Raw genomic sequence first — 114,099 nt, forward strand, 5'->3', positions numbered from 1 at the left:
CACGATCTGGTCGTAGGCCGGATAGACATAGTCGGCGAACTGGATTTCCACGCACGGCCTCAGCCCGTAGGCGGCCATGCCGACCGCCGTGCCGACGATGCCGCATTCGCTGATCGGGCTGTCGAAGCAGCGGTCGCGCCCGAACCGTTCCTGCAGGCCCTGGGTGCAGCGGAACACGCCGCCGAAATAGCCGACATCCTCGCCGAACACGACGACGTTGTCGTCCTTTTCCATCGCCACCATATGGGCGTCGCGGATCGCCTCGATCATCGTCATGCGCGGCATCGTCAGTACCCCGCTTCCTGGCGTTGGCGCCTGAGATGCGGCGGCATGGTGTCGTAGACCTCCTCGAAAATGTCGCGCGGCGAGGCTTTCGGGCCGCTGTGCAGCGTGCCGAAGGCCTCCGCTTCCTTCTGCGCGGCCAGCACCTCGGCGTCGATCTCCGCCTCGGCCTGGCTGTGGCGCTCCTGCGTCCAGGCGCCGACGGCGACCAGATGGTTCTTCAGCCGTTCGACCGGGTCGCCGAGCGGCCAGGCGTCCGATTCTTCCTTCGGCCGGTAGGCGGACGGATCGTCCGAGGTCGAGTGCGCGGCGGCGCGATAGGTAACGTATTCGATCAGCACCGGCCCGAGATTGCGCCTGGCTCGCTCGATTGCCCATTTGGCCACCGCGTGGACGGCGAGATAGTCGTTGCCGTCGACCCTGAGCGAGGGAATGCCGAAACCGTGGCCGCGCGCGGCAAACGTGCCCGAGCCGCCGCGGGCGATGCCCTGGAAGGTCGAGATCGCCCATTGATTGTTGACGATGTTGAGCACCACCGGCGCCTTGTAGGTCGAGGCGAAGACCAAGCCGGCGTGGAAGTCGCTTTCCGCCGTCGAGCCGTCGCCGATCCAGGCCGCGGCGATGCGGGTGTCGTTCTTGATCGCCGACGCCATCGCCCAGCCGACCGCCTGCGGAAACTGGGTGGCGAGATTGCCCGAGATCGAGAAGAAGCCGAATTTCTTCGACGAATACATCACCGGCAATTGCCGGCCCTTGTTGGGGTCGCGGGTGTTGGAATAGATCTGGCACATCATGTCGACCATCGGATAGCCGCCGGCCAAAAGCAGGCCCTGCTGGCGATAGGTCGGAAAATTCATGTCGCCGTCTTCCAGCGCCTTGCGGAAGGCGCAGGCGATCGCCTCCTCGCCCAGGCACTGCATGTAGAACGAGGTCTTGCCCTGGCGCTGCGCCGTCAGCATGCGCCGGTCGAAGGCGCGCACGCGCATCATGGCGCGCAGCCCGTCGAGCGTCTCCTGCGCGGTCAGCGTGCCCGCCCACGGACCCACCGCCTCGCCCTTGCGGTTCATCACCCGGATGATCGAATAGGCCATGTCGCGGATGTCTTCCGGCGGCACGTCGATCGGCGGCCGCTCGACGCTGCCGGCCTTGGGGATCTTGACGTTGGAAAAATCCGGCTTGCCGCCCGGGCGCACTTCCGGCTCGGGCACATTGAGGCGAAGCGGCTTGTGTTCGGCCATGGCGTCAGGCTCCCGATCGTCAGGGAAGCCAACGCGCCGGCCGGCGTTTCGTTCAAGGCCGCCAGGCCGCGCCGTCTCCTCCCGAACCCTGATCATCCACCTTCGCCTGGCCGACGCAAGAAAAACTCGCGTCCATCCGGGCGGGCGGACCATGATCGCAACAAGGCTACGGCCGGTGTCGCGCCGGCGAAATTTTGTGAGCCGGAAGGCCGCTCAAACACGCGCAGTCTTGCGCGAAAAAATCGCGGTTTTGGCAGCACTTTTGCGATTTTTGGAAATTTTGGCAGAAAAAATCGCAGTTTCTGTGGCCGAATCGACGGGTTTTTCGGGCCGAAAACGGCTCAGGAGAAGCCGCGCACCGTCGCCGCGTCGAGAATGGCCAGCTCGCGCCGGTCGGACGCGAGCGGCACGAAGGCGACCGACAGAGCGCCGTCGCGCACGCTGCACAAAGCGAACGATCCGCCGGCCACGAACCGCAGCCCGTCGCGATAAAGCACGTCGTTGGCGTTGTGGAGCCCGGTGGTGGTGACGACCGGCACGCCGTTCCACATCGCAACGCGGTCGTAGTGGACGTGGCCGGTTACAATGCCGGCGACGGGGTGGCCGGCGATGGCGTCCGCCAGGCGCTGCGTATCGGCCGCGCCGAGGCTTTCCCAGCCATAGACGGTGCCGGGCGCGACCAGCGGCGCGTGGTGCATGACCAGCAGCTTCGCCGCTTCCGGATGGCGCCGCAGCGCGGCGTCCAAAAAGGCGAACTGGTCCGCGCCAAGCGCGCCGGCCACCTTGCCGGCAACGCTGGTGTCGAGCGTGACGATGTGCAGGCCGCCGATCAGCCGCTCGTGGCAGTAAGGGGCGGTCGCGCCGGCCGGATCGTCGAGCATGCCGGCGTAAAAACCCGGCCGGCTGTCGTGATTGCCGAGCGCGTAGAGGGTTTTCAGGCCGTGCGCCTCGATGACAGCGCGCACTCGCCGGTAGCTGTCCGGATCGCCGCGGTCGGTGATGTCGCCGCTGACCACGACGAAATCGGGGCGCGGCGCGATTGCCGCGATCGTCGCCATCACCGCCGCCAGCCGGTCGAGATTGCCGAGGCAGGCATCGTCCCCGGCCTCGGGCGCGGCGACGGCGTGCAGGTCGGTCAGGTGGACGAAGGTGACGGCATCGCTCATTCAAGGTGTCCGCTTAAAGGGGAAGAAGGGCGCTTCCGGGATCGGGGTGGCCACCATGTCGCAAACCGGCCCGGCGCGGCAAGCACGGGGCCGGAATTTTGGCGGGCCGCGCCGGCAACGCGGCCGGCGCGGTGCCGGAAGAGGCCGGATCAGGCCGCCGCGGCGTGTGCCGTGGTGCGCGCCCGCGCCGCCAGCGCCTTGGTCGCGTCGACGGCCTCCTGAGCGGCGTACCAGTAGCGCTGCTGCAGTTCGATATTGAAGACGACGCCTTCGGGAAAAACGCATTCGGCGAGGATTTCCTCCCACGGCAGGTCGCCCCAGCCGACCGGCAGATGCAGGTCGCCATGGCCATAGGCCAGGCGCTCGCCGATGGTGAACATCCAGATGTCGTCCTGGCGGCCGAAACTGTCGTGGACATGCAGATGGCGGCCATAGGGCGCCAGCGCCTTGATCTCCGCGACGAAGTTCTGGCGCGCCCCGGCGAAGTCGAGATTGATATAGGCGTGGCTGAAATCGATCGTTGCCGCCACGTTGGGATGGGCGATCGCGGCCAGCTCGTCCGCCAGCCGGCGCGGCGAGGAGGCGTGTACGCTGCCGTCATAGCCGCCGAACATCGTTTCCACGCACAGATAAAGCCCGTTCTGGCGGGCGATGTCGCCGGCCCGCGCCAGCCATTCGCGCTGCCGGTGATAGGCCGCCTTCAGCCCGTCGCCCGACTGGTGGCGCGCCAGCCCGGAATGGACGACATAGTGCCTGGCGCCCAGTTCGGCCGCCACCTCGAGCGAGGCCGACAAGACATCGAGATGGCGCGGCAGCCGCCGCGCCTCGTCCATGAAGTTGATGGCGAGCGGCCCGTGCACGGAAAACGCCACCGGCCGGCCGGCGCAGGCGCGCTTGATCTCCTCAAGGCGCGGCCGACGGATCTTGCCGCCGACGATCACGTCGAGATCGAAGATCGGCAGTTCGATCGACTCGACGCCCAGCGCCTCGATCAGGTCGAGCTCCGCGGCGAAATCCGACAGATCGTCCTGTCGCTTGCGCGCCGAAAGTCCCGTTCCCGCGACACCGTTTTCCATGATGATGATTCCTTTCCAGTCTGGTCCGCGCCGCGCGCGGCGGAGTGATTCGTAGCCCGCGAACCTGCCCGCCGCGCATGTCAGCCGTCTGACAGCCGGATGGACGTTTTGCGACGGTGCACGGACGCGTCGCGGCGCGGCGACACATGCGGATCTGCATGGCGGGGCGATTCGTGCCGCGATTTCAGAGTTTTAGCCTGACTAAAATTCTGCTTGACTCACGGCACCGGCAAAGGCATCGTTTTTTACAAATACTAAAACGATCGAGGGAGCGATTGTGGACGAGCAGGTCGCACGCGAAGGCAACGGCGCCGCCAGCCAGGATCCGCTGGGCGAACGGCTCAGGGCACGACGTCGTGAACTCGGCCTGACGCTCAAACATGTTGCCGAAGGCGCGGGTCTGTCGGTCGGTTTCATCTCCCAGATCGAACGCGGCATCACCACTCCGTCTCTGTCCTCGCTGGTGTCGGTCGCGCGCGTGCTCAAGGTGCATGTTTCGGAATTCCTCGCCCAGCCGCAACTGACCGTTCCGACCACCCGGCACGACCAACGTCCGCATTACGCGGTCGGCTCGAATTCGCTCGTTTACGAGAGGCTGTCGGCCTCGTTCCCGGGCAACGTCCTGCGCAGCGTCATCATCCACGAGCCGCCCGGATACCGCTCGGAGCCGATCGCGCACGAGGGCGAGGAAATCTTCTACGTGCTTGCCGGCGGGATCACGGTCGAGGTCGAGGGTGAGGTCCATATCCTCGAGCCGGGCGATTCGATCCATTTTCCGTCGACCAGGGTCCATTCGTCCTGGAACCATACCGGCGCGCCGTCGACCATCCTGCACACCTGCACGATGGACGTGTTCGGCGACGAGCCGGACGATGCGACGCACAGCGTCGTGCCGGCGGTGCGCAAGAAGGGCGGCCGCCACCAAGCAACCGTCAAGAGCCAGAAACCATAGGGGAATTGTGATGAACAGGATTTCGAAATCGCTTGCCGCGGCGCTGCTTGCCGCAACCACGCTCGGGGCCGCGCCCGCGCTCGCCGAAACCGTGCTGCGTCTCGACGAGGTTCCGGTCGGTGAACTCGATCCCGGCAAGGCGACCGACTACGCCGACTCCATCTTGATGTTCAACATCTACGATACGCTGGTCATCCCGGCCCAGGGCGGACCCGGCTACGTGCCGCATCTGGCCGAAAGCTACGAAGCCGATGGCAATGACTTCGTCTTCAAGCTGCGCCAGGACGTGAAATTCCAGAGCGGAAATCCGCTGACGGCCGACGATGTGGTGTTCTCCTTCGAGCGCATGAAGGCGCTCGGTCAGGGCCTGTCCTTCCTGTTCAAGAATGTCGACGGCGTCGAAAAGGTCGACGATGCCACGGTCCGCTTCAAGCTCTCCCAGCCTTATTCGCCGTTCGTGGCCTCGCTGGTGCGCCTGCCGATCGTCGACAAGAAGCTGGTGATGGAAAATCTCGGCGAGGGCGACGGCGAGATGAAGGATTGGGGCCAGGCCTTCCTGTCGGCCAACGGGGCGGGCACCGGCGCCTACAAGGTCGTCTCGCACAATCCGCAGGAAGAAACGGTGATGGCCAAGAACGCCGACTACTTCCTCGGTGTGGCCGAGGTCGCGCCGGACACGGTACGCTTCCGCTACGGGCTCGAGGCGGCGACCGTGCGCACGCTGATCGCGCAGGGCGAGCACGACATCTCCTCGCAATGGCTGCCGCCGGAAGTGCTGAAATCGCTTGCCGCCGACGGTGCCCAGATGCTCAAGGAGACCGGCGGCGGCGCCTTCTACATCAAGATGAACACCGCCAAGGCGCCGCTCGATGACGTCAATTGCCGGCTCGCGCTCGCCAGTGCCTATGACTACGCCTCCGGCCTCAAGATGGTGGCCGTCACCGACGACGTCGCGCAGGGATCGCCGTCCACCGGCGGCGTTCCTGTCGGCATGTACGGCGCCAGGCCAGCCTCCGACGCGATGAACCGCGATCTGGAAAAGGCCAAAGAGTACCTGGCCGCGTGCAAATACAAGCCCGAGGATTTCAATCTCGAAATCTCCTGGATCGGCGAGGTTCCGATCGAAGAGCGGTTTGCGCTTCTCATGCAGGCGAACTTCGCCGAGCTCGGCATCAAGTCGGAGATCAGGAAACTGCCCTGGGCGCTGTTCACCGAACAGGTGACCAAGCCCGAGAATACGCCGCATATCTCGCAGATCTTCGCCAACGCCGTCACCGGCGATCCCGATACGCTGCTTTATCCGATGTATCACTCCTCGGCCGCGGGCACCTGGCAGTCGCCGGAATATCTGAAGGACGAGGCGGTGGACGCCGCCCTGGAGAAGGGGCGCGCGGAGACCAGCGACGAAGGCCGCCAGGCCGCCTATACGGCCCTCAACGACCGGCTGATGGAGATCGCCCCGTCGATCTACGCCTATGATCGCCAGTCGATCTTCGCCGCCTCCAACCGGGTCAAGGTGCCGGCGCTGTCCGATCCCGCCAAGGCGTTCGGGCTGGACGGTTTCGGCTTCACCTTCCGGCTCATGGAAATGACCGGAGAGTAACTCCCAGGACGCCGGCCGGCGGCAAGCGCCGTCGGCCGGCACCGTGCATCACGGGTAAGCATCATGCCGCCAGTCGTCCGCCTCCTTGCGAAGCGGCTGGGGACCTCCCTGATCGTCCTTGTCGGGGTCTCCATGCTGATCTTCACCATCGCCCGGGTCATCCCCGGCGATCCCGCGCGCATCGCGCTCGGCCCCAACGCCACGGCCGAACAGGTCGAGGCGCTGCGCGATCGGCTGCATCTCGATGAGGCGCTTCCGGTCCAGTACGGTTATTTCCTGCGCGACCTGTCGCGCGGCGATCTCGGCATATCGCTCTATACGAACCGGCCGGTGACGGCCGACATCGCCCAGTTCCTGCCCGCGACACTGGAGCTGATCGTGGTCGCGGGCTTGATGATGATCCTGATCGGCCTGCCGCTCGGCGTGATCGCGGCGCGCTATCGCGGCTCGTGGGCCGACCATGCCGTGCGCATCTTCACGCTGCTCGGCGTGTCGGCGCCCAGTTTCGTCTGGGCGGTGATCCTGATGCTGATCTTCGCCTTCTATCTGCCGCTGTTTCCGATCGCCGGGCGCATCGCCGACAGCTACGCCATCGCTTCCGTCACAGGTTTCCTGACCATCGACACGCTCATCGCCGGCAATCTCGCCGCTTTCGGCAACGCCGCCTGGCATATCGTGCTGCCGGCCTTCGCGCTGTCGCTGTCGGGCATCGGCCAGGCGGCGCGGCTGACGCGCTCCAACATGGTCGAGACCTACGACAAGCCGTTCATCGAGATGGCGCGCTCCTACGGTTTCCCCGAGCGGCGCATCGCGCGGCGCTTCGCCTTCCGTCCCTCGCTGATCCCTTCGCTGACGATCATCGGCCTCGATTTCGCGGCCATGCTCGGCAACGCCTTCCTGGTGGAGGCGGTGTTCGCCTGGCCGGGCCTGTCGCGCTACGGCGTCGCGGTGATCCTGCGCAAGGACCTGAACGCCATTGTCGGCACGGTCTTGATCATCTCGGCCATGTTCCTGCTGGTCAACATCATCGTCGACCTCCTGATCGCCTTCATCAATCCACGCATCCGTTATTCGCAGAGGGCGTCATGAAGCGGGCAGCCTATATCCTGGTGCGCAATCCGCTGTCGCTGACCGGCGTGATCCTGATTGCGCTGGTGGTGTTCGGCGCGCTGTTTGCCGACTTCATCGCGCCGTTCCCCGAGCATCGGGGCGCGGTGGTCGATTTCGCCAATTTCAACAAGCCGCCCGAATGGCCCTATCTGTTCGGCACCGATCTGGTCGGGCGCGACCTGTTCTCGCGCATCCTCTACGCCTACCGCATCTCGCTGCTGCTCGGCGTGGTCGTGCTGGCGATCGCGGTTCCCGTCGGCGTGACGATCGGGCTGGTCGCCGGCTATATCGGCGGCTGGACGGAATATGTGCTGATGCGCATCACCGACGTGTTCCTGTCGATCCCGCCGCTGGTGCTGGCCATGTCGATGATGGGCCTGCTGGAGCCGACGCTGACCAACGGCATGCTGGCCGTCACCGCGATGTGGTGGCCCTGGTATACGAGGCTGGTCTACAATCTGACCCGTTCCGAGAAGGAAGAGGGCTACGTGCTGGCCGCCGAGGTGATCGGCGCTTCCAAGCCGCATATCATCTTCCGCGAGATCCTGCCCAATTGCGTGCCGTCGATCGTCACCAAGATGACGCTCGACCTGGGTTTCGTCATCCTGATCGCCTCCTCGCTGTCCTTCCTCGGCCTCGGCGTGCAGCCCCCGACGCCCGATCTCGGCTCGATGGTCGCCGACGGCGCGAAATACCTGCCCGATTCCTGGTGGCTGACGGTGTTTCCGGGGCTGGCGATTCTGGTCGCGGTGTTCGGCTTCAACCTGCTCGGCGACGCGCTGCGCGACATTCTGGGGGTCGACCAATGAGCGCGCCGACGCTGCGGATCGCCGATCTCGGCCTCGGCTTCCGGACCTGGGCCGGGCCGGTCGAGGTGCTGCACGGCATCTCGCTCCATATCAACAAGGGCGAGCGCGTCGCGCTGGTCGGCGAATCCGGCTCCGGCAAGTCGGTCACCGCGCGCATCGTTCTCGGCCTGCTGCAGGAGCTCAAGAACGCCCGCATCTCCGGCACGGTCGAATTCGAGGGCCGCGATCTCGACCGCCTGTCGGCGCGCGAGCGCCACGCGCTGCGCGGCACCAGAATGTCGATGATCTTCCAGGATCCGACCTCCTCGCTCAATCCGGTCTACCGGATCGCGCCTCAGTTTCACGAGGTCCTGAAGCGCGCCGATCCGGCGATCTCCGAGGCCGCCGCCCGCGACAGGGCCGCCGCGCTGCTTTCGGCCGTCGCCATCCCCGAGCCTGAGCGCGCGCTGGACTCCTATTCCTTCCAGCTCTCCGGCGGCATGAACCAGCGCGTGATGATCGCCATGGCGCTCGCCAACGAGCCGTCGCTTTTGATCGCCGACGAGCCGGGCACGGCGCTCGACGTCACCGTCCAGGCGCAGACGCTGGCGCTGATGCGCGACATGGTCGAACAGCACCACACCTCGGTGCTGTTCATTTCGCATAATCTCGGTGTGGTGCGCGAGTTCGCCGACCGGGTCTACGTCATCTACAAGGGCCGCATCGTCGAGCACGCCACCGCCGAGGGCCTGTTCGCCGACCCGCGCCATCCCTATACGCGCGCGCTTTTAGCGGCGGTGCCGCGCATCACCGGCGGCGGCATTCCCGAGATCGAGGACGTGTCGGAGGACTATTTCCAGCCGCTCGTCGTGCACGAGGGCTGCGGCGAACCGGAGGGCGCGGCATGACCGGTCTTTTGTCGTTGCGCAACGTCTCCAAGGTCTTCACGCTCGGCCAGCGCGAGATCCGCGCCGTCGACGACGTCTCGTTCGACGTCGTGGAGGGCGAGTGCCTGGCGATCGTCGGCGAGAGCGGGTCGGGCAAGTCGACCATCGCCAACATGATCCTCGGCATCTACCCGCCCTCGATGGGCACGATCGCCTGGCGCGGCGACGTGCTGCCGGCGCGGCGCGAGCTGCGCCATCGCCGCGCGATCCAGCTCGTCCAGCAGAACCCGCTCTCCTCGCTCAACCCGCGCCGCTCCGTGGGCGCGTCGCTGCGCCTGCCGCTCGACGTGCACGGCATCGGCGACCGCTCGCACCGCGCCGACAGGGTCGGGCGGCTGCTCGAGGAGGTCGGCCTGCCGGCTGAGTTCATGAGCCGCTCGCCCGCGGCCCTGTCGGGCGGCCAGCGCCAGCGCGTGGCGATCGCGCGTGCGCTTGCCAGCGAATCCGACCTGGTCGTGCTCGACGAGCCGACCTCGGCGCTCGACGTGCTTGTCCAGGCGCGGGTTTTGAAGCTGCTCGCCGAGCTGCGCGACAAGCGCGGGCTGACCTATGTGTTCATCACCCACGACCTGTCGGTGGTGCGCAACATCGCCGATCGCGTCGCCGTGTTCGAGAAGGGCTGCCTGCGCGAGCTGGGCACGACCGAAGCGATATTCGCCAATCCGCAGCACGCCTATACCCGCCGCCTGATCGCCGCCGTGCCGGTGGTCACCGACGCGGAGGTGGCGTTGCGCAACCGCTTGATGGAGAACGACAATGCAGCCGCCTGACTACGCGTCATTCTTGAACGAGGCCGCGCGCGCCGACAACCAGCCACAGGCCGCCTTCGACGCATTGTGCGCGCTGACCGAGCAGATCGTCGGCGTGAAACTGTTCACCATCATGACTCACGACGCCAAGAACGGCGTTGCCGGGCGGATCTACTCCAACATGCCCGACGCCTATCCCGTTTCCGGCACCAAGCCGGCCAACGAAACCGACTGGTCGCGTCAGGTGATCGGCGAGAAGAAGACCTTCGTGGCCAACGACATCGACGGCATCCGCGCCGTCTTCGACGACCACGAGCTGATCCGCGCGCTCGGCTGCGAAAGCGTCATCAACGTACCGATCCTGATCGACGGCAAGGTCGCCGGCACCATCAACTGCCTGCACGAAGCCGGTTTCTACACACCCGAGCGGGTCGCCGCCGCCGAAGCGCTCAAGCTTCCCGGCATGGTCTGCCTGCTCCTGAACGAACGCCTTCAGCCCAGGGGAGCCTGACAATGGCCGCAAACACCATCCGCGTCACGACCGATGTCGGCGGAACCTTCACCGACCTGGTGTGCTTCGAGACCGACGGCACGACCGGCGAGGCCCGCATCGTCACGGCGAAGTCCGACACCACGCCGCCCGATTTCGAACAGGGCGTGCTCAACGTCATCGCCAAGGCCGGCGTCGACCCCGCCGCGATCGACTTCCTGGCGCACGGCACGACCGTGGTCATCAACGCCCTGACCGAGCGCAAGGGCGTCAAGGTCGGCCTGATCACCACCGAGGGTTTCCGCGACACGCTGGAGATCGCGCGCGGCAACCGGCCCGACTTCTTCAACCTGCACTACGAGAAACCGAAACCCTTCGTGCCGCGCTATCTGCGCCGCGAGCTGCCCGGCCGCATCAGCTACAAGGGCGAGGAGATGAAGCCGCTCGACCTTTCCGGCCTTGCCGCGATCCTCGACGATTTCAAGGCCGATGGCGTCGAGGCGGTGGCGATCAGCTTCCTGCATTCCTACGCCAATCTGTCGCACGAGCAGGCCGCGCTCGCCGAGGTGCGCAGATTGTGGCCGGAGGTCTCGGTCGTGTCCTCGCACCAGATCACCCGCGAATGGCGCGAATACGAGCGCACCAACACCGCCGTGCTGTCGGCCTATGTGCAGCCGATCGCCGAGCGCTATCTGTCGCGGCTGGCCGGCGGGCTCAAGGACAAGGGTCTCAAGGGCAGCCCCTACATCATGCAGTCCAATTGCGGGGTCGATTCTCTGGAAAGCGTTTCCAAGATCCCGATCACCATGGTGGAATCCGGTCCGGCCTCGGGCTTCTGGGGCGCGGCCGAGCTCGGCAAGCTGATCGGCGCGCCCAACGTGCTGGCGCTCGACATCGGCGGCACGACGGCGAAATGCTCGCTGATCGAGGACGGCCAGGTCAAGATCATGACCGATTACTGGATCGAGCGCGACCGCACCTCGGCCGGCTATCCGATCATGGTGCCGGTGGTCGACCTGGTCGAGATCGGCAATGGCGGCGGCTCGATCGCCTGGGTCGACGATTTCGGCAAGCTGCATGTCGGCCCGCAATCGGCCGGCGCCATGCCCGGCCCGGCCGCCTATGGCCGCGGCGGCGACAACGCCACCACCACCGACGCCAATCTCTGGCTCGGCCGCATCAACCGCGACTATTTCTGCGGCGGCGAGGTCACCGCCGACATGGCGGCCTCGGAAAAGGCGATCCGCGCCGTCGGCGACAAGCTCGGCGTCGACGCCGAGGAGGCCGCGCGCGGCATCATCCGCATCGCCAACAACAACATGGTCAACGCACTCAAGCTGGTTTCGCTCAACCGCGGCCACGACCCGCGCGACTTCACCCTGGTCGCCTTCGGCGGCGGCGGCGCCATGCATGCCGTGGCGCTGGGCCAGGAGCTCGGCGTCAAGAAGGTGGTCGTGCCGGCCGGCGCCGCGGTGTTTTCGGCCTGGGGCATGATGATGTCGGACCTGCGCCGCGACTATTTCGTCACCAGGCTGGCCGACCTCAAGCCCGGCGCGGCCAAGGCGGTCGAGGCGCTGTTCGCCGAAACCGAGGCCCAGGCGCGCAAGCAGTTCACCGACGAGGGCGTGCCGGCCGAAAAGGTCAAGTTCCTGCGCTACGGCAAGTTCCGCTACCAGAACCAGGAGCACACCACCGAAGTGCTGATCGAGGAGGGCGCCATCACCGACGACCGCCTCGCCGGCATCGAGGCCGCCTTCCACGAGGCCTATGAGCGCGAATACACCTACCGCCTCGAGGCGCCGGTGGAACTGGTCGGCATCCATCTGGTCGCCTCGGCCGAGGTCGGCAAGCTGACCATGACCGAGCACCAGCCGACCGGCACGCCGTCGAGCGCGGCCCTGAAGGGGAACCGCGACGTCGACTACGCGCTGGAAGGCGTCCACACGGCCGCGATCTACGACGGCACCAAGCTGGAACCGGGCATGCGTTTCGACGGCCCGGCAATCGTGGAGGACCCCGGCACCACGGTGGTCATCCATCCCGGCAACGCGGTCGAAATCGACGGTTACGGCAATATCCACATCACTCTGTCGCAGTGAGGAGAGGCGAGATGGCGAACGCTTCGAACGACCCGATCACGCTCGAGATCATCCAGAACTCCCTGCAGGCGACGGCCGACGAGATGTTCGCGGTGATGAAAAAGACGGCGATGAGCTCGATCATCTACGAGGTGCTCGACATGGGCACCGGCATCACCGACGCCAAGGGCGCGCTCGCCTCCTCCGGCGCCGGCATTCCCGCCTTCATCGGCGTGCTCGACAAGGCGGTGAAGGTGATCGTGGAGAAATTCTCCAAGCCGGGCGACATCGAGCCCGGCGACGTCTTCGCCACCAACGATCCCTATTACGGCGGCGTCACCCATTTGAACGACATCATCGTCGCCATGCCGGTCTTCGCCGGCGGCCGCATTATCGCCTGGACGGCCAACATCGCCCATAATTCCGATGTCGGCGGCATGGCGCCGGGCTCGCTGAGCGGCGAGGCGAGCGAAATCTTCCAGGAAGGGCTGCGGCTGCCGGCGATCAAGCTGATCGCCAAGGGCGAGACGATCCGCTCGGTGATGGAGATCATCAAGGTCAATTCGCGCATGCCCGACGTGCTGGAAGGCGATGTGTGGGCGGCGATCGCCTCGGTGCGCATCGGCGGCAAGCGCCTGCAGGAGATCGCCGAAAAATACGGCGTCGGCACGTTCGAGAACGCCATGGCCTCGTTCATGGATTTCGGCGAGCAGGTCTCTTTGAAGGAACTCGCCAACCTGCCCAAGGGCACGTTCGAACTGTCGGAGGAGCAGGACGACGGGCGTATCTTCAACGTCAAGATCACCATCGACGACGACACGTTCACCGTCGATCTGCTCGACAATCCCGACCAGTCGGACAATCCGGTCAACACCAGCCGCGACGGCGTCATGGTCGCCGCGCAGATGATCTTCAAGTCGCTGACCGACCCCTATTCGCCGGCCAACGAAGGCTCGTTCCGTCCGATCCGGCTCCTGACCCGCGAGGGTTCGGTGTTCCATGCCAAGGAGCCGGCGCCGATCGGGTTCTATTACGAGATCGAGCTGCGCGTGTACGACATCATGTGGCGCTGTCTCGCCCCGCATATGCCCGAGCGCCTCGCCTCGGGCCATTTCGCCTCGGTGTGCGGCACCTTCATCGGCGGCATCCACCCCGATACCGGCCGGCAATACACCATCATCGAGCCGCAGCTCGGCGGCTGGGGCGCCAGCCGCGGGCGCGACGGCAATTCAGCGATCTTCTGTGGTTTTCACGGCGAGACCTACAATTGCCCGGCCGAGATCAACGAGGCGCGCAACGGGCTTCTGGTCGACCGCATGGAGCTCAACCTGGAGCCGGGCGGCGAAGGCAAATTCACTGGCGGGCGCGGCATCGTGATGGACTACCGGCTGCGCGCCGACAACGGCTTTCTGACAGCCGGCTACACGCGCTCGAAGTTCCCGCCCTGGTCGCTCGACGGCGGCAAGGAGGGTTCCCCCAACTATGTCGAGGTGATCCGCAAGGACGGCGAGCGGGAGAAATTCTCCTTCGTGTCCGGCCTAACCACCCACACCGACGACGTCATCCGCGTGGTGACCGGCAATGGCGGCGGTATCGGCGACCCGAAGGAGCGCGACCGCGCCGCGATCGAGCAGGACATCAAGAACGGCCTGATCACGCCGGAGCGGGCGAAGGAAGTCTACGGTTACGCCGGCTGAGCGCCGGCTCATGGGAAGGAGGATGAAATGACCCAGACACCGCTGAAGATCATGTATCTCAATCCGCTGGCGAGCAGCGCGGCCTATGACGACATTTTTGCCGCCATGGCCCGCGACCACAAGCTGCCGGGCACCGAGGTGCACGTGACCTCGCTGCCGGAGGCCGAGGGCGGCTTCACCCATATCGAGTACCGTTCCTACGAGGCGATGGTCACCCGCGGCATCATCCGCGCGGCGCGCCAGGCCGCCAGGGAAGGGTTCGACGCGCTCGCGATCGGCTGCTTCTACGATACCGCGTTGCACGACGCGCGCGAGATTTCCGGCGACATGATCGTCACCGCGCCGTGCCAGTCGTCGTGCGAAATCGCCTCGACCATTTCCAACCGGTTCGGCGTCATCGTCGGGCGTCGCAAATGGGTCCACCAGATGCAGTCGACCGTGCACGATCTCGGCCACGCGCACCGGCTGTCCGGCTTTTATCATGTCGAGCTCGGCGTCACCGAGTTCCAGGCCGACCACGCCGAGACCGGCCGCCGGCTGATCGAGGCCGGCCGCAAGGCGGTGGAGGAGGATTTCGCCGAAGCGCTGATCCTCGGCTGCACGATGGAGGTCGGCTTTTATCGCGAAGTCGAAAGAAAGCTCGGCGTGCCGGTGATCGACCCGTCGATCGCCGCGCTCAAGCGGGCCGAATACGCCGCCGTCCTCAAGCGCCAGTGCGGCTGGATCCCGTCGCGCAAATGGTCGTGCGAGGCGCCGCCCGAGGACGAGATCGCCCGTTTCGGCGGCTTCGACGACGGCGAGATCTTCGGCAACCGCGTCGTGGTGCCGGCCGAGGAGGCAGGCCCGGCCCGCCGCGCCGCCTGACATTGAACCGGCCGGCCCGCGCTGCAGACGCGGGCCGGCCCATCCTGGCGGCGATCGGCCGCCGAGACAGCATTTTTTCGTTCGAGGACGCCATGACCGAGCCTTCTTCCAACCAGACCGCCGACCGTCTCGCCCGCCTGCGCGAGGCGATGAGAGCCGAAGCGGCCGACCTCGTCGCCATCGCGCCCGGCTCGCACATGGACTGGCTGGTCGGCTTCCACCCGCACCCGGACGAGCGCCCCTGCCTGTTGCTGGTGGGCGCCAAGAAAGAGGCGTTCCTGATGCCGGCGCTCAATGCCGAAGGCACCCGCGAGCACACAGAGATCGCCTTTCACACCTGGTCGGACGACCGGGGCCCGAAAGCCGCGCTTGGCGAAGCTCTTGCCGCGATCAGCGCCGAGGGAGCGAAAACCGTCGTGCTCGACGAAACCATGCGGGCCGATTTCGCGCTGCTCGTGCTCGACGCCCTGCCGGGCGCGACCCACGCCTTTACCGACCGCACGCTCGGCCGGCTGCGCATGGTCAAGGACGAAGGCGAAATCGCCAAGCTGAAGATGAACGCCGAAATCGCCGACCGCGCCATGCAAAAGGCGTTCGCCGCGATCCGGCCGGGCATGGCCGAAAAGGACCTCGCACAGGCGGTCAAGGACCATTTCGCCGCCGAGGGCGCCGTGCCGTCGTTCTGGATCGTCGGCGGCGGACAGAACGGCGCCTTTCCCCATCACCAGTCGGGCGACAGACCGCTTGCCGAGGGCGATGCGATCGTCATCGACATCGGCGCGCGCAAGGCGGGCTTTCCGAGCGACATCACCCGCATGGCCGCAGTCGGCCGTCCGCCCGAAGGCTACGGCCAGATCCACACCATCGTGGAAAAAGCGGTCCAGGCGGCGATGAAGGCCGCGCGTCCGGGCGTGAAGGCGAGCGCGGTCGACGCGGCCGCTCGCACGGTGATCGCCGATGCCGGCTACGGCGAGTATTTCGTGCATCGCACCGGCCACGGCATGGGCATTGACGGGCACGAGCCGCCCTACATCACCGCCACCGCCGACACCGTGCTGGAGGAGGGCATGGTGTTTTCCATCGAGCCCGGCATCTACCTGCCCGGCCGCTTCGGCATCCGCCTGGAGGAAATCGTCGTGCTGCGCGCCGACGGTCCGGAAATCCTCTCCGACCTGCCGCGCGATCTGCATGTCGCGAAGGCTTGAGGAGAACGCGCAAAGCCGCCGGTTTTGCGCTCGATCCCGACAAACGACACAGCGCCGTCACCGAAAAATCAAAGGGCCGCGAGGGTGCGGCAGCGGGAGGAAACGACATGCCGAGAGAATGGGTGATCGACGCCTATGACGGGTACGAGGGCCTGCGCCTGGCGGCGTGCGAAAAGGGCGAGCCCGGACCGACCGAGATCAGGATGCACATCGAGGCCTTTGCCCTCAACTGGGGCGACATGGACCTGATGAAGGACAATTATTCCTTCAGCTTCGAAAGCTTTCCCGCGCGGATCGGCATGGAAGCCGCCGGGATCGTGGAAGCGGTGGGACAGGACGTGACCGGAATTGCCGTCGGCGCGCGCTACTGCACGCTGCCCTATTTCTACTACAATCGCGGCGCCAGCGCCGACACGCTGGTCATCGACCAGAAATATGTGACGCCGGCGCCCGAGGGCATGAGTGCCGTCGAGGCGGCATCGATCTGGATGCAGTACATGACCGCCTACTACCCGGTCGTCGAACTCGCTGGTGCGAAGAAGGGGGTGAACATTCTGGTTCCCGCGGGCACGAGCACCGCCGGGACCGCCGCTCTGCAAATCGGGCGTCTGTGCGGTGCGACCATGATCGCGACCACGCGCTCGGAACGAAATCGGGACTATCTGATGCAGTCCGGCGCCGACCACGTCTATGTCGACGGCAGCGGCGATCTGGCCGATTTTCTGATGGAAGCGACCGGAGGCGCGGGCATAGATGCCTCGTTCGATCCGGTCGGCGGCGATTTCGTCCTGCGCTACGGCCCGGCATTGGCGCGCGGCGCCAAGCTGATGCTCTACGGGCTGCTGACCGCCGAACTTCCCAAAATCCCCTATGTCGACATGTGGCAGAAGAATGCCTGGCTGCACATGTATTCGCTGTTCAACTACGTCGAGGACCAGGACGCGCAGGATCGCGGAACGGCGTTCGTCTATAAGGCTTTGACCGATGGGAAGCTGACGCCCAACGTCGACCGGGTCTTCCCGATGGACGCCTATGTCGACGCATGGCGGTATCTTTCCGGGCCGCGCGCAAACTACGGTAAGGTCGTCGTCGATACCGGCAGATGAACCAAATGCCCGACCGGGCGGATTGCTTCTTGGAGCCGGGGACGATCCCCGGGCCTCCGCCGCCCGGTTCATCCGGGAGGTGTTGCGAGAGCACCATGCCTTTAGGATTTGAGGACAATGACGAAACCTGCTGACCCGTTTACGATATCCGTCATCCAGGCGAGCCTGGTTTCGGCGGCCGACGAGATGTTCGCGGTCCTGAAAAAGACCGCGATGAGCCCGATCATCTACGAGGTGCTCGATGTCGGCACCGGCATCACCGATGCCAGGGGCGAACTGGTTTCGTCCGGCGCCGGCATCCCGACCTTCGTCGGCGTGCTCGACAAGGCGGTCAAGCGCATCGTCGAGCTGCACGGGATCGAGGCGATCCGCGACGGCGACTGCTATGTCACCAACGATCCCTATTATGGCGGCGTCACCCATCTCAACGACGTCGTCATCGCGCTGCCGGTCTTCGCCAACGGCGAACTGGTCGCCTGGACGGCCTCGATCGCGCACTGGAACGATCTCGGCGGCATGACGCCGGGCTCGATGTCGGTCGACGTGTCGGAAATCTTCCAGGAGGGGCTGCGCCTGCCGGCCGTCAAACTGTTCGAGGAGGGCCAGCCGCTGCGGTCGGTGTTCGACATCATCGCCGCCAATTCGCGCCTGCCGGATTTCGTCAACGGCGATCTGTGGGCCCAGGTCGCGGCCAGCCGCAAGGCCGAGACCCGTGTGCGCCAGCTGGTCGAGAGCTACGGGCTCGCCGCCTATCGCGCCGCGCTCGCCGATTTGTTCGTGGAGGGTGAGCGGCGCGGCCTGGCCGGTCTCGCCAGCCTGCCGGAAGGCACGTTCACGGTCGAGGAGGAACAGGACGACGGCGCGCTGTGGCGGGCCGCGATCACGGTGACGAAGGACCGCTTCGTCGTCGACCTGAGCGGCAATCCGCAACAGCGCGCCGCGCCCTACAACACCAGCCGCGACGGCGCCGTGATCTCGGCCCAGATGATCTTCAAGGCGCTGACCGATCCGACCCTGTTCGCCAATGCGGGCTCGTTCCGCGCCCTGGAGGTGATCACCGAGCCGGGCACGATCTTCCACGCCACCGGCACCGCGCCGCACGGTTATTATTTCGAAACCCGCATCCGGCTTTACGACATGCTGTGGCGCTGCATGGCCCGGGCGATGCCGGAGCGTCTGCCGGCGGGGCATTTCGCCTCGATCTGCGGCACGGTGATCGCCGGCGACCATCCCGACAGCGGCCGCCGCTTCACCATGGTCGAACCGCAAATGGGCGGCTGGGGCGCGACCGCGACGCGCGACGGGCTCGACGCGATGTATTCGGCCAGCCACGGCGAGACCTTCAACTGCCCGGTCGAGATCTGCGAGGCGCGCTACGGCCTCGATGTCGGTTACAAGCGGCCGCGTGACAGCGGCGAGGGCAAGGGCCAACATGCCGGCGGCCGGGGCATGGAAACCAGCTACAGGCTGCGCGCGCCGGCGATCATGTCGGCCGGATACAGCCGCGCCCGCCAGCCGGTGTGGGGCGCCAATGGCGGCGCGGACGGCGGCGTCAACGGCCTTGCCGTGCGCCATCCAGACGGCAGCCGCCAGGACTACACCTTCGCCAGCGGCGTGAGGCTGCAGCCCGGCGACGAGGTTCTGGTCGGCACCGCCAATGGCGGCGGCTGGGGCCCGGCGCCGGGCTGAACGGACGGCAGCGCGTCGGGCGGACTTGTCATAATCCTGTCAGGAGGCCGGGCCGCGGGCGCACCGCGGACCTGACAATTGCCCCGAGTTCGGCTATCGCATGCGCATGCAGCCGATGATTTCCGTCTCGAATCTCTCCAAGACCTACGATTCCGGGTTCCAGGCGCTGAAAGGCGTCGACCTGGAGGTCCGCAAGGGCGAGATATTCGCCCTGCTCGGCCCCAACGGCGCCGGCAAGACCACGCTGATTTCCATCATCTGCGGCCTCGTCAACCGCTCCGGCGGCGCCGTGGCGGTGGACGGGCACGACATCCTTACCGACTACCGCGCCGCGCGCGCGCTGATCGGGCTCGTGCCGCAGGAACTGACCACCGACGCGTTCGAGACCGTGTGGGCGACGGTGTCGTTCACGCGCGGCCTGTTCGGCAAGCCCGCCGATCCGGCCCATATCGAAAAGGTGCTGCGCACGCTTTCCCTGTGGGACAAGCGCGACGACAAGATCGTGGCGCTGTCGGGCGGCATGAAGCGGCGGCTTTTGATCGCCAAGGCGCTGTCGCACGAGCCGCGCATTTTGTTCCTCGACGAGCCGACGGCCGGCGTCGACGTCGAGCTGCGGCGCGACATGTGGGAGATGGTGCGCGGGCTGAAGAGCTCCGGCGTCACCATTATCCTGACCACGCATTACATCGAGGAAGCCGAGGAGATGGCCGACCGGGTCGGCGTGATCAGCGAGGGCCGCATCATCCTGGTCGAGGAAAAGGCCGAGCTGATGCGCAAGCTCGGCCGCAAGCAGCTCACCCTGCAGCTCAAGGAGCCGCTCGCCGCGCTGCCCGACAGTCTCGACGGCCACGACCTGACGCTGTCCGAAGACGGTCTGGCGCTGACCTACGACTATGACACGCGCGCCGACCGCACCGGCATCACCCGACTGCTGGGGCAACTCGACAAGGCCGGCATCCGCTTTACCGATCTCGACACGCGTCAAAGCACGCTCGAGGAAATCTTCGTCGACCTGGTGAGGAACGACCGATGAACCATCGCGCGATCTGGGCGATCTACCGGCAGGAAATGGCGCGCGCCTTCCGCACGATCCTGCAAAGCATCGTCTCGCCGGTGATCTCGACCTCGCTCTATTTCGTCGTCTTCGGCGCGGCGATCGGCTCGCGCATCCAGGAGATCGGCGGCGTCAGCTACGGCGCCTTCATCGTGCCGGGCCTGATCATGCTGTCCTTGTTGACGCACAGCATCTCCAACGCCTCCTTCGGCATCTATTTCCCAAAATTCACCGGCACGATCTACGAGATCCTGTCGGCGCCGGTCTCGCACCTGGAGATCGTCGTGGCCTATGTCGGGGCGGCTGCCACCAAATCGATCATCCTGGGCGCGATCATCCTGGCGACCGCGACGCTGTTCGTGCCGCTGCGCATCGAGCATCCGCTGGTGATGGTGCTGTTTCTGGTGCTGACGGCCTGCACCTTTTCGCTGTTCGGCTTCATCATCGGCATCTGGGCCGACGGTTTCGAGAAGCTGCAGCTCGTGCCGCTCTTGATCATCACCCCTCTCACCTTCCTCGGCGGGTCGTTTTATTCGATCGACATGCTGCCGCCGTTCTGGCGTTCGGTCACGCTGTTCAACCCGGTCCTGTATCTGATCAGCGGTTTTCGCTGGAGCTTTTACGGCCACGCCGATGTCGGGGTCTGGGTCAGCCTGGCGATGACGCTGGTCTTTCTGGCTCTGTGCCTGGGGATCGTGTCCTGGATCTTCCGCACCGGCTATCGGCTGAAAAGCTGAGGCGCGCGCCGCTCCCGCGGTAAGCGCTAACTTTCCCGAAAGGTTCTCGCCCGCAAGCTCGTCGGATCGATCGCAAGCGATTCGCGACTCAATCCGAGGCCGGGCACGGGCGGCGCATGGCGGACCGACAGGTTCGACCTGTTCCGGCGCGCCGCTTTCGGTCTCGACCGACCAATGTGCGAGGGGAGACTTTTGGGGTGAAGGCAGATCAATATGTAGATGGAGACGCCGCGTCGAGTGCCCGGGTCGTGGCATTTCCGCTGTGGCGGCGCGCGGGCGAGGTGGCGCGCGCGGCGCGGGCTCTGGCCGCGCTCGGCGATCTCGACGCGCGCGACGAATACCGTCACCAGCTCGCGGCGCATTTTTTCGACGAATTCGAAAGGCTCGGCCTGGCCGAGGCCGAGCAGGACGAGGAGGTCGGCGCGTTCTTCTACGAGGTGGAGATGGCGCTCGAGGACCTGTTCGGCGAAGCGCTGCGAGATGTCACCACCGGCATGGCCTGAGCGGCCATCGGCCGAATCACTTTTCGATATTTTGGCGGGGTCGGCGGCGCTTGGAAAAGTCCGCCGGCCCTGCCTGCGTTAACGCCCGGCTCGCTCGTGCGTTAACCGCAAATGTTGCCGGCGCGCCGAATGGTTGCGGGAAAGGCCGCAAAACCGGCGAAAACCACCGGAATGTGTAGAAAAATCGCTTGATCTACGCTTCGTCTTGGTCATCGGGGCCGGCCGGCGGCGCGTTCGTTAACCAGTTTACGGTTTGTTAAGCATGATCGTTCACAAAGGTTAAGGCGCGGCGAACGGCAGTCCGGGGGAACCGGTAGCGGACCGCGACGGGATAAATCGACAGCCTGCGATAGCGCGGGCGAAACAAAAGGGGCCTAGCGTGTCCAGCATTCTGACCAACGCCTCCGCGATGACCGCGCTGAAGAGCCTGCAGGCGACCAACAAGGCGCTGTCGACCACGCAGGCGCGCATCTCCACCGGTTACCGCGTCGCCGAAGCCAGCGACAACGCGGCCTATTGGTCGATCGCCACCACGATGCGCTCCGACAGCAAGGCGCTGTTGACCGTTCAGGACGCGCTCGGCCTTGGCGCCGCCAAGATCGACATTGCCTATACCGGCGTCAGCAGCACCATCGCCGTCGTCGACGAAATCAAGGCCAAGCTGGTGGCCGCCCGCGAGCCGGGCGTGGACCGCACGAAGATCCAGGCCGAGATCACCGCGCTTCAAGGCCAGCTCGTCAGCAACGCCGCCGCCTCGTCCTTTTCCGGCGAGAACTGGCTGTCGGTGGATTCGGATGCGCCCGGCTACAATTCGGCCAAGTCGGTCGTGGCCTCGTTTACCCGCGCATCCGACGGTACGGTGTCGGTTTCGACCATCACCATCGACGCCGATGGCGTGAAACTGTTCGACGCCGGGACCAACACCGTAACGGGCGGCGTCGGCATTCTCGACGGCGTCTACGACCAGACGACCGGGGCCCTGCATGCCGACCAGACCACGGCGGCGGGAATCTTTACCGTCGCCACCCTCGACATAGCCGGCCTGACCAACAACGCGGCCGATCTGACCACGCTCGACAATTTCATCAAGGGCGTCGACGATGCGATCAGCCGCATGACCAAGGCTGCATCCGATCTGGGCGCGTCGAAGAAGCGTGTCGACCTGCAGATCTCGTTCGTCAACGGTCTGATGGACGCGATCGAACGCGGTGTCGGCGCGCTGGTCGACGCGGACATGAACAAGGAATCGACCCGCCTGCAGGCGCTCCAGGTCCAGCAGCAGCTCGGTATCCAGGGCCTGTCGATCGCCAATTCCTCGGTCCAGGGCATCCTGTCGCTTTTCCAGGGCTAGCGCCGTTCCCCTTTGAATAGAAACGGTCTGGCGGACCGGATGTTGCGCTCCGGCAAGAAGAAGTCCGCTGCGCGATATGTCTGTTGGGGAAGGGCTTCGACACGGGCGGGGCGAAAAAGCCGTACAATCTGGAAACCGCGTCCGGTCTTTGGATCGTCCGCAAGACCGCGATCTTCGACCCTGGTCGTTCGCGCGTCTTACAGCGTCGCGCGGTTCGCGCCGCTGCACCGCATCGCCCACGCTCCCGGCCGGATCGCGACATCCCGCCGGCGGCGACACAGGCAAGGCCGCCGCAACGCAACCGCCTCGTCTGGAACCGCCTGTCTGGCGCCGGGGACGGCGTATGACCGCGTTTTCCGCTGGCCACAACGCGCGCACCTGTCGCAAAACCGCCCGCAAGGCGTCATTGCAGCGCGATATTGCCGGCCGATGTTTACAGGCGTTAAACCCGAAAATGCGAAGACAGGGCGTAAGGCTTGCAGAACGCAGATGCCGTTAGACCGGGCAACGCCATGCCTGCGAACGCGGCGAAAGCGGGTGTGCCGGCACATCTGAGGGCAGGGACACTGAATTGAACCGAGCGGCCGTGCCCCCAACGGGCGGAATCGTGCCTGGCGAGTATGTGCTCACCGAGGCGGATTTCCGCCATATCGCATCGATCCTCCACGATCATGCCGGCATTCAACTGCCGGAGGCGAAGGCGGCCCTGGTCTATGCGCGGCTGGCCAAACGGCTGCGGGCGCTCGGGCTCGAGAATTTTCGCGACTATTGTACGCTGGTGGCCGGCGCCGACGGTCTCGGCGAGCGTCAGAAGATGGTCGCGGCGCTGACGAGCGACGACACCAAATTCTACCGCGGGGCCGAACATTTCGAACATCTGAGAACCCGCGTGCTTCCCGCTCTTGCGGCACGGGCGCGACAAGGCCAGCCCGTCCGGATATGGTCGGCCGGATGCGCGGGCGGTGAAGAACCCTACACGATCGCGTTGGTCTTGCTGTCGGTGATGCCCGACGCGGCCCGCCACAATGTGCGGCTTCTGGCGACCGACATCGATCCCCAGATGATCCAGCAGGGACGGGCCGCCGTCTATTCCGAGGCGGCGCTTGCCGACGTTCCGGCCGATTTGCGGACGAAATGGTTTTCCGAGCGTGCCGGCGCCGGCGAACCGCGCTGGCAGGCGGCCGAGGCGCTGCGCGACCTGGTCGCGTTCCGCGAACTCAACCTGTTTGCCCGGTGGCCGATGAAAAAGCGTTTCGACGTGATCTTCTGCCGCAACGTCGCCATCTATGTCGACGCCGCCAGGCAGGCCGAGCTGTGGACGCGCTTTTCCGCGGCGCTCAAGCCGTCGGGCGCGCTTTATGTCGGGCAGGGTGAGTGCGTGTCGGGCCCGGCGGCAAAAGACCTCGCCGCCGACGGGAAAACCATCTGGCGGCATCTGCGCGGGTGAGGGGCGCTAAATCCGGCCGGGATTGGACCCGTCGATGATCGCGCCCGCTTCGTGCGCCATTCCCAAGGCCCGGCCGCCGGCGAAAGGCGTGTCGGCCGGGTTGCCTCCTCACAAGGGTTCGAGGGTGGCACCCCGGCCGCGCCGTCTCAATCGGCGATCTCGGCCAGTTCCCGCTCGTGCAGCCATTCGGCGTGGCGCGGCGCCCGCTTGGTGCGCGACCATTCCTCCAGCATGTCCCATTTGACCGCGTCGAGGCGTTTCATCAGCGCCTCTTCCTCCGGATCCGGACAGGCGAGTTCGACCCGGTGGCCGTTCGGGTCGAAGAAATAGATCGAGTGGAAGATCGAGTGATCGGTGACGCCGAGCACGTCGATGCCGTTGGCCTCGAGCCGCTCCTTGAAGGCCAGCAGCGTGTCGCGGTCGGCGACCTTGAAGGCGATGTGCTGGACCCAGGGCGGCGTGTTCTCGTCACGCCCCATCTCCGGCTTGGTGGGCAGTTCGAAAAAGGCGAGCACATTGCCGTTGCCGGCATCCAGGAACACATGCATGTAGGGATCGGGCTCATGGGTCGAGGGCACGTGATCCTCGGCGATCGCCAGCACGAAATCCATATTGAGATTGTTCACATACCAGTCGACCGTCTGCTTGGCGTCCTTGCAGCGATAGGCGACGTGGTGGATTTTTTCGATCTTCATCGGCAGGTCCTCCATCTAATTAGTCACGTTCGTAACTGTTGCGTTTGTAACTAACAAGATGGAAGCCGGCGCGGCGAACGATCCAGCGGTTCCCCCCGTTCACCGCCTGCAAGACGGGCGAGGCCTGTAAATCCTATGCCGACGACCTTGCCTTCGGACGGTGACGGGCGGGTCTATCTGATGTCGAGCCTGCGGGCGGGCAAGTCGACGATCAATCCCGATGTCCCGGATAGGTGGGCGCGCAACATGGCGCTGGTCAGGCAGTAGGGCGGCCTCAGGCTGTTTCGTGCGCCGGCCGCCTGACCTTGCCGGCCGCCTCGGCGACCAGCGGGCTCAGCCCCTCGCCGCCGGCGTCGACGATCTCGAAGAACTGGCGCCGCATGCGCGGCTCCCAGAAATCGTTGATGTGTTTGGCCACGCCCTCGGCCGCCTCGGCGGGCGGCATGGTTTCGAAGAAGCGTGCGATCTGGTTGGCCATGTAGACGAGCTTGTCCTTGCCGGTGCGCGTTTCGTGCTCAGGCGACATTCTGGCTGGCTCCGTTCCTGATCCGCTCGGGATGGGTGAAGATGTCGAACTCGTCGCCGCGCACCAGCGCCACCAAGGTCATGCCGGCCTCGTCCGCCATGCGGATGGCGAGCGCGGTCGGCGCCGAGACCGCGATGATCGCGCTCGCGCCGATAGCGGCTGTCTTTTGCACCATTTCGACCGACACGCGCGAAGTGACGACGACCGCGCCGGCGCCGCCGTCGATGCCCGCTTTGGCCAGCGCGCCGGCGAGCTTGTCGAGCGCGTTGTGACGGCCGACATCCTCGCGCGCGGCGGCGATGCCGCGGCCGGGACGGTAGAAGCCGGCCGCGTGCACCGCGCCCGTCTCGGCGTGCAGCGGCTGCGCGTCGGCCAGCAGCCGGGCGGCGCCGGAGATGTCGTCGGCCGAAAGCGTAAGCGCCGACTGACCGACATCGGCAACCGCGCGCATCGCTTCCTCGATCGATTCGATGCCGCACAGGCCGCAGCCGACGGGGCCGGCCAGCCTGCGCCGGCGCGCCTCGAAACGCCGGTTGGCGGTGTCCTTGAGACGGATCTGGATGTCGACCCCGGGGCCGGCGTCCTCGACGGTGATCGTGTCGATCTCCTCCGGCGCGGCGACGATGCCCTCCGTCAGCGCGAAGCCGAGCGCGAAATCCTCGAAATCGGCCGGTGTCGCCATCATCACCGCGTGGGTTGTGCCGGCGAAGCTGAGCGCCACCGGCGTTTCTTCGGGAACCATGCGCGCCGCCGCCCGGCTTGTGCCGGCGCGGCGGGCGATCCGCGAGGTCGAACTCAGCGGCGGCCGGATCACGGCGCGGCCCCGGGCCCGGAAAACGGGCGGGATAGGGGCGCGGCCGTCGTCATTCCGCGGCTTCCAGCGGCCGGGCGATGCGGCGGGCCAGCCGGGCCTGCTCCTCGTATTCGACCTGCCAGTCGGACGGCCCGTTCGACGGCGAAACCTGAACGGCGGTCACCTTGTATTCGGGGCAGTTGGTCGCCCAGTCGGAAAATTCGGTGGTGACCACGTTGGCCTGGGTGTCGGGGTGATGGAAGGTGGTGTAGACCACGCCCGGCGCCACCCGATCGGTGATCTGCGCCCGGAGCGTCGTTTCGCCGGCCCGGCTCCTGATCCTGACCCAGTCGCCGTCACACAGGCCGCGCTGCTCGGCGTCGTGGGGATGAATCTCCAGCCTGTCCTCGCTGTGCCACACAACGTTGTCGGTACGCCGGGTCTGCGCGCCGACATTATATTGCGACAAGATGCGCCCCGTCGTCAGCAGCAGCGGGAAGCGCGGCCCCGACTTTTCGTCGGTGGCGACATATTCGGTGCGGATGAACTTGCCCTTGCCGCGCACGAAGCCGTCAATATGCATGACCGGCGTGCCAGTCGGCGCCTTGTCGTTGCAGGGCCACTGCACCGAACCCTCGCGATCCAACAGGTCGTAGTTTACCCCGGCGAAGCTCGGCGTCGTCAGCGCGATCTCGTCCATAACCTGGGCGGGATGGGTATAGGCCCAGTCGAGCCCCATCGCCTGGGCGAGGCGCTGGGTGACTTCCCAGTCGGCCAGCCCGTTTTTCGGCGCCATCACCTTGCGCACGCGGTTGATGCGCCGCTCGGCATTGGTGAAGGTGCCGTCCTTTTCCAGGAAGGTCGAACCGGGCAGGAAGACGTGGGCGTAGTTGGCCGTCTCGTTGAGGAACAGGTCATGCACGACCACGCACTCCATCGCGGCCAGGCCGGCGGCGACGTGTTTGGTGTCGGGGTCGGACTGCAAAATGTCCTCGCCCTGGATGTAGAGGCCCCGGAACGTACCCTCGACGGCGGCGTCGAGCATGTTGGGGATCCGCAGGCCGGGCTCGGGGTCGAGCGTGACGTTCCACACCGCCTCGAACACCTCGCGCGTGGCGTCGTCCGACATGTGGCGATAGCCCGGCAATTCGTGCGGGAAGGAGCCCATGTCGCAGGCGCCCTGGACGTTGTTCTGGCCGCGCAACGGGTTAACCCCGACGCCCGGCCGGCCGATATTGCCGGTCAGCATGGCGAGATTGGCGATCGCCATCACCGTGGTCGAGCCCTGGCTGTGTTCGGTCACGCCGAGCCCGTAATAGATCGCCGCATTGCCGCCGGTGGCGTAGAGCCTGGCCGCGGCGCGGATCGTGTCGGTCGCAACGCCCGAAACTTTCTCCACCTCTTCCGGGCTGTGCTGCGGTTCGGCGGCGAAGGCGGCGTAGTCCTCGAATTCCGACCAGTCGCAGCGCGCGCGGATGAAGGCCTCGTCGAACAGGTCCTCGGTGACGATCACGTGGGCGAACGCGGTCAAAACAGCGACATTGGTGCCGGGCCTGAGCGGCAGATGGTGCGCGGCCTCGACATGCGGCTGGCGCACCAGGTCGATGCGGCGCGGGTCGATGACGATCAGCCTGGCGCCCGCGCGCAGCCGCTTCTTCAGTCGCGAGGCGAACACCGGATGGCCGTCGGTCGGATTGGCGCCGATGACCAGCGCGACGTCGGTATGCTCGACCGAATCGAAATCCTGCGTGCCGGCCGAGGTGCCGAAGGTGGTCTTCAGCCCGTAGCCGGTCGGCGAGTGGCACACCCGCGCGCAGGTGTCGACATTGTTGTTGCCGAAACCCTGGCGGATCAGCTTCTGGACAAGGAAGGTCTCCTCGTTGGTGCAGCGCGAGGAGGTGATGCCGCCGATCGCGCCCTTGCCGTATTGGTACTGGATGCGCCGGAACTCGCCGGCGATATGCGAAAACGCCTCTTCCCAGCTGACCTCGCGCCAGGGATCGGTGATCTTGTCGCGCACCATCGGGTTCAGGATTCGGTCCTTGTGGGTGGCGTAGCCCCAGGCGAAGCGGCCCTTGACGCAGGAATGGCCGCGATTGGCCTTGCCGTCCTTATAGGGCATCATGCGCACCAGCTCGTCGCCGCGCATCTCGGCCTTGAACGAGCAGCCGACGCCGCAATAGGCGCACGTCGTGACCACCGAATGTTCCGGCTGGCCGATCTCGATTACCGACTTCTCGCGCAGCGTCGCGGTCGGGCAGGCCTGCACGCAGGCGCCGCACGACACGCATTCGGACTCGATGAAAGGCTGATGCATGCCCGCCGAAACCCGGCTTTCGAAGCCACGGCCCTCGATCGTCAGCGCGAAGGTGCCCTGCACCTCCTCGCAGGCGCGCACGCAGCGCGAGCACACGATGCATTTGGACGGGTCGTAGGTGAAATAGGGGTTGGATTCGTCCTTCTTCATCCAGCGGAAATTCTCCGCCCCGTCGCCGGCGCGCCGGGCGTGGACGTGGTTTTCGCCATCATAGCCGTAACGCACGTCGCGCAGGCCGACCACGCCGGCCATGTCCTGCAATTCGCAATCGCCATTGGCCGCGCAGGTCAGGCAGTCGAGCGGGTGGTCGGAGATGTAGAGCTCCATCACGCCGCGGCGGATGTCCTTGAGCTTGCCGGTCTGGGTCTTGACCACCATGCCGGCCGCCACCGGCGTGGTGCACGACGACGGCGTGCCGTTGCGGCCCTCGATCTCGACCAGGCACAGCCGGCACGACCCGAAGGCGTCGACCATGTCGGTGGCGCACAGTTTCGGGATCTTGATGCCGGTTTCCATCGCCGCGCGCATGATCGAGGTGCCTTCCGGCACGGTGACCGCAAAACCGTCGATCGTCAGCGTGACGTCGTTTTCCGCATCCGAGTGCGGGGTTCCGTAGTCGATTTCGGTGATCAGACCCATAAGATCGCTCCTGAACCGAATGTCTATCCTACCACGTCATCGCGGCGGGAATGGGGAAGGGCGGTGGCGCGGCCGGTCACTCCGCCGCCTCGTTCATCGCCCGGGGACGAAAATCCTCGGGAAAATGCGTCAGCGCGCTCATCACCGGATAGGGCGTGAAGCCGCCGAGCGCGCACAGGGAGCCGAACTTCATCGTGCTGCAGAGATCGGTGACGAGCGCGATCTGCTTATCAGGCGCGTCGCCGGCGGCGATCTTGTCGATCACCTCGACGCCGCGGACCGAGCCGATCCGGCACGGCGTGCACTTGCCGCAGCTTTCGATGGCGCAGAACTCCATCGCGAAACGGGCCTGTTTGAGCATGTCGGCCGTGTCGTCGAACACCACGATGCCGGCATGGCCGATCAGCCCGTCCTTGGCTGCGAACGCCTCGTAGTCGAACGGCGTGTCGAACAGGGCGCGCGGGAAATAGGCGCCGAGCGGGCCGCCGACCTGCACCGCCTTGACCGGGCGGCCGGTCGCCGTGCCGCCGCCGATCTCGTCGACGATCTCGCCCAGCGTGAGGCCGAAGCCGGCCTCGAACAGGCCGCCATGGCGCACATTGCCGGCAATCTGGATCGGGATCGTGCCGCGCGAGCGGCCCATGCCGAAATCGCGGTAGAACGCTGCGCCCTTGTCCATGATCACCGGCACGGAGGCGAGCGAGATGACGTTGTTGACCACGGTCGGGCGGCCGAACAGGCCCTTGTGCGCCGGCAGCGGCGGCTTGGCCCGCACCTGGCCGCGTCTGCCCTCGAGGCTTTCCAGGAGCGAGGTTTCCTCGCCACAGACATAGGCGCCGGCGCCGACGCGCATTTCGATGTCGAAGGCATTGGGCGAGCCGAGCACGCTGGCGCCCAGAATGCCGGCCGTGCGCGCGATCGCGATCGCGGCGTCCATGGCGCGGATGGCGTGCGGATATTCCGAACGCAGATAGACGTACCCCTTGGTGGCGCCGGTGGCGATGCCCGCGATCGCCATGCCCTCGATCAGCACGAAGGGATCGCCCTCCATGATCATCCGGTCGGCAAAGGTGCCTGAATCGCCCTCGTCGGCGTTGCAGACGATATATTTGCGCGCGTCGGTCGTCTCCTGCACCGTCTTCCATTTGATGCCGGTCGGAAAGCCGGCGCCGCCGCGCCCGCGCAGGCCCGAGTCCGTTACCTGCTCCACGATCGCCGCCGGCGTCATGGCGACCGCCTTTTCCAGCCCGGCAAGCCCGCCATGGGCGCGGTAATCGTCGAGCGACAGCGGGTCGGTGATGCCGCAGCGCGCGAAGGTCAGCCGGCTTTGCCGCTTGAGGAAGGGAATCTCCTCCGGATCGCCGAGCCGCAGCGCGTGGTCGCCGCCGTCAAGCAGGCCGGCGGCAAGCAAGGAGGAAACGTCGGTGGCCGCGACCGGACCGTAGGCGATGCGGCCCCGCGCTGTCTCGACCTCGACCATCGGCTCCAGCCAGTAGAGCCCGCGCGAACCGTTGCGCACGATTTCGGCGTCGAGCCCCCGTTCGGCGAGCCCGTCGGCCAGAGCGCGCGCGACCCTGTCGGCGCCGAGCGCCAGCGCGCCGGAATCGCCGGGAACGAAGATCCGCGCCGTCATGACCGCACCTCGCGGGCGATCGCCTCGACCGCGTCCCGATCGAGACGGCCGATCACCTGGCCGTCGACCATCGCCGCCGGCGCGCAGGCGCACAGGCCCAGGCAATAGACCGGCTCCAGCGTCACCGATCCGTCGGCCGCCGTCTCATGGAAACCGATGCCGAGCAGGTCCGTCAGCCGGGCGGCGAGCGCGTCGCCGTCCATCGACTGGCACGCCTCGGCCCGGCACAGCTTCACAACATGCCGTCCGGCCGGTTCGCGCCGGTAATCGTGGTAAAACGACACCACGCCATGCACCTCGGCCCGCGACAGGTTGAGCGCGTCGGCGATCACCGGCAGCGCTTCCTGCGGCACGAAGCCGAACTCGGCCTGCACGTCGTTGAGAATTGGCAAGAGCGGGCCTTCCAGCCCTTTCAACGCCGCGATGACGGCGTTGGTCCGTCCGGCGACATCCGCCGGCGCCTGGGTACCCTGCTGCTGCATGGCGTGCAGCGCCCTCCCTGTTCGGCGCGCCGAAGAGCGGCGCTAAGTGGTTAGGAAACCAGACGAAACCGCGACAATCAATAAAGCTGTTCCGTGGCTTGATAGAAAATTTCTATCAAACATCACTGCCAGCGAACCAATAGGTCAGCGGTCCAGGGCAAGCTTGTCTGTCAGCGCCGCAGTCCCGTTCAAAAGCGGCGCGGCTAATGGCGCACCTGCATGATGGTCCTTGGCTGCCTGTGAGATGGTTTTGAGGGACACGCCGCAATTGCGCGTGTCTTGCGGAATTGCGACATTGAACAAAAAGGTCGAATATCTTATATGTCTTATGTCAACCAGTGGCAGCGTGCTGTCACTCCAAAAGCCGCAATGGAGCAATCCTGCGCGGCTTTTGCGTCTTTGGGTTCGGGTGCCCAATGAGAGCGATCTTTTATATCGACGGTTTCAATTTCTACTATCTCAGAACAAAGAAGCAGCCGCAGTTTAAGTGGCTGAACATGAAAGCGCTTGCCGACTTAATCGTGCAATCCGGCAACACGGTTGACAAGGTTAACTACTATACGGCGCCGGTCTCAGGTAAAATAGATGATGATGCACCAAGGCGGCAGCAAAAGCTCTTCGCAGCATTGCGGACAGAGCCAAAAATTTCCATCCATAACGGTCGTTTTTTATATGCCGAGAAATGGGCTGGTCTGGTGCAGCCGCCAAGGGCGAAGCCCGACGGGTATGTTTGGAATATGCCAGCTCCTGCCGTCGTGTACGTGACCAAAACAGAAGAAAAGGGTAGCGATGTGAATTTAGGCGTTCATTTGGTTCGGGATGCCTTTGTGAATGCGTTTGACGTGGCCTACGTCATCACGAACGATACCGATCTCGTTGAGCCAATCCGTATCGTCACTCAAGAGGTCGGCAAACAGGTTTGCATTGTCGCACCATGCCGCTCGCGAAGCTCGCGCCCTATTCCGTCCCCATCCTTGGAAGCCGTAGCGTCATTCAAGCATTATATCGATGATGCCGAACTGGCTGCGTGTCAGTTTCCTCCTGTCGTCAAGAGGGCGGGTAGAAAGGATATTGAGCGCCCCGCTACGTGGGTCTAGCGTCCGGCTTTTTGCCATTGGCATAGGTGGCCAGTTTTGCGGCCTCGTCCAGAAGCGCCGCGACCAGCGGCACGTGCGGCTCGCGCCGTGTGGCGACCATGCCGACGATGTGGCTGGCGTCGGGCTCGACGATCGGGATCGCCCGGATCGGCTCGGAAAAGCCGAAGGTCTCGGCCAGGTTGAGCGGCATGATCGAGGCCCATTTGCCGGTGCGTATGTGGGAAAACAGCACGATCATCGAGTTCGATTCCAGCGTCGGCCGCGACACGGTGCCGGCCTCGGCCAGATGATGGTCGATGATGCGCCGGTTCTGCATGTCGGGGGTGAGCAGGCACAGCGGCAGTTCCGCGACCTCGGCCCAACTCACCTGGCTGCGCTCCGACAACGCGTTGCCGTCGGCGGTGATCAACTGATAGCGCTCCGAATAAAGCGGCACCGAGGTGACATTGCCGAGCGGCTCGTTGTCGAGATAGGTGATGCCGACATCGATGTCGAAATTGCCGAGCAGCGACAGGACCTCGATCGAGGTGCGCGACAGCACCGAGAAGCTGACGCCGGGATGGCGCTCGCGAAACGGCGTGGTGATGCGCGCCACCATGGCGAGCGCGGTCGGAATGGCGGCGATGCGGATGCGGCCCGACAGACCGTTGCGCGCCGCGCGCATCTCCTCGCGCATGGCGCGCGCGTCGCCGACGATGCGGCGCGCCCAGCCCAGAACCTGCTCGCCCTCGGCCGTCAGGCCCTGGAAGCGCGAGCCGCGCTTGACCAGCATCACGCCGAGCTGGTCCTCGAGCTGCTTGACGGCGGCCGACAGCGTCGGCTGGCTGATGCCGAGCGTTTCCGCCGCGCGGCCGAAATGCTGTTCGCGGGCGAGGGCGATGAAGAATTCGAGCTTGTCGATCATGACCCGACATTATCCTTCCCTACGCCGGCGCGCCACTCGCCGCGCCGGCCGGATGGCGTTCAATCGCCGGGTTTCTTCTTGCCCGACAGCAGCGCGTAGATCGCCATCGAGTGGCCGTGACCGAGCCCGAACTCGGCTTTCAGCCATGAGACAATCTGGCCCGCCTTCACCGCCGGCTTGAGCTGCGTCCCGTCCATCAGGCCCTTTTCTTCTGCCATCCGGTAAAAATCGTCGGGGCTCTTGCCGGTCTTTTTCTCGATCGTGTCGAGATAGGCCTGGAAGGACATCGATATGGCTCCGTTTATCGGCTCAGCCCTTCGCCGCGGCTTCCAGCGCCGCCACGTCGAGCTTGACCATCCCCATCATGGCGGCGGTGACGCGCCGGGCGGCGTCCCGGTCGGGACCCTGCATGAGACGCGGCAGCGCCTCCGGCACGATCTGCCGGGCAAAGCCGTATTTGTCCTTGACCCAGCCGCACTGGACGGCACGCCCGCCATCGGCGCACAGCCTGTCCCAATACGCGTCCACTTCCGCCTGATCGGCGCACAGTATCCGCAAGGAGACGCTGTCATTGGGTGTGGCGCCGGGGTGGGCGCCGCCGTTGAGGCACACGATGCGATGGCCGTCGATGACGACTTCCGCCGTCAGGACCTGGCCTTCCTTCGTATGAGGCTCGCCGCCGCCGGGCGCCCTGGCGATCGCGCCGAGTTCCGCCTTGCGGAACACCGACGCGTAGAACCGGGCGGCCTCCTCGGCCTGGCTCTCGAACCACAGCCAGGTGCTGATCCTGCTTTTCATCGCGCTCTCCCGTGGTCGGTGGTTCATGTCTGTACGCAATTGACCATCCACGCCGTGCCGAAGCGGTCCTTCACCATGCCGAATTTCTTTGCCCAGAAGGTGGGCGCGAACGGCATGGTCACCGTGCCGCCTTCGGCGAGCGCGTCGAAGATCTTTTCGGCGCGCGCCTCGTCCTCGACCTGGATCGAGATCGACACGCCCTGCTGTTCGCCCGCCCCGAATTCCGGCGGCGTATCCGCGCCCATCAGCTCGCCCGCTTCGGTGACGAGGTGGGCGTTGAGGATCTTGTCCTGCCATGCGGCCGAGACCTCGCCGCCGGCCGGAGTCTCGGCATGGCTGAGCATGGCCTCGATCCGCCCGTCGAGCACCTTGGCGTAGAACTCGAAGGCCTCGCGGCAGCGGCCGTCGAAGGAAAGGTAGGGGATGAATTTCATTGCTGTGTCCTTTTCGATCGTGATGCGGGCTTTCACGATGACGACGAACGGCGCGCAGGCTTTTCGACAGGCCCGTTTGATTTTTTTGTCCGGCGGATACCGGCCGGCCCCGGAGCAAGCCGGTCGGCGGATTTGTCGCTCTTGGCCGGGCCGGCGATCTGCCTTATCTCAAGGCGCACGACCTCGGGCCGACGGTCTCAGGCCAAAGCGAACGCGAGAGATGTCATGAGCGTCACAAAACAAGCCGTTCTGGAGACACTGCGCTCCATCAAGGGGCCCGATTTCGAGGGCGACATCGTTTCGCTGGGGCTGGTTTCGGAGATTTTCGTCGCCGACGGCAAGGTGTTTTTCTCCATTACGGTTCCCGCCGAGCGGGCCCAGCAGCTCGAACCGTTGCGCGCCGCCGCCGAGCGTGCGGTCAAGGCGATGCAGGGGGTGAACGGGGCGGTGGTCGCGCTGACGGCCGAGCGCAAGGGCGGCGGCATGGAACGCGCCCCGGCGCCGCGCCCGGCCCCGCCGCCGCAGGCCCAACGCCCGGCCGCCGCGCCGCAGGGCGCACCCGCGGGACGCCAGCCCGGCAAGCGCGAGGTTCCAGGCATCGGCGCCATCATCGCCGTCGCCTCGGGCAAGGGCGGTGTCGGCAAGTCGACCACGGCCGTCAACCTGGCGCTCGCCCTTGAGGCGGCGGGCAAGCGCGTCGGCCTGCTCGACGCCGACATTTACGGGCCGTCCATGCCCCGTCTGCTCGGCATTTCCGGCAAGCCGGAGACCGTGGACGGCAAGATCCTGAAGCCGATGGAGAAATACGGCCTCAAGGCGATGTCGATCGGCTTCCTGGTCGAGGAGGAGACGCCGATGATCTGGCGCGGCCCGATGGTGGTGTCGGCGCTGACCCAGATGCTGCGCGAGGTCGCCTGGGGCGAACTCGACATCCTGGTGGTCGACATGCCGCCCGGCACCGGCGACGCGCAGCTGACCATGGCCCAGCAGGTGCCGCTCGCCGGCGCCGTCATCGTGTCGACGCCGCAGGACCTGGCCCTGATCGACGCCCGCAAGGGGCTGAACATGTTCCGCCGGGTCGACGTTCCCGTGCTCGGCATCGTGGAGAACATGAGCTATTTCATCGCCCCCGACACCGGCAAGCGTTACGACATTTTCGGTCATGGCGGCGCGGAGGCCGAGGCCGGCCGGCTCGGCGTGCCGTTTCTCGGCGCCGTGCCGCTGGAAATGGCGATCCGCGAAACCTCGGATGCCGGCACGCCGGTGGTCGCTTCCGATCCGCAGGGCGTGCATGCCGAAAAATACCGCGCGATCGCCGAGGCCGTCCTGGCCGGCCTGAGCGCCGAAACCCGGTCGGTTCCCGATATCGTCTACGAATAGGCGACCGGTTCGCCGCGCGGCGAAAACGGCCCGGCCGCGGCGGCCCGGATATCGGCGGTGGAAACGCGCAATAGGATTTGCTAATCAAACCCTGCGTTGTCCTCTTGGACGCGTAGTGGGGCGCATATGATTGTTCGATTCTCTGGCAGGCCGCGTACGGCGTCACCTGCCGAACGTGACGTGTATGCGGCGGGCGTGTCCGTCGTTTCCGCCCACGCGGCCGCGATTGGGGGGGCGTGAGTGCCCGGCCGGCAGTTCACGCGCCAGGTGGCGACGATCGTGTCGATCGACGCGGCCGGTTTCTCGCGTCTGATGGGCATGGATGACGAGGCCGCCGTGGCCGCCTTCGAGGGCCATCGCGACATCATCCGCGACTGCTGCGCGGGCCATGGCGGCCGCATGTTCGGCCCCGCCGGCGACAGCATGATGGCCGAGTTCGGCGCCCCGGTCGACGCGTTGCTGGCCGCGACAGAGTTCCAGCGGCGCATCGCCAGTGCCAATCAGGACGTGCCCGCGGCCGCGCGCATGGCTTTCCGCGCCGGCATCAATACCGGCCAGGTGATCGTCCGCGACGAAAGCCGTTATGGCGACGACGTCAACATCGCCGCGCGGCTTCAGGAGATCGCGCCGGAAGGCGGCGTGGTGGTGTCGGAGACGAGCTGGCATCATCTGCGCGGCGTGACGGCCGTCCGCTTCACCGATCTGGGCGTGCAGGAGTTTCATAATATCCTGCTTCCGGTGCGCGCCTTCCGCGTCGACCGGCCCGGAGCGGGTCCGGTGAACGAGGCCGAGCGGACGCCGGAGGCGCTGCCGGCCTCGGCGTTTTCGTATTTTCGCGCCGACGGCAAGGGCGGTCCGCCGGCGATCGCGGTGCTGCCGTTCCGTATCGAGGGCGGCGCCCCCGAGATCGGCTACATGGCCGAGGGCATGGCCGAGGACATCGTCGTCGGCCTGTCGAACACGCGCTGGTTGCCGGTCATTTCGATGAATTCCAGCCTGCAGTTCAGGGACGAGGCGGTTTCGCCGGAGGCGGCCGGCCGCGCGCTCGGCGCCCGCTATGTCGTCACCGGGACGATCGCGCGCGCCGGCGACATGCTGCGGGTGCGCGTCGCGCTCGACGACGCCTCGACCAACCGCACCATCTGGTCGCGCCGCTTCGACCGCGAACTCGCCGACTTGTTCGCGATGCAGGCCGAGATCGGCAACGAGATCGTCGCCATGCTGGAAAAGGAGGTCGACCGCGTCGAACAGGCCCGCACGTTCCGCATCCCCTGGGAGGGGCTGGAGAGCTGGCAACTCGTGCGCCGCGGACGCTGGCACATGCAGCGCGGCACCCGCGAGGATACCGCGCTGGCGCTCGACTTCTTCGAAAAGGCGCATGAGCGCGACCGCAACGCCAGCACCGTGCTGAACGAGCTCGCCTGGTGGTATTTCTGGCGCGCCTGGCTGAATTTCGGCGATGGCGGCGAGTATCGCGAGGATCTGGCCCGCGTCGAGGATTATGCGCGCAAGGCGCTTTACATGGACAGTCAGGACGCGCGGCCGCACGCCAATCTGGGCATCGTCGACATCATGCTGGCGCGGCCGGCCTCCGCGCTCGAACATTTGTCGGAGGCGCTGCGCATCAATCCGAGCTTCGCCTTCGCGCGTTCGGCGATGGGCAGCGCGTACCTGCTCCTGGGCGAGCAGAAGCGCGCGATCCCGCTCTTTCTCGACGCCGACCGGCTAAGCCCGTTCGATCTCTATCGGTTCCACAATCTCGGCGAGCTTGCCGCCGCCTATTGCTTCGACGAGGACTGGCGCGCGGCCGCGACCATGGCCGAACGCTCCTTGTCGCTGGCGCCGTCCTACTGGTACGCGCGTTTCCTGAAAATCGTGGCGCTGGGCGCGCTGGGCGAACACGCCGCCGCGGCGGCGGAGAACGCGATCCTGTTTGCCCGCCATCCGCAGTTTTCGACCACGCGGGTGGAATGGATTCCCTATAGCCGGCCCGAGCTCAACCGGTTCCTGATCGCGGCCTACGACGGCGCGGTCGCGCAGTGCGAGCAAGAAGAGCGCTAGACGGTCGCCTTATGTGAAGCGTGTCACTTACAAAGGGCGCGGCGTCATCCCACTGCTAGGATCGCGGCAATATGCGGGAAACGGGATGTTCCGGACGAAGTATCACGACGGCGTGAGGGCGGCGCAGGCGGCGCAGCGCCCGGTTGCGGAAATGCCCGCCTTCGATCCGGAGCGCTTGCGCAGCTCCGGCCTGATCGCGCGCGCGGTGTCGGCGTTTCTGGAGAACCCGCGACCGGCCGCCCGCTTCTTCCGGCGCTACTGGCCGATCCTGTCCTTGGGCAAGACCGTCATCGTGTTCAAGAACGCCGATGTGCGCGAGGTCCTGGAGCGCCAGGAGGATTTCGAAACACCGTTCGGTCCCGAAATGGAGGAAATGGCGGGCGGCGCCAATTTCGTCCTCGGCATGCAGGACGGCGCCGAATACCGGCGCGTCAAGTCGGCGCTGTTGTCGGCCTTTCCGCCGGCGGAGATCGAGGCGGTCGTGCGCCCGATCGCGGCCCGCCATTCCGCCGAGATCATGCGCGCCGCGGTGCCGGGCTTCGACGTCGTCGACCGGATGCTGAAAATCGTGCCGGTGCGGATCTGCCGCGACTATTTCGGCATGGCGATCGAAGACGATGTCGCCTTCGCCGACTGGGCGATCGCGCTGTCGTCGCTGTTTTTCGCCGACCCGACCGGCAGCGCCGGAACGCGCGAGCTCGCCGTGGTGGCATCCGCGCGTATGCTGGAGACAATCGACCGCTCGCTGGCGCGCGTGCGGGCCGGACACGGCCCGAGCGACACGCCGCTTGCCCGGCTCGTCGCCATGCGCGACGCCGATCCCGCCGTGCTCGGCGAAGACGAGATCCGCTCGATAATGATGGGCATGATCGCCGGGTTCACGCCGACCAACCTGCTTGCTGCCGGCAACGCGCTCGATGTCGTCTTGACGATGCCGGAGGCGCGCGCGGCGGTCGAGGCGGCGCTGGCGAGCGGCGATGACGCCGCGCTGACCCGCGCCATAGACGAGGCGATGCGCTTCAAGCCGATCAATCCCGGTCCGTTTCGCACCGTGCCGCGCGACACGGTTCTGGCAAGGGGTACCCGGCGGCAGAAAACGCTCAAGGCGGGCACCACGGTGTGGCCCTGGAGCTTGTCGGCGATGTTCGACGAGGATGACGTCGCCGCGCCGGAGCGCTTCGACCCCGAGCGTCCGCAGCGCAATTCGCTGGTGTTCGGCCATGGCATTCACTGGTGCGTCGGCGCCGCGCTCGCCAGGGTCCAGATCGGCGAGGCCTTCCGCGCGCTGTTTTCCACGCCGGGCCTGCGCCGGGCCGCCGGCGCGCCGGGCCGGCTTGCGCGCCGTGGCGCCTTTCCTGAAAGACTGTGCGTCGAGTTCGACGTGCCCGCCGAAGCGCGCCAGGTCGCGCATGCCTTCGTCACCATCGCTGTGCCGGTTGCCGGCACCGTCGCCCCAGCGCGGCTGCGCGCCATGCTCGACGCGCTCGGCAATCCCGCCGGCGGCGACATCCGCGCCGCGCTCGACGCCACCGGCCTGGTGCATTTCGCCAGCCTGTCGGTGATCGGCAACGCCGATCAGGCCAGTGAGCGCCCGGACGTACTCAAGCATCTGGTGTTCGAATTCTCCGCCGACGGAGACGAGAAAACCGCGATCGCGACCGTTGCCGACAAGGCCGGTCCATGGCTGCGGCCGGTTTTCGAAGCCGCCGGCGCGCTCGACGAAGAAGGGGATTTCGCTGCCCTGCTGCACCGGCACGCTCTGGCCGTCTCGCCGGCACCTGGCGATGTGGCGGGCCTTTGTTTTGCCGGCACGCCCGGCCATTCGGTGCGTCGGATCCTGGCTGAAGAGGAACTCGCCGCAGAGGCGAACGAGATCGTGTGCGCCCAGCCAGCGGACGCCGGCGACAGCGCGCTCGACCGTCTCGACGCCGTGCGCCGGGAATTGGCCGACAAGGGGGGCTACGACTGGGCTTTCCAGGCCGCCCCAAGCGGCCTCGACGCGCCGGCCGGCGATATCTGGAACATAGTGCGTAAGACCGTGCTGGCGCCCAGCCTGCTTGCCGCTGTCGCCGCCGGCTTCGCCGTCGTTTCCGCCGGCATCCTGTTCTTCGCCTTCCAGGCTCCGTTCGACGGTTTTTTCCGGGGACTGTTCTCCATCCTTGCCGCGCTGGCTGTCGGCCTGCTTGCCTTGTGCGCGCTGGTCGGCCTGCCGGCTGCGTTCGCCTATTGGCGTTTCCGCCGCCTGGAGCGGGAAACGCCGCTCGAGGCAGGGCCGTTGCCGGCCGACCGTTTCGCGCCGATCGTGGCGCGCGAGGATCATGGCGTGCAGAACCATCTGGCCGCGATCTCGGTCATGAAGCCCGGCCGCCTGCGCCGGCTTGCCCTGCGGCTCGCCTTCTTCACCATCCTGCAATTCGTGCGGCATGTGTTCGCGCCCGGCCGGCTCGCCGATATCGGCTCGATCCACTATGCGCGCTGGGTGCTGCTGCCGGGCACCGACAAGCTGCTGTTCTTCAGCAATTACGGCGGCAGCTGGGGCAGCTATCTCGAGGATTTCATCACCAAGGCGGCGAAGGGATTGACGGGCGTGTGGAGCAACACGGCCGGTTTTCCGAAGACGAACAATCTGTTCTTCGACGGCGCGACCGACGGCGATCGATTCAAGCTGTGGGCGCGCGCCCAGCAAATCCCGACGCTGTTCTGGTATTCGGCCTATCCCACGCTCAACACCGGCGCGATCCGCCGCAACGGTGCGATAAGGCGCGGCCTGGCGACGGCGCGCAGCGACAGCGAGGCCGCGGCCTGGCTCGCCCTTTTCGGCTCCAAGCCGCGGACCGCCGGCGGGCTGGAGACCGAGGACATCCAGTCGATCCTGTTCGGCGGCATGGGGCGGCTCGCCGAAGCCCGCATGGTGGCGCTGCGCATGCCCGCGCGCATTCCCGATGCGGCCAGGCGCGACTGGCTCGACCACCTGGTGCGCACCACCGCCTTCGGCGCCGCCGAACCGACCGAGGCGGCGATGGTCAGCGCGTTTGCGCCGGGTGGCCTGATCAAGCTCGGCCTGACCGGACGCGCCGGCGGGCTGCCGACCTCCTTCCCGACTTCCTATCGCCACGGCATGGCCGACCCGTATCAAAGCCGTGTGCTGGGCGATATCGGCGACAATGCGCCGGAGCGCTGGGAATGGGGCGGTCCCAACGAGCCGGTCGACGTCGTGCTGGTGCTTTATGCCGACACGCCGGAACGGCTGCAGAAAAATCTCGATGCGCTGCTGACGCTGTCGGAAGAGGCCGGCATGGAGACAGCCGCCAGCGTGGCGCTGACGATCGAGCGCGACGACAAGGGCAAGCCGATCGAGCATTTCGGCTTTCGCGACGGCATCTCGCAGCCGGTGATCGCCGGCACGCCGCGCGCCCGGCGCGCCGCCGAAGCGCAACACCGCGTCGCGGCGGGCGAGTTCATTTTAGGGTATCCGGACGAGCTCGGCCGATGCCCGCCGTCGCCGGTGCTCGGCGCCGGGCTGGACGGCGCCGGCCGCCTGTCGGGCGCGGGCCGGACCGGTGGCGACGGCGAGGAGCCGCAATGGCGCGATTTCGGCCGCAACGGGTCGTATCTGGTCATTCGCCAACTGGCCCAGAATGTCGATGCCTTCGAGACATTCTGCCGCGATGCCGCGCGCGATTTCGGCCGCGACGAGATCGGCGGCCGGCCGGCGCCGGAATGGGTCGGCGCCAAACTGCTCGGCCGCTGGAAGGACGGCACCTCGCTGATCGGCCACCCGACATGGCGCGCGGGGCGGGAGCCGGACAACGACTTCCTGTTTGCCGGCGACGACCCGCAGGGGCGCCAATGCCCGTTCGGCGCCCATATCCGCCGCTCCAACCCGCGCGATTCGCTGGGCGCGAAGCCGGAGACGCAGATCCGGATTTCCAAGCGCCACCGCATCCTGCGGGTCGGGCGGACCTACGCCAGAAAGGCCAAAGACGGTAAAAAGGCCGAAAAGGGCATGGTGTTCATGTGCTTGAACGCCGACATCGAACGCCAGTTCGCCTTCATCCAGCAGACCTGGGTGAACAATCGCGGCTTCGAGAGCCTGCGTGAAGAGGCCGATCCCTTGGTCGGCAACGCCACCGGCGCGGGCTGTTTCACCATCGCCGGGCCGGACGGGCCGCTGCGCTTGAACGGGCTGAGCGCGTTCGTGACCGTGCGCGGCGGAGGGTATTTTTTCGTGCCGGGCAGGCGGGCGCTGCGTTATCTGCGTTGGCAGACATAGAGCCGATCGCCTCACCTGGCGATAGACCGCCGCCGTGCGCCCGCGGATTGTCTTCCGCAAGCCGGCGTCACGCGTCGGGCGCGGAGCCCAGCTTTTCCAGCGCCGCCTGGTTCAGGACCTTGAGCCCGCCGCGCCGGATTTCGATCACGCCGAGGCGGCGCCAGTCGGTCAGCGTCTTGTTGACCGATTCGCGCGTCGCGCCGAGGAATTCGGCCAGTTCCGACTGCGAAATGCCGATCCAGCCGGTGTCGTCCTGGATCAGCTTGCACAGCAATAAGAGCCGCTTGGCCAGCCGCGCCTCGATCTTGAGCAGGGCCTGGTCGCCGAGTTCGGCGCTGACCCAGCGCAGCCTGGCGCACAACACGCCGATCATGGCGCTGGCGAGCCGGGGATGGGCTTCGATGCGGTCGAACAATTGCCGCCGCGACACCGACACCAAGGTGGCGTCCGTCAGGCAGGTTGCCGTGGCCGTCCGCAAGCCGCCGTCGAGCGCGCCGATTTCGCCGATCAGGCTCTTTTCGGTCTCGATATTGGCGACAAGCTTGCGTCCGCCTTCCGAATAGATCGCGATTTCGATCGTGCCGTCGAGCACGCCGTAGACGCGGTCGGCCTCGTCGTCCTGCATGAACAGGTGATGGCCGGCCGCGACACGCTCCTGCGGGCAGCCGTCGAACAGCACCTTGAACAGCGGCTCCTCCAGGCGGACCTGTTGCTGCTCGCCCGCCGTCCTGTCCATCACTTCACTTGCCATGCCCGCACCCAACCGGTATCCGCCGGCAAAGCCGGATCGTTCGTGTCCCGGGACCCTCTTGCGATGCCGCCGCCAGAGCGAAATTGATCGCGGCCGCGCGACATGTAAACTGGCGCGAGCCTTGACGGCCGGCGGACCCAGGAGAAGCACCCCGATGAGCGACGCACCAGTATTGCATGAACAAAAAGACGGTTACAGCGTCATCACGCTCAACCGGCCGGATCGTTTGAACGCGTTTAACGAATTGCAACACCAGCAATTGCGCGCGGCGCTCGACGCCTGCGAGGCCGACCCGGGCTGCGGCGCGATCGTCCTGACCGGCACCGGGCGCGGTTTTTGCGCCGGCCAGGACCTGGCGGACCGCGACCCGACGCTGATTGGCGAGAACCCCGATCTGGGCAAGACACTGGAGACTTTCTACAATCCGCTGGTGCGCAAGCTCAGGGCGATGCCCAAGCCGGTCATCTGCGCCGTCAACGGCGTTGCCGCCGGCGCCGGCGCCAATATCGCGCTCGCCTGCGATATCGTGATCGCGGCCAGATCGGCCAAATTCATCCAGGCCTTCTCCAAGATCGGCCTGATCCCCGACGGCGGCGGCACCTACTGGCTGACTAGGCTGGTGGGCGAGGCACGCGCCAAGGCGCTGGCGCTGACGGCGCATCCGCTTACCGCCGCGGACGCCGCCGCGTGGGGGCTGATCTGGCGGGCGGTCGACGACGATCAGTTGATGGCGGAGGCAACGACGCTGGCCGAGGGCTTCGCCGCCGGACCGACCCACGCCTATGCGCTGACAAAGCAGGCGATCCATGCCGCCTCGACCAATTCGCTCGACGCGCAGCTCGACCTGGAGCGGCAATTGCAGCGCGAGGCGGGCCGCTCCGACGACTATAAGGAAGGTGTGAGCGCCTTCCTCGAAAAGCGCCCGCCAAACTACCGGCGCAAGGCGGGATAGGGCGCGCCGGCGACCAACGGCGCCGGATTGTGCCGGAGCGCGGCCTCCGCGTGGGAGGCTGGCGCCGCAAACCGAAACGGCCCGCGCAGAGGCCGCGGGCCGTCCGGTCGTTACGGGGTCAGGACTTGCTGACCTGCTCGTTCAGATTGGAAAAAAACTGTCCGGCGAGCTTTTTCGACGTCGACATGATGAGACGACTGCCGAGCTGGGCGATCTTGCCGCCGACATCGGCGTTGACCTTGTAGGTCAACAGCGTCTCGTTCGGTCCCTTTTCGACCAGTTCGACATCGGCGCCGCCCTTGGCGAAGCCGGCGATGCCGCCCTTGCCCTCGCCCTGGATCGTATAGGAATGCGGCGGCTTGAGGTTCTTCAACTCGACCTCGCCGGAGAACTTCGCCTTGATCGGCCCGATCTTCAGCGACACGGTCGCCGCCATCTCGGTGTCGGACTTCTTTTCCAGGCTTTCGCATCCCGGGATGCTGGCTTTCAGCACGTCGGGATCGTTGAGCGCCTTCCACACCTCGCCAATCGGAGCCTCGATGGTCTCCTCGCCTTCCATGTTCACGGCCATGAATGTCTCCCTTGCTCTCGGCGTTCGACCTAACCCAGCCGCCCGCGCGTGTCCATCGGCATGTGGTCGCGGACACGGCGCGCATTTCCTTGCCGCCGCCGCGCCCTTGCAATAACCATTAGCCGATCACGATGGGAGTGCGCGATGACGAACACGGCGAACGGTCACCGGCGGCAGACCACCAGGCTGCGGTCCCAGCAATGGTTCGACAATCCCGACGATCCCGGCATGACGGCGCTCTATCTCGAGCGTTATCTCAATTACGGCCTCACCCGCGAGGAACTGCAATCGGGCAAGCCGCTGATCGGCATCGCCCAGACCGGTTCGGACCTGTCGCCCTGCAACCGCCACCATATCGAGCTGGCCAAAAGGCTGCGCGCCGGCATCGAGGCGGCCGGCGGCATCCCGCTGGAATTTCCGGTCCACCCGATCCAGGAGACGGGCAAGCGCCCGACCGCCTCGCTCGACCGCAATCTCGCCTATCTGGCCCTGGTCGAGGTGCTCTACGGCTATCCGCTCGACGCGGTGGTGCTGACGATCGGTTGCGACAAGACCACCCCGGCGCTCTTGATGGCCGCGGCGACGGTCAATATTCCCGCGATCGCGCTGTCGGTCGGCCCGATGCTCAATGGCTGGCACAAGGGCCGGCGCACCGGTTCGGGCACCATCGTGTGGGAATCGCGCGAGCGCCTGGCGGCCGGCGAGATCGACTATGACGAGTTCATGGAGATCGTGGCCTCGTCCGCGCCCTCGGTCGGCTATTGCAACACGATGGGCACGGCCACGACGATGAACTCGCTCGCCGAGGCGCTCGGCATGCAGCTTCCCGGCTCCGCCGCCATCCCCGCGCCCTATCGCGAACGCGGCCAGATCGCCTATCAGACCGGCCGGCGCATCGTCGCCATGGTCGAGGAAGACCTGAAGCCGTCCGACATCATGACCCGGGCGGCGTTCGAGAACGCGATCGTCGTCAATTCGGCGATCGGCGGATCGACCAACGCACCGATCCACCTCAACGCGATAGCCCGTCATCTCGGCGTGCCGCTTAACAATGACGACTGGCAGGCGCTGGGCCACGAGGTTCCGCTTCTGGTAAACCTGCAGCCGGCCGGCGACTATCTCGGCGAGGACTATCACCACGCCGGCGGCGTGCCCGCCGTGGTGGCCGAGCTCCTGAAGGCCGGCCTGTTGCCGCATCCCGACGCCGTGACCGCCAACGGCCACTCGATCGGCGACAATTGCCGGGCGGTCGAAACGCTCGACACCGACGTCATCCGGCCGGTCGCCCGGCCGCTGAAGGCGGCGGCGGGGTTCATCAATCTGAAGGGCAATCTGTTTGAGTCCGCGATCATGAAGACCAGCGTGATCTCCGAGGAGTTCCGCGCGCGCTATCTGTCCGACCCGGACGATCCCGAGGCCTTTGAGGGCAAGGCGGTCGTCTTCGACGGTCCCGAGGATTATCACGCCCGCATCGAGGACCCGGCGCTCGGCATCGACGAGCGCTCGATCCTGTTCATGCGCGGCACCGGCCCGGTCGGTTATCCGGGCGCGGCCGAAGTGGTCAACATGCAGCCGCCGGCGGCCCTGTTGAAACGCGGCATCCATGCCTTGCCCTGCATCGGCGACGGCCGCCAGTCGGGAACGTCGGGCAGCCCCTCGATCCTCAACGCCTCGCCGGAGGCGGCGACGGGCGGCGGGCTGGCGCTGTTGCGCGACGGCGACCGCGTGCGCATCGATCTCGGCAAGGCGACGGCCGATATGCTGGTTTCAGACGACGAGTTGCAGCGCCGGCGTGCCGAACTGGCCGAGCAGGGCGGCTATGCTTTTCCCGACCATCAGACGCCGTGGCAGGAAATCCAGCGCGGCATGGTCGACCAGCTTTCCGAAGGCATGGTGCTGAAGCCGGCGCTGCGTTATCGCCGGATCGCCCAGCAAATGGGTATTCCGCGCGACAATCACTGAGCGATACGCCGGGGGCGGCCCGCAAGTCCGGGCGAGGCGTGGCGTTCCGGCGCTCAGGCGGCGGCGCGCCGTCCCGCCGCCGCGGCGAGTTCCCGGATGCCGGGCTCGATGTTCTGCAGCGCGATCGAGGAAATCCCCAGCCGCATGAATCGCGTCGGCGCATCGGCGGCGTCGAAAAAGCGTGCCCCGGGCTCGATCAGCACGCTGCGCGCCGCGGCGATCTCGGCGAGCTTGCCGGAATCGATGTCCGTCGGTCCCCGCAGCCAAATCGAGGTGCCGCCGGCCGAATCCGTCACCCGCCAGTCCGGCAGGTGGCAGGCGATCGCCTGCGTCAGCCGTTCGCGGCGTTCGGCAAAGGCGTTGGACAGGCGCCGCACCAGCGCGTCGTGATGGCCGAGCGACAAGAACAGCGCCACCGCGCGCTGGTTGTTGGCCGGCGGATGGCGCAGCATGAAGCGCCGCAACGCGCGCAATTCGGCGATCAGTTCGGCCGAGGCGACGATGTAGCCGAGCCGCAATCCAGGCGCGAGCGTCTTCGACATCGAGCCGACATGGATGACGCGGCCGGTCCGGTCGAGGCTCTTGAGCGCCTGCTGCGGCGCGTCGTCGATCAACTGGCTGTCATAACCGTCCTCGATGATGATCTGGTCGTGCTCGACGGCGCGCGCCAGCAGGTTCTCGCGCCGTTCAGCGCTGAGCGGCACCATGGTCGGGCAATGATGGCTCGGCGTGACGAACACGTAGCCGCAATCGGCGGGAATGCGGTCGGTGACGATGCCCTCGCCGTCGACCGGCACGGGCACGGTCTCGGCACCGGAAAGCCGGAAGATCGAGCGCGCGTCCGGATAGCCCGGCTCTTCCATCGCCACGCGCATGCCCTTGCCCATCAGAAGCTGGGCCAGCATGTAAAGCGCGTTCTGCGCGCCGAGCGTCACGATGATCTCGTCGGGATTGGCGAAGATGCCGCGGCGCGGCAGAAGGCGCGCCTGGATCTGCTCGATCAGCAGCGGGTCGTCCTGATCGACCACGTCGGCGGCCCAGTCGCGGATTTCCAGCACCGCCAGCGCCATGCGGTTGCATTCGCGCCATTCGGCGGTCGGAAACAGCGCCGGATCGAACTGGCCGTAGACGAACGGGTAGGTCGACTTGATCCAGTTGTCCATCTTCATCGGCGCCGGCATCTCGCTGGCCGGGATCTTGCGACGCCGCTTCCAGTCGATGCCGCTTGCCGACGGCAGGCCCTTGGGCACCTGCCGCGAGGGCGTGGTCAGCACCTCCGGATTGACGAAATGTCCGCGCCGCTCGCGCGCGATCAAGAACCCCTGGTCGACGAGTTGCTGAAAGGCGAGCACCACCGTGCCGCGTGCGACGCCGAGCTTTTCGGCCAGGATACGGCAGGACGGCAGCGGCATGGAGGGCGAGATCTGGCGGTCGAGGATCGCCGCCACGATCGCCTGCCGGATCTGCGCCTGCAGCGTCTGTCCGGAATCGGGCGAGATGGTGAACAGTCCGGACCAGATCGCGGAATCGTTTCTCGTAGCCATGGCGCAACACCCTCCACCTAGACCATTAAACAGGTGTTTAGTGTGCTTCAAGACTGGTCCAACCAGCACTGCCAGGCTTTTTTGTCACCGATGCAATTCCGCAACGAAAGGTTTGGCAGCAAACGGACTTGCAACAGGCGCGGGTGAATTCGCGCGCAGCGCTTCTTTTCGCCGATGAAATACTCTAAGGCGGACGGGAAAGGACGACACCGTGGACCGCAATGCTTTCGACCGCGCGCTTGCCGCGCTGCGCGCCTCGCGCGAGGCGTCCGTTCCCTTCGACATCGCCGCCGCGTTTCGCGCCGATCCGGGCCGCTTCGAGGCGTTTTCGCTGCGCTTCGACGATCTCCTCATCGACTGGTCCAAGACCGCAGTCGACCACACCGTCATGGGCCAGCTCGCCGAGCTTGCCCGCGCGGCCGGGGTCGAACAGCGGCGCGCGGCGATGTTTGCCGGCGAGAAAATCAACGCCACCGAGGATCGGGCCGTTCTGCATGTCGCCCTGCGCGCGCCGCGCACGGCATCCTTCCGCGCCGAGGGCGAGGACGTGATGGCCGGGGTGCACGATGTCCTCGACCGCATGGCCGCCTTCTGCGACGCGGTCAGGCAAGGCCTGCTCGTCGGCGCGACCGGCCGGCCGTTCACCGACATCGTCAATATCGGCATTGGCGGCTCCGATCTCGGTCCGGCCATGGCCACGCAGGCCCTGGCGCCGTTTCACGACGGTCCGCGCTGCCATTTCGTCTCCAATGTCGACGGCGCCCATATCGCCGATACGCTGGACGGGCTGGAGCCCGCGACGACGCTGGTCATCGTCGCCTCGAAGACCTTCACCACCGTCGAAACGATGACCAACGCCGCGACGGCGCGGGCCTGGATCGAGCGTGCGCTCGGCCGCGAGGCTGTCGGCGCGCATTTCGCCGCCGTCTCGACCGCGCTCGACAAGGTGGCGGCGTTCGGCATCGGCGGTGAGCGGGTGTTCGGATTCTGGGACTGGGTCGGCGGCCGCTACTCGTTGTGGTCGGCCATCGGCCTGCCGATCATGCTGGCGATCGGTCCGGCACGCTTCCGCGAGTTTCTCGCCGGCGCGCATGCCATGGACGAGCATTTTCGGACCGCGCCGCTTCTGGAGAACCTGCCGGTCGTCCTCGGCCTGATCGGATTCTGGCACCGGGTGGTGTGCCGCTATCCGGCGCGCGCGATCATCCCCTACGATCAGCGCCTGGCGCGTCTGCCCGCCTATCTGCAACAGCTCGACATGGAATCGAACGGCAAGTCCGTGCTGGTCGACGGCGCGCCGGCCGCGACCCCCACCGGGCCGCTGGTGTGGGGGGAGCCCGGCACCAACGGCCAGCATGCCTTCTTTCAGCTTCTGCACCAGGGCACCGACGTGATCCCGGTCGAGTTCATCGCCGCCGCCCGCGGCCATGAGCCGGAGCTAAAAGCCCATCACGCCTTGCTGCTGGCAAACTGCCTGGCCCAGTCCGAGGCGCTGATGACGGGGCGCACGCTTGAAGAGGCGCGCGCCCAGCTGCGGGCCCGCGACCTGGCTGACGCCGCCGTCGAGGCGCTGGCGCCGCACCGCGTCTTCGCCGGCAACCGCCCCTCGATCACCATCCTCCACCAAACGCTCGATCCCTATGCGCTCGGCCGGCTGATCGCGCTCTACGAGCACCGGGTTTTTGTCGAAGCCCAGCTTTTCGGCATCAACGCCTTCGACCAGTGGGGCGTCGAGCTCGGCAAGGAACTGGCGACCGCGCTGCTGCCCGTCGTCGAGGGAAAATGCGGCGCCGACGACAAGGACGGCTCCACGGCCGGGCTGGTGGCCTATGTGCGCGCCAGTGCGCGGAGCTGAGCCGATGGCGATCCGGGGCATTCTGTTCGACAAGGACGGCACGCTGGTCGATTTCCACGCGACCTGGTCGGCGGTCGCCGAGGCGCTGGCCCACGAGGCCGCCGGCGGGGACCGCGCGCGCGCCGCGGCGCTGCTGGCCGCCGTCGGTTACGATGCGGCGGCCGGGGTTTTTCAGGCCGATTCGGTCCTGGCGGCCGGCACCAATGCCGACGTGGTGGCGCTGTGGTATCCGGCGCTCGATGCGCAGGCGCGCCAGGAGATGATCGCCCATTTCGACCGGCTGACGGCGAGCCGGGGCGCGGCCGCCGCCGTCGCGGTGCCGGGTTGCGCCCAGGCGATCGAGGCCCTGCAGGCGGCCGGATACCGGCTCGGCGTGGCGACCAACGATTCCACCGGCGGGGCGGAACAGACCCTGGTGAGCCTCGGCATTGCCCAAATGTTCGACGCTGCTTACGGTTATGACGCCGTCGCCGCGCCGAAGCCGGCGCCCGACACCGTCCATGCGTTTTGCGACCTGACCGGGCTGAAACCTTCAGAGATCGCCATGGTCGGCGACAACCGCCACGATCTCGACATGGCGCGCGCGGCCGGCGCGGGCCTCGCCATCGGGGTTTTGTCAGGGACCGGCACGCGCCAGTCCCTGGCCGGCGCCGACGTCCTCCTGGACTCCATCGCCGCGCTGCCCGACTGGCTGGCGCGGCGCTGAAAGCCCTGCATGCCGATCACGGCGCGGGCCGGTCCGGCGCGTTCGTCCGTGCGGCGTTTCAGCCGCGCAATTCCCGCCTGAGGATCTTGCCGACATTGGTTTTCGGCAGCTCGTCGCGGAACTCGATCTGCTTGGGCCGCTTGTAGCCGGTAAGCTTGTCCTTACAGTAATCGTAAATGTCCTGCTCGCTCAGCGCCGGGTCCTTCTTGACGATGAAGAGTTTAGGCACCTCGCCGGATTTCTCGTCCGGTACGCCGACCGCGGCCACTTCCAGCACGCCGGGATGGCCCGCCACCACCTCCTCGATCTCGTTGGGATAGACGTTGAAGCCGGAGACGAGGATCATGTCCTTCTTGCGGTCGACGATCTTGACGAAACCGTTCTCGTCCATGAAGCCCATGTCGCCGGACTTGAAGAAGCCGTCGGCGGTGAAGACATTGGCGGTCTCTTCGGGCCGGTTCCAGTAGCCGGACATCACCTGGGGACCGCGAATGCAGATCTCGCCGACCTCGTCGAGCCCAAGATCCTTGCCGTCCTCGTCGCGGATGGCGATTTCGGTCGACGGGATCGGCAGGCCGATCGTGCCGGTGAACGTATCGCTGTCGAAGCGGTTCGCCGTCGCCACCGGCGACGTTTCCGACAGGCCGTAACCTTCGGCGATCACGATGCCGGTCAGGTCCCGCCAGCGCTCGGCGACGCCGCGCTGCACGGCCATGCCGCCGCCGAACGTCAACAGCAGCGGCTTGAAGTCGATCTTCTGGAAGTCATCGTTGTTCAACAGCGCGTTGAACAGCGTGTTGAGGCCGGGAAAGACGTTGATGGCGTATGCGTTGAATTCCTTGACCAGCGCGGGAATGTCGCGCGGATTGGGGATCAGGATGTTCTCGGCACCCTGCTGCATGCCCATCACCGCGTTCACCGTCAGCGCGTAGATGTGATAGAGCGGCAGCGCGCACAGATAGACCGCCCGTTCCGGCCGCGGCTTTTTCGCATAGGCGCTTTCGATCCAGATCGCGTTCTGCGCGACGTTGGCCAGGATGTTGCTGTGCAAGAGCGTCGCGCCCTTGGAGACGCCGGTCGTGCCGCCGGTATATTGCAGGAAGGCGACGTCGTCGTGCCCCTGTTCGACCGGCTTCAGCCCGGCTGCCGCGCCGGCGGCGAGCGCGTCGTTGAAGGCAAGGTGGCCGGGCAGGGACCAGGCCGGAACCATCTTCTTCACGTGCCGCACGACCAGATTGACGATCAGCCCCTTGAAGCCGAGCAGGTCGCCCATCGTGGCGACCACGACATGCTTGACCTTGGTGCGCGCGATCACCGCCTGAAGCGTGGCGGCGAAATTCTCCAGGATCACGATCGCTTCGGCGCCGGAATCGTTGAGCTGGTGTTCCAGTTCGCGCGGCGTGTAGAGCGGGTTGACGTTGACCACCGTGAAACCGGCGCGCAGCGTGCCCATCATGGCGATCGGATATTGCAGCACGTTCGGCATCATGATGGCGACGCGCGCGCCTTTTTCGAGGCCCTTCGACTGCAGGAAGGCGCCGAATTCGGTCGACTTCCTCTCGACCTCCGCATAGGTCAGCGATTTGCCCATGCAGGTGAAGGCCGGCCGGTCGGCATATGTCTTGCAAGCGTCTGAAAGCAGGGCGCCGATCGAGGGGGCGGGCAAGGGGCCGATTTCGGCCGGCATGCCTTCCGGATAGCTTTTCAGCCACGGGCGCGCGGCGGTCGTTGCCTTGTTCGCATTGGTCTTGGTCACTGTCACCTCCCTCGCGCCGATGAGCGCATTTCGCCGCCGGCGTATCCGCCTCGCCACTGTCGATCAGCTTTGCCGACGATGCAATCGCCAAGGCATATCTAGGCCCAACTCGCCGGTTCGCGCAATATTTACGTATACGTAAAGGTAATCAAGAGGAGGGGCCGGTCCGCCGTCTCCCGCGGGCGCCTACTGCCCGTATCCGCCATGGCCTTTCAGGAAGTCGGCCTCGTCCTGCGTGCTGGTGCGGCCGAGCGCCTGATTGCGGTGCGGAAAGCGCCCGAACCGCGCAACGATGTCGCGATGCTCGATCGCGTATTTGAGGCTGTGTTCGTTGCCGAGGTCCCGGAACATCTTCACCGAAAGCTCCTGATCGGCGAGCACCTCGGAATGCATCAGCGGCATGTAGAGAAACTGCTTTTCGGCCTGCGTCATGCCATCGTCGTAGCCGCGCTCGATCGCCCCGTGGGCGATCGCAAGGGCGACGGTGTCGCCCGCAAAGGCGTTCGCGGTACGGCGGTGGATGTTGCGCGTGAACTGGTCGAGCACGATGATCGCGGCCAGTGCGGTGCGCGCGTCGCCGAGGAACCGGTCCGGCGGCGATGCCAGCGCCGCCTCGCAGGTTTGCGCGAACCGCGCCTTGATGCGTTCGTCGAGCTTGGGATCGCCGGAATACCAGTCTTGCGGGTCGAGTTCCTGGAACCAGAACTCGAGCACGGCGTCGGTATCGAGACTATGCGTTGTCGTGTTCATGGCACCTCCGATCTTCCAGTTAGGCGACACGCGATAAAATTGCAAAGCGTGGACGTTACGAACGCAGGCCGCGAAGCAAAAATTTTCTCACGTCTTGCGTGATTGGGGACGAAAGTTCCCCAAGGGCATCGTGAGCGGGTGTTTCCATGCTGAAAAATCGGTGCTTATATGCCCGCTTCACGACCGGGCAAAACGGTCCCGGACAAGGAATGGGAGTACATTCACATGAAACGGTACAGCTTCGCGGCCGCGCTTCTGGCTGCGACGATGCTTGGTGGCGTGGCCAACGCCAAGACGCTGGTCTATTGCTCCGAAGGATCGCCCGAAGGGTTCGATCCGGCGCCGTATACCGCAGGCACGACGTTCGATGCCTCCGCCAAGCCGATCTACAGCCAGCTTGTCGAGTTCGAGCGTGGCACGACCAATGTCATTCCCGGGCTTGCCGAAAGCTGGGACGTGTCCGATGACGGCCTGGAATACACCTTCAAGCTGCGTCCCGGCGTGAAGTTCCACACCACGGACTTCTTCACTCCCACGCGTGACTTCACCGCCGACGATGTTCTGTTCACCTTCGAGCGCCAGTTGAAGAAGGATCACCCCTGGAACGAATACACCGCCGGTATTTCCTGGGAGTATTTCAACGCCATGTCGATGCCCGATCTCATCAAGGAGATCGTCAAGGTCGACGACATGACCGTGAAATTCGTGCTGACGCGTCCCGAGGCGCCGATGGTGGCAAACCTCGCCATGGATTTCGCCTCGGTGATGTCGAAGGAATATGCCGACAAGCTTGAGGCCGACGGCAAGATGGACATGCTGAACCAGCAGCCGGTCGGCACCGGCCCGTTCCAGTTCGTCGCCTACCAGAAGGACGCGGTGATCCGCTACAAGGCCCATCCCGATTACTGGGACGGCAAGCAGCCGATCGACGATCTGGTGTTCGCCATCACCACCGACGCCTCGGTGCGCCAGCAAAAGCTGATGGCCGGCGAATGCCATGTCGCGCCCTATCCGAACCCGGCCGACCTGGACGCGCTGAAGGCGGCGCCCGATCTGCAGGTGATGGAGCAGGAAGGCCTGAATGTCGGCTATCTGGCCTATAACACCCAGATGGCGCCGTTCGACAATCCGAAGGTGCGCAAGGCGCTCAACATGGCCATCAACAAGCAGGCCATTCTCGACGCCGTCTTCCAGGGGGCCGGCCAGGCCGCCAAGAACCCGATCCCGCCGACGATGTGGTCGTATAACAACGCGGTCGAGGACGATCCCTACGATCCCGAAGCCGCCAAGAAGATGCTTGAGGAAGCCGGCGTCGCCGACCTGTCGATGAAGGTGTGGGCAATGCCGGTGCAGCGCCCCTACAACCCCAACGCCCGGCGCATGGCCGAACTGATCCAGGAGGATTTCTCCAAGGTCGGCGTCAAGGTGGAAATCGTCTCCTACGAGTGGGGCGAGTATCTGGAGCGTTCCAAGGCCACCGATCGCGACGGCGCGGTGCTGCTCGGCTGGACGGGCGACAATGGCGACCCGGACAACTTCCTCGCCGTGCTGCTCGGCTGTGACGGCGTCGGCGGCGCGAACCGCGCGCAGTGGTGCCACAAGCCGTTCGACGACATGATCCAGAAGGCCAAGGTCGTCAGCGACCAGGCCGAGCGCACCAAGCTCTACGAAGATGCGCAGGTGGTGTTCAAGGAGCAGGCCCCGTGGGCGACGATTGCCCATTCGGTCGTGTTCATGCCGATGTCGACCAAGGTCACCGGCTACAAGATGGACCCGCTCGGCTCGCACCGCTTCGACGGCGTCGATCTGGCCGAATAAGCGCTTCTGGCGCCCGTGAGGCGCCGCAATCGTCTCCCTCCCGCGTCGCACAGGCGCGGGAGGGAGTTTGCAAAGTCTGAGAGAAATGCTGCGTTTTCTCCTGTACCGGATCGGTTTGCTTGTTCCGACCTTTATCGGCGTGACGATCGCTGCCTTCGGTTTCATCCGCATCCTACCCGGCGATCCGGTCTTGTTGATGGCCGGCGAGCGGGGCGTCAGCCCGGAACGCTATGAAGAGCTGATGCGCCAGTTCGGTTACGACCGGCCTTTGTGGGAACAATATTTCGATTTCCTCGGCGGTATCGCCACCGGCGATCTCGGCAACTCCCTGGTGACCAAGAACCCGGTCTTCGACGAGTTCTTCACGCTTTTTCCCGCAACCCTGGAACTGTCGATCTGCGCCATCATCTTCGCCATGCTGCTCGGCATTCCGGCCGGCGTGCTGGCGGCCACGCGGCGCGGGTCGTGGCTCGACCAGACGGTGATGGGCACCGCGCTGGTCGGCTATTCGATGCCGATCTTCTGGTGGGGCCTTCTGCTGATCATCCTGTTTTCCGGCATCCTGCAGTGGACACCGGTGTCCGGCCGCGTCTCGCTGCTTTATTTCTTCCCGCCCGTCACCGGCTTCATGCTGATCGATAGCCTGCTTTCGGGCCAGAAAGGCGCGTTCACCTCCGCCGTGTCGCACCTGATCCTGCCCACCATCGTCCTCGGCACGATTCCGCTCGCCGTCATCGCCCGCCAGACCCGTTCGGCCATGCTCGAGGTTCTGGGCGAGGATTATGTGCGCACCGCGCGCGCCAAGGGGCTGGCGCCGGCGCGCGTCATCGGCCTGCACGCGCTGCGCAACGCGCTGATCCCGGTCATCACCACGATCGGCCTTCAGGTCGGCGTGCTGCTGGGCGGCGCGATCCTCACCGAGACCATCTTTTCGTGGCCGGGCATCGGCAAATGGATGGTGGATTCGATTTTCAGGCGTGACTATCCGGCCGTCCAGGGCGGGCTGTTGATGATCGCCGTGGTCGTCATGCTGGTGAACCTCATCGTCGATCTGCTCTACGGGCTGATCAACCCCAAGATCAGGTATTAGCATCATGGCCGACACCTCCTCGACCGCCGCCGCCAAGCCGATCGATCCGCGCCTGGCCGTCCTGCGCGAGTTCTGGTTCTATTTCAGCGAAAACCGCGGCGCGGTGATCGGGATGTGGGTCTTCCTGTTCGTCGTCGCGATCGCCGTCTTCGCAGACGTGATCGCGCCCTACGGCGCGATCGACCAGTATCGCGACGCACTCTTGAAGCCGCCCTTCTGGCAGGAGGGAGCCGATCCGCGCTTTCTGCTCGGCACCGACGCGGTCGGCCGCGATATGCTGTCGCGGCTGATCTATGGCAGTCGCTTTTCGCTGTTCGTCGGCTGCATCGTGGTGTCCGGCGCGCTCATCGTCGGTGTGATCGTCGGGCTGGTGGCCGGCTATGCCGGCGGGCGTGTCGACGCGCTGATCATGCGGGTGATGGACATCATCCTGGCCTTTCCCAGCCTGCTGCTGGCGCTCGCCCTGGTGGCCGTGCTCGGCCCGAGCCTGGTCAACGCGATGATCGCGATCGCCATCGTTCAGCAGCCGCATTATGTGCGCCTGACCCGCGCCGCGGTGCTGACGGAAAAGACCAAGGACTATGTCGTGGCCGCCCGGGTCGCCGGCGCGCGGCCGCTCAGGTTGATGTTCGTCACCATCCTGCCCAACTGCCTGTCGCCGCTGATCGTCCAGGCCGCATTGTCGTTTTCCACCGCGATCCTGGATGCCGCCGCGCTGGGCTTTCTCGGCATGGGCGCCCAGCCGCCGACGCCCGAATGGGGCACGATGCTGGCCGAGGCGCGCGAGTTCATCCTGCGCGCCTGGTGGGTCGTGACCTTTCCGGGACTGGCGATCCTGGTCACCGTGCTGGCGATCAACCTGATGGGCGACGGCCTGCGCGACGCGCTCGACCCGAAGCTGAAGAGGTCGTGAGCATGCATCTTCTGGAGATCGAGAACCTGGTCGTCGAGTTCGAGACCGCCGCCGGTCCCTTCCGGGCCGTCGACGGGGTGTCGCTGCATGTCGACGAAGGCGAGGTGCTGGCGATCGTCGGCGAATCCGGATCGGGCAAGTCCGTTTCGATGCTGGCGGTGATGGGTCTTCTGCCGTGGACGGCGAAGGTCACCGCCGATCAGATGCGTTTCGCCGGGCGCGATCTCCTGTCCCTGACCGCCAGCCAGCGGCGCAAGATCATCGGCAAGGATATCGCCATGATCTTCCAGGAGCCGGTTGCCAGCCTCAACCCGTGCTTTACGGTCGGTTTCCAGATCGAGGAAGTGCTGCGCGTCCATATGGGCCTAGACGGCAAGGCACGCCGCGCCCGCGCGATCGAGCTGCTGAACGATGTCGGCATTCCCGATCCCGAACAGCGTCTCGGCGTGTTTCCCCATCAAATGTCCGGCGGCCAGTGCCAACGCGTGATGATCGCGATCGCGATTGCCTGCAATCCCAAGCTGTTGATCGCCGACGAGCCGACCACGGCGCTCGACGTGACCATCCAGAAACAGATCCTCGATCTCTTGATGAACCTGCAGATCGAAACCGGCATGGGCATGATCATGATCACCCACAACATGGGCGTGGTCGCCGAAACCGCCGACCGCGTCGTGGTGCAGTACAAGGGGCGCAAGATGGAGGAGGCCGACGTGCTGTCGCTGTTCGAGGCGCCCAAGCACAATTACACCAAGGCGCTGCTGGCCGCGCTGCCGGACAGGGCGACCGGCGACAGGCTGCCGACGATTTCCAGCATCTTCAACGAAGACGTGGACGGCGGAGCGCCGGCATGAGCGAGGTCGTCCTGGAAGGCCGCAACCTGGTGCGCGACTACCATGTCGGCGGCGGGCTTTTCTCGTCCGGCCGTGTCGTTCACGCGGTCAAGAACGTGTCGTTCAAGGTCGAGAAGGGCAAGACGCTGGCCATCGTCGGCGAGTCGGGCTGTGGCAAGTCCACGCTGGCGCGCATCATCACCATGATCGACGCGCCCACCGCCGGCGATTTGCTGATCGACGGCGAAAAGGTCGACCTCGTCAAGGACGGACTGACGCCGGAAATGCGCCGCAAGGTGCAGATCGTGTTTCAGAACCCCTATGGCTCGCTCAATCCGCGCCAGAAGATCGGCGACGTGCTCGGCGAGCCGCTGCTCGTCAACACCGCCATGCCGACGGCCGAGCGCCGCGACCGCGCCATGCAGATGCTGCTCAAGGTCGGCCTCGGCCCGGAGCACTTCAACCGCTATCCGCACATGTTTTCCGGCGGCCAGCGCCAGCGTATCGCGATTGCGCGCGCCTTGATGCTCAACCCGCGCCTGCTGGTGCTCGACGAGCCGGTGTCGGCCCTCGACCTGTCGGTGCAGGCCCAGGTGCTGAACCTGCTCGCCGACCTGCAGGACGAGTTCGACCTGACCTATGTCTTCATCAGTCACGACCTGTCGGTCGTGCGCTACATCGCCGACGACGTGATGGTGATGTATTTCGGCGAGGCGGTCGAATATGGCAGCCGCGACCGGGTGTTTTCCGACCCCCAGCACGACTATACCAAGACGCTTTTCGCCGCCACGCCGCGCGCCGACGTGGCAAGCATCAAGGCGCGGCTCGCGCGCCGCGCGGCGTAGTCAGTCGTCAACCGGCCTCGGCGGGCGTCCGCCGACCGCATCGGTGATGCGCGCGGCGGCATCGCGCACCAGCGCGCCGTACCAGGCGTCCTTGTCGGGCGCCACCCGCACCGACGGTCCCGAGATGGAAATACCGGCCACCGCCTCGCCATAGGCGTTGAAGACCGGCGCCGCGATGCAGCGCATGCCGGCCGTGCGCTCCTCGTCGTCAACGGCCCAGCCGCGCGCGCGAATCGCGGCGATCTCGTGTCCGAGCCGCGCCGGATCGGCGATCGTCTTGTCGGTGAAGGCGGTCAGGCCGTTGTCGCGGATGATGCGCTCGACCCTGTTGGGCGGCAGGAAAGCAAGCAGCGCCTTGCCGATACCGGAGGCGTGGACCGGCCCGCGGGTGCCCGGCCGGAAGAAGGCGCGGATCGGTTCGTGGGTCTCGACCTGGCTGACGAAGATCACTTCCCCGCCGTCGATGATGGCGAGATTGGCGGTTTCGCCTGTCGCGGCCATCAGTTCCTGCATCACCGGCCGGCTCTGCTCGACCATGCTGGTACGGCCCAGAAAGGTGCTGCCGATGCGAAACGCCTCCAGCCCCACGAACCACAGCTGCGTGTCCTGTTCGAACTCCACGATACCGTGTTTTTGCAGCGTGATCAGCACCCGGTAGACCGTCGACGGGGCCTGTCCCATCGCCGAGGCGATTTCCGACAGCGACAACCCGTTGGCGTCGGCCACGCGCTTGAGGATCGCAACCGCCCGGTCCAGCGACTGTACCGAGCCGCCCTGCTGCGTGCGATTGAAGGCGCGCGGCCGGCCGCGCGAGCGTTTGACGCGATCGTCGTTTTCCATCGCTGTCACCCCAGTCCACTGACAGTGCAAAAAAGTTTTCTGCTTATTGGAAAAAATGAAAGCATAGAGAAAACAGCAGGTAAAGCGGAATTTTCGTGAAAACGAAAAAGTTTTTCAGAAAAATTGCGTCCTGCCTCCCCGCAGCCTATCGTGAGGGGAGTTTGAAACAGTCATCGCCGGCGTGCCGACGCCGCGCGACAAGGCCGCGCGATGGAGGATGATCCATGTCGACCCAGAACCCGGTTTTCATACCCGGCCCCACCAACATTCCCGACCGGTTGCGGCGCGCCATCGACGTGCCGACGATCGACCATCGCTCGAGCCTGTTTGCCGAGGCGTTCAGGCCGGCCGTGGAGGGCGTCAAGCGCATCTTGAAGACGCGCACCAGCGAGGTGATCATCTTTCCGGCGACCGGAACCGGCGGCTGGGAAGCTGCAATCACCAACACGCTGTCGCCCGGCGACAAGGTTCTGGCCGCGCGCCACGGCATGTTTTCCCATCGCTGGATAGATTTGTGCACGCGCCACGGGCTCGACGTGGAGGTGATCGAGGCCGATTGGGGCGAGGGGCTGCCGGCGGACCGTTTCGAGGCGGCGCTGACCGCCGACACCGGCCATCGCATCAAGGCGGTTCTGGCCACCCACAACGAGACCGCGACCGGCGTGCGCTCCGACATCGCAGCCGTGCGCAAGGCGCTCGACGCGGCGCGCCATCCCGCCATGCTTTATGTCGACGGTGTCAGCTCGATCGCGTCGATGGACTTCCGCATGGATGAATGGGGCGTCGACCTGGCCGTCACCGGTTCGCAGAAGGGTTTCATGCTGCCGGCCGGCCTCGCCATTGTCGGGGTCAGCCCCAAGGCGCAGGTCGCGATGGAAACGGCACGCTGCGCGCGCTGTTTCTTCGATTTCCGCGACATGCTGTCGTCCTATCAGCGCGGCGGCTATCCCTACACCCCGCCGCTCAACCTGATCTTCGGCCTGGTCGAATCGGTCAAGATGCTGGAGGAAGAGGGGCTGCCCAAGGTCTTCGCGCGTCATTTCCGCATCGCCGAGGGCGTCCGCAAGGCGGTCGAGGCCTGGGGACTGACCCTGTGCGCGCGCGATCCGCGGCTTTATTCCAACACCGTCAGCGCCATCGTGGTCCCGTCGGGCCTGGACGGCACCAAGGTGGTGACCCACGCGGCCGACAAATACGGCGTCGCCTTCGGTGTCGGCCTCGGCGAGGTCGCGGGCAAGGTGTTCCGCATCGGCCATCTCGGCTCGATGACCGACGTCATGGCTCTGTCGGGCATCGCGACCGCGGAAATGGCGATGGCCGATCTCGACTTTCCCGTCCAGCTCGGCTCGGGCGTGCGCGCCGCCCAGGACTATTTCCGCGCCACCAACGGCGTCGCGCACCGCGTCACCAGCAAGGCGGCCTGACGATGGATACGGCAACGAGCATGTATATTCCCAGCTATGAAGACGTGTGCGTCGCGCATGAGCGCATCGCGCCGCACATCCACCGCACCCCGGTGATGACCAGTTCCTTTCTCAACGGGCAGTCGGGCGCCGAACTGTTCTTCAAATGCGAGAATTTCCAGAAAGCCGGCGCCTTCAAGGTACGCGGCGCCTGCAACGCGGTCTTCGGCCTGTCGGACGCCGAGGCACGGCATGGTGTTGCCACCCACTCCTCCGGCAATCACGCCCTGTCGCTCACCTATGCGGCCGGCCGGCGCGGCATCAGCGCGACCGTGGTGATGCCAGAGACCGCGCCGAAGGCGAAGATGGACGCCGTGCGCGGTTATGGCGGCGAGGTGATCACCTGCGCGCCGAGCACCGAAGCGCGCGAGCGTACGCTGGAAGCGCTGGTCGAGCGTACCGGCGCGGAATTCGTCCACCCCTATAACGACCATCGCGTCATTGCCGGGCAGGGCACCTGCGCGCGCGAACTGCTCGACGAGACGGGCGAACTCGATGCCGTGGTCGCGCCGATCGGCGGTGGCGGCATGATCTCCGGCACCTGTCTGACGCTCGCCAGCCTCGCGCCGACGACCAAGATCTTCGCCGCCGAACCCAAAAACGCCGACGACGCGTTCCGCTCCTTCAAGGCCGGCCGCATCATCGAGGACGACGCTCCGCAGACCGTCGCCGACGGGCTCAAGGTCTCGCTGCGCGAGCGCACCTTCCACTTCGTGTCGACCTATGTCTCCGACATTCTGCTGGTCAGCGAGGAGGAGATCGTCGCCGCCATGCGCCTGGTCTGGCAGCGCATGAAGATCGTTATCGAGCCGTCGAGCGCCGTTGCGGTCGCGGCCGTGCTGAAGAACCCCGGCCTGTTCGCCGGCCGGCGCGTCGGCGTGATCCTGACCGGCGGCAATGTCGATCTCGACAAGCTGCCCTGGATCGCGCGCGCCTGACCCCCGTCTTTTGTTTTCGAGGAGACTTTGATGACCATCAATATTCCCGCATCGGTCGGCATGCCGGTCGAGGAGGTCGACACGCCCTGCCTGCTCGTTGATCTCGACGCCTTCGACCGCAATATCGACACCATGGCCGGCTTCATGAAGAAGCACGGCCTGCGCCATCGCGCCCACGCCAAGACGCATAAATCCTCCGACATCGCCACCATCCAGGTCGAGCGCGGCGGGGCCGTCGGCGTGTGCTGCCAGAAGGTGAGCGAGGCCGAGGCGCTGGTTTCGGCCGGCGTGCGCGACGTGCTGGTTTCCAATCAGGTCGTCACAGAGAAGAAGATCGAGCGGCTGGCCGCCCTGGCGACCAGGGCGCGGGTGCTGGTCTGCGTCGACGATCTCAACAATGTCGACGATCTTTCGGCGGCGGCGCAGAAATACGGCGTCACCATCGAATGCCTGGTCGAGATGGATGTCGGCGCCGGCCGCTGCGGCGTGCGCCCGGGCGCCGATGCCGTGGCGCTCGCCAAGAAGATCGACGCCGCGCCGGGGCTCCAGTTCGCCGGCCTGCAGGCCTATCAGGGCAAAGCCCAGCACGTGCACGATTTCGAGGAGCGCAAGGGGCTAATCGACAAGGCGGTCGGCATGGTGCGCGACACGGTCGACCTGCTCAAGGCCGAGGGGCTTGCCTGCGATATCATCGCGGGCGCGGGCACCGGCAGCTATTATTTCGAGGGCGACAGCGGCGTCTATAACGAGCTGCAATGCGGCTCCTACATCTTCATGGACGCCGACTATCAGCGCGTGAAGGACGACAAGGGCGGCTTCATCGGCGAGTTCGACAACGCGCTGTTCATCTACACGACCGTGATGTCGAAGACCAAGACCGACCGCGCGATCTGCGACGCCGGCCTGAAGGCGCAAAGCGTCGACAGCGGCCTGCCGGTGATCTTCGGTCGCGACGACGTGACCTATATCGGCGCCTCGGACGAGCACGGCGTGATCTCCGATCCAGACAACAAGCTTCGCCTCGGCGACAAGCTGAAGCTGGTTCCCGGACATTGCGACCCCACCGTCAATGTCCACGACTGGTATGTCGGCATTCGCAATGGACGGGTGGAAGCGCTGTGGCCGGTCACGGCGCGCGGCATGTGCCTGTAGCCCTGCGATGAGCATCGCCAATGCCTTTGCCCGGCGCGCGCCCGAGGACGCGCGCCGGGCTGATTTTCCCTTGGACAGGAGAGTGAGCCCGCCCATGATCGTCATTCCCGAGCATCTGGTCGAAAAGCTGTTCACGGCCGAGGCCGCGTTCGCGGCGGTGGAAGCCGTCTTCGCCGCCATGAGCCGGCGCGAGGCGGTCAATTTTCCCGTCGTGCGCGACATGATCGGCCATGCCGATGCCGTCTACGGCATCAAGTCGGGCTTCGACCGCGCCGGTCTGGCGCTCGGCCTCAAGGCCGGCGGCTACTGGCCCAACAATGGCGACAGGGGTCTGACCAACCATCAGTCGGCGGTGCTGTTGTTCGACGCCGACACCGGCCGGCCGGCCGCGATCGTGTCGGGCAATCACCTGACGGCGATGCGCACGGCCGCCGCCAGCGCGGTCTCGATCCGCCATCTGGCGCGCGCCGACGCGCGCGTGCTCGGCATGGTCGGCGCCGGCCACCAGGCCGGTTTCCAGATGCGCGCCGCGCTCGCCCAGCGCGACTTCGACAGGGTCGTGGCCTGGAACCTGCATCCAGAAATGCTCGACCGGCTCGCCGGGGTGGCCGCGGAAGAAGGCGTGCCGTTCGAGGCCGTCGAACTCGACCGTCTGGGCGCGGAGGCCGACGTCATCATCACCGTCACCTCGAGTTTCGCGCCGATCCTCAAGCGCTGTCACGTGCGGCCGGGAACGCATATCGCGGCGATGGGCACCGACACCAAGGGCAAGCAGGAGCTCGATCCGGCGCTGGTCGCCGCCGCGCGCGTATTCACCGACGAGGTCGCGCAATCGGCCTCGATCGGCGAATGCCAGCACGCGGTCGCCGCCGGTCTGATCTCGCGCGAGGATATCGGCGAGATCGGCGCGGTCGTCGCCGGAGCGGTTGCCGGCCGCCGGTCGGCCGACGACATCACGCTGTTCGACGGCACCGGCGTCGCGCTGCAGGACCTAGCCGGCGCGGCCAGGGTGGTCGAGCTCGCCCGCGACACCGGCCCGCTGGTGACGGTCGATCTCTAGCGCGTCACGAGATATCGATGAGGTAGTAGCCGGGGCCGGCGCGGTGAGCGCCGGCCCCGGTCGTCTTGCGCCGGGCGCCGCTCAGTTCCACACATCCTTCATGACGCGCAGCCAGTTGCCGGAGCGCACCTTGTCGATGTCGGTCTCGGAATAGCCACGCTTTTTCATGCCGTCCCAGATCCGGGGCGTGTGCGCCAGGGACTGGAAATCGACGTTGAGCCGGTTTTCGTAGGTGTACCAGTCGCCGAGCACGCCGGTAATGTTGGGGCTGTAGCCGTACGGCCCGTAGGATTTGTCCCATTTTTCCGGGCTCGGCACCTGGCCCTCGGTCACGTCGCTGGCAAAGGCGACGTGCTCGATGCCGCCGACCTTCACGTGATGATCGATGTGGTTGAGATAGTCGTCGAGCGTCGGCCGCTGGTCGTGCCGCACGGCCGGGGACCACATCACCGCGCCGATCAGCCCGCCGGTCTCGGCAATGGCGCGGATATGCTCGTCCTTCTTGTTGCGCAGGCTGGGGCAGACGGCAAACGCGTTGGCGTGGCTGACCACCATCGGACCCTTGGCGGCGGCGAGATAGGCGCTGGTCGTGCGGTGGCCGCAATGGGACAGGTCGATGATCAGCCCAAGGCGCGTCATCTCCTCGATCCACTCGACGCCCTTCGCCTTCATGCCCTTGTCGGCGTCCTTTTCGAACGGCGCGCCGTAGCCGAGCGCGTTCTCCTCGTTGTAGGTCGGCTGCAGGATCCGCACGCCGAGACGCTTCATGGTGGCCAGAAGCTGGAGATCGTCTTCCACCATCATGGAGTTCTGCGTGCCCAAGATGTAACCGAGCTTGCCGTCACGATGCGCCTTCTCGATGTCGGCAACGCTCGTCACGACCGTGGCGATATCGCTCATCGCGTCGATCCTTGCGCAATTCGCCTCGAGTTCGACCAGCGAATCCGCCAGCCCGACAAAGGGTGACATCGCCGTGAGGTTGATGGCCGAAACGCCGCCCTCCAGCGTGCGCAGGGCCTGTTCGCGGGATACGGCGGCGCAGTTCAGCCCGTCGATCGTGATTGGGCGCGGCGCGCCGGCGGTTGCATTCATCTCGTTGCCTCGTCTTGCTGGTTTGAGGGTAGAATGAGCGGTTATTTTTCGCGGTAATTGACCCACAGCGCCTTGGCCGGTCGATCGCCCGCGTTGCGGAACTGATGGGGCCGGTTGCTGTTGAAACGGAAACTGTCGCCTTCGCCGAGTATGTGTTTCTTGCCATCGACGATCAGTTCGATGCCGCCTTCCATCACGAAGCCGGCCTCCTCGCCGCTATGCGCGTAGGCCTCCTCGCCGGAACCGCCGCCCGGCTGCAGCGTGATGATGAACACGTCCAGTCTCGGAATGCGGCTGAACGGCGTCAGCAGTTCCTTGCACGCGCCGGAGTCGGCAAGGTCGATCCGCTTGCGTTCAGAGGGGCTGGCGGTGATGCGCTGCCCGTCGTCGCTGGGCGGTTCGGCCGGAAAGACATCGCCGATACTGACTTCCAGGGCCTCCGCGATGCGGGCGAGCGCCCGCACCGAGGCGGAGGAAAGCCCGCGCTCGATCTGGCTGAGGAAGCCGATCGACAGGCCGGCCCGCTGCGCGAGTTCTTTGAGCGAGCGTCCGCGAACCCTGCGCAACTGCCTGACGCGATTGCCGACGGCAATGTCCGTCCGTCGCTGGGCGTCGTCGAGGGAAGCTTTTTCCGCGCGTGAAGCCTTCGGCACGAAACTACCTCATCGTGAATTACATTCTGATAGTGATCATATTCGTGAAATTTTTGTTTGTAAATTCACTCAGTCGCGAATAGCATCGAAAATGTTCAGTCGTCGAGGGGCGTCGCCGCGAGGTGGGCAGCCGACATCGCAGACGCGACTGTGAACCGAAACAATGGGAGCCGCCAATGAAAAAGATCATCCGTAAATTGCTGCTTACGAGCATGCTGAGCGTCGCGACGCTCGCCGGCGCCTCGGCCGCGACGCTCACGGTGGCGCAGAACTTCGACCCGCAGACCCTGTGGCCGAACGGTACGACGGCGTCCGACAACCTCAACGCGGGATCGGCCATCGTCGAGGCGTTGTTTTGGGTGGATCCCCACGGCGAGGAGTTCAAGCCGCTGCTGGCGACGTCCTACGAACTTGAGGATCCCAAGACGATCCTGGTGAAATTGCGCGATGGCGTGCAGTTCTCGAACGGCGAGGCGATGAACGCCGACGCCGTGATCCACAGCTTCAACATCTTCGTCGACAAGGAAAAGAGCCCCGCTTACGCGCGCGTTTCCGATCCGTTCGACAGCATTGAGAAGGTCGACGATCTGACGGTGCGCATGACGCTGAAATATCCTTTCCCCCCGATCGAGCTCGCCCTGAGCCAGCTTTACATCACGCCGCCCGGCTATTGGAACGAGGTCGGCCTGGAGGCCTACGGACAAAAGCCGATCGGCACCGGTCCGTTCGTGTTCGACAGCTGGGCGCGCGACGACCGGCTCGTGATGAAGGCCAACGACAAGTACTGGGGCAAGCTGCCCGAAGGTATCGACGAGGTCGTCTGGAAACCGGTTCCCGACGATATCGCCCGTGCCGCCGGCCTGACGACGGGCGAGTACGACATTGCGTCCAACCTCGCCGTCACCTCCGCGATGGAGGTCAAGGACAATCCTGAGGTCGATCTGGTGCCGGTGCCGAGCTACCGGATCTATCAGATCATCCTGTCCTCGCTCGAGGAGCACGAGAGCCCGCTCATCGACAAGAAGGTCAGGCAGGCGCTCAACTATGCCGTCGACAAGCAGGCCATCATCGACAGCCTGTTCTTCGGCAATGCGGTGGCGCTGAACGGACAGGTTCTTCGCAAGCCGCAGATCGGCTTCAATCCGGACCTGAGCGACTATCCCTACGATCCGGACAAGGCCAGGGCGCTGCTGGCGGAAGCCGGGTACCCGGACGGTTTTGAAATAACCTTCAAATTCCCGTCGGGCCGCTATGCGCAGGACCGCGAGGTTTCCGAAGCGGTGGCGGGCATGCTGAGCGAGGTCGGCGTGAAGGCCGACATGGTCGCGCTCGAGCCCGGCGAATTCCTGCGTCAGTTGCGGGCAAAGGAATTGCAGCCGATGGCCTTCGTGGGCCTCGCGCCGCAGGACGACCCCGATCTGCAGGTCGCGCAGTATCATTCCACCTGGCGCTATTCCTACATCAAGAATGCCGAGCTCGATGCGCTGATCGACGCCGGAAAGCAGGAGATGGATCGCGAGAAGCGCGTCCAGATCTACAAGGACGCCATGGCGCTGATGCATGAGGAGGCGCCGATCATCTTCCTGTATGGCGGCGTGGATTTCTACGGTACCTCCGCCAAGCTCAGCAACTTCATGGCGCGTGGCGACGGTCGTTTCTTCCTGTACGACACCGCTTTGAGCGAATAGCCGCATTGGCGCCGCCCGGAGGCAGATGCTTCCGGGCGGAGGCCGGCGCCTTGCCCGAAAAGACAGCCCCGCCACCTGATCGGATACGTCGATGCTGCAATACGTGGTCCGAAGACTGATCCTCACCCTTCCGGTCCTGCTCGGAATCCTGCTGATTTCGTTCATGCTGACGCATATTAGCGGCGACCCGACGGATCTGATCCTGGCGCCGGACACGCCCGACGAGGCGCGCGAGCTGTTTCGTCAGAAACACGGGCTCGACCAGCCGGTCTGGGTCCAGTTCTATCAGTTCTGCGTTCACGCCCTGCAGGGCGATTTCGGCGACTCGCTCCGTTTCAACCAACCCGCCGTCACGCTGGTGCTGGAGCGGCTGGGCGCGACGACGGAACTCGCCGCGACCGCGATGCTGCTGGCCATTCTGATCGGCATCCCCGCCGGTGTGGTCGCCGCGTACCGCCGCAACACGCCGACCGACGCCACCGTGCGGGCGGTCACCCTGATGGGGCAGGCCGTGCCGTCCTTCTATCTCGGCATCCTCACCATCATCATCTTCGCCGTATGGCTGCGCTGGCTTCCCAGCGGCGGGCGCGGGACGTGGGCTCATCTCATCCTGCCGGCCTCGACGCTGGCGCTCAACCTTGTCGCGCTTATCGCGCGGACCACCCGTTCGTGCATGCTCGACGTTCTGAACCAGGACTATATCCGCACAGCGCGCGCCAAGGGCCTGGGCGAGAACTGGATCGTCTGGGGTCACGCGCTGCGCAACGCCTTCATCCCCGTGCTGACGGTGATCGGCCTTCAGGTCGGTCTGCTCATGGGCGGCGTGGTCGTGACTGAAACCGTCTTCTCGTGGCCGGGGGTCGGCCGGCTCGCCATCCAGGCGATCTATGCGCGGGACTACCCTGTCGTCCAGGCGGTGGTGCTGTTCTTCGCCGTCATCTTCGTCGGGGTCAATCTGATCGTCGACCTTCTTTATGCCGTGCTCGACCCCCGCATTGGATACCGGTAGGCGCTCATGACCTCGACCACCACTCTCTCGCAGGAAAGCCACGACGACCTGCCGCCGCGCCGCAGCCAGAGCCGTATCGTCTTCGCGCGCCTGCTGTCGAAACCGGCCGCCGTGTTCGGCATGGTCATCGTCGTCATGCTCGTGGCCTGCGCGCTCGTGCCCGACCTGATCGCGCCGCATGATCCCTATGCGCAGTCGCTGATACGGCGGCTGAAGCCGCCATCGTTCCTGGATCGCGGCGTCGAAGGGTACTGGCTCGGCACCGACCATCTCGGCCGCGACACGCTCTCGCGCATCATCCACGGGGCCAGGACGACCCTGCTGGTCAGCCTGTTCGCCGTTATTGTTTCCGCGGTCGCCGGTATCTGGGCGGGACTGGCGGCCGGCTTCTTCGGCGGCCGGACGGACGCGGTGATCCTGCGTCTGATCGACATGCAGCTCGCCTTCCCGGTCGTCCTGCTCGTCATCGCCATCGTTGCGGTGGTGGGGCCCTCGCTCACCAACCTGATCATTCTGATGGGGCTGTCGGCATGGCCGCGCTTCGCGCGCATCGTGCGCGGCTCGGTGCTTTCGGTCCGCGGGCTGGAATATATCGAGGCGGCGCGGTCGATCGGCGCCGGCAAGCTGCGCATCATGCTCCGGCACATTTTGCCGAACATCCTGTCGGCGATCATCGTCTATGCGAGTTTCGAGCTCGCCCGCATGATCCTTCTCGAAGCGACCCTCTCATTCCTGGGGCTCGGCGTTCAGCCGCCGACGCCGACCTGGGGCGGGATGATCAATGACGGGAAGAACTATCTCTCGATTTCGTGGGCGGTGTCGCTGTTCCCCGGCATCGCCATCGCGCTGATCATCCTGGCCTTCAACCTGCTGGGTGACGAACTGCGCGACGCCCTCGATCCCCAACTCAGCCACGATTGAACCGCAGCCATGCCGGAGGACCTTGCCATGGACCAGATCGCCGCCCGCAACCATCGCGAACGCACGCCGGTCGTCGACGGCCTCAATTGCGCGATCCTGACGCGCGACCAGTTCCAGCGCACTCTCGACGGCCGGGTCGCGGCGATCAATCTCACCTCGCTGCGGCCGGCCAACGATCTGGCGGCGTCGATGAGCGATCTGGCCAAGGCGCTCGCCGTGGCGGCCGCCAACGCCGATCTCGTTTCCATCGTCACCTCCGTGGCGGAAATCCGCCAGGCTGCCGAGCAGGGCAAACTGGGCATCATTCTGGGCACCCAGAACTCGACGTTTCTCGAACACGACCTGTCGCTGATCCGCGTCATGCAGCGCGCGGGCGTGCGCATCATGCAGCCGACCTACATGGAGCAGAACGCGCTCGGGTCAGGCGTGCTGGCGCCCGAGCCCGCCGGCCTGACCGCCAGGGGACACGAGTGGGTGGCGTTGATGAACGAGGCCCGCATTCTCATCGACCTTTCGCATGTCGGCTATCAGACCGCGATGGACGCGGCAAAAGCGTCGAAGCGCCCGGTCATCTGCAGCCACTCGAACGCCCGGAAACTGTGCGACAGCCTGCGCAACATCCCCGACGACCAGATCCGGGCCGTGGCCGACACCGGCGGAACGGTCGGTGTGACGCTGTGGCCGCCGATGCTGCGGCACGCCACGCGTCCGACGCTGGAGGATTTCTTCGCCCAGGTGGACTACATGGTCAATCTGGTCGGCATAGAGCACGTCGCCTTCGGCAGCGATTGCTCGGAGCAGACCAAGACCGAGGAAGAGTGGCAGTCGAGTTTCGGCCCGCGCGGCATTTATCCGCAGGTCACCGGCGTCCTCGGCGACTGGTTCGTTTTCACGCAACGTTTCACCGAAGGGTATGAAAGCCTGGCTCATACCGGCCGGCTGATCGACGGTCTGGCCGCGCGCGGCTACAGCGAGGCCGATGTCGACAAGATCATGGGCGGCAACCTGCTCAGGGTCTACGAGGACGTTTGGGGACGATGACCACACCCGCGACGAAACCCGACCGCTCCGCCGACGCCGAGATCAAACCGGTGCTGAACGTCGCCGGGCTGAAGGCGCGCCTCTTCCTCAAGAGCGGCGTCCTGCCGGCGGTGGACGACGTCTCCTTCTCGGTGATGCCGGGCGAGACGTTGTGCATCGTGGGCGAATCCGGCTGCGGCAAGAGCATGACGGCGCTGTCGATCATGCGGCTCCTGCCGCGTCCGGTGGGGCGCATCACCGGCGGTTCGATCACCATTGACGGGGTTGGCGATCTGACGGGATTGTCGGAACACGCCATGCGGCGCGTTCGCGGCAACGATGTGTCGATGATTTTCCAGGAGCCTATGACCTCGCTCAACCCGGTGTTCAGGGTCGGCTACCAGATCAGCGAAGCGATCCGCGTCCATCACGACGTCTCCGCCGCGGAAGCGCGCGAGCGCGCCATCGACATGCTCGAGCAGGTGCGCATTCCCCTGCCGGCCGAGCGCTACCGCAACTTCCCCCATCAGCTCTCCGGCGGCATGCGCCAGCGGGTGATGATCGCCATGGCGCTGGCGTGCCGGCCCAAGGTGATGCTCGCCGACGAACCCACGACCGCGCTCGACGTCACCATCCAGGCGCAGATCCTGAAGCTGATGAACGAGCTGAAGCGCGAGATCGGCATGTCGCTGGTGCTGATCACCCACGATCTCGGCGTGGTCGCCAAAATGGCGCAGCGCGTTCTGGTCATGTATGCCGGGGTCGTGGTGGAGGAGGCGGACGCGCAAACCCTGTTCGACCGGCCCCTGCACCCCTATACGCAAGGGCTGATGCGCTCGATTCCGCGTCCCTCCGCCCGCAAGGACCGCCAGCAGGAGATCGACACGATCAAGGGCACCGTGCCGGCGCTGAGCGCGCTGCCGCCGGGATGCCGCTTTTCCGATCGCTGCGCGATGGTGCACGAGCCCTGCCGCAAATGGGAACCGCCTCTGGCGGTGCCGGACGATATGGCGTCGCCGCCCGGCAAAGTACGCTGCTGGTTGCATACGAGGCCGCCGCAATGACGACATCCCTGCTCACCGTGAAAGGCCTGAAGCGGCATTTCCCGACCGCGGGACCGCTGTTTGGACCCAAACCCACGGTCAAGGCGGTCGACGGCGTCGACCTCGTGGTCGGCGAACGCGAAACGCTCGGCCTGGTCGGCGAGAGCGGTTGCGGAAAATCGACGCTGGGACGCCTCATCGCGCGGCTCGACGACCCGACCGCGGGCGAAATCCTGTTTGAGGGAAAGGACATTGCCGGTCTCGACGACCGCTCCCTCCTGCCGGTGCGCCAGTCGATCCAGATGATCTTCCAGAACCCGTTCGCATCGCTCAACCCGCGCATGACCGTGGGTGCGATCCTCGAGGAGCCGCTGATCATCCACCAAAAGGGTGACCGGGCCAAACGGCGCCGACGGGTGGCGGAACTGCTCGATCAGGTCGGCCTGCGGCGCGAACATGTCGATCGCTATCCGCACGAGTTTTCCGGCGGACAGCGGCAGCGGATCGGGATCGCGCGCGCGCTGGCGCTGGAACCGAAGCTGATCGTCTGCGACGAGCCGGTCTCCGCGCTCGACGTGTCGATCCAGGCGCAGATCATCAACCTGTTGCAGCGCTTGCAGCGCGAACTGGGAATCTCCTATCTTTTCATCTCGCACGATCTGAGCGTGGTGGAGCACATCTCCGACCGGGTGGCGGTGATGTATCTGGGCCGTATCGTGGAGGAAGCGGAGGCCACCGAGATCTATCGCAGGCCGTTGCATCCCTACACAGAGGCCCTGCTGTCCGCCCACCCCGAACCCGATCCCAGCGCCGTTTCGCACGAGATCATCCTGGAAGGCGGCGTTCCCAGCCCGGTCAACCCGCCCGCCGGCTGCCATTTCACCACGCGCTGTCCCTACGTTCGGGAAATGTGCAGCCAAGCCACGCCGCAGCTTGTCGAGCACGAGCCGGACCACAGGGCCCGCTGCCTGCGCCTCGACGAACTCGACGGAAACCGGATCACGGAGCGATTCCGCCCGATATCTCAGTGAGACGCGGCGTGACCCGAGCCTGACCGCCATGGCGCCACGCCGGCCCGCGCCGGCGTTGGCTCTTGTCGGCGATCAGCGCCGCGCGCGGCCCGCGGTGCCTGCACCGCACCGCCACGCGCTCCCGCCAGACCGCGGATCCCGGCGGTCGACCACTCCCTTCAAAGAGGAACGACCCTAGAACCGTTCTGCTTTTCACGGAATCGCAGTCCGGCTCTAACCTATTGTTCTAACGCGTTTCCGAACGGCGAGCCGGCTTCCACTTCGCCTGGAAACGCTTTAGGCGACGTCGTGATCGGCCTGATTCACGAAGATCAGAACGCCGAGTATGGCCATATAGAATTTGAACGCGGCGTCCTGCCCATTCCACGTACTGGACTGCCACATCAAGAACCATTCCCCGCCGACGACCATGAAGCCGAAGAACCAGACGCCAAAACCGATCGTGGCCGCGGCGATCACCCATTTCTTCGATGCGTTGAACGCCGCCGCCGATCCGCTGCGCGCGCCGATCATGGCCAGAGCCCCGACCAGAAACAGCACGAAAGTTGCGCCTTCGCCGAAAATGATCAGCCAATAGGCCGCGTTCCACATCCACGGTGTGGTGATCGCACGGTACATTGCCGCATTGCCTTCAAAAGTCGTATCCATGCTCAGCACATGCTGCACGAAGGCGAAATTGGGGCCGTAATCGGTGATATTGTTGAAGGTGACCATGAACGCAAATGCCGCCAGTGCCAGCGTCATCAGGATTTTTGCATAGCGTGTGGTCATGAAATAGTGCTCCGGTTGATCGTTGTTCCGGTCCGTGCCGGCGTCTGGTTGTGATGGCGTCCGCGGCCCGATGCGAGCGTGCGGCGCGTCTTGGGGCGACCGTAACCGGAGTTTCGGTTAAGTCCAGCGACAGGAGCGCTCATATGAGGTTGTCAACCAGATTAACCGCGACCGCCGAGCGGGAGGCGGTTCGCAGGGGCCTGACCACCCGGCTCGACGGACTGGTCCTGGACGCCTGGGTGGCGCAAGGCGATCAGGTCGAACTCGAGACGGCGGATGGCTCTGCGGTCTTCGTCGTTCACGCGCGGCGCATTCGGGTTGCAGCCGACGCCTCGATCGAACTGGTCGTGACGCTCGATTATCCGCTCGGGCCGGGAGGTCGATAGGCAGGATCCCGTTTCGCTGCCGCCCCGGCCCGAGCTTTACGTGCTCCGCCGGACGTTGACCGGGAACGCTCGATCCCGCTGCGGCGTGGCCTGCCATTTGACCTCGTTCGCACATGAAGCCGCCGACCCGGCCGAAGAAGGCAAGTCCAAGCCGTGATCGATGTTGTCTCGTGTGACCAGGGCGGTTGCAGAATAGGCTTGTATCAAAGCGCTCAGGTATCGCTTCTTGGAAAGACCAAAAAAAAACGGAGCACCCATGGAAGAAATTGGGCAGCCAGTAGCAAATCGTTCCGTCGGAACTGGAAACTGGTGCCGAGTGTTGTCTGCGGCTAACGCGTCTCTGACCTGAATTCCCTGATAACAGGGAAAGAACAGGGAAATTCCTGTTTCTTGCGGCATATCTCGTCATTCTTGTCCGGATTTCCCGCGCCAAATCAGTAGCTTGCCGGGCAATTCCCTGTTCCTGGAAACAGGGAATTCTTCGCCCGAGATCAGGGAAAATTTTCCGGTTAACAGGGAACTTCGCGACCATGAACAGGCAATTCGTTGTCGTTAGGTGGGATTGCGATGTCGCTAAGCGGGATCGGATTGTCGTCGGGCGGGAATGCGGCGACGTTGTGCGGGTGTGTCTTCCGCCTTGGCGGGAAGCCGTTGCCGCATGCTGAACTGACATCGCGCCTGCGTGGGAACGCAATGCAGTCTGGTGAGATGCGATTGTCCGTTTAACGACTGCTCCGAGGTCCGGCCCGTATGGTGCCAGGAGCCCCTTCGCGTTTCCGGTCACCTGTATGTGAGGAAGTTCGCCGGTCGTGTTTCGCGTGTGCGTGCGGGTGTGAGAGGGAGAGCAAGCGGATCGGGTCTGCCAAGGTTCTGTCGTGTGTTTCGACGGCCTTCGCCCGATGGTGCCGATCTAGTTCCGCCCTTGCCGGTGGAAGCGATCACGAAAACCGGTGATCTGTGGCATCTCGGACCCCATCGGCTTTTGTGTGGGGATGCCCGAGCGTCTGCGGACGTCGAGCGTCTGGTGGGGCAGGGGGGGCGATCTGGTCTATCCGTCACGCTTCCGCCTTGACGACACCTCCATCATTCTTCGGCAGTCGCGCTAGGAAGCGGTCAATCTGCGACAGCTGCTCAAGGACACCTATCGCGCCCGGAAGGCAGCCGGCGCCTCAGGCAAGCGTGGAGTGCGATTTGCCGACCTGCAGTCAGCGCACGAACTGCCAACGAACGTAATCGACTTCGTGAAGGGCGCCTCGACGTCGATGCGATTGCTCGTGGTGAGCTTGACGAGACGGCCCGTCATCGCTTGCCGCTTGGTGCTCGTCCGCGCAGGCGCGCCATCTTGGTCGATAGGCCGATCTCGTCGATGTAGACGAGCCTGGCGGGGTCGAGGTCGAGCTGGCCGTCGAACCAGGCTTGCCGCCGCTTCAGGACGTCGGGACGTCACTGCTTCAGTGCGTGTGCGGACTTTTTTTGAACGACCAGCCGCGCCCTCGCAGCCAGTCGCTCAACGTGCTGCGGCCGATGCGCGTGGACCGATCGGCCAGGAGCCGCTCGACCATCTCGTCCAGCGTGATGTCTCGGCACTCCTCGATCGTCCCGACGATGAAGTCGGAATGCACGTCGAGGCGCGACCCGCGCCGCCGCCCCTGCGGTCTTGGTGCGGTCTCGCCAGCCGGGCTCTGCCGATCCAGCGGATCGCGCTGGATACACCCACCCCGAACCGAGCCACCGCCTGGCGCGCCGAAACCCCCGCTGCCGCGGCCTTCAAGACACGCGACCGAAAATCCTCACCCAATGCCCTCGCCATCTGCCACCTCCATCGAAATGAACGTTGAATCAGCAGCAAGGACCCGCGTCACAACACAATCGATTTATCGATCCCCGGATGTGCTCTAGAAGGGCGGAAACGGGGCCGTTGGCGGACTGACTGATTCCATCAGACTTTCACGATAAGCCACGGTTCGGCTCCTGACCGTTGCGATAGTTCAGGATCGACCGCCGCAAGCTAAGGCCAGTCGAGAGTACGTAGAAACGCTGAAGCCAAAGGTTCTTCTCTTGGACCAGTAGCCACAGCGCACGAACGATAGCCGGTCCCGGATATGGAACTCGCCCTGATCGTCCCAAGGTCGTAGAGCGCCTGCAGAACCGTGACCTTGGGAATACAGCCGTGCGTGGTCCTCAGCGGTTACGAGCACGGTGGCAAACGAGGTACAACGAGATTGGCAGCCGCACCTAGGTCCTCTGCTATTGCTGATTCCACTGCGTCAGGATCGCGGTTCTTGAGGGCGGTGATGATTTCGTTGTGTCGGTCCATCGTATCTGCGCTGTTGATCTTGTAGGGATGATGATGAAGGGCAGGGCCCATCCGGACCCAGAGGTTCTCGATGAGAGCCAAGAGCGTCGGCCTGTCCGCCTTGCGATAGATAGTGAAGTGGAAGCGGTAGTTCTCTGCGAGCGCTTCCTTGGCGGAATCGAGGCGTAGCATTCGTGCGTTGATCCGCTCGAGCTTGCCGATTGTATCGATGTTCATACTGCTCAGCGCGACGCGCCCGGCCAGTCCTTCTAGGCGCTGGCGGATCTCGATAATCTCACGATATTCCTGTTGCGAGACGTGACGAAGTAAGAAGCCGCTCTGCGGACGTCCCTCTAGCACGCCATCCGCTTCAAGACGTTTCAACGCGTCGCGCACCGGTTGAGCACTGACTTTGAGCACGTGGGCGAGTGAACGGCTGGTTAGCGATGTGCCGGGGGCAACGCGGCCGCTCATCATGGCCTGGCGGATGCTGCGATAGACCTGTCTCTCGACTGTTTCGGCAAGCTCGACGTCGATCGCATCGAGTTCAGGCGCCTGCGACTGCTGCCGACCAGGACCGGGCCGCCTGTTGACTTCCGACATCGCACCTCCACTGACCCTGCTTGGCGCGGCTATGCAGCGATACTATGCGTTGTCGATGCCAAGCAATCGCGCGCGGAGCCCGTCTTCCGGAAGCATGATGCCTATAACCCGCGACAGATCGACAATGACCTTTCTGCGATAGCAATTTGACACCAAGCTGCTTTTCTGTTTTTGCTATATCAGATTGATATGGGATGGGAAAGCGTCGAACAAGTGGCTGAATCGCTGCTCCAGGATCAGATTGCGGTGGTAACGGCTGCCGGCGGAGGTGCGGGTTCGGTCATCGCCGACACGCTCGCCCGAGCAGGCGCGCGGGTTTTCGCATGCGATGTGGATGCGAAAGGTCTGACCGCTCTGACCTCGCGCAATCCCACAATCCACGTCATCCACGCCGACGCAGGAGATGAGAGCGCTATAGAGCATATTGTTCGCGGCGCAGGCGGTCGCGTGGATCTCCTCGTCAACAATGTCGGCATTGCCGGGCCGACCGCAAATGCCGAGGACATCACGCTCCAGGACTGGAACGAATCGATCCGAGTCAACCTGACGAGCCACTTCCTTTTCACCCGCGCCGTAATACCCGGCATGAAGCTGCGACGTAGCGGCCTCATCCTCAACATTTCCTCCGGAAGTGCCCGGGTCGGTCTTCCCATGAGGCTGCCATACGTGGTGACCAAGGGCGCGGTATTGAGCATGACGAAGAACCTCGCGCGTGAACTGGGACCGCACGGTATCAGGGTCAATGCCATCCTTCCTGGAGCCATTCGTGGTGACCGCATCAATCGCGTGATCGACGCCAAGGCGTCCGCACTCGGGATCGACCGTATCGACTACGAAAAGCAGCTTCTTCGCTACGTCTCGCTGCGCACAATGGTGGAACCGGACGATATCGCCGCGATGATCGTCTTCCTTGCTTCGGCCGCCGGCGTCCGCATCTCGGGACAGATGATCGGCGTCGACGGGAACGTCGAATGGGAAGAATGAAGATGGGTCACGCCCGGTGGATGGTTGCGAGTAGGGGGTTGGCGCAATGACGATGCAGGGTCACAACGGTTTGCCAGCCGTGCTCGCCGGCGCAGCCAATGCCTATAGCGCGGCCAATCCCGAGAGCCAAGCTCTTCACGAACGCGCTCGGCGAGTGATGCCCGGCGGCAACACGCGCACGGTACTTTATTACGATCCGTTCCCGCTGGTGATGGTCTCAGGCTCCGGCTGTCGCCTGGAGGATGCAGACGGCCATACCTATGTCGATTTCCTCGGCGAGTTCACCGCGGGTCTCTACGGCCATTCCGATCCATTGATCGCGGAGGCCATCGGCAAGGCGGTCGCCAACGGCATAAACCTCGGAAGCCATGGGCGGCAGGAAGCAGCGTTCGCGGAGGCAATCAAGGAGCGGTACCCGTCGATGGAACTGCTGCGCTTCACGAATTCGGGCACCGAGGCGAACATGCTTGCACTCGCGCTCGCCAAACACGCAACCGGGCGCGGCAAGGTGATGGTGTTCGAAGGCGCCTATCATGGTGGCACGTTGACGTTTCCCGCCTCCGAGGTTCCCGTCAACTTGCCGCACGACTACGTGTTCTCCCGTTTCAACGAGATCGAAGCGACCCGGGAGGCTATCCGCGATACGGGTACCGACCTCGCTTGCGTGATCGTCGAACCGATGATGGGCGCCGGCGGCTGCATTCCAGGCGATCCCGCCTTTCTGCGGATGTTACGCGAGGAGACCAAGGCCGCAGGTGCACTCCTCCTCTTTGACGAAGTGATGACGTCCAGGTTGAGCCCAGGCGGATTGCAGTGGGAATTGGAGATAAGGCCGGATCTCACCACTCTCGGCAAGTACATAGGCGGGGGCATGTCTTTCGGTGCCTTTGGTGGCCGAGCCGACGTAATGTCCCATTTCGACCCTTCGAAGGCCGGCTCCCTGCCGCATGCCGGCACGTTCAACAACAACGCCCTCACCATGGCCGCAGGCCTCGCCGGACTTACGGGGCGCTTTACGCCCGCCGCCGCCCGCGAGCTCAATGAGCGCGGCGATTTGCTGCGGCGGCGGATCAACGCCGTGATGTCCGAGGCTGGGGCCGGCATAGTCGTCTCGGGGATAGGCTCGCTCATGAACATCCACCCGGTGGAAACCGAGCCGAGGCAGCCGGCCGACCTTGCTGCGGCCGACCAGCGAATGCGCGATCTCTTCTTCTTCGATCTGCTTGAAGACGGGTTCTACATCGCCCGCCGAGGGCTGATGGCGTTAAGCCTGCCGATAGGGGACGCGGAATGCGACGCGCTGGTCGAGGCAGTGTCCCGGCGCGCTCCGCGTTGGGCGGCGCTTGGCGGGTAAGACTGACGAGACATCGGGCAACGGGGGCGACATGCGGTTTGCGGTTGATACGGGAGGCACGTTCACGGACCTCGTCGTCGAGGACGATAGCGGCATCTGCCGACTCTACAAGGCAGCTACGACGCCACACGATCCAGTCGCCGGGATGCTCGATGCGCTTACCGTGGCAGCGGACGCCGCTGGCCGGTCACTCCCAGACTTCCTTGCCGGCGGTAGCACACTGCTGCACGGCACGACACATGCCATTAATGCCATTATCACGGGCAGGACGGCCCGCACCGCCCTGCTCACGACGTTGGGACATGGCGACATTCTGGTTCTGCGGGAAGGCGGTCGCGCAGAAACGTTCAATTTCACGCATGAGTTCCCCGAACCTTATATTCCCCGCAGTCTGACTTTTGAGATTCCCGAGCGGGTGATGGCCGATGGTTCTGTCCGTCATGGACTGGACGAACAGGCAGTGCTGTCGCAGATCGAACAACTGAAAGAAAAGTCGGTGGAGGCGGTCGCCGTATGCCTCCTATGGTCGATCGTCAATCCCGCGCACGAACTTAGGATCGGCGAGCTTCTCGAAAAACACCTTCCCGGCATCCCCTTTACGCTCTCGCACAGGCTCAACCCGGCCATCCGCGAGTTTCGGCGGGCATCGTCCGCTGCGGTTGATGCAGCGCTCAAGCCGATGATCGCACGCTATATGAGTGATCTGGAGCGGCGGCTGCGCGACGCCGGCTTCGGCGGCCGAGTGCTCATCGTCACTTCTCAGGCAGGCGTCATCGATGCCGCGGACGCTGCGCAGGCGCCGATCCATATCGTGAACTCTGGCCCGTCGATGGCACCTATCGCCGGTCGCTACTATGCAGCGATCGACAGTTCGGCCGCGGACACGATCATAGCGGATACCGGCGGCACAACTTACGATGTGTCGATCGTGCGCAAGGGTAACATCCCGACCACACGCGAGACATGGATCGGACCGCGATATCGCGGGATCATGCTCGGATTCCCTTGGGTGGACGTCAAGAGCGTAGGAGCTGGCGGCGGATCGATCGCCTCGATTGACGGCGGCGGCCTGCTGCGGGTTGGCCCCGCGAGCGCCGGTGCGGTCCCAGGTCCCGCATCCTACGGCCGCGGCGGCACACATGCCACGGTGACCGATGCCGCCGTTGCTCTCGGTCACATTGATCCAGCATATTTCCTTGGCGGCGCGATGACACTCGACGCGGAGGCGGCGCGCCGGGCCGTCGAGCGGGACGTTGCAATGCCCGGGCAACTCCCGGTCGCCGAGGCCGCTGATGCGGTCCTGACCATCGCAACCGAAAACATGGTGCAGGCCATTCTGGACATCACCGTCAAACAGGGCATCGACCCGCGCGAGGCGGTACTCATCGGCGGCGGCGGCGCGGCCGGCCTCAACTCCGTCCGGATCGCACGGCGCCTCGGCTGCCGGACGCTGATAATCCCCGAAACCGGTCCAGCCCTTTCTGCCGCCGGTGCGCTGATGTCGGAACTGAAGGCGGAGTACCATGCCGCGCTGGTTGCTCATTCCGACAGTTTCGACCACGAGGCGGTGAACGCCACGCTGGCCGCGCTGGCGCGAAGGGCGAAGGCATTTGCTGCCGGACCGGGGGCCGGCGCAATGGAGACCACGATTTCGTTCAAGGCCGACGCGCGCTACGCGACCGAAGTCTGGGAGATCGAGGTACCACTGCGCGGCGGCGTGATCGCCGACGCCGACGCGCTGTTGGAGTTCGTCGAGGATTTCCACCGTACGCACGAAATGCTTTTCTCGTTCCGCGACGAAGGGTCCCTCATCGAGGTGGTCGGCTGGACGGCGTCGGTGACGTGCCGGCTATCCGAAAGGAAGGAGCTGCGTCTCGCTTCGCCCGCCGGCATCAAGGAAAAGTGGGTCCGCAACGCCTGGTTTGCGGGCGTCGGGTGGGCGGAGACCACCGTTTATCGCTTCGAGACATTGAAGGCGGGGGAACGGATCAACGGTCCGGCCATCGTGGAGAACGACTACACCACGGTCATCGTAGACCCGGGCGCGAGCGCCGAGAGGCGACCGTCCGGCAGTCTAGTCATTGACGTCGGCCAGCAGTGAGGAAACGGCCATGGATCTCGTGACACTCGCACTGTTGAACAATCGCTTTGAAGGCGTCGCCCGCAAGATGGCGAACACGCTGCTCAGGACCGGACGTTCGGGTGTGCTCAATATCGCGCGCGACTTTTCCTGTTGCATCGTGACTGCCGACGCGCAGCTTCTGGTCGCCAACGAGGGCCTGCCCATCCACGTGCTCTCCGGACCAGACATCATGGCTAAGTTCATGAAGGAATACTGCCCCGATCTCAAAGCGGGCGACGCTTTCATCAACAATTCGCCTTACCACGGCTGCAGCCACGCGGCCGATCACACGATTCTGGTGCCGATCGTCGACGACGCGGGACGACACCGGTTCACGGTGCTGGCGAAGGCTCATCAGGCCGACATCGGCAATTCAATTCCCACTACCTATCACGGTGCGGCACGCGACGTTTACGAGGAAGGCGCGCTTATCTTCCCGTCGGTGCGGGTGCAGGAGAACTATCGGACCAACCAGGATTTTGTTCGCATGTGCCGCATGCGCATCCGCGTCCCGGATCAGTGGTGGGGAGATTTCCTTGCGGCGCTTGGGGCTGCGAGGATCGGAGAACAGGAAATTAGGGCAATGGCGGCTGAAGTCGGATGGGATGCGCTCGAGGCTTTCAGCCGGGAATGGCTCGACTATTCCGAAAAGCGCATGATCGACGCGCTGTGCGCCCTGCCCAGTGGTCGCGCGAGCCGTGTAAGCAGGCACGATCCGTTCCCCGGCACGCCGGACGACGGCATCCCGGTCACGGTACATGTCGGGGTCGACGCCGAAGCCGCGCGAATCTCCGTCGATCTCACCGAGAACATGGATTGCCTTCCTTGCGGCCTCAACCTTTCGGAGGCCTGCACGCGCACAGCCGCCATGGTTGGCATCTTCAATTCAATCGATCATTCCGTGCCGAAGAACGCCGGCAGTTTCCGACGCATTGACCTGAAGCTCAGGGAGAATTGCGTCGTTGGGGTGCCCCGCCATCCGACCTCCTGCTCGGTGGCTACCACTAACGTGGCAGACCGTGTCGCAAACCCGGTCCAGTGCGCCATCGCGGAGATCGCGGAGAGCAAGGGAATGGCCGAATGCGGCGCCGTCATTCCGCCTTCGGTCGCGGTGATTTCGGGCATCCACCCACGCGACGGCAAACCTTTCATCAACCAGGTGTTCTTGGGAATGACCGGCGGCGCCGGCAGCCCCGACGCAGACGCTTGGTTGACCATTGGCCACGTGGGTAACGCGGGCATGTGTAACTTGGATTCGATCGAACTCGACGAGTTGCGCCAGCCGCTCTATGTCGCGTCACGCCGGCTGCTACCGGACACGGAGGGCGCCGGCGAGCATGTCGGGGCGCCGTCGATAGCGGTCGAATTCGGCCCCGTCGGTTGCGACATCTCTGTCGGCTACGTCAGCGACGGGGTCGTCAACGCCGCGCTGGGCACGCGTGGCGGCGGGAAAGGCGGCCCGGCCAACCAATATCTGATTAAGGAGGACGGGAGTCGCGAACCCTTGCCGTCCTGCGCGCAAGTTGACGTGGCGGACGGTCAACTCGTCCTGTCCATATCAGCTGGCGGCGGCGGCTACGGAAACCCGAAGTCCCGGCCGGCGGATAAGGTCGCCCGCGATGTGCGGTTGGGGCGGATCACGGCCGAACGTGCGCGCGCCGTCTATGGCGTGGCGCTGGGCATGGACGGTTCGATTGAACCTGAAGAAACCGCGCGGCTTCGCGCGGCGGCATGAGCACGACTGGAACTGGTGAAGGAGGAACCATCACATGAAAACGGGAACGCGCTTCTTTCTGACTGCACTTGTCGCGACGACGCCACTTACGGCCGCCGCCCAGGAAGACGTGACGGTCGGCTTCGCGATTGCACTGTCCGGCTTTGTCGCGCCTTATGACGACGGGCCTTACAAGGCCGCCAAGCTCGCAATTGAAGATATCAATGCCAAGGGCGGGCTCCTCGGGCGCAAGATTGTAGAGGTATCAGCCGATACCGCGTCCGATCCTGCACAGGGCGCAACGGCGGCCACGGACGTCTTATCCAAGAATGCCGAACTCGTCATGGTCACCTGCGACTTCGATTTCGGTGCACCCGCCGCCCTCGTCGCCCAGTCGCAGAACAAAATCGCCTTCTCGTCCTGCGCCGCCGACGCCAAGTTCGGCGTGCAGGGCATAGGCCCGAATGCCTATACCATGGCCACGGCCACGAACCACCAGGGCGCCATCTTGGCAGAGCTCGCCTGGAACACGCTCGGCAAGCGGAACGTCTACATCCTTAACGACCTCCAGGTCGAATACAACAAGTCGCTGTGTTCCAACTTTGAGAAGCGCTGGCGCGAACTTGCCGGCGGCGACGGTGTTACCGGGTATGACGAATACAATGCCGGCAACGACACCGTCATCCCCGCGCAGGTCAGTCGTATGAAGGACGCTGAGGCGAAGTCGGACCTGATTATGTTCTGCGGAGCGATCAACGGCGCTTCCTACGTGCGCCAGATCCGCGCTGCTGGCATCGACCTGCCCATGATTACAGGCGAGTCGATGGACGGAACATACTGGTTGGAGGCGGTTCCGGACTTGAGCGAATTCTACAACCTCAGCTACGGGAGTATTCACGGCGACGACCCCAGTTCCCGTGTCAACGATTTTGTGGCGAAATTCACGAAGGCGTACGGAGAGCCGCCGGTAACGGGACACGCGCTCACCGGCTATGGAGTGATCGAAGCCTGGGCGCGGGCGGTTGAAAGCGCAGGCTCTTTCGAAGCGGATGCCGTTCGCGCAAAACTCGACGCTTTCTCCGGCGAGGATTTGCTGGTCGGGAAGACATTCTTCACTAGCGACCTGCACATCAATAACAGCCGGCCCATGACGATTATCAAAATCGATGGTGGGAAAGCGACCTCGCTAGGCGTTTTCGACGCCGAAAAGACCCCCGAGATCACATTCTGAGGCGAAAGGGGTACGAGAACCGGACGGCGAAGGTGATCACGCTTCGTGCCCAAAATATCGGTGTACGATTTGGCGGCGTGCTGGCACTCCACGACGTCTCCCTTGAGATCAGGCCCGGCGAAATCGTCGGCCTGATCGGGGCCAACGGTGCCGGGAAGAGCACGCTCATAAACGTAATGTCGGGCTTCCAGCGGCCGACGGCCGGCGACGTTTTGCTGGGCGACCGGGCTTTGCTGAGACTTCCCCCTTACTCGGTCGCGCGGGCGGGCGTGGCTCGAACATTCCAGGGCGTGCGGCTGTTCGGGGAACTCACCATCGCCGAGAACGTGGCCGCGGTGGCCGCGGTCGTGGGGAGTCCGGCATTTGCCATAGAGGAGCTCGTCGTTGCAGTCGGGCTAACAGGTGACTTCGACAGGAAGGCCGCGACCCTGAGCTATTCTGATCAGAGGAAACTGGCGATCGCCCGCGCGCTAGCCCTGGAACCGGCTTTTCTGCTCCTCGACGAGCCTGCCGCGGGAATGTCGCCGCAGGAGGCCGAACAGCTGGGCGTCGCACTCGAGGAGCTTGTCGAGGACAGGGGAATCGGGCTGCTGCTGGTCGAGCACAACATGGATCTCGTCATGTCTGTCTGTCAGCGGCTGGTCGTCCTGGACGTGGGCCGCGTCATCGCGAGCGGGGCGCCGGCTGCGGTGCGCGCCGATCCGAGCGTCCGGGCGGCCTATCTCGGCGGGGTGCCACATGGCGCTGCTTGAGCTCGACCGCATCTGGGTAAGCTACGGTCCGGTCCCGGCGCTGCGGGACGTGTCACTTTCGCTCGAAGAAGGGGAGACGCTCGCGGTCGTGGGGCCGAACGGCGCTGGCAAGACCACGCTTACGCTCGCCATCGCCGGTGCGCTGCCCGCAGCCGCAGGGACCGTGCGGCTTGACCAGCGGCCAATCGGCGGCCTCCGGACAGAGGATGTCGCCCTGATGGGTATTGCGCTGGTGCCTGAGGGGCGCCGCATCTTCGACGGATTGACCGTCCACGAGAACCTGCTTTTGGGGATGTCGCGGAGGCTCGGAGACCGTGCGGCGCGAAGCAAGGCGTTGGCAGAGATCCACGCCATGTTTCCGATCCTCGCCGAGCGCCGCAACGGCTTGGCAACCCGGCTCTCCGGCGGCGAGCAGCAGCAGCTTGCCATCGCTCGCGCGTTGCTCTCGCGCCCCCGCCTCCTGATCCTCGACGAGCCGTCACTCGGACTTGCACCGCTTCTGGTCGACCGCGTCTATGACGTCCTTCGGGAATTGCGCGCTACTGGTCTTAGCATCCTGCTGGTCGAGCAGAATCCAGTTCGGATAGGTTTCGTGGCCGATCGCGTGATCGTGCTCTCCGGGGGTGCGGTGCGTCTGGAGGGAAGGGCCGCCGATCTGCTCGGAGACGCGCGGTTGGAAAACGCTTACCTTTCCGGCGAAGGGCACGCCTGATGAGCTGGGTCATCCAGGCCCTGATTGACGCCATGAGCATTGGCTCAATCTACGCTCTGACGGCGCTCGGCATAGGCCTGATATTCGGCATCATGCGGCTGATCAACTTCGCCCATGCCGAGTTTATCACCGTGACAGTCTACATTCTCGTGCTGGCGATCGGGCTGGGTTTTCCCATAGCTCTCTTTCTCGCGGCGGGCGGCGCGCTTCTGTTGGCGCTGTTGTCGGAGCGGCTGGCGTTCCGCCCCGTCCGGGGGGCCAATCCCTCTACGCTTTTGATCACCAGTTTCGCGCTCAGCTACCTGCTACAGAACACTCTGGTCCTAGTCTTCGGAGCTCGCCCGATGGGATTGAACATCCTGCCTTCGCTTTCCAGGCCGCTGCTGATCGGCGACGTGCGCGTGCCCATGATCCAGGTCGTCACGATCGGCGTGACTATCCTGCTGCTCCTTGCCACGGGCGCCTTCCTGCGCAAAACGCGAATCGGCATCGAGATGCGAGCGGCTGCCGCGGACTTCCAGATGGCGCGGCTGCTGGGCATACGCGCCAACCGGGTCATAGCGGTGGCCTTCGGGCTGAGCGGCATCTTGGCCTCATCAGCGGCGGTGCTTTACGTGGCCCAAACGGGCGTCGTCGAACCTCGCCTCGGGCTTCACCTCGCCCTTATCGGCTTTGTGGCGACCGTGGTCGGCGGCATGGGCAGCCTCCCCGGCGCGGTTCTCGGTGGCCTGGCTGTTGGCATGGTCACGGTATTCTTGCAAGTGCTGCTGCCGGCTGACCTGCGTCCCTTCCGCGAGGCGTTCGTGTACCTGGCGGTCATCTTCGTCCTCGTCCTGAGGCCGCAGGGCCTCTTCCGACCCGCGTCCGCCCGCGAGCGCGTCTGATGCGATCGCGGGTGCAGACATACCTCCTGCTCGCAGGGCTGATCCTGCTGGCGACGCTACCCGGATATCTCGGGTCTGCAGCGAGCGCGCGCTTCGCGATCGACATGATGATCAAGTTGGCGTTCGTGATCGGTCTCTCAATCTTCGTCTCGAACACCGGCATCCTTTCGTTCGGACATGCGGCCTTCGCGGGGATCGCGGCCTACGCCGCGGCCTGGTTTACGATCCCCGTGATGACCAAGAAGGTGTTTTTGCCCGACCTCCCTGCCTTCGTGCTTTCGACCGACTTGGGGTTCTGGGGTGGGATGGCGACGGGGATGCTGCTCGCTGCCTTCGTGGCTGCCATCTTTGGCGTCGCCGTGGTTCGGCTGGCGGGCATCGGCGCGAGCATCGCGACTCTGGCGTTCCTCGCTATCGTAAACACCACCATGTCGCACGCGACCGGCCTGACCAAGGGAACGGCCTCGCTGATCGGGTTGCCTCTTTTGGTCAACCTGCCAGTCGCCACGGCCGTGGTTCTTGCCTCGCTCCTGGTGGCTAGCGTCTTTGCCGGTTCGCGGGCGGGCTTGATGCTTCGGGCCTCGCGCGAAGACGAGGTGGCCGCGCTCGCCTCGGGCATCGCAGTTCGTCGGCTGCGGCTCGCCGCTTTCATCCTTTCGGCGGCCGTCGTGGGGGCAAGCGGCGTCCTGCAAGGACATGCAATCGGCATACTCTCCGTCAGCCAGTTCTATTTGGAATTAACCTTTCTCACACTGGCAATGCTCGTCATCGGCGGCCAGAACAGCCTTTCGGGCGCGGTGGTCGGTGCGATTGTCATTGCCTTCCTCGGCGAAATGCTCCGCACCGTTGCCGGCGGGTTCACCCTCGCCGGGTTGACTGTTCCGGCAGTGCCGGGCCTGCGCGAGGTCGCGCTGGCGATCATTATGCTCGCCGTCCTCATGTTGCGACCGAGCGGCATCATGGGAAACCGCGAACTCAGCCTGGCAAACCTTCGCCGACGCGGAGTTCGGCCACAGGAAGACCGCGTCAATACTGCGATATCAGATTGACGGCCGGCGGATTTCGAGCTTAACTGCGATAACAGAAAGGACGCGGGATCATGCGTGCGGGCGTCATCGGTACGGGTCTGATTGGTCGCGGCTGGGCAACAGCATTTGCCCGGGCGGGCTGGGACGTCAGCATATGGGACCACGTGCCTGCCGTCGCCGCCTCGGCTCTCTCCTCGATCAAGACGGCACTTGACGATATGGCGGCAGTCGGACTTGTCGCCGATCCGGTCGCTGCGGCCGCACGAGTAGTCGTCGCAGATACACTTTCGGAAGCCGTGGACGGCGCTGACTACGTCCAGGAAAGCGTCCCGGAGAACGTAGATGCGAAGCGTGACGTGTTCGAGCTTCTCGATAAACAGGCGCCGCTAGGAGTGCCGGTCGCAAGCTCCTCCAGCACGATCATCGGGAGTCGGTTCCTATCCGGGATCCGCGGGCGCGACCGATGCATAGTGGCCCATCCGGCAAATCCGCCACACCTCATGCCGGTGGTGGAGGTCGCACCCTCGCCGTGGCACGCCGATGCTTTTGTAGGCGAGACCTGCCGCCTGCTTGCATCAATCGGCCAGGTGCCGGTCGTGGTGCGCCAGGAGATTGAAGGGTTTGTCATGAACCGACTGCAGACGGCGGTGGTGAACGAAGCCGTCGCGCTTGTCGCAAGAGGCGTGATGGATCCCGCGGACGTGGACGCGGTGATGAAACACAGCCTTGGGCTCCGCTGGAGCCTGATGGGACCATTCGAGACCATGGACCTGAACGCCCCCGACGGATTCCTCGACTACGCCACCCGTTACGGTCACCTCTACCAAGCAATGGGACGCGACCTGCACGTCGCGGACGCTTGGCAGAACGATACTTTGCAGACGATCGAAGACAGGAGGCGGAGGGAAACCCCCCGCGCGGCGGTCGGCGAGCGGATGCGCTGGCGCGACCGGGCGCTCATGCGCCTCATGTCACTGAAGAATGAGCTTTAATTCCAGCGGCAAGGAGTCGATTTCATGACGGGAAAAGTTATCATCACCGCTGCGATAACCGGCGGCATCCACACGCCAACCATGTCGTCGCATCTACCGATCACGCCGCAGGAGATCGCCGCGTCGGCAATCGAGGCAGCAGAGGCGGGCGCCGCAATTATCCACCTGCACGCGCGCGATCCCGAGACCGGGAGACCGAGGCAGGATCCGGAACTGTTTATGCAGTTCCTGCCCCGCATCAAGCAATCGACCGATGCCGTGCTGAACCTGACGACGGGCGGCGGGCTCGGCATGACGCTGGACGAACGCCTGGCGCCAGCCCACCGCGCGAGGCCTGAAGTCACTAGCCTTAATATGGGCTCCATGAACTTCTCTGTCGCCCAACTCGCGCACAAGTACACGGATTGGAAGTTCGACTGGGAAAAGCCCTACGTGGAGAACTCATGGAGCACGATCTATCCCAACAGCTTCGACATGATCGAGCGCATTATGGTGGAGGTCGGCCAAGCCTATGGCACCCGCTTCGAGTTCGAATGCTACGATCTGGGCCATCTCTACAACCTGAGGCAGTTTGTCGACCGCGGCCTGGTCGAGCCACCATTCTTCATTCAGGGGGTATTCGGCATCGCCGGGGGGATGGGCGCCGAACTCGACAACCTAATGTTCTTCAAGCAGACGGCAGACCGGCTCTTCGGGTCGGACTACCGACTGTCTTCTTTCGGCATCGGGAAGGCCCAGATGGGATTCTTGACGATGACGGCATTGCTGGGGGGAAATGTACGGGTGGGACTTGAGGACTCTCTCTACATCGGACGCGGCCAACTCGCCCGGTCAAACGCCGAACAAGTGACCAAGATAAGGCGGATCATTGAGGAACTTGGGTTGGAAATCGCCACGCCCGCAGAGGCGCGCAAAATCCTGGGGCTGAAAGGCGGCGACAAGGTCGGATTCTGACTACAATAGCGGAGAATGGGAAATGAACATGAAACGTCGTGAATTGTTTACTGCCGCGGCCGCCGCAGCGGGCACCGTTGCATTGGCCGCGCCGGCCGTCGCGCAAGACACGTTCCGCTGGCGGATGGCAAACCTCTATCCGCGCGGCGTATCCTTTGGGATCGCATACGAAGCCTTCACCAAAAAGGTCGAGGCAATGACTGGGGGCCGTCTTGTGATTGAGAACGTCTATGACGGCGAAGGGGTCGGTGCCACCGAAGTCTTTTCGGCGGTCAAGAGCGGACTGGTCGAAATGGGCTCGCCCTACATGGCGCTGCATGCCGGCGAACTGCCGGCCGGCGTGGTGGAACTCGGCCTGCCCGGCGGTCCCGAACGCTTCGATCAGATCTATACGATGATCTCCAAGGGAGGTTGGGGTGAAATCCTGAAAGAGACCTACGGCAGCCAGGGACTCGTCCATATTGGTGACATCATGCAACCGGGTGTGTACCTACTGACCAAGAAGCCGATCAATTCCCCCGACGATCTCGCCGGCATGAAGCTGCGCGCGCCCGGTGCCTATGGCAGTCACATGCGCCACCTGGGCGTGGCGCCGGTCACCATGGCCTTCGCCGAGGTGTACACCAGTCTCGCCACGGGCGTGATCGACGGCTGTGCAAGTTCCAACCTCGTCGACTACCGTGACGGCAAATGGTTCGAGCAGGCCAAGTACCTCTACCCGCTGCCCCTCTCGGGCGCCCAGACCAGCCCCGTCATCGTCAATAAAGCGGCTTGGGAATCGTTGCCGGCCGACCTTCAGGTTGCGCTGCTGGCGGCACAGGTCGACCATTGCTGGGAACATGTCGGCCTTTCCATAATGGCGGTGGGTGAGGCGGTTGAGCAGATGAAGGCGGGAGGCGCCGAATTCACGGCAGCGCCGCCGGAGGAGGACCGCCAGAAATGGCGGCAGGCCGCCGAGGAGGTTTGGCAGGAATATGCCGCCGCCGATCCCGCATCGAAGCGGCTCATCGAGGCGCAGGAAAGTTTCCTGGCCAAGATCGGTGCCTGACGCTGAATGAAGCGCCTGCGCAACATCGCGGCGGTCATTGATCAGCTGAGCGAGCGGACCGGCCGCGCGCTGAGCTGGCTAATGCCTGCGATGGTGCTCGTGATCGCGTTCGAGGTCGTGGCGCGCTATCTGTTCGCCGCACCCACGATCTGGGCGTACGACAGCGGCCTTTTGCTATACGCTTGGCTCGGTCTTCTCGGCGGTGGATTCGCCATGAAGCGCGGGACCCACATCCGGGTTGACCTGTTCAGGGATCGGCTATCCCCGCGCGGCCAGGCGATCCTCGAACTGATCGGTGCGCCGCTCGTAACGTTCTTCCTCTGCCTCGTGGTCTGGCAGGTGGGCTACGCTGCACTCGACACATGGCAAACCGGGAGCCGCCGTCCCACCGAATGGGCGCCCCCGCTTGTGCTGTTTCTAGGTGCTGCGCCTCTCGGGGCGGCCTTACTGCTCCTGCAACTGGTGTCCCAGGTCATCAAGGCGCTAGACGTGCTGATGCACGGAGGCGGTTTCCGATGAGCGTCGAACTCCTCACCCTTGTGCTCTTCGGTGCGGTTCTCCTCGTCTTCGCAATGGGTATTCCCGTAGGTTTCGGCCTCGGAGCGGTCTCGATGGCGATCGCCACTTTCGCTTGGGGACCCCAAGCCTACAAGCTGATCCCGACCACCGCACTCAACTCCGTGACGAGTTTCATCCTGTTGTCGATTCCGCTGTTCCTGTTCATGGGGCAGATGCTGGTTCGTTCGGGCCTGGGCGAGGCAATGTTCCAGGCCGCCTACGTTCTGGCAGGCCGTTTGCGTGGCGGGCTCGCGCTGGGTGTCATCGGTGTCTGCAGTCTGATCGGAGCTATGGTCGGCATAATCGGTGCCGGTATTATGACCGCCGGCTCCGTCGCCATGCCGCCGATGCTGGCGCGCGGCTACGACCGACGGCTGGCACTCGGCGTGGTCATGGCCGCGGGAAGCCTCGGCATCCTGATACCCCCGAGTGTTCCGATGATCATCTTCGGCGCGGCGACGAGCACCTCGATCGGCAAGCTGTTTGCGGCGGCTCTGCTCCCGGCTCTGCTGCTCGTGCTGTTCTTTGCCCTTTACGTTGTCGTGCTGTGCTGGCTGAAGCCGAATGCCGGCCCGGCGATCGAGTTCCGGCCGACGCGACGCGACAAAACCCTTGCGGCGCGAGACGGCGGCGTGGCCTTCCTGCTGATCCTTGCGGTGCTCGGCACCATCCTTGGCGGCCTCGCAACACCGACCGAGGCCGGCGCATTGGGAGCGGTCGGCGCGACGCTCGTGGCGGTCCTCTATGGACGATTCAATATCGGCGTCCTGCGCAGTGCGAGCATCGAAGCGGGCCAGCTTGCATCGGTCGTGGCATGGATCGTGCTCGGTGCCGCCGTCTTCTCCAATTTCCACCTCCTGATGGGCGCGGGGCGCCTGCTCAACCGTTTTTCTGCCGATTCCGGCCTGCCGCCTATCGCCATTATCCTGATGATGCAGCTCTCGATGATTCTGCTCGGCATGATCATTGACGAGATGATCATCGTCATAGTGTGTGCGCCGCTCTACACGCCTATAGCGGTTGCGCTCGGCTACGATCCGATCTGGTTCGGTATCCTCATGATCATCAACATGAGCATCGCGGTGCAGACGCCGCCCTACGGTTTTGCGCTGTTCTACCTGAAGGCGGTGGCACCGCCAGATATAACTATGGCCGACATCTATCGATCAGTCGCTCCCTTCGTAATGTTGAAGGGGTTACTTCTATTCGTTGTCATGCTGTACCCGCCGATCGCAACTTGGTTGCCGAGCATGCTATTCGACTAGCCGACATCTGGTGTGTGATGCGCGAAGAGGTACGTGAACTGGCCCCCGATTTCGACCGCGGGAGGCTTGAGGCTATCCTCAAGCACGGCTGACGATTATCGACGGATCGAACTGATCACCGGCGAGGCACGGCGCCGACACTAGACGACCGAACAAAAGCTGCAGATCATCGAGGTGGCCTGCTGCCGGTTTCGTGGACACCAAGATAGGGTATTTGACGGAACTGGACAGTCAGTGAACTGTTCGAATTCGCTTGGTTCGAGCGATCGTGAGAGCGACGGTGGATTTCGAGTATTTCCGTAGCTGGCTGGTTGAGGGGCTCGGCTATGGCCACGGTTCCAAAGGCGGTCGGCCGCCGTTCGACCCGTGACCTGCTCCCCTGAGATGTTCCCGATTTTGGGTTAGCCTGTTCCTCAATGAAGGAGACAGGCAATGAAGCGATCCAGGTTTTCGGAAGAACAGATCATCGGCATTCTGAAGGAGCATCAGGCTGGCATGACGGCCGGTGAGCTGTGCCGCAAACACGGGATATCCGACGCGACCTTTTACACCTGGCGCAAGAAGTATGGCGGCATGGAGGTGTCTGAGGCCAAGCGGCTGAAGGCGCTGGAGGAGGAGAATGCGCGCCTGAAGAAGCTTCTGGCGGAGTCGATGATGGATGTGTCGACGCTGCGTGAGATGCTGGCAAAAAACTTCTGACGCCCGGTTCGAGGAGGAATGCCGTGAACTGGGCCATTGAAGAGAGAGGATATTCCCAACGCCGCGGCTGCGATCTGGTGGGCATCGCGCCGCGCGTCTACCGCTATCGCTCATCGCGGCCGGACGATGTCGGCCTGCGCCAGCGGCTGCGCGAGCTGGCGGCGGAGCGCCGGCGCTTCGGCTACCGCCGCCTGCACCTGCTCTTGAGGCGGGAGGGCATGACGGTGAACTGGAAGAAGCTCTATCGCCTCTACAAGGAGGAGCGGCTGACGGTTCGAAAGCGCGGCGGCCGCAAGCGAGCCTTGGGCACACGGGGACCGATGGCGATCCCGCAGGACGCCAACCAGCGCTGGAGCCTCGACTTCGTCTCCGACACCCTGATTGATGGCAGGCGCTTTCGCATCCTGTGCGTCATCGACGACTTCAGCCGGGAATGCCTGGCAACCGTCGTTGATAACTCGATCTCGGGCGAGCGGGTTGCCCGCGAACTCGACCGGATCGCCGAACGGCGCGGCTTTCCCTGCATGATCGTCTCCGACAACGGTACGGAACTGACCTCGAATGCCATGCTCAAATGGCAGCAGGACAGGAGTGTCGAATGGCACTACATCGCGCCTGGCAAGCCGATGCAGACGGATGTTGTAGAATAGCCCTATCGGCTCACGATGCCGCCTTTTCCACAACCTTCGTCTTGCCCGGCCGAGTCCGCCATCGGGAAGTCGCTGCTGCATAGGCAGCTTCCGCCTTCTCGACTCGGGATCGTTCTTCTGCGCGCTTGGCCGGGATATTGTAGTCGAAGGCGGTGCCGCGCTTGGCATGGCTCGTAGGGAGGCCGGCACGCAGCTCGACCGATCTGAACTTGCGGGCGAGCAAGGCCGGCCGGGCCCAGATGTAGTCGGCATCCTTGATCAGCATGTGCCAGATGATCATCACAAGCTTGCGCGCGGTGGCGACGGCCGCGATATGCTTACCCCGTCGCGAGGCGATCCGCTTGTAGAAGGCACGCAGAGGACCCGGCGAGCGCGCAGCCGCCCATGCCGCCTCAACCAACATCCCCCGCGCGTGACCTCGGCCCTGTTTCGTTATGCGTCCATGATAGGCCGGCCCTTCACCGGACTGCCGCACGCTCGGATTGAGGCCAAGATAGGCGACAAGCCTCTGTGGATCGCTGAAGCGACGAATGTCGCCGATCGCCGCGGCGACGCTCGCAGCCACTGTGACGTCGAGGCCGGGCAACGTCATTAGGCGGCGGATTGTCGGATCCTGGAGGCCATGCACGGCGATATCCGCCTCGACCACCTTCAACGCCTCGTTGACCTGGTTAATCAAGCCGAGGTGGCGTTCGATGGCGGCGCGCTCATCCGCAGGCAATATTTGCCTCGTCAGCCATTTACGCCCGCTGATCCCGACGAGGTTCCCATGCGGACATGGCGGGATCAGATGTGCGTGGAGTATCGACTGGATCAGGTTCTTCAGCCGCGAACGCTGGCGAACCAGTTGCGTCCGCCTGGTGACCTGTCTTCGAAGCGCAAGCGTCTCCGGGTCTGGGACCCAGACCTCCGGCAGAAAGCCCGAGGCGTAGAGCTTCGCAAGGACAGTGGCATCGATCGTGTCGGTCTTCACCTTCGCATGCGCGATCATGTGCACCTGCTTGGGATTGGCGATCACGATCCGATCCACGTAGGGCGACAGTACTTCAGCAACGGCCGCTGCATGTTAGTGTCCGAGCACGTGGTGTAATTTCAGCGCCGTCATCGGTGTAATCCCGGGTGGCCATCGAGGTGTATGGTCGAGGTGGAGTTTGGCGACTTCAACCACGGACCACACGGAGACCCCGATGACCAAGACGAACATGGACCTTTCCGAGCTTCTCGCAAAGCACGACCAGGGCGACTTTCTGCGCGCCGTCGCCGAGGCGGTGCTCCAGCTGATCATGGAGACCGATGTCGAAGGCCTGATCGGCGCCGGACGGCATGAGCGCAATGGCGACCGCACGACCTGGCGAAACGGGTATCGAGAGCGCGCGCTCGATACCCGTCTGGGCACGCTGAACCTGCGGGTGCCGAAGCTGCGGCAGGGTAGCTATTTCCCCGGCTTTCTCGAAGCCAGGAAGACGTCGGAACAGGCGTTGGTAGCCGTCATTCAGGAAGCGTGGATCGGCGGGGTTTCGACCCGGCGGGTGGATGAGTTGGTGCAGGCCATGGGGCTGTCAGGCATCTCCAAGAGCACAGTGTCGAAGCTGTGCAAGGACATAGACGAGCGCGTCGGCGAGTTCCTGAACCGGCCGCTCAACGGCGAATGGCCGTATCTCTGGCTCGATGCCACATATCTGAAGGTGCGGCAGGGCGGCCGGATCGTTCCGGTTGCAGCCATAATCGCCGTGGCGGCCAACACCGAAGGGCGCCGAGAGATCATCGGTCTGGGCATCGGCCCTTCGGAGGCCGAGACCTTCTGGACCGAGTTCCTGCGCTCGTTGAAGGCCCGTGGCCTGGGGGGCGTCAGGCTGGTCATCAGCGACGCTCACTCGGGCCTCAAGGCTGCCATCGCCCGTGTCTTTGAGGCAACCTGGCAAAGGTGCCGGGTTCACTGGATACGAAACGCGCTCGCCCATGTCTCACGCGGCCAGCACACCGTCGTGGCCGCGGCGATCCGGCAGGCCTTCGATCAGCCCGATCGCGCCCATGCCGGCGAGACCTGGCGCAAGGTCGCCGAGCAACTGCGCCCGCGCTGGCCCAAGCTCTCCGACCTGATGGACGCCAGCGAGCACGACGTGCTGGCCTACATGTCCTTCCCTCGACAGCACCGGACGAAGCTTCACAGCACGAACCCGATCGAGCGGCTGAACAAGGAGGTGAAGCGCCGCGCCGACGTCGTCGGCATCTTCCCAAACGAGCCGTCCATTCTGCGCCTGATCGGCGCCGTCCTGTTCGAGCAGAACGACGAATGGCAGACCGCCAGCCGCTACATGATGGTTGAGGCCTTCGCACAAATCGACACCGAGGAGATCGACCCCATTCTCAGCATCACAACCGAAGCCGCCTGATCATGCCCTCAGGCCATCCGAGAAATTACACCAGCTTGACGGACGTGACCCGCTGCATTGCCGGTCGCCTCGATCACCACATGATCATCATGGGTGAGTTCCTTCCTGGCGAACTCTTCAAGCTTGTCGCGCAGCATTTGAACGCGGCCGAGTTTGACGATCTCGCCGTCAAGCAACGACACGACCTCGGCGGCCACACGGTGTATGTCCATGCCTATAATGCGCATGGTTCCCTCCATTGTTGGTCACAGACAGGGAGCCAGCGGGCAACACGACAAATACGGATCCGCGCTCGCAGCGCATCCGGGCGAGTCGTAGGGGCGGCCAGATAACGTGCTCGAACTCTCAGTTCATCTGCATACGACGGCCTGCCCGCACTTGCGTGCTCCCGGTGCCCCGTGGCCCGGATGCGCCAAGCCTACCCGACCTGGCGACCGAACAAACGCTGGCACCAAGAACAACATGCCGGATAACGGCTTCGTGGAAAGCTTCAACGGTCGGCTCAGGGACGAATGCCTCAACGAGCATCTGTTCCGCAGCTACCGCCATGCCCGTGAGGTCATCGAGAGATGGAGGATCGACTACAATCTGAACCGACCCCACACGAGCCTCGACGGGCTCACCCCGAACGAGTTTGCAACCCGGTCGAGAATGGACCACAACGTGAACAGGGCTAGCCTATGAATGGGTACATCAAGGGGAGCAGGTCACTGGCGCCGGCGGCCGGTAGCCCAAGGCACTGTCCACGAAACCGGCAGCAGGCCAGACAGCGGCATAGACTGAAACCCCAACGAGCCAGACCCTCCGTTCGAGATCAGGCGCTCGTGTTCCAAATCACCTGACGACGGACACCTGATGGGCCAGACCCTCCACTAAATCAGATCGCCCGTTGTCCCAAAACCTCTGACCACGGACAGCCAGAATTTTATTATATCAATTTGACATAATAAAAAAAGAACGCTATTTCCAAGAGTGGAGGAGCGCAAATGGGGATAGTGGAATCTCGCACGCTACTTGGCGTTAAGCCAACGCTTTCGCTGCGCAATATCAGCAAGACCTACGGCGCAGTCCAAGCGTTGACGAGCGTCAGCGTCGATTTCTTCCGCGGCTGCGTTCACGGCATTGTCGGTGAGAACGGCGCCGGCAAGTCGACTCTGATGAAGGTTTTAACCGGGGCCGTTTCGCCGGATAACGGGGAATACATACTGGATGGGCAGCGGATCCTCATAAACCATCCGCGCGAGGCGCAGGCGCACGGGATCAGCATCGTCCATCAGGAACTAAACCTGTTCCCGCATCGGACCATCGCGGAAAACATCTTCGCTGGGCGGGAGCTTGTCAAAGGTGGGCGCCTTCAGATTGACGCGATGTGGCGTCGTACAGCCGAGGTCCTGAAGCAGCTGGAGATCGACCTCGATCCAGACGCTCCTGTGGGCAGGCTGAGCATCGCAAGCCAGCAGATGATCGAAATCGCTCGGTCGGTTGCCTTTGACGCCAGCGTGCTGATCTTCGACGAGCCGACGGCCACACTTGCCGAAGACGACTGCCGTATCCTTTTCTCGCTGATTCGAAAGCTACGTGCGAGTGGCCTCGTCATCATCTACATCTCGCACCGAATGGCGGAAATCTTCGACCTTTGTAACGAGGTCACCGTCATCAAAGATGGGCGCAAGGCGCTGTCCGTCCCAACGGCCGATGTCGACCCGGAGCAGCTCGTGTCCGCAATGATCGGACGGCGGCTTGATGAATATTACCCGGCAAGGAGGGGGCCGCAGTCACCCGCCAGGTCGGTGCTGAAGATCGTAGGTGGCTCGGGCCAGAACCTCTCGGACATAAATCTCGAGCTGCGGGGTGGCGAGGTCACGGGAGTCTTTGGTCTGAAGGGTTCAGGTCGATCCGAACTCGCTTACGCTCTTTGGGGCAGCCCTGGCTTCCGGGAAGGTGTGGTCACACTCGATGGCTGTCCGCTCGCTCTGACCAGCGCTGGCCACGCGATGCGCGCTGGCATCGGTTTCGTTCCGGAAGACCGAAAAAGTGAGGGGTTGGCGCTGGAGCAGCCGCTCTGCGAAAATTTGTTACTTGCCAAGCGCGTTCTCTCTGGCTGGCTTGGTGGACCCGACCCGGCTGGAGCCGTCGCGACCCAAGCGGTATTTGATCGTGTCGCCTTCGCTCCGGCCTATCCGAAAGCGCCTGTTTCGAGCCTTTCCGGCGGCAACCAACAAAAGGTGGTGCTGTCGAAATGGCTGCTTGTTGATGCCCAAGTTCTGATCCTTGCAGAGCCGACGCGTGGAGTTGATGTCGGCGCCAAGGCTGCGATCTACGGACTGCTGCGCAAGCTTGCCGACGAGGGGCGTGCAATTCTCGTTCTGTCTTCGGAACTGCCTGAGGTGCTCGGGATTAGCGACCGCGTGCTTGTCATGCGAGACGGCACGCTCATCGCGGAGTTTCCCCCCGACACGGCGGAGTCGGAGATTCTCCTCGAGGCGGGAGGCAAACCCTATGCATAGTTCGACTGCCCATCCGGCCCCGAGGATCCGCTGGCGCCGCATGGTGCGGGCCGTGCCGCCGGTGTTCTGGGTGTTTACGATGATGCTGGTTGCGTCCGTTCCATTGCTCAGTGTCTATAGCCGTGCGGGCGGGATGTCATGGGCGTTTCTCTCCAACATGCTGGAACGCTCGGTGACCCTAGGTATCGTTGCGGTCGGCCAGACTTTTGTCATTCTCGTCGCCTCGATCGACCTGTCCGTTGCCTTCGTCATTTCCCTGGCAGCGGTACTTGCGTCGTTTATCATGCAAGGGAATCCGGCGATGATCGCAGTCGCGGTCCCGGTGATCTTGCTTTTCGGCATGGCCATCGGGCTGGTAAATGGATTGTTGGTGACGCGGCTGAAGGTCAATCCGCTTATTGCCACTCTGGGCGTAGGGCTGATCATTCAGGGTGTTCTCAGCACGACCTTCCAGAACTTTGCGGGTTCGGTACCGGCCGAATACCAACAGCTGGCCTATGGTAAGCCGTTCGGCATCCCCGCGCCGATTATCCTGCTGCTCTCGCTGGTGGGTGTCGCTAGCTACATGCTGCATCGCTCGCGCTTCGGAGCCCACGTCTACGCTGTGGGCGGCAACCAGGAGGCTGCACGCCTCGCCGGCATCCGCACGGCGCACGTCATCACCAGCGCGCACGTCATCGCCGGGTTGCTGGCGGCGGCGGCGGGCCTCTTTCTGGCTAGCCGTCTCGGCTCAGGCGCGCCTTGGGTCGGCCCGGATGGAATCTACGACCTGGAATCGATCGCGGCCGTTGTCGTTGGCGGAACGCTCCTGACCGGCGGCAGGGGCGGTGTGTTCGGCACCCTAGCTGGCGTCTTGATCCTCGGCTTCATCGATAGCCTGTTCAACCAACTCGGCATTGACCCCTATCTCAAGCAGGTGCTGCGCGGCGCGATCATCATCGTTGCGGTAGCCGTCTACTCGGTCAGGTCCCGCGAGGAGGTCGCGTGATGAGCATCATCTCAACCAGAAACACGCTCCCCAGCCGCCTGCGCGAACTGCGCTCGATCGAGCCGATCTACTTCATCCTGCTGGCGATCGTCGTCGCTATGGTGCTGTCGAACCCGATCTATCTCGACTATGGCCCAATGATGCAGTTGTTGCGCCGTTCGTCCCCGCTGATCGTGCTGGCGATCGGGCAGCTGTTCGTCATCATCTCCGGCGGGTTCGACCTTTCAGTCGGGTCGTTAATGACGTTCCTGATCCTGGTTTGTGCCCTGCTCCTGAACAGCAACCCGGAACTCGCCTATCCGGCCATCGCGTTGTGCCTTGTGGTCGGTCTTGCTTCCGGTGCCGTCAATGGGCTCGTCGTGTCGTTTTGGAAGGTGCCATCCATCATTGCGACGCTGGGGATGCTGCTCATGCTGCGTGGAGCCGGCTTCTACCTGTCTGGAGGTTCGGCACGGGGCAATCTGCCGGACACATTCCGCGCATTTGGACGCGACAGCATGTTTGGTTTTCCGCTCGCGCTGCTCGTCGTCATCGTCTTTGGCACGGCGGCATGGCTCATCCTGCATCGCACCAGCTTCGGGCGTCAGCTCTACATGGTTGGTGCCAACCCCCTCGCAGCCAGGCTTTCGGGTGTGAACGTTGCCGGCATTCGCATCGCGGCCTTCATGCTATCGGGCCTGAGCGCCGCGATCGCCGCAATCCTGCTCAGCGGTTTTTCGGGCGTCTCGACCTCAGCGGGTAATGGCTACGAACTGCAGGCCATCTCCGCTGCGGTGCTTGGGGGCGCGGTGCTCCTTGGCGGGCGAGGATCAGTAGTTCCAGTCATAGCTGGCGCGCTGGCGCTGCACGCTCTGTTCACGCTGCTAAACATCTGGGGCTTTCCCAAGCCGATACGGGACGTCGTCCAAGGATTAATCATCATCTGCGCGGTGGCTTACTCCGCCCGTAGAAAGTGAGCGCAGCCAGAGCGCGTTCTGGCAATCGACCGGCGGATTATCCCGCCAAATAAAAGGAGGAGAAGGGTATGTCACTGAAAAGCACGTTCAAGGGCGTCCTCGCCGCCGCTTTCGCGGCGCCGATGGCTATGTCGGCGCTCGCGCAGGACAATAAGTTCTTCGATCAAGCCGAACATGACCGCCAGATCGCCATGCTGGATGCGACGCCGATCGGGGATGCAGACAAGCCCTGGCTGCAATCTATGGCCGACAATTTCCGCGACACTTCGAAATATAAGAAGGACGGGCCGTGGACAGTGTGCTTCTCGAACGCGGGCATCTTCAACCCCTGGCAGGTCGTCGGTTACAAGACCATGCAGGAAGAGATCAAGCTGCATTCGAACATCAAGGATTTCATCGTTACAGACGGCGAAGGTAAGGACGACAAGCAGATCGCCGATATCGACGACCTCCTGGCCAGCAAGAGGTGTGACATTCTGCTTGTGACGCCAAACACCACGGCGGCATTGACACCCGCGGTGGAGCGTGCCTGTGCTCAGCTGCCGGTGATCGTGTTCTCGCGCGGCGTGGCGACTGAATGTCCCGTTACCTTCATCACGCCTATCGGTGGCTATGCCTATGGTGCTCAGGCAGCGCGTTTCGTCGTCGATGAACTGCCCGAAGGCGGCAACGTGCTTGCACTTCGCATCTCGCCCGGCGTGGACGTCCTCGAAACGCGTTGGTCGGCGGCCGAGCGGATTTTCGCGGCCAACCCCAAGATCAAGGTCATCGGCTCCGAGTTCACCAGCGACGACCGTGCTATCGCCAAGTCTATCGTCGAGGACTATCTACAGCGCTTCGGCGAGATTGACGCTGTTTGGATGGATGCTGGCGCAACCTCGGTGGCGGCGATCGAGGCGTTCGAAGACATTGGTATCGAGATTCCGATCTTCACGGGAGAGGACCAACAGGACTTCCTCGCCAAGTGGAAGGAGAAAGGCCTAACGGCGATCGCTCCCACCTACCCTACCTTCCAGTGGCGTACGGCGATCATCGCGGCCACCCAGATCCTCAGCGGAGAAAAAGTTCCAGGCCCAATCTGGTATCTGCCCCAGCCGACAATCACCGCCGAAACGCTCGACAAGTACACCCAAGCCAACATGCCTCCACAGCATTATGCTCTATGCGGCTGCGAAGATATGGCCGGCTACCCCGAGGTTTGGGGCGGCACGAAGTAAGCTCCTCCCGAGCAGAGCCGGGCGGCGACATCGGGGCCGCCCGGCTCAAACGAGAAATCGAAGCAGACGAGGCAGACATCGTGCCCAATACACTCTACGAATTGAACACACTGCGCATCGGCCTAGTCGGCGCCGGCTTCATCGCCAATTTCCATCTGGAATCGCTCATCTCGGTGCGCAACGTCGAAGTACGCGGAATCTATGGCCCGACCAAGGCGCGGCGCGAGGCGTTGGCCGCGAAAGCGAACCAGCTGAAGCTTGGCCCATGCGTCGCCTATCCTGATTTGAACGCGCTTCTGTCGTCCGGCGAAATCGACGCAGTCTGGATACTGGTCCCGAACCATGCTCGCCTGGAGACGATGCGCGCGATCCGCGATTTTGCTCTCGGCAATCCCGGCGTGCTGCGCGCGGTCGCGTGCGAAAAACCCCTCGCACGGACCGTACGGGAAGCGGAGGAAATGCTCGCGCTGGTCAAGGAAGCCGGGCTTCTGCACGGCTATCTGGAGAACCAGCTCTTCGCGACCGCGGTCGCCCGCGGTAAGGCCATTCTTTGGGAGCGTGCCGCCTCCGTTTCGGGCGCGCCCTTTATCGCAAGAGCGACCGAGGAACATTCCGGCCCGCACGAGCCCTGGTTCTGGCAAGGAGAGCGGCAGGGCGGCGGCGTGCTGCTAGACATGATGTGCCACAGCGTGGAGGTCGCCCGTTTCCTTCTGACGGCGCCGGGTGCCGCCCGCGACACCCTCACACCCAAATCCGCCAACGGCACCATCGCCACGCTCAAGTGGAACCGCCCGGACTACGCCCGTTCGCTGACGAAGAGCATGGGGGCGGAGGTCGATTATCTCAAGCGCGCGGCGGAAGATTTCGCTCGGGGAACCGTAATCATGACCCGCGAGGACGGAACCGACGTCGTCATCGAGTGCGCGACTTCCTGGGCCTATGTCGGCGCGGGCCTGCGCATCCAGCTTGAGGTTCTGGGAGCCGAGTACTCGATGGAATACAATTCGCTGGGCTCGGGCCTCAAGCTCTTCCTCTCGCGCAATCTACAGGGTGATGCCGGCGAGGACCTTGTCGAGAAGCAGAACTCCGAACAGGGACTAATGCCTGTCCTGGAGGATGAACACGGAACCTACGGCTACACGAGCGAGAACCGCGCTATGGTGGAAGCGTTCCGAATGGGCGAGATGCCATTCGAAACCTTCCGCGACGGCGTCGAGGTGGTGCGGATATTAATGGGGCTTTACAAGTCCGCCGAAGAAGGCCGCACGGTGGAATTCGACAAGGAAGACCTGATCGATTTTGTACCGGCCGTAGCGCGGGGAGGCTCTTCTTGACGAGTCTCGTCGCCGACATCGGTGGAACCAAGGCCCGCATCGCCATTGTGGAGGGCCAGTTCCAATCGGAGCCGCAGGTGCTCCATTGCAGCGAATTCGGTTCACTTGAGGACGCGCTGCGCTTCGCAATCGGCAATGCCGGCGTCAAGGTCGATCGTGCCTGCATCGGTGTCGCGGCGCCGGTCATGGGGGATGAAGTCAATATCACCAACAATAACTGGACGTTTTCCGTCAGCGCGACGAAGAACCGTCTGGGGTTGGACGAACTTCTGGCGGTCAACGATTTCGCCGCGCTGGCGTCTGCACTTCCGCTGCTGGACGAAGCCAGCCTCGCCAGCATCGGCGGAGCTCAGTGCCGCGCATCTATGCCCCAACTGATCATCGGCCCCGGCACGGGACTTGGCGTCGCGACGGTGCTGTTCGGCGATACCGACGCGCCGGTAGTGCTTGCAGGGGAAGGCGGTTATGTAACCCTGCCGGTGCATACCGACAGGGAGTTGGCGGTGTGGCAGGTCCTACGCAGCCTGTTCGGTCGCGTGTCCGCAGAGCGGGTTCTGTGCGGCAGCGGACTGGTCGAACTATACAACGCTTTGGGCGTGGTCGATGGTGTCGATGGCGCGCAGGAGAGCTCATCCTACGAAATCGTCAAACACGGAATGGCGGATGCGTCGTCTCGCGAGAGGGAGGCACTTGATATGTTCCTCAGCCTCCTCGGCGATGTGGCGGGAAACGCAGCGCTGACCTTGGGCGCTCGCGGTGGTGTCTTTCTGAACGGCGATATGCTGAACGAACTGGCCCCGCTTCTTCCGGGAAGCGCCTTGCGCAGCCGCTTCGAAGGCAAGGGCCGCGGCAGGCCCTTCCTTGCAGATGTTGGCATCTTCCTCATCACGGACCGCTTTGCCGCTCTGAAGGGCTGCGTGCGGATGCTCGCGGGGCCAGGCGGAGGAACGCGTGAAAGGAGAGATAGCGATGCCGCCTGAGCCAGCATTCCCCCGCGACACTCAGATGAAGCAGGAGATCGCCGAGATCCCGAGCTGCATCGCACACCAGATCAAGCAGCATGGTCCGCTCTACAAAAATGTCGGCCGCCGGCTGCGCGCACATTCCCCAACGGTGATGATCACGGTTGCACGCGGAAGCTCCGACTGCGCGGCCGCCTTCCTGAAACATTTGGTCGAAGTGCGGCTGGGCGTTCCCGTCGCCTCGGTCGGTCCGTCGCTGTCGTCGGTCTACGGGCAGTCGCTGTGGATCGAGCGCGCGGTATCCTGGGCGATCTCGCAATCGGGTGCCAGCGAGGACATCAACGCGCTGCACTGTAGCAATCGCGCTGCCGGTGCGCTTTCGCTCTCGCTTGTCAACAGCCCGAATTCACGCCTGGCGCAGAATTCCGACATCGCGTTGCCGATAGGCGCCTGGCCGGAGCTCGCTCTGCCCGCGACTAAGAGCTTCGTTTGCAGCTTGGTCGCGATCGCCGCCATTGTATCCGAATGGTCGGGCGACAGGGATCTTTTCGATTCCTTGCACGCGCTGCCTGAACTGGTGGAGCGCTCGTATCGTTTGGATTGGGGCGTGGCCGAAGAAGCACTCGCCGGGTGCGAGAGCGCACTTATTCTCGGACGCGGTGCCGGCTATCCCATCGCCTGTGAGGCTGCGCTGAAGCTCAAGGAAACGAGCTATATTTTCGCAGAGGCCTTTAGCGCGGCCGAGGTTTGGCACGGACCTGCCGCGCTGATCACGCCTGAGCGGCCGGTCATCCTGATTGCTCCGGCCGACGAGGCATCCGTCGGTGCCCTTGCCACCGCCGAAAAGGTCCGGGCTTTGGGTGCGCGTGTCTTCGTCGTTTCTAGCGACCAAGGGCGCGCCTGCCTGCCTGTACCGAACGCATCGAACAGCGTAGCCGAGGCGATCGCGATGATCGCGCGCTTCTACGCCCTCGCCGAACGTCTTTCGGGCAAGTGCGGTGTTAATGTGGATTCGCCGAGGGCATTGCAGAAGGTGACGGTGACAATCTAGTGGCGGACTGATCACTGGAGGAAGGAACACAGAAATTGAGGCCGATAGGTCCGACCAACCCGGGGGTGTTTTCAGGCGCAAACCTCGAAAATGCTCGTGATCACAACAGGCGTGTGGCGATCGAGACGGTGCGAGTGCATGGGCCGCTGTCGCGTGCTGACCTAGCGCGGATCACTGGGCTCTCGGTACAGACGATTTCCAACATCGCGGAGGAGTTGATCGCAGCCTCCCTGCTGCTTGAGACCCCCGTCAGCACCGGTATGCGAGGCAAGCCGCCGAAACTGCTCACGATAAATCCCGACGGTGCCTATTCGATCGGTCTGCAACTCGATCATAACTGGCTGATAGGCGTGCTCCTGGATATCACTGGCGTGAGACGGGGCGAGATTGTGGTTCAGGTGGACAGTCCCGCTCCGCAGGCCGGACTCGTAGCGCTGGAGAAAGCGGCGCGTAACCTCGCCGTCGGCGCCAATATCCAGCTTGAGCAAATCTGCGGGGTTAGCGTTGTCATGCCCGGGCCTTTCGAAGTCGATCCGATCGCCAACAACGGACCGACCGTGCTGCCTGGTTGGGCCGACGTAGCGGTTGCCGACCGTCTTGCCGAGCGGCTCAATCTGCCGGTTTCGGTGGAGAACGACGCTACCGCCGCCGCGATGGGCGAGCATTACTTCGGAGTAGCACGTCAGCATCGGAATATCGTTGTCATCTTCGTCGGAACGGGTCTTGGCGGCGGCGTCCTCGTAAACGGCCAGCCCTATCGAGGCGCGTTCGGGAATGCCGGCGAGATTGGCCATATGTCCGTCTATCCAGAAGGAAGGCCCTGCTACTGCGGCAACCAAGGATGCGCGGAGACTTATCTTTCTGTCCACGCGGCCTACGAGCATATCGGCTATGCGAGGACACCGCCGGCATATGACGAACTTGTGGACCGCTTCCGTACGGGCGAGAGACAGTTTGACACATGGATGAACAAGGCCGCCATCGTCTTACGCCTGCTCGTGGTCAATCTCGAAAACCTGTTCGATCCGGAGGCGGTGATCGTCAATGGTTTCATGCCACACCCAATTCTTGCGGAACTGCAGCGCCGCGCCCTACCACTGCCCTCCTCTGTGGCTTCGCGCCGGCGCCGCGAGGTTCCTCGCCTTATCCTCGGGGCGGCCGGGCAGAAAGTGGCGGCACTTGGCGCAGCGGTACTACCGCTGTTTTACAGCTTCGGCCACCTGACACATGTGAGTGCGGCGATACCGGTGAAGAGATGACCACGAATAACCAAACAGAACGGAGGGTTCTTCATGCCGACACTCAGTCTGAACAATGGCTTCGCGATGAAACGCTGGCCCGAGCCTGAGGTCTGGGCAGAGCTGATCGCAAATCGAATGGGGGTCACCGATGTGCAGCTGTCGCTGGATCTCATCGATTTGACCGGTGGGGGCGAGCGCCAGGACGAGCAAGCCTCTCGCATCCGCAACGCGTGCGAAAGCAACGGTATCGAGATATCAAGTGTGTTCTCGGGCCTTGGCGAATACTGTGCCAACATGCTCCTGCATCCAGATGCAGAGATGCGGCTGGCTGCAGTAGAACGATACAAGCGCGGCATCGAATTCAGCGCTCTCGTCGGCGCTGACACGTTCGGTGGGCACATGGGCGCCTATAGCGTTGCTGATTACCACAACCCCGCACGCCGTCAAGCGCTGGCGGAGGAGCAGTTGGATCATGTCTCCGCGCTTTCAAACTACGCTGGACAGGCGGGACTGCGTTACCTTTTGTGGGAGCCGATGCCCGTGGCGCGGGAGTTTCCGAGCACCATCGCCGAATGCCTGAACCTTGCCGAGCAGTTCGCTGAGATGAATGGAGCGACCGTCGCTTACTGCTACGATGTCGGTCATGCATGCCGGCCCGACCTCCCGGAAGCGGAGCAGGATCCATATCTTTGGCTCACCCGACTAAGCCATCTCAGCCCGATCGTGCACCTACAGCAAACCGATGGAAAGCGTGATTATCATTGGTGCTTTACCGACGAGGCCAACGCGGTTGGCATCATTCATCCCGAGCAAGTTCGCACTACTATCGCAAAAGCGCCGGCTTCGGTTGTGACGCATCTGACGATAGAGGTGTTTCCGACGTTTGAGACGCCAGACGAACAGGTTCTAGCAGACGTCGCTAGCAGCTGTGAATACTGGCGCGATGGCGATGTCACATAACCGAACCGCCGCCGTTCCGACGACAGCTCACGCAATCGCTGTCGAAGGCCGGCATCGTCCGGCCGGCTCGACTGGTAACGGAAGACGCGCAGCGCAATGCCAACCAGGGCACAGGCCCGCCGCTGAGAATAGTCCTTCATCTCGATTGCCCAACTCACGGCTTTCCTCCTGGAGTCGGGCGTCAGAAGTTTTTTGTCAGCATCTCGCGGAGCGTCGATACATCCATCATCTGCTCCGCCAGAAGCTTCTTCAGCTTCGCATTCTCTTCCTCGAGCGCCTTCAACCGCTTGGCGTCCGATACGTCCATGCCGCCGTACTTCTTGCGCCAGGTGTAGAACGTCGCATCAGAGATGCCGTGCTTGCGGCACAGTTCAGCCGGCGTCATGCCCGCCTGATGTTCCTTCAAAATGCCAATGATCTGTTCTTCCGAGAACCGTGACCGTTTCATTGCCTGTCTCCTTCGTTGAGGTACAGGCTAACCCAAAATCGGGAACATCTCAGGGGAGCCGGCATGGGCACATTTGGCGCAGACCGCAGCTCGGATTAACGAAGTGCCGTCCTCGTCTTTGGGATGTTAAGCGGCGAGCTTGCGATGCTGCAAGCGCCGGCGTTCGATGGTCTGTTTTTTAATCCTTTCTCACTGTTTGATGATTGTGTCGGCTCGCCCGAAGTAGGCGTCGGCGGGCGCCACTTACCTTTCCGCTCGACTTCTTCTGCAAAGGAAGCATTGGTTTGTGCGTTGCGTGCCGCATGGCTGCGGTGCCTTCTCGCCTGGTGGTAGCGCCGGGCTTGTCGTGGTAGCGGCGCCGGACGGTCCGGCGCCGATGGCGAAGGAGCCAACCATGACAAAGAATAAGACGACAGCCGAGGCACACGTTGAGGTCGCACAAGGCGCAACACTGAATGCAAACAAGACGAAGAAGCCTGGAACGGCCGTCGGCAGCGCACTGAGCTATCCGCCGGACTTGCGGCTTTTGGCCCGCGCCGACGACGAACTGGAGGACGGCACGAGGGCAGCGCGGCGCGGTGTTCGGAAACGGAAGCCTTCGGCACCTCGCCGGGCAGAGACCAGTAGTGATCCTATCGCCTCAGGAACCAAAAAGACGTTGCCCAAGATCACCAAAACCGAGGCGGCGCTGAAGGCGCTTCGCCGCAAACGAGGCGCCAGCCTTGTCGAACTGCAGGAGGTGACCGGCTGGCAGGCACATTCGGTGCGCGGCTTCTTGTCGGGCACGGTCAAGAAGAAGCTCGGGCTGGCCGTGACCCGCGAGATCGGCAAGGACGGGGTCCGGCGTTATCGCATTGATGACGCAATGCCGGCCGAGCAGGCCGGTTGATGGTCATGCAGCCGGATAAGAAGCTGGAGAGGGAGGTCGCCACGATCGGCGACCTCTCGCGCGAGGAACTGATCGCGCGATGGCACAAGGCCTATGGCTGTCTGCCGCCCAAGGGTATCAATCGCAGCTTGCTCGAACGATCTGCTGCCTGGCACTTGCAAGCCGGGCGGTCGGGCGGATTGTCGGCAGCGGCCCGGGCGGTGCTTCGTGCGGGGCAGAAGACGAAGAAGAAGGAGGAGCCACGGGCAGGAATTGTGCAGGATGGCTCCGGTCGATTGTCCGCGGCTCGCACCGGAGTCGCGCCGCCTCTAGCAGCCGGCACACGGCTGATGCGAGAATGGAATGGCCGGATGCACGTGGTGGATGTGACCGCGGAGGGGATCGTCTTCGACGGCAAGGTCTATCGTTCGCTTACCGCGGTCGCCAAGCGCATCACCGGCGCGCACTGGTCCGGACCGAGGTTCTTCGGGCTATGAGCGTGGGAATGACAACTCGCATGCGTTGCGCGGTCTACACCCGCAAGTCGACCGAGGATGGCCTGGAGCAGGAGTTCAACTCCCTCGACGCCCAGCGTGAAGCCTGTGAAGCCTATATCCGGTCGCAATCCTCGCTGGGCTGGAAGCTGGTGTCGGATCGTTATGACGATGGCGGCATCTCCGGCGGCACCATGGACCGACCCGCCCTGCAGCGGCTGCTTCAGCATATCCGCGACGGACAAGTCGACGTGGTGGTGGTCTACAAGATCGACCGTCTGACCCGCTCGCTCTCCGACTTCGCCAGGATCGTGGACGTGTTCGATCAGGCGGAGGCGTCCTTCGTCTCGGTCACCCAGCAGTTCAACACGACGACATCGATGGGCAGGTTGACGCTCAACGTGCTTCTGTCCTTCGCCCAGTTCGAGCGCGAAGTCACGGCAGAGCGCATCCGCGACAAGATCGCGGCCTCGAAGCAGAAGGGCATGTGGATGGGAGGCGGTGTGCCGCTCGGCTACCGGGCCGTAAACCGCAAGCTGCAGATCGACGAGCAGGAAGCGGCGATCGTGCGCTATCTCTTTCGCCGCTATCTGGACCTGCGTTCGGTGAAGGCACTGATGGCCGACGCAACGGCTCAAGGATTCCCGGAGCGAGCAGTTCGCACTCGCAAGGGCGCCAATCGCGGACAGGGCAATCCCGGCGTTGCATTGGTGTCGCTTGATGCCGAGGCGGCAGCGACACGCCGCTTTGGCAGAGGCCAGCTCTATCATGTGCTGTCGAACCCGATCTACATCGGCAAGGTGCGGCATCACGAGAAGATCTACGATGGCGAGCATGATGCCATCGTTGACGAAGGGACCTTCGCCGCCGCCCAGGCGCTGCTGGCGGAGCAGGCGCCGGTGAGACGGACAAATTCGAACCAAGCAGATATTCACCTGCTCGCAGGTCTGCTGTTCGACGAGGATGGCAATCGCCTGACGCCGGTTCACACGCGAAGGGGAACCATCCGCTACCGCTACTATGCATCGAAGCCGCATGGGAACGGGAAGGGCACCGAACGTCTCAACGGATGGCGATTGCCAGCGCGCGCCGTCGAGGAGGTGGTCGAGATCGAGCTGGAACGGCTTCTCGATGATGGTCGGGGACTGAGCAATCTGCTGCAGCCGTTCATCCCTGCAAGAGATCTGCCGAACACACTGGCGGCTGCCGATGCATTGAAGACCGCATATCAATCTTCTTCGCCACAACACCGGCGAGACCTCCTGCGCAGGCTGATCACACGCATCGATCTGGCGGCGACGATGCTCACTCTCCGGGTGGATATGGTTCGGCTTGTCGGGGAGCTGATCGGCCGGGCGCCGGCAGCAACCGAAGCTGGCGATGCGGATCGGATCGCCATCATCGAATGCCGGTTCTCGTTGCGACGCCGTGGCATCGAGACGAAAATCATCCTGGCCGATCCATCGACCGAGGGCCAAGCTCCCGACGATGGTCTGGTCAGGCTCATCGTCAAGGCTCACGCCTGCCTGGCGCAACTAACCGATGGTTCGGGCCGCGGCATCGGCGAGATCGCCTCGGCCAATGGTGTCGACCGTTCCGACTTCAGCCGCATTCTGCGCCTGGCCTTTCTGGCGCCTGACATTGTCGATCGTCTGCTCAACGGCACTCACCCGACGGAGTGCACCGCCCGGAAGCTCTCACGCCTGACCGAACTGCCGCATTCCTGGGCAGAACAACGCGCGTTGATCGGCAAGTGACGGCTCAGTAATTGCCATTCGCGCCGGGATAGGCACCATCAACTCAGCATCGCCATTCCAAACATGGGGACACCGCACCGGACCGACAGAGACGGCTGGCCGAAGTGGCGGCTTTGGTGGCCGGAAGCGCCCGGAGATCACCCCGTCTTTGGATAACTGGAGCCGCAACCCACGGAAAAGACGCAGCTATTCCGAGACGGCGGGGAGACGGAAGTGGTGCAGGAAAAGAGTGGTGCCGCTTGCGTGACTCGAACACGCGACCCCATCATTACGAATGATGTGCTCTACCAACTGAGCTAAAGCGGCCCTATGCCGGCGTGTGGATGAGCCGACGATACGGTGTGCGGGTGATATCGGCAATGACGGCCGATTTCAAGCGTTCTGTGGCGACAAATCCGATCTGGGCCATGGCGCGCGCGCCATGGGGTGTTGCCGGTGGCGGGCCGGCGTCGCGCGCCGTTGCCGCCGCTGGGTCCATGCGACCAAATTCCGATCGCGCGCACCGGAAAAACAAGGCTGTGCCAATGGACTCTCCGTGCCGCTGCGTTAATCTCCGCATCAGCCTTTCTGCACTACAGATCGCGCGGTTTTCAAAACGAAGCGCTTTGGAGGAGGATCGATGTCTGAAGTTTCGATGAGTGTGAACGGTCGCGAGGTGTCCGCGACGGTCGAGGGCCGAACGCTGCTGGTCCATTTCCTGCGCGAGCATCTCGGCCTGACGGGCACGCATGTTGGCTGCGACACCTCGCAGTGCGGCGCCTGCGTGGTCCATGTCGACGGCAAGGCGGTCAAGAGCTGCTCGATGCTGGCCGCCCAGGCAGCCGGCAGCCGGATCACCACGATCGAGGGACTGGCCGACGGCAACGATCTGCACCCGGTGCAGGCGGCCTTCAAGGAGCATCACGGGCTTCAGTGCGGGTTCTGCACGCCCGGCATGATCATGGCCGCGACCGACATGATCGAGCGCCACGGGCCCGGCAATCTCGACGAGGCCACGGTGCGCGCCGAGCTCGAGGGCAATATCTGCCGGTGCACCGGCTACCACAATATCGTCAAGGCGATCCTGGCCGCGTCGAACACGATGGCCAAGGGCAAGGGCAAGGCGAAGAAGGCGGCATGAGCCGTGGCCGGTTCGACGGCGGGCGGGCTTGTCCAGCGGCGCCCCTTGCCGGGCGCTCTGCCCGGCGCTGCCGCCGAGCGGGATGAACGCGGTGTGAGCCCAAGATTTCCGGGAGGATACGAGAATGGGTGTTGAAGGTATCGGCGCGCGGGTGGCGCGCAAGGAAGACAAGAGATTTATCACCGGCGGCGGCCGTTATGTCGACGACATGGTGGTGCCGGGCATGAAGCATGCCGCGTTCGTGCGCTCGCCGCACGCGCATGCCGAGATCAAGAAGATCGACGTCAAGGCGGCCAAGAAGATGCCGGGCGTGATCGACGTGCTGGTCGGCAAGGAACTCAAGACCGACGGCATCGGCAATCTGATCTGCGGCTGGATGGTCCATTCCAAGGACGGTTCGCCGATGAACATGGGCGCCTGGTCGCCCTTGGCCGTCGACCGCGTGCGTTACGTCGGCGACGCGGTGGCGATCGTCGTCGCCGAAACCAAGGGCCAGGCGCGCGACGCCGCCGAGGCCGTCGAGGTCACCTACAAGGAAAAGAAGGCGGTCACCGACGCCGTCTCGGCGCTGAAAAAGGGCGCGCCGCAGCTTCATCCCGAGGCGCCCGGCAATCTGATCTACGACTGGGAGATCGGCGAGGCCGAGGCGACCGACAAGGCGATCGCCGCCGCCGCCCATGTCACCACCTTGCAGATCGTCAACAACCGGCTGGTGCCGAACGCCATGGAGCCGCGCGCCGCGCTCGGCCATTACGACAAGGCGGAGGACCATTACACCTGCTGGACGACCTCGCAGAACCCGCATGTCGCCCGGCTGGTGATGAGCGCCTTCTACAATGTCGCGCCTGAGAACAAGCTCAGGGTGATCGCGCCCGATGTCGGCGGCGGTTTCGGCTCCAAGATCTTCATCTATCCCGAGGAGATCGTGTGCCTGTGGGCGTCCAAGCGCACCGGCGTGCCGGTCAAATGGGTGGCCGACCGTACCGAAAGCTTCCTGACCGACGCGCATGGCCGCGATCATGTCACCGAGGTCAAGCTCGCCTTCGACGCCAACAACAAGATGACGGCGATGAAGGTCGACACGATCGCCAATTTTGGCGCCTACATGTCGCTGTTTTCGTCCTCGGTGCCGACCTATCTCTACGCCACCTTGCTGTCGGGCCAGTACAATATCCCGGCCATCCACTGCAATGTGCGGGCCGTCTACACCAACACCGCGCCGGTCGACGCCTATCGCGGCGCCGGCCGCCCGGAGGCGACCTATGTGGTGGAACGCGTCGTCGAAACGGCGGCGCGCGAACTGGGCATCAGCCCGGCCGAACTGCGGCGCAGGAATTTCATCACCGAGTTCCCGCACCAGACCCCGGTGATCATGAATTACGACGCCGGCGATTACGCCGCCTCGCTCGACGCGGCGATGAAGGCGGCCGACTATGCCGGCTTCGAAACGCGCCGCGAGCAGGCCAGGAAGGCCGGCAAGCTGCGCGGCATCGGCATGAGCTGCTATATCGAGGCGTGCGGCATCGCGCCGTCGGCCGCGGTCGGTTCGCTCGGCGCCGGCGTCGGCCTGTGGGAATCGGCCGAGGTGCGCGTCAACGGCGTCGGCACCATCGAGGTGCTGACCGGTTCGCACTCGCACGGCCAGGGCCACGAGACGACCTTTTCCCAGCTTGTTTCCGATCGTTTCGGTGTGCCGCTGGACTCGGTCTCGATCGTGCACGGCGACACCGACAAGGTGCAGATGGGCATGGGCACCTACGGCTCGCGCTCCGGCGCGGTCGGCATGTCGGCGATCGTCAAGGCGCTCGACAAGGTCGAGGCCAAGGCCAAGAAGATCGCCGCTCATCTGATGGAGGCCGACGAGGGCGATATCGTCATCGAGAACGGCGAATTGAAGGTGGCCGGAACCGACAAGACCGTGCCCTGGTTCCAGATGGCGCTCGCCGCCTACACGGCCCACAACCTGCCGGAAGGCATGGAGCCTGGGCTGAAGGAAGGCGCCTTCTACGACCCGGCCAACTTCACCTTCCCGGCCGGCTGCTACATCTGCGAGGTCGAGGTCGATCCCGAGACCGGCGACACCGAGATCGTACAGTTCGTCGCCGCCGACGATTTCGGCAACATCATCAATCCGATGATCGTCGAAGGCCAGGTCCATGGCGGCATCGCCCAGGGCGTCGGTCAGGCGCTGCTGGAAGGGTGTCACTACGACGATAACGGCCAGCTGATCACCGCCAGCTACATGGATTACTGCATGCCGCGGGCCGACGATCTGCCCTCGTTCCAGGTCTCGACCTCGAACACGCCGTGCCCGTCCAACCCGCTCGGCATCAAGGGTTGCGGCGAGGCCGGCGCGATCGGATCGCCGCCTGCCGTCATC

96 protein-coding genes, 1 tRNA gene and 6 pseudogenes (2 of these 103 only partly in view) are annotated in these 114,099 nt (G+C 64.5%); 74 read left to right on the forward strand and 29 right to left on the reverse strand.

Going from position 1 to position 114,099, the window contains the following annotated elements; all coding sequences use genetic code 11:
• The 4 genes from ACT2B0_RS01435 to ACT2B0_RS01450 all read right to left on the reverse strand — a co-directional run.
• Positions 1–285: the beginning of an alpha-ketoacid dehydrogenase subunit beta gene (locus ACT2B0_RS01435; protein ID WP_473460719.1), read on the reverse strand. It extends 729 nt beyond the left edge of the window; the window shows 285 of its 1,014 coding nt (coding positions 1–285); the start codon lies at positions 283–285; its stop codon lies beyond the left edge, outside the window.
• Positions 286–287: 2 nt separating this feature from the next.
• A complete protein-coding gene (locus tag ACT2B0_RS01440) occupies positions 288–1,520 on the reverse strand; it encodes a 3-methyl-2-oxobutanoate dehydrogenase (2-methylpropanoyl-transferring) subunit alpha (protein ID WP_473460720.1) in 1,233 nt (410 codons plus the stop codon).
• 341 nt (positions 1,521–1,861) lie between these two features.
• Positions 1,862–2,686 carry a metallophosphoesterase gene (locus ACT2B0_RS01445; RefSeq protein WP_473460722.1) on the reverse strand — a complete coding sequence of 275 codons (825 nt, stop codon included), beginning with the start codon at positions 2,684–2,686 and terminating at the stop codon, positions 1,862–1,864.
• 149 nt (positions 2,687–2,835) lie between these two features.
• Positions 2,836–3,762, reverse strand: coding sequence for a sugar phosphate isomerase/epimerase family protein (locus ACT2B0_RS01450; RefSeq protein ID WP_473460724.1), 927 nt, complete (start codon positions 3,760–3,762; stop codon positions 2,836–2,838).
• 277 nt (positions 3,763–4,039) lie between these two features.
• Here ACT2B0_RS01450 and ACT2B0_RS01455 point away from each other — a divergent pair, with 277 nt between their 5' ends.
• From ACT2B0_RS01455 to ACT2B0_RS01540, 18 genes are all read left to right on the forward strand, one after another.
• Positions 4,040–4,714, forward strand: coding sequence for a helix-turn-helix domain-containing protein (locus ACT2B0_RS01455; protein ID WP_473460725.1), 675 nt, complete (start codon positions 4,040–4,042; stop codon positions 4,712–4,714).
• A gap of 10 nt (positions 4,715–4,724) precedes the next feature.
• Complete coding sequence (locus ACT2B0_RS01460; protein WP_473460727.1) at positions 4,725–6,317, forward strand: ABC transporter substrate-binding protein; 1,593 nt, start codon at positions 4,725–4,727, stop codon at positions 6,315–6,317.
• 63 nt (positions 6,318–6,380) lie between these two features.
• A complete protein-coding gene (locus ACT2B0_RS01465; protein WP_473460729.1) occupies positions 6,381–7,406 on the forward strand; it encodes an ABC transporter permease in 1,026 nt (341 codons plus the stop codon).
• A complete protein-coding gene (locus ACT2B0_RS01470; RefSeq protein WP_473460731.1) occupies positions 7,403–8,236 on the forward strand; it encodes an ABC transporter permease in 834 nt (277 codons plus the stop codon). The genes ACT2B0_RS01465 and ACT2B0_RS01470 overlap by 4 nt, the downstream gene beginning before the upstream one ends.
• A complete protein-coding gene (locus tag ACT2B0_RS01475) occupies positions 8,233–9,123 on the forward strand; it encodes an ABC transporter ATP-binding protein (protein ID WP_473460733.1) in 891 nt (296 codons plus the stop codon). The genes ACT2B0_RS01470 and ACT2B0_RS01475 overlap by 4 nt, the downstream gene beginning before the upstream one ends.
• Positions 9,120–9,932 (forward strand): ABC transporter ATP-binding protein, encoded by an 813-nt coding sequence (locus tag ACT2B0_RS01480; RefSeq protein ID WP_473460735.1) that lies wholly within the window; start codon positions 9,120–9,122, stop codon positions 9,930–9,932. Before ACT2B0_RS01475 ends, ACT2B0_RS01480 begins: the two co-directional genes overlap by 4 nt.
• Positions 9,919–10,422, forward strand: a complete 504-nt coding sequence (locus ACT2B0_RS01485) for a GAF domain-containing protein (protein ID WP_473460736.1) — start codon at positions 9,919–9,921, stop codon at positions 10,420–10,422. The genes ACT2B0_RS01480 and ACT2B0_RS01485 overlap by 14 nt, the downstream gene beginning before the upstream one ends.
• Before the next feature lie 2 nt (positions 10,423–10,424).
• Positions 10,425–12,500, forward strand: coding sequence for a hydantoinase/oxoprolinase family protein (locus ACT2B0_RS01490; protein WP_473460738.1), 2,076 nt, complete (start codon positions 10,425–10,427; stop codon positions 12,498–12,500).
• Between the two features lie 11 nt (positions 12,501–12,511).
• A complete protein-coding gene (locus tag ACT2B0_RS01495) occupies positions 12,512–14,176 on the forward strand; it encodes a hydantoinase B/oxoprolinase family protein (RefSeq protein WP_473460739.1) in 1,665 nt (554 codons plus the stop codon).
• Positions 14,177–14,203: 27 nt separating this feature from the next.
• On the forward strand, positions 14,204–15,040 hold the full coding sequence (locus tag ACT2B0_RS01500) for an aspartate/glutamate racemase family protein (RefSeq protein WP_473460741.1): 837 nt from the start codon (positions 14,204–14,206) through the stop codon (positions 15,038–15,040).
• Positions 15,041–15,132: 92 nt separating this feature from the next.
• Positions 15,133–16,245, forward strand: a complete 1,113-nt coding sequence (locus ACT2B0_RS01505; protein ID WP_473460743.1) for a M24 family metallopeptidase — start codon at positions 15,133–15,135, stop codon at positions 16,243–16,245.
• 107 nt (positions 16,246–16,352) lie between these two features.
• Entirely contained in the window at positions 16,353–17,351 is a 999-nt protein-coding gene (locus tag ACT2B0_RS01510) for a zinc-binding dehydrogenase (RefSeq protein ID WP_473460745.1), read from the forward strand.
• A gap of 117 nt (positions 17,352–17,468) precedes the next feature.
• A complete protein-coding gene (locus tag ACT2B0_RS01515) occupies positions 17,469–19,040 on the forward strand; it encodes a hydantoinase B/oxoprolinase family protein (RefSeq protein ID WP_473460746.1) in 1,572 nt (523 codons plus the stop codon).
• 106 nt (positions 19,041–19,146) lie between these two features.
• Positions 19,147–20,073: an ABC transporter ATP-binding protein gene (locus ACT2B0_RS01520; RefSeq protein ID WP_473466193.1), complete on the forward strand. Its 927-nt coding sequence runs from the start codon at positions 19,147–19,149 to the stop codon at positions 20,071–20,073.
• The gene (locus tag ACT2B0_RS01525; RefSeq protein ID WP_473460748.1) at positions 20,070–20,831 is read left to right on the forward strand and encodes an ABC transporter permease; all 762 of its coding nucleotides are present in this window, start codon (positions 20,070–20,072) and stop codon (positions 20,829–20,831) included. The genes ACT2B0_RS01520 and ACT2B0_RS01525 overlap by 4 nt, the downstream gene beginning before the upstream one ends.
• 197 nt (positions 20,832–21,028) lie before the next feature.
• Positions 21,029–21,334: a DUF6074 family protein gene (locus ACT2B0_RS01530; RefSeq protein WP_473460750.1), complete on the forward strand. Its 306-nt coding sequence runs from the start codon at positions 21,029–21,031 to the stop codon at positions 21,332–21,334.
• 379 nt (positions 21,335–21,713) lie between these two features.
• Positions 21,714–22,685: a flagellin N-terminal helical domain-containing protein gene (locus ACT2B0_RS01535; protein ID WP_473460752.1), complete on the forward strand. Its 972-nt coding sequence runs from the start codon at positions 21,714–21,716 to the stop codon at positions 22,683–22,685.
• A 607-nt stretch (positions 22,686–23,292) separates the two neighbouring features.
• Positions 23,293–24,132, forward strand: a complete 840-nt coding sequence (locus tag ACT2B0_RS01540) for a CheR family methyltransferase (RefSeq protein ID WP_473460754.1) — start codon at positions 23,293–23,295, stop codon at positions 24,130–24,132.
• 146 nt (positions 24,133–24,278) lie between these two features.
• Here ACT2B0_RS01540 and ACT2B0_RS01545 read toward each other — a convergent pair whose 3' ends face one another.
• Positions 24,279–24,827 (reverse strand): VOC family protein, encoded by a 549-nt coding sequence (locus ACT2B0_RS01545; RefSeq protein ID WP_473460756.1) that lies wholly within the window; start codon positions 24,825–24,827, stop codon positions 24,279–24,281.
• A 135-nt stretch (positions 24,828–24,962) separates the two neighbouring features.
• On the opposite strand from ACT2B0_RS01545, the gene ACT2B0_RS01550 reads away from it, so the two are divergent.
• A complete protein-coding gene (locus ACT2B0_RS01550) occupies positions 24,963–25,094 on the forward strand; it encodes a hypothetical protein (protein ID WP_473460758.1) in 132 nt (43 codons plus the stop codon).
• 7 nt (positions 25,095–25,101) lie between these two features.
• Here ACT2B0_RS01550 and ACT2B0_RS01555 read toward each other — a convergent pair whose 3' ends face one another.
• From ACT2B0_RS01555 to ACT2B0_RS01575, 5 genes are all read right to left on the reverse strand, one after another.
• Positions 25,102–25,353 (reverse strand): formate dehydrogenase subunit delta, encoded by a 252-nt coding sequence (locus ACT2B0_RS01555; RefSeq protein ID WP_473460760.1) that lies wholly within the window; start codon positions 25,351–25,353, stop codon positions 25,102–25,104.
• Complete coding sequence (gene fdhD / locus ACT2B0_RS01560; RefSeq protein WP_473460762.1) at positions 25,343–26,095, reverse strand: formate dehydrogenase accessory sulfurtransferase FdhD; 753 nt, start codon at positions 26,093–26,095, stop codon at positions 25,343–25,345. Before fdhD ends, ACT2B0_RS01555 begins: the two co-directional genes overlap by 11 nt.
• 121 nt (positions 26,096–26,216) lie before the next feature.
• Positions 26,217–29,102 (reverse strand): formate dehydrogenase subunit alpha, encoded by a 2,886-nt coding sequence (fdhF, locus tag ACT2B0_RS01565; protein ID WP_473460764.1) that lies wholly within the window; start codon positions 29,100–29,102, stop codon positions 26,217–26,219.
• 76 nt (positions 29,103–29,178) lie between these two features.
• Positions 29,179–30,735, reverse strand: a complete 1,557-nt coding sequence (locus ACT2B0_RS01570) for a formate dehydrogenase beta subunit (protein ID WP_473460766.1) — start codon at positions 30,733–30,735, stop codon at positions 29,179–29,181.
• Entirely contained in the window at positions 30,732–31,217 is a 486-nt protein-coding gene (locus ACT2B0_RS01575; RefSeq protein ID WP_473460768.1) for a formate dehydrogenase subunit gamma, read from the reverse strand. The genes ACT2B0_RS01570 and ACT2B0_RS01575 overlap by 4 nt, the downstream gene beginning before the upstream one ends.
• Positions 31,218–31,633: 416 nt before the next feature.
• Between ACT2B0_RS01575 and ACT2B0_RS01580 the strand changes: the two genes are divergently transcribed.
• On the forward strand, positions 31,634–32,314 hold the full coding sequence (locus ACT2B0_RS01580) for an NYN domain-containing protein (protein ID WP_473460770.1): 681 nt from the start codon (positions 31,634–31,636) through the stop codon (positions 32,312–32,314).
• On the opposite strand, the gene ACT2B0_RS01585 is transcribed toward ACT2B0_RS01580, so the two are convergent.
• The 4 genes from ACT2B0_RS01585 to ACT2B0_RS01600 are packed head-to-tail and all read right to left on the reverse strand — an operon-like array spanning position 32,301 to position 34,450.
• Positions 32,301–33,218, reverse strand: a complete 918-nt coding sequence (locus tag ACT2B0_RS01585; RefSeq protein ID WP_473460771.1) for a LysR family transcriptional regulator — start codon at positions 33,216–33,218, stop codon at positions 32,301–32,303. The two genes, ACT2B0_RS01580 and ACT2B0_RS01585, sit on opposite strands and share 14 nt — an antisense overlap.
• A 59-nt stretch (positions 33,219–33,277) precedes the next feature.
• Positions 33,278–33,505: a DUF4287 domain-containing protein gene (locus ACT2B0_RS01590; RefSeq protein ID WP_473460773.1), complete on the reverse strand. Its 228-nt coding sequence runs from the start codon at positions 33,503–33,505 to the stop codon at positions 33,278–33,280.
• A gap of 22 nt (positions 33,506–33,527) precedes the next feature.
• Complete coding sequence (locus ACT2B0_RS01595) at positions 33,528–34,016, reverse strand: VOC family protein (protein WP_473460775.1); 489 nt, start codon at positions 34,014–34,016, stop codon at positions 33,528–33,530.
• Between the two features lie 23 nt (positions 34,017–34,039).
• The gene (locus ACT2B0_RS01600; RefSeq protein ID WP_473460776.1) at positions 34,040–34,450 is read right to left on the reverse strand and encodes a VOC family protein; all 411 of its coding nucleotides are present in this window, start codon (positions 34,448–34,450) and stop codon (positions 34,040–34,042) included.
• Between the two features lie 225 nt (positions 34,451–34,675).
• Between ACT2B0_RS01600 and ACT2B0_RS01605 the strand changes: the two genes are divergently transcribed.
• The 3 genes from ACT2B0_RS01605 (at position 34,676) to ACT2B0_RS01615 (ending at position 42,164) form a co-directional block, all read left to right on the forward strand.
• Positions 34,676–35,830 (forward strand): Mrp/NBP35 family ATP-binding protein, encoded by a 1,155-nt coding sequence (locus ACT2B0_RS01605; protein ID WP_473460778.1) that lies wholly within the window; start codon positions 34,676–34,678, stop codon positions 35,828–35,830.
• 240 nt (positions 35,831–36,070) lie between these two features.
• Positions 36,071–37,891, forward strand: a complete 1,821-nt coding sequence (locus ACT2B0_RS01610) for an adenylate/guanylate cyclase domain-containing protein (protein WP_473460779.1) — start codon at positions 36,071–36,073, stop codon at positions 37,889–37,891.
• Between the two features lie 85 nt (positions 37,892–37,976).
• Entirely contained in the window at positions 37,977–42,164 is a 4,188-nt protein-coding gene (locus tag ACT2B0_RS01615; RefSeq protein WP_473460780.1) for a cytochrome P450, read from the forward strand.
• A 67-nt stretch (positions 42,165–42,231) separates the two neighbouring features.
• On the opposite strand, the gene ACT2B0_RS01620 is transcribed toward ACT2B0_RS01615, so the two are convergent.
• Positions 42,232–42,915, reverse strand: coding sequence for a Crp/Fnr family transcriptional regulator (locus ACT2B0_RS01620; protein ID WP_473460782.1), 684 nt, complete (start codon positions 42,913–42,915; stop codon positions 42,232–42,234).
• 154 nt (positions 42,916–43,069) lie between these two features.
• Between ACT2B0_RS01620 and paaG the strand changes: the two genes are divergently transcribed.
• On the forward strand, positions 43,070–43,867 hold the full coding sequence (gene paaG, locus ACT2B0_RS01625) for a 2-(1,2-epoxy-1,2-dihydrophenyl)acetyl-CoA isomerase PaaG (protein ID WP_473460783.1): 798 nt from the start codon (positions 43,070–43,072) through the stop codon (positions 43,865–43,867).
• 118 nt (positions 43,868–43,985) lie between these two features.
• On the opposite strand, the gene ACT2B0_RS01630 is transcribed toward paaG, so the two are convergent.
• A complete protein-coding gene (locus ACT2B0_RS01630) occupies positions 43,986–44,438 on the reverse strand; it encodes an SRPBCC family protein (protein ID WP_106572845.1) in 453 nt (150 codons plus the stop codon).
• Between the two features lie 144 nt (positions 44,439–44,582).
• Between ACT2B0_RS01630 and ACT2B0_RS01635 the strand changes: the two genes are divergently transcribed.
• Positions 44,583–46,400: an IlvD/Edd family dehydratase gene (locus ACT2B0_RS01635; protein WP_473460786.1), complete on the forward strand. Its 1,818-nt coding sequence runs from the start codon at positions 44,583–44,585 to the stop codon at positions 46,398–46,400.
• Between the two features lie 53 nt (positions 46,401–46,453).
• Here ACT2B0_RS01635 and pdxR read toward each other — a convergent pair whose 3' ends face one another.
• Positions 46,454–47,944 (reverse strand): MocR-like pyridoxine biosynthesis transcription factor PdxR, encoded by a 1,491-nt coding sequence (gene pdxR, locus ACT2B0_RS01640; RefSeq protein ID WP_350149121.1) that lies wholly within the window; start codon positions 47,942–47,944, stop codon positions 46,454–46,456.
• Positions 47,945–48,155: 211 nt separating this feature from the next.
• Here pdxR and pgi point away from each other — a divergent pair, with 211 nt between their 5' ends.
• On the forward strand, positions 48,156–49,799 hold the full coding sequence (pgi, locus tag ACT2B0_RS01645; RefSeq protein ID WP_473460788.1) for a glucose-6-phosphate isomerase: 1,644 nt from the start codon (positions 48,156–48,158) through the stop codon (positions 49,797–49,799).
• A gap of 4 nt (positions 49,800–49,803) precedes the next feature.
• The gene (locus ACT2B0_RS01650) at positions 49,804–50,505 is read left to right on the forward strand and encodes an HAD family hydrolase (RefSeq protein ID WP_473460790.1); all 702 of its coding nucleotides are present in this window, start codon (positions 49,804–49,806) and stop codon (positions 50,503–50,505) included.
• A 58-nt stretch (positions 50,506–50,563) separates the two neighbouring features.
• Here ACT2B0_RS01650 and ACT2B0_RS01655 read toward each other — a convergent pair whose 3' ends face one another.
• Positions 50,564–52,261: a long-chain-fatty-acid--CoA ligase gene (locus ACT2B0_RS01655; protein WP_473460792.1), complete on the reverse strand. Its 1,698-nt coding sequence runs from the start codon at positions 52,259–52,261 to the stop codon at positions 50,564–50,566.
• A 186-nt stretch (positions 52,262–52,447) separates the two neighbouring features.
• Entirely contained in the window at positions 52,448–53,011 is a 564-nt protein-coding gene (locus ACT2B0_RS01660; RefSeq protein WP_473460794.1) for a DUF924 family protein, read from the reverse strand.
• Between the two features lie 225 nt (positions 53,012–53,236).
• Between ACT2B0_RS01660 and ACT2B0_RS01665 the strand changes: the two genes are divergently transcribed.
• The 5 genes from ACT2B0_RS01665 to ACT2B0_RS01685 all read left to right on the forward strand — a co-directional run bounded on the left by ACT2B0_RS01665 (position 53,237) and on the right by ACT2B0_RS01685 (position 58,510).
• Positions 53,237–54,829: an ABC transporter substrate-binding protein gene (locus ACT2B0_RS01665; protein WP_473460795.1), complete on the forward strand. Its 1,593-nt coding sequence runs from the start codon at positions 53,237–53,239 to the stop codon at positions 54,827–54,829.
• An 85-nt stretch (positions 54,830–54,914) separates the two neighbouring features.
• The gene (locus ACT2B0_RS01670; RefSeq protein ID WP_350149126.1) at positions 54,915–55,919 is read left to right on the forward strand and encodes an ABC transporter permease subunit; all 1,005 of its coding nucleotides are present in this window, start codon (positions 54,915–54,917) and stop codon (positions 55,917–55,919) included.
• 4 nt (positions 55,920–55,923) lie between these two features.
• Positions 55,924–56,832 (forward strand): ABC transporter permease subunit, encoded by a 909-nt coding sequence (locus tag ACT2B0_RS01675; RefSeq protein ID WP_473460797.1) that lies wholly within the window; start codon positions 55,924–55,926, stop codon positions 56,830–56,832.
• A gap of 2 nt (positions 56,833–56,834) precedes the next feature.
• On the forward strand, positions 56,835–57,686 hold the full coding sequence (locus ACT2B0_RS01680) for an ABC transporter ATP-binding protein (protein WP_473466196.1): 852 nt from the start codon (positions 56,835–56,837) through the stop codon (positions 57,684–57,686).
• On the forward strand, positions 57,683–58,510 hold the full coding sequence (locus ACT2B0_RS01685; protein ID WP_473460798.1) for an ABC transporter ATP-binding protein: 828 nt from the start codon (positions 57,683–57,685) through the stop codon (positions 58,508–58,510). Before ACT2B0_RS01680 ends, ACT2B0_RS01685 begins: the two co-directional genes overlap by 4 nt.
• On the opposite strand, the gene bhcR is transcribed toward ACT2B0_RS01685, so the two are convergent.
• A complete protein-coding gene (gene bhcR, locus ACT2B0_RS01690; protein WP_473460800.1) occupies positions 58,511–59,350 on the reverse strand; it encodes an HTH-type transcriptional regulator BhcR in 840 nt (279 codons plus the stop codon).
• A 224-nt stretch (positions 59,351–59,574) separates the two neighbouring features.
• Between bhcR and bhcA the strand changes: the two genes are divergently transcribed.
• From bhcA to bhcD, 4 genes are all read left to right on the forward strand, one after another.
• Entirely contained in the window at positions 59,575–60,774 is a 1,200-nt protein-coding gene (bhcA, locus tag ACT2B0_RS01695; RefSeq protein WP_350149130.1) for an L-aspartate--glyoxylate aminotransferase BhcA, read from the forward strand.
• 20 nt (positions 60,775–60,794) lie between these two features.
• Entirely contained in the window at positions 60,795–61,751 is a 957-nt protein-coding gene (bhcB, locus tag ACT2B0_RS01700) for a beta-hydroxyaspartate dehydratase BhcB (RefSeq protein ID WP_350149131.1), read from the forward strand.
• A 30-nt stretch (positions 61,752–61,781) separates the two neighbouring features.
• Positions 61,782–62,903: a DSD1 family PLP-dependent enzyme gene (locus ACT2B0_RS01705; RefSeq protein ID WP_350149132.1), complete on the forward strand. Its 1,122-nt coding sequence runs from the start codon at positions 61,782–61,784 to the stop codon at positions 62,901–62,903.
• Between the two features lie 94 nt (positions 62,904–62,997).
• Complete coding sequence (bhcD, locus tag ACT2B0_RS01710) at positions 62,998–63,963, forward strand: iminosuccinate reductase BhcD (RefSeq protein ID WP_350149145.1); 966 nt, start codon at positions 62,998–63,000, stop codon at positions 63,961–63,963.
• 81 nt (positions 63,964–64,044) lie between these two features.
• Here the strand turns inward: bhcD and ACT2B0_RS01715 are convergent, their stop codons facing one another.
• Both ACT2B0_RS01715 and ACT2B0_RS01720 read right to left on the reverse strand, forming a co-directional pair.
• Positions 64,045–65,055: a dipeptidase gene (locus ACT2B0_RS01715; RefSeq protein WP_473460802.1), complete on the reverse strand. Its 1,011-nt coding sequence runs from the start codon at positions 65,053–65,055 to the stop codon at positions 64,045–64,047.
• A gap of 41 nt (positions 65,056–65,096) precedes the next feature.
• Positions 65,097–65,708, reverse strand: a complete 612-nt coding sequence (locus ACT2B0_RS01720; RefSeq protein WP_348398501.1) for a cupin domain-containing protein — start codon at positions 65,706–65,708, stop codon at positions 65,097–65,099.
• A 176-nt stretch (positions 65,709–65,884) separates the two neighbouring features.
• Between ACT2B0_RS01720 and ACT2B0_RS01725 the strand changes: the two genes are divergently transcribed.
• The 6 genes from ACT2B0_RS01725 to ACT2B0_RS01750 all read left to right on the forward strand — a co-directional run bounded on the left by ACT2B0_RS01725 (position 65,885) and on the right by ACT2B0_RS01750 (position 72,420).
• Entirely contained in the window at positions 65,885–67,396 is a 1,512-nt protein-coding gene (locus ACT2B0_RS01725; protein WP_348398500.1) for an ABC transporter substrate-binding protein, read from the forward strand.
• 91 nt (positions 67,397–67,487) lie between these two features.
• The gene (locus ACT2B0_RS01730) at positions 67,488–68,405 is read left to right on the forward strand and encodes an ABC transporter permease (protein WP_127595598.1); all 918 of its coding nucleotides are present in this window, start codon (positions 67,488–67,490) and stop codon (positions 68,403–68,405) included.
• A gap of 6 nt (positions 68,406–68,411) precedes the next feature.
• Positions 68,412–69,326 carry an ABC transporter permease gene (locus tag ACT2B0_RS01735; RefSeq protein WP_348393564.1) on the forward strand — a complete coding sequence of 305 codons (915 nt, stop codon included), beginning with the start codon at positions 68,412–68,414 and terminating at the stop codon, positions 69,324–69,326.
• 27 nt (positions 69,327–69,353) lie between these two features.
• Complete coding sequence (locus ACT2B0_RS01740) at positions 69,354–70,367, forward strand: dipeptidase (RefSeq protein WP_350149135.1); 1,014 nt, start codon at positions 69,354–69,356, stop codon at positions 70,365–70,367.
• Positions 70,364–71,410 carry an ABC transporter ATP-binding protein gene (locus ACT2B0_RS01745; protein WP_348393562.1) on the forward strand — a complete coding sequence of 349 codons (1,047 nt, stop codon included), beginning with the start codon at positions 70,364–70,366 and terminating at the stop codon, positions 71,408–71,410. The genes ACT2B0_RS01740 and ACT2B0_RS01745 overlap by 4 nt, the downstream gene beginning before the upstream one ends.
• The gene (locus tag ACT2B0_RS01750) at positions 71,407–72,420 is read left to right on the forward strand and encodes an ABC transporter ATP-binding protein (RefSeq protein WP_473460805.1); all 1,014 of its coding nucleotides are present in this window, start codon (positions 71,407–71,409) and stop codon (positions 72,418–72,420) included. The genes ACT2B0_RS01745 and ACT2B0_RS01750 overlap by 4 nt, the downstream gene beginning before the upstream one ends.
• A gap of 276 nt (positions 72,421–72,696) precedes the next feature.
• Here ACT2B0_RS01750 and ACT2B0_RS01755 read toward each other — a convergent pair whose 3' ends face one another.
• Positions 72,697–73,191, reverse strand: coding sequence for a DUF2165 family protein (locus ACT2B0_RS01755; protein ID WP_473460807.1), 495 nt, complete (start codon positions 73,189–73,191; stop codon positions 72,697–72,699).
• Positions 73,192–73,334: 143 nt separating this feature from the next.
• On the opposite strand from ACT2B0_RS01755, the gene ACT2B0_RS01760 reads away from it, so the two are divergent.
• On the forward strand, positions 73,335–73,577 hold the full coding sequence (locus tag ACT2B0_RS01760; RefSeq protein ID WP_473460809.1) for a hypothetical protein: 243 nt from the start codon (positions 73,335–73,337) through the stop codon (positions 73,575–73,577).
• A 1,302-nt stretch (positions 73,578–74,879) separates the two neighbouring features.
• Here the strand turns inward: ACT2B0_RS01760 and ACT2B0_RS01765 are convergent.
• Positions 74,880–75,387, reverse strand: a pseudogene (locus tag ACT2B0_RS01765) (transposase); the annotation flags it as partial.
• Positions 75,388–75,765: 378 nt separating this feature from the next.
• The gene (locus ACT2B0_RS01770) at positions 75,766–76,476 is read right to left on the reverse strand and encodes a GntR family transcriptional regulator (RefSeq protein ID WP_473460811.1); all 711 of its coding nucleotides are present in this window, start codon (positions 76,474–76,476) and stop codon (positions 75,766–75,768) included.
• A 213-nt stretch (positions 76,477–76,689) separates the two neighbouring features.
• Here ACT2B0_RS01770 and ACT2B0_RS01775 point away from each other — a divergent pair, with 213 nt between their 5' ends.
• The 15 genes and pseudogenes from ACT2B0_RS01775 to ACT2B0_RS01845 all read left to right on the forward strand — a co-directional run.
• Positions 76,690–77,460: an SDR family oxidoreductase gene (locus ACT2B0_RS01775; RefSeq protein WP_473460813.1), complete on the forward strand. Its 771-nt coding sequence runs from the start codon at positions 76,690–76,692 to the stop codon at positions 77,458–77,460.
• Positions 77,461–77,506: 46 nt separating this feature from the next.
• Positions 77,507–78,814, forward strand: coding sequence for an aspartate aminotransferase family protein (locus tag ACT2B0_RS01780; protein WP_473460814.1), 1,308 nt, complete (start codon positions 77,507–77,509; stop codon positions 78,812–78,814).
• Positions 78,815–78,845: 31 nt separating this feature from the next.
• Complete coding sequence (locus tag ACT2B0_RS01785; protein ID WP_473460816.1) at positions 78,846–80,915, forward strand: hydantoinase/oxoprolinase family protein; 2,070 nt, start codon at positions 78,846–78,848, stop codon at positions 80,913–80,915.
• Positions 80,916–80,925: 10 nt separating this feature from the next.
• Positions 80,926–82,671, forward strand: a complete 1,746-nt coding sequence (locus ACT2B0_RS01790) for a hydantoinase B/oxoprolinase family protein (RefSeq protein ID WP_473460817.1) — start codon at positions 80,926–80,928, stop codon at positions 82,669–82,671.
• A gap of 34 nt (positions 82,672–82,705) precedes the next feature.
• Entirely contained in the window at positions 82,706–83,881 is a 1,176-nt protein-coding gene (locus ACT2B0_RS01795; protein WP_473460819.1) for an ABC transporter substrate-binding protein, read from the forward strand.
• 32 nt (positions 83,882–83,913) lie between these two features.
• Positions 83,914–84,633 (forward strand): ABC transporter ATP-binding protein, encoded by a 720-nt coding sequence (locus ACT2B0_RS01800; RefSeq protein WP_473460820.1) that lies wholly within the window; start codon positions 83,914–83,916, stop codon positions 84,631–84,633.
• Entirely contained in the window at positions 84,620–85,345 is a 726-nt protein-coding gene (locus ACT2B0_RS01805; protein ID WP_473460822.1) for an ABC transporter ATP-binding protein, read from the forward strand. Before ACT2B0_RS01800 ends, ACT2B0_RS01805 begins: the two co-directional genes overlap by 14 nt.
• Positions 85,345–86,229 (forward strand): branched-chain amino acid ABC transporter permease, encoded by an 885-nt coding sequence (locus ACT2B0_RS01810; RefSeq protein ID WP_473460824.1) that lies wholly within the window; start codon positions 85,345–85,347, stop codon positions 86,227–86,229. The genes ACT2B0_RS01805 and ACT2B0_RS01810 overlap by 1 nt, the downstream gene beginning before the upstream one ends.
• An 11-nt stretch (positions 86,230–86,240) precedes the next feature.
• On the forward strand, positions 86,241–87,278 hold the full coding sequence (locus tag ACT2B0_RS01815) for a branched-chain amino acid ABC transporter permease (RefSeq protein ID WP_473460826.1): 1,038 nt from the start codon (positions 86,241–86,243) through the stop codon (positions 87,276–87,278).
• A gap of 50 nt (positions 87,279–87,328) precedes the next feature.
• The gene (locus ACT2B0_RS01820; protein WP_473460828.1) at positions 87,329–88,249 is read left to right on the forward strand and encodes a 3-hydroxyacyl-CoA dehydrogenase; all 921 of its coding nucleotides are present in this window, start codon (positions 87,329–87,331) and stop codon (positions 88,247–88,249) included.
• A 24-nt stretch (positions 88,250–88,273) separates the two neighbouring features.
• A complete protein-coding gene (gene kce / locus ACT2B0_RS01825) occupies positions 88,274–89,203 on the forward strand; it encodes a 3,5-dioxohexanoate:acetyl-CoA acetone transferase (protein WP_473460830.1) in 930 nt (309 codons plus the stop codon).
• 22 nt (positions 89,204–89,225) lie between these two features.
• Complete coding sequence (gene dctP, locus ACT2B0_RS01830) at positions 89,226–90,251, forward strand: TRAP transporter substrate-binding protein DctP (protein WP_481658441.1); 1,026 nt, start codon at positions 89,226–89,228, stop codon at positions 90,249–90,251.
• Positions 90,252–90,257: 6 nt separating this feature from the next.
• A complete protein-coding gene (locus ACT2B0_RS01835) occupies positions 90,258–90,770 on the forward strand; it encodes a TRAP transporter small permease subunit (RefSeq protein WP_473460833.1) in 513 nt (170 codons plus the stop codon).
• Positions 90,767–92,074, forward strand: a complete 1,308-nt coding sequence (locus tag ACT2B0_RS01840) for a TRAP transporter large permease (protein ID WP_473460835.1) — start codon at positions 90,767–90,769, stop codon at positions 92,072–92,074. Before ACT2B0_RS01835 ends, ACT2B0_RS01840 begins: the two co-directional genes overlap by 4 nt.
• A 432-nt stretch (positions 92,075–92,506) precedes the next feature.
• Positions 92,507–93,420: pseudogene (locus ACT2B0_RS01845) on the forward strand (IS3 family transposase); the annotation flags it as partial.
• A gap of 13 nt (positions 93,421–93,433) precedes the next feature.
• On the opposite strand, the pseudogene ACT2B0_RS01850 reads toward ACT2B0_RS01845, so the two are convergent.
• A pseudogene (locus ACT2B0_RS01850) lies at positions 93,434–94,489 on the reverse strand (IS110 family RNA-guided transposase); the annotation flags it as partial.
• 121 nt (positions 94,490–94,610) lie between these two features.
• Here ACT2B0_RS01850 and ACT2B0_RS01855 point away from each other — a divergent pair.
• Positions 94,611–95,816 (forward strand): IS256 family transposase, encoded by a 1,206-nt coding sequence (locus ACT2B0_RS01855; RefSeq protein ID WP_348345084.1) that lies wholly within the window; start codon positions 94,611–94,613, stop codon positions 95,814–95,816.
• Positions 95,817–95,866: 50 nt separating this feature from the next.
• On the opposite strand, the pseudogene ACT2B0_RS01860 reads toward ACT2B0_RS01855, so the two are convergent.
• Positions 95,867–96,043: pseudogene (locus ACT2B0_RS01860) on the reverse strand (IS110 family RNA-guided transposase); the annotation flags it as partial.
• 244 nt (positions 96,044–96,287) lie between these two features.
• On the opposite strand from ACT2B0_RS01860, the pseudogene ACT2B0_RS01865 reads away from it, so the two are divergent.
• From ACT2B0_RS01865 to ACT2B0_RS01910, 10 genes and pseudogenes are all read left to right on the forward strand, one after another.
• Positions 96,288–96,500 (forward strand): annotated as a pseudogene (locus ACT2B0_RS01865) (integrase core domain-containing protein); the annotation flags it as partial.
• Positions 96,501–96,802: 302 nt separating this feature from the next.
• Positions 96,803–98,323 (forward strand): sugar ABC transporter ATP-binding protein, encoded by a 1,521-nt coding sequence (locus tag ACT2B0_RS01870; RefSeq protein WP_473460837.1) that lies wholly within the window; start codon positions 96,803–96,805, stop codon positions 98,321–98,323.
• Positions 98,324–98,363: 40 nt separating this feature from the next.
• A complete protein-coding gene (locus ACT2B0_RS01875; protein ID WP_481658442.1) occupies positions 98,364–99,311 on the forward strand; it encodes an ABC transporter permease in 948 nt (315 codons plus the stop codon).
• Complete coding sequence (locus ACT2B0_RS01880; protein WP_473460841.1) at positions 99,311–100,267, forward strand: ABC transporter permease; 957 nt, start codon at positions 99,311–99,313, stop codon at positions 100,265–100,267. The genes ACT2B0_RS01875 and ACT2B0_RS01880 overlap by 1 nt, the downstream gene beginning before the upstream one ends.
• A 68-nt stretch (positions 100,268–100,335) precedes the next feature.
• Complete coding sequence (locus ACT2B0_RS01885) at positions 100,336–101,484, forward strand: substrate-binding domain-containing protein (RefSeq protein ID WP_245414236.1); 1,149 nt, start codon at positions 100,336–100,338, stop codon at positions 101,482–101,484.
• Between the two features lie 80 nt (positions 101,485–101,564).
• Positions 101,565–102,818 carry a Gfo/Idh/MocA family protein gene (locus ACT2B0_RS01890; RefSeq protein ID WP_106573664.1) on the forward strand — a complete coding sequence of 418 codons (1,254 nt, stop codon included), beginning with the start codon at positions 101,565–101,567 and terminating at the stop codon, positions 102,816–102,818.
• A complete protein-coding gene (gene glk, locus ACT2B0_RS01895; protein ID WP_473460843.1) occupies positions 102,815–103,798 on the forward strand; it encodes a glucokinase in 984 nt (327 codons plus the stop codon). The genes ACT2B0_RS01890 and glk overlap by 4 nt, the downstream gene beginning before the upstream one ends.
• Before the next feature lie 25 nt (positions 103,799–103,823).
• Entirely contained in the window at positions 103,824–104,831 is a 1,008-nt protein-coding gene (locus ACT2B0_RS01900; protein WP_473460845.1) for an SIS domain-containing protein, read from the forward strand.
• Between the two features lie 113 nt (positions 104,832–104,944).
• On the forward strand, positions 104,945–106,090 hold the full coding sequence (locus tag ACT2B0_RS01905; RefSeq protein ID WP_473460847.1) for an ROK family transcriptional regulator: 1,146 nt from the start codon (positions 104,945–104,947) through the stop codon (positions 106,088–106,090).
• Between the two features lie 117 nt (positions 106,091–106,207).
• Positions 106,208–107,032, forward strand: a complete 825-nt coding sequence (locus ACT2B0_RS01910; protein ID WP_473466199.1) for a sugar phosphate isomerase/epimerase family protein — start codon at positions 106,208–106,210, stop codon at positions 107,030–107,032.
• On the opposite strand, the pseudogene ACT2B0_RS01915 reads toward ACT2B0_RS01910, so the two are convergent.
• A pseudogene (locus tag ACT2B0_RS01915) lies at positions 107,029–107,480 on the reverse strand (transposase); the annotation flags it as partial. The gene ACT2B0_RS01910 and the pseudogene ACT2B0_RS01915 sit on opposite strands and share 4 nt — an antisense overlap.
• Before the next feature lie 394 nt (positions 107,481–107,874).
• Here ACT2B0_RS01915 and ACT2B0_RS01920 point away from each other — a divergent pair.
• Genes ACT2B0_RS01920 through ACT2B0_RS01930 form a run of 3 tightly spaced genes read left to right on the forward strand, consistent with a single transcriptional unit; the run spans position 107,875 to position 110,599 of the window.
• A complete protein-coding gene (locus ACT2B0_RS01920; protein WP_473460849.1) occupies positions 107,875–108,369 on the forward strand; it encodes a DUF3489 domain-containing protein in 495 nt (164 codons plus the stop codon).
• Positions 108,369–108,845, forward strand: coding sequence for a DUF2924 domain-containing protein (locus ACT2B0_RS01925; protein WP_473460851.1), 477 nt, complete (start codon positions 108,369–108,371; stop codon positions 108,843–108,845). The genes ACT2B0_RS01920 and ACT2B0_RS01925 overlap by 1 nt, the downstream gene beginning before the upstream one ends.
• Before the next feature lie 8 nt (positions 108,846–108,853).
• The gene (locus ACT2B0_RS01930) at positions 108,854–110,599 is read left to right on the forward strand and encodes a recombinase family protein (protein ID WP_473460853.1); all 1,746 of its coding nucleotides are present in this window, start codon (positions 108,854–108,856) and stop codon (positions 110,597–110,599) included.
• Positions 110,600–110,829: 230 nt separating this feature from the next.
• Here the strand turns inward: ACT2B0_RS01930 and ACT2B0_RS01935 are convergent.
• Positions 110,830–110,905, reverse strand: a tRNA-Thr gene (locus tag ACT2B0_RS01935).
• A 313-nt stretch (positions 110,906–111,218) separates the two neighbouring features.
• On the opposite strand from ACT2B0_RS01935, the gene ACT2B0_RS01940 reads away from it, so the two are divergent.
• Together ACT2B0_RS01940 and ACT2B0_RS01945 are read left to right on the forward strand one after the other, a co-directional pair.
• Positions 111,219–111,719: a (2Fe-2S)-binding protein gene (locus ACT2B0_RS01940; protein WP_348398490.1), complete on the forward strand. Its 501-nt coding sequence runs from the start codon at positions 111,219–111,221 to the stop codon at positions 111,717–111,719.
• A gap of 124 nt (positions 111,720–111,843) precedes the next feature.
• Positions 111,844–114,099, forward strand: the 5' portion of a protein-coding gene (locus ACT2B0_RS01945) for a xanthine dehydrogenase family protein molybdopterin-binding subunit (RefSeq protein WP_348452567.1). 93 nt of this gene lie beyond the right edge of the window; only the first 2,256 of its 2,349 coding nucleotides appear in the window; its start codon is at positions 111,844–111,846; the stop codon falls past the right edge of the window.

Source organism: Nitratireductor sp. J20-h4 (assembly GCF_056780505.1).

What these genes read in the sequence shown, in the direction of transcription:
- ACT2B0_RS01525 (WP_473460748.1), top strand. Translation starts at nt 20,070, where the DNA reads ATGAACCATCGCGCGATCTGGGCGATCTACCGGCAGGAAATGGCGCGC.
- ACT2B0_RS01840 (WP_473460835.1), top strand. Translation starts at nt 90,767, where the DNA reads ATGAGCGTCGAACTCCTCACCCTTGTGCTCTTCGGTGCGGTTCTCCTC.
- ACT2B0_RS01555 (WP_473460760.1), bottom strand. Translation starts at nt 25,353, where the DNA reads ATGTCGCCTGAGCACGAAACGCGCACCGGCAAGGACAAGCTCGTCTAC.
- ACT2B0_RS01680 (WP_473466196.1), top strand. Translation starts at nt 56,835, where the DNA reads ATGCATCTTCTGGAGATCGAGAACCTGGTCGTCGAGTTCGAGACCGCC.
- ACT2B0_RS01685 (WP_473460798.1), top strand. Translation starts at nt 57,683, where the DNA reads ATGAGCGAGGTCGTCCTGGAAGGCCGCAACCTGGTGCGCGACTACCAT.
- ACT2B0_RS01855 (WP_348345084.1), top strand. Translation starts at nt 94,611, where the DNA reads ATGACCAAGACGAACATGGACCTTTCCGAGCTTCTCGCAAAGCACGAC.
- ACT2B0_RS01630 (WP_106572845.1), bottom strand. Translation starts at nt 44,438, where the DNA reads ATGGCCGTGAACATGGAAGGCGAGGAGACCATCGAGGCTCCGATTGGC.
- fdhD (WP_473460762.1), bottom strand. Translation starts at nt 26,095, where the DNA reads ATGGTTCCCGAAGAAACGCCGGTGGCGCTCAGCTTCGCCGGCACAACC.
- ACT2B0_RS01770 (WP_473460811.1), bottom strand. Translation starts at nt 76,476, where the DNA reads ATGTCGGAAGTCAACAGGCGGCCCGGTCCTGGTCGGCAGCAGTCGCAG.
- bhcA (WP_350149130.1), top strand. Translation starts at nt 59,575, where the DNA reads ATGTCGACCCAGAACCCGGTTTTCATACCCGGCCCCACCAACATTCCC.
- ACT2B0_RS01570 (WP_473460766.1), bottom strand. Translation starts at nt 30,735, where the DNA reads ATGACGGCGCGGATCTTCGTTCCCGGCGATTCCGGCGCGCTGGCGCTC.
- ACT2B0_RS01705 (WP_350149132.1), top strand. Translation starts at nt 61,782, where the DNA reads ATGACCATCAATATTCCCGCATCGGTCGGCATGCCGGTCGAGGAGGTC.
- bhcR (WP_473460800.1), bottom strand. Translation starts at nt 59,350, where the DNA reads ATGGAAAACGACGATCGCGTCAAACGCTCGCGCGGCCGGCCGCGCGCC.
- ACT2B0_RS01505 (WP_473460743.1), top strand. Translation starts at nt 15,133, where the DNA reads ATGACCGAGCCTTCTTCCAACCAGACCGCCGACCGTCTCGCCCGCCTG.
- pdxR (WP_350149121.1), bottom strand. Translation starts at nt 47,944, where the DNA reads ATGGCTACGAGAAACGATTCCGCGATCTGGTCCGGACTGTTCACCATC.
- ACT2B0_RS01440 (WP_473460720.1), bottom strand. Translation starts at nt 1,520, where the DNA reads ATGGCCGAACACAAGCCGCTTCGCCTCAATGTGCCCGAGCCGGAAGTG.
- ACT2B0_RS01550 (WP_473460758.1), top strand. Translation starts at nt 24,963, where the DNA reads ATGCCGACGACCTTGCCTTCGGACGGTGACGGGCGGGTCTATCTGATG.
- ACT2B0_RS01575 (WP_473460768.1), bottom strand. Translation starts at nt 31,217, where the DNA reads ATGCAGCAGCAGGGTACCCAGGCGCCGGCGGATGTCGCCGGACGGACC.
- ACT2B0_RS01480 (WP_473460735.1), top strand. Translation starts at nt 9,120, where the DNA reads ATGACCGGTCTTTTGTCGTTGCGCAACGTCTCCAAGGTCTTCACGCTC.
- ACT2B0_RS01475 (WP_473460733.1), top strand. Translation starts at nt 8,233, where the DNA reads ATGAGCGCGCCGACGCTGCGGATCGCCGATCTCGGCCTCGGCTTCCGG.
- ACT2B0_RS01520 (WP_473466193.1), top strand. Translation starts at nt 19,147, where the DNA reads ATGCAGCCGATGATTTCCGTCTCGAATCTCTCCAAGACCTACGATTCC.
- ACT2B0_RS01715 (WP_473460802.1), bottom strand. Translation starts at nt 65,055, where the DNA reads ATGAATGCAACCGCCGGCGCGCCGCGCCCAATCACGATCGACGGGCTG.
- ACT2B0_RS01835 (WP_473460833.1), top strand. Translation starts at nt 90,258, where the DNA reads ATGAAGCGCCTGCGCAACATCGCGGCGGTCATTGATCAGCTGAGCGAG.
- ACT2B0_RS01805 (WP_473460822.1), top strand. Translation starts at nt 84,620, where the DNA reads ATGGCGCTGCTTGAGCTCGACCGCATCTGGGTAAGCTACGGTCCGGTC.
- ACT2B0_RS01485 (WP_473460736.1), top strand. Translation starts at nt 9,919, where the DNA reads ATGCAGCCGCCTGACTACGCGTCATTCTTGAACGAGGCCGCGCGCGCC.
- ACT2B0_RS01750 (WP_473460805.1), top strand. Translation starts at nt 71,407, where the DNA reads ATGACGACATCCCTGCTCACCGTGAAAGGCCTGAAGCGGCATTTCCCG.
- ACT2B0_RS01795 (WP_473460819.1), top strand. Translation starts at nt 82,706, where the DNA reads ATGAAAACGGGAACGCGCTTCTTTCTGACTGCACTTGTCGCGACGACG.
- ACT2B0_RS01790 (WP_473460817.1), top strand. Translation starts at nt 80,926, where the DNA reads ATGGATCTCGTGACACTCGCACTGTTGAACAATCGCTTTGAAGGCGTC.
- ACT2B0_RS01875 (WP_481658442.1), top strand. Translation starts at nt 98,364, where the DNA reads ATGGTGCGGGCCGTGCCGCCGGTGTTCTGGGTGTTTACGATGATGCTG.
- ACT2B0_RS01590 (WP_473460773.1), bottom strand. Translation starts at nt 33,505, where the DNA reads ATGTCCTTCCAGGCCTATCTCGACACGATCGAGAAAAAGACCGGCAAG.
- bhcB (WP_350149131.1), top strand. Translation starts at nt 60,795, where the DNA reads ATGTATATTCCCAGCTATGAAGACGTGTGCGTCGCGCATGAGCGCATC.
- fdhF (WP_473460764.1), bottom strand. Translation starts at nt 29,102, where the DNA reads ATGGGTCTGATCACCGAAATCGACTACGGAACCCCGCACTCGGATGCG.
- ACT2B0_RS01470 (WP_473460731.1), top strand. Translation starts at nt 7,403, where the DNA reads ATGAAGCGGGCAGCCTATATCCTGGTGCGCAATCCGCTGTCGCTGACC.
- ACT2B0_RS01660 (WP_473460794.1), bottom strand. Translation starts at nt 53,011, where the DNA reads ATGAACACGACAACGCATAGTCTCGATACCGACGCCGTGCTCGAGTTC.
- ACT2B0_RS01490 (WP_473460738.1), top strand. Translation starts at nt 10,425, where the DNA reads ATGGCCGCAAACACCATCCGCGTCACGACCGATGTCGGCGGAACCTTC.
- ACT2B0_RS01920 (WP_473460849.1), top strand. Translation starts at nt 107,875, where the DNA reads ATGACAAAGAATAAGACGACAGCCGAGGCACACGTTGAGGTCGCACAA.
- ACT2B0_RS01580 (WP_473460770.1), top strand. Translation starts at nt 31,634, where the DNA reads ATGAGAGCGATCTTTTATATCGACGGTTTCAATTTCTACTATCTCAGA.
- ACT2B0_RS01820 (WP_473460828.1), top strand. Translation starts at nt 87,329, where the DNA reads ATGCGTGCGGGCGTCATCGGTACGGGTCTGATTGGTCGCGGCTGGGCA.
- ACT2B0_RS01910 (WP_473466199.1), top strand. Translation starts at nt 106,208, where the DNA reads ATGGGGGTCACCGATGTGCAGCTGTCGCTGGATCTCATCGATTTGACC.
- ACT2B0_RS01880 (WP_473460841.1), top strand. Translation starts at nt 99,311, where the DNA reads ATGAGCATCATCTCAACCAGAAACACGCTCCCCAGCCGCCTGCGCGAA.
- ACT2B0_RS01650 (WP_473460790.1), top strand. Translation starts at nt 49,804, where the DNA reads ATGGCGATCCGGGGCATTCTGTTCGACAAGGACGGCACGCTGGTCGAT.
- ACT2B0_RS01605 (WP_473460778.1), top strand. Translation starts at nt 34,676, where the DNA reads ATGAGCGTCACAAAACAAGCCGTTCTGGAGACACTGCGCTCCATCAAG.
- ACT2B0_RS01545 (WP_473460756.1), bottom strand. Translation starts at nt 24,827, where the DNA reads ATGAAGATCGAAAAAATCCACCACGTCGCCTATCGCTGCAAGGACGCC.
- ACT2B0_RS01900 (WP_473460845.1), top strand. Translation starts at nt 103,824, where the DNA reads ATGAAGCAGGAGATCGCCGAGATCCCGAGCTGCATCGCACACCAGATC.
- ACT2B0_RS01675 (WP_473460797.1), top strand. Translation starts at nt 55,924, where the DNA reads ATGGCCGACACCTCCTCGACCGCCGCCGCCAAGCCGATCGATCCGCGC.
- kce (WP_473460830.1), top strand. Translation starts at nt 88,274, where the DNA reads ATGACGGGAAAAGTTATCATCACCGCTGCGATAACCGGCGGCATCCAC.
- ACT2B0_RS01515 (WP_473460746.1), top strand. Translation starts at nt 17,469, where the DNA reads ATGACGAAACCTGCTGACCCGTTTACGATATCCGTCATCCAGGCGAGC.
- ACT2B0_RS01620 (WP_473460782.1), bottom strand. Translation starts at nt 42,915, where the DNA reads ATGGCAAGTGAAGTGATGGACAGGACGGCGGGCGAGCAGCAACAGGTC.
- ACT2B0_RS01670 (WP_350149126.1), top strand. Translation starts at nt 54,915, where the DNA reads ATGCTGCGTTTTCTCCTGTACCGGATCGGTTTGCTTGTTCCGACCTTT.
- ACT2B0_RS01665 (WP_473460795.1), top strand. Translation starts at nt 53,237, where the DNA reads ATGAAACGGTACAGCTTCGCGGCCGCGCTTCTGGCTGCGACGATGCTT.
- ACT2B0_RS01500 (WP_473460741.1), top strand. Translation starts at nt 14,204, where the DNA reads ATGACCCAGACACCGCTGAAGATCATGTATCTCAATCCGCTGGCGAGC.
- ACT2B0_RS01725 (WP_348398500.1), top strand. Translation starts at nt 65,885, where the DNA reads ATGAAAAAGATCATCCGTAAATTGCTGCTTACGAGCATGCTGAGCGTC.
- ACT2B0_RS01635 (WP_473460786.1), top strand. Translation starts at nt 44,583, where the DNA reads ATGACGAACACGGCGAACGGTCACCGGCGGCAGACCACCAGGCTGCGG.
- ACT2B0_RS01585 (WP_473460771.1), bottom strand. Translation starts at nt 33,218, where the DNA reads ATGATCGACAAGCTCGAATTCTTCATCGCCCTCGCCCGCGAACAGCAT.
- ACT2B0_RS01870 (WP_473460837.1), top strand. Translation starts at nt 96,803, where the DNA reads ATGGGGATAGTGGAATCTCGCACGCTACTTGGCGTTAAGCCAACGCTT.
- ACT2B0_RS01460 (WP_473460727.1), top strand. Translation starts at nt 4,725, where the DNA reads ATGAACAGGATTTCGAAATCGCTTGCCGCGGCGCTGCTTGCCGCAACC.
- ACT2B0_RS01495 (WP_473460739.1), top strand. Translation starts at nt 12,512, where the DNA reads ATGGCGAACGCTTCGAACGACCCGATCACGCTCGAGATCATCCAGAAC.
- ACT2B0_RS01745 (WP_348393562.1), top strand. Translation starts at nt 70,364, where the DNA reads ATGACCACACCCGCGACGAAACCCGACCGCTCCGCCGACGCCGAGATC.
- ACT2B0_RS01930 (WP_473460853.1), top strand. Translation starts at nt 108,854, where the DNA reads ATGACAACTCGCATGCGTTGCGCGGTCTACACCCGCAAGTCGACCGAG.
- ACT2B0_RS01760 (WP_473460809.1), top strand. Translation starts at nt 73,335, where the DNA reads ATGAGGTTGTCAACCAGATTAACCGCGACCGCCGAGCGGGAGGCGGTT.
- ACT2B0_RS01465 (WP_473460729.1), top strand. Translation starts at nt 6,381, where the DNA reads ATGCCGCCAGTCGTCCGCCTCCTTGCGAAGCGGCTGGGGACCTCCCTG.
- paaG (WP_473460783.1), top strand. Translation starts at nt 43,070, where the DNA reads ATGAGCGACGCACCAGTATTGCATGAACAAAAAGACGGTTACAGCGTC.
- ACT2B0_RS01615 (WP_473460780.1), top strand. Translation starts at nt 37,977, where the DNA reads ATGTTCCGGACGAAGTATCACGACGGCGTGAGGGCGGCGCAGGCGGCG.
- ACT2B0_RS01600 (WP_473460776.1), bottom strand. Translation starts at nt 34,450, where the DNA reads ATGAAATTCATCCCCTACCTTTCCTTCGACGGCCGCTGCCGCGAGGCC.
- ACT2B0_RS01595 (WP_473460775.1), bottom strand. Translation starts at nt 34,016, where the DNA reads ATGAAAAGCAGGATCAGCACCTGGCTGTGGTTCGAGAGCCAGGCCGAG.
- ACT2B0_RS01925 (WP_473460851.1), top strand. Translation starts at nt 108,369, where the DNA reads ATGGTCATGCAGCCGGATAAGAAGCTGGAGAGGGAGGTCGCCACGATC.
- ACT2B0_RS01740 (WP_350149135.1), top strand. Translation starts at nt 69,354, where the DNA reads ATGGACCAGATCGCCGCCCGCAACCATCGCGAACGCACGCCGGTCGTC.
- ACT2B0_RS01810 (WP_473460824.1), top strand. Translation starts at nt 85,345, where the DNA reads ATGAGCTGGGTCATCCAGGCCCTGATTGACGCCATGAGCATTGGCTCA.
- ACT2B0_RS01755 (WP_473460807.1), bottom strand. Translation starts at nt 73,191, where the DNA reads ATGACCACACGCTATGCAAAAATCCTGATGACGCTGGCACTGGCGGCA.
- ACT2B0_RS01510 (WP_473460745.1), top strand. Translation starts at nt 16,353, where the DNA reads ATGCCGAGAGAATGGGTGATCGACGCCTATGACGGGTACGAGGGCCTG.
- ACT2B0_RS01785 (WP_473460816.1), top strand. Translation starts at nt 78,846, where the DNA reads ATGCGGTTTGCGGTTGATACGGGAGGCACGTTCACGGACCTCGTCGTC.
- dctP (WP_481658441.1), top strand. Translation starts at nt 89,226, where the DNA reads ATGAACATGAAACGTCGTGAATTGTTTACTGCCGCGGCCGCCGCAGCG.
- ACT2B0_RS01780 (WP_473460814.1), top strand. Translation starts at nt 77,507, where the DNA reads ATGACGATGCAGGGTCACAACGGTTTGCCAGCCGTGCTCGCCGGCGCA.
- ACT2B0_RS01730 (WP_127595598.1), top strand. Translation starts at nt 67,488, where the DNA reads ATGCTGCAATACGTGGTCCGAAGACTGATCCTCACCCTTCCGGTCCTG.
- ACT2B0_RS01885 (WP_245414236.1), top strand. Translation starts at nt 100,336, where the DNA reads ATGTCACTGAAAAGCACGTTCAAGGGCGTCCTCGCCGCCGCTTTCGCG.
- ACT2B0_RS01940 (WP_348398490.1), top strand. Translation starts at nt 111,219, where the DNA reads ATGTCTGAAGTTTCGATGAGTGTGAACGGTCGCGAGGTGTCCGCGACG.
- bhcD (WP_350149145.1), top strand. Translation starts at nt 62,998, where the DNA reads ATGATCGTCATTCCCGAGCATCTGGTCGAAAAGCTGTTCACGGCCGAG.
- ACT2B0_RS01450 (WP_473460724.1), bottom strand. Translation starts at nt 3,762, where the DNA reads ATGGAAAACGGTGTCGCGGGAACGGGACTTTCGGCGCGCAAGCGACAG.
- ACT2B0_RS01445 (WP_473460722.1), bottom strand. Translation starts at nt 2,686, where the DNA reads ATGAGCGATGCCGTCACCTTCGTCCACCTGACCGACCTGCACGCCGTC.
- ACT2B0_RS01735 (WP_348393564.1), top strand. Translation starts at nt 68,412, where the DNA reads ATGACCTCGACCACCACTCTCTCGCAGGAAAGCCACGACGACCTGCCG.